95 protein-coding genes, 1 tRNA gene and 10 pseudogenes (2 of these 106 cut by a window edge) are annotated in these 115343 nt (G+C 48.4%); 51 read left to right on the top strand and 55 right to left on the bottom strand.

All coding sequences use genetic code 11. The features are described from left to right. Positions 1–1043, top strand: partial view of a membrane-bound lytic murein transglycosylase MltC gene (gene mltC / locus HV243_RS04140; RefSeq protein WP_016154410.1) — the 3' portion only. The gene continues 43 nt to the left of window position 1, outside the view; only the last 1043 of its 1086 coding nucleotides appear in the window; its start codon lies beyond the left edge, outside the window; its stop codon occupies positions 1041–1043. A gap of 210 nt (positions 1044–1253) precedes the next feature. Continuing rightward, complete coding sequence (locus tag HV243_RS04135) at positions 1254–2510, top strand: nucleoside permease (protein WP_016157449.1); 1257 nt, start codon at positions 1254–1256, stop codon at positions 2508–2510. Between the two features lie 55 nt (positions 2511–2565). On the opposite strand, the gene HV243_RS04130 is transcribed toward HV243_RS04135, so the two are convergent. Next, on the bottom strand, positions 2566–4701 hold the full coding sequence (locus HV243_RS04130; RefSeq protein ID WP_053389419.1) for an ornithine decarboxylase: 2136 nt from the start codon (positions 4699–4701) through the stop codon (positions 2566–2568). Positions 4702–5169: 468 nt separating this feature from the next. Here HV243_RS04130 and HV243_RS04125 point away from each other — a divergent pair, with 468 nt between their 5' ends. The 10 genes from HV243_RS04125 (at position 5170) to arsC (ending at position 15350) form a co-directional block, all read left to right on the top strand. Further along, positions 5170–5877, top strand: coding sequence for a DUF554 domain-containing protein (locus HV243_RS04125; protein WP_047357842.1), 708 nt, complete (start codon positions 5170–5172; stop codon positions 5875–5877). A gap of 105 nt (positions 5878–5982) precedes the next feature. Continuing rightward, a tRNA-Phe gene (locus HV243_RS04120) sits at positions 5983–6058 on the top strand. A gap of 193 nt (positions 6059–6251) precedes the next feature. Beyond that, positions 6252–7508 carry an integrase arm-type DNA-binding domain-containing protein gene (locus tag HV243_RS04115; protein WP_047660530.1) on the top strand — a complete coding sequence of 419 codons (1257 nt, stop codon included), beginning with the start codon at positions 6252–6254 and terminating at the stop codon, positions 7506–7508. A gap of 212 nt (positions 7509–7720) precedes the next feature. After that, entirely contained in the window at positions 7721–8782 is a 1062-nt protein-coding gene (locus HV243_RS04110; RefSeq protein WP_047660531.1) for a nucleoid-associated protein, read from the top strand. Continuing rightward, positions 8754–10238, top strand: coding sequence for a hypothetical protein (locus HV243_RS04105; protein WP_052322935.1), 1485 nt, complete (start codon positions 8754–8756; stop codon positions 10236–10238). The genes HV243_RS04110 and HV243_RS04105 overlap by 29 nt, the downstream gene beginning before the upstream one ends. A gap of 805 nt (positions 10239–11043) precedes the next feature. Beyond that, the gene (gene arsR / locus HV243_RS04100; protein WP_275943334.1) at positions 11044–11397 is read left to right on the top strand and encodes an As(III)-sensing metalloregulatory transcriptional repressor ArsR; all 354 of its coding nucleotides are present in this window, start codon (positions 11044–11046) and stop codon (positions 11395–11397) included. A gap of 47 nt (positions 11398–11444) precedes the next feature. Then, a complete protein-coding gene (gene arsD / locus HV243_RS04095; protein WP_047660533.1) occupies positions 11445–11807 on the top strand; it encodes an arsenite efflux transporter metallochaperone ArsD in 363 nt (120 codons plus the stop codon). A 16-nt stretch (positions 11808–11823) separates the two neighbouring features. Continuing rightward, positions 11824–13575, top strand: coding sequence for an arsenite efflux transporter ATPase subunit ArsA (gene arsA, locus HV243_RS04090; protein WP_047660534.1), 1752 nt, complete (start codon positions 11824–11826; stop codon positions 13573–13575). Between the two features lie 47 nt (positions 13576–13622). Next, on the top strand, positions 13623–14912 hold the full coding sequence (gene arsB, locus HV243_RS04085; RefSeq protein WP_047660535.1) for an arsenite efflux transporter membrane subunit ArsB: 1290 nt from the start codon (positions 13623–13625) through the stop codon (positions 14910–14912). A 12-nt stretch (positions 14913–14924) separates the two neighbouring features. Then, the gene (gene arsC, locus HV243_RS04080) at positions 14925–15350 is read left to right on the top strand and encodes a glutaredoxin-dependent arsenate reductase (protein WP_047660537.1); all 426 of its coding nucleotides are present in this window, start codon (positions 14925–14927) and stop codon (positions 15348–15350) included. A 239-nt stretch (positions 15351–15589) separates the two neighbouring features. On the opposite strand, the pseudogene HV243_RS04070 reads toward arsC, so the two are convergent. The 7 genes and pseudogenes from HV243_RS04070 to HV243_RS04040 all read right to left on the bottom strand — a co-directional run. Beyond that, positions 15590–15799 (bottom strand): annotated as a pseudogene (locus HV243_RS04070) (IS3 family transposase); the annotation flags it as partial. Positions 15800–15927: 128 nt separating this feature from the next. Next, on the bottom strand, positions 15928–16257 hold the full coding sequence (locus HV243_RS25480) for a transposase (RefSeq protein WP_234400792.1): 330 nt from the start codon (positions 16255–16257) through the stop codon (positions 15928–15930). 502 nt (positions 16258–16759) lie between these two features. Next, positions 16760–17299: a 4Fe-4S dicluster domain-containing protein gene (locus HV243_RS04060; protein ID WP_047660976.1), complete on the bottom strand. Its 540-nt coding sequence runs from the start codon at positions 17297–17299 to the stop codon at positions 16760–16762. After that, complete coding sequence (locus HV243_RS04055) at positions 17299–17892, bottom strand: molecular chaperone (protein ID WP_047660977.1); 594 nt, start codon at positions 17890–17892, stop codon at positions 17299–17301. Before HV243_RS04055 ends, HV243_RS04060 begins: the two co-directional genes overlap by 1 nt. Positions 17893–17948: 56 nt before the next feature. Further along, entirely contained in the window at positions 17949–18725 is a 777-nt protein-coding gene (locus HV243_RS04050; protein WP_047660978.1) for a DmsC/YnfH family molybdoenzyme membrane anchor subunit, read from the bottom strand. Further along, positions 18718–19344: a DMSO/selenate family reductase complex B subunit gene (locus HV243_RS04045; protein WP_047660979.1), complete on the bottom strand. Its 627-nt coding sequence runs from the start codon at positions 19342–19344 to the stop codon at positions 18718–18720. The genes HV243_RS04050 and HV243_RS04045 overlap by 8 nt, the downstream gene beginning before the upstream one ends. 13 nt (positions 19345–19357) lie before the next feature. Continuing rightward, positions 19358–21790: pseudogene (locus tag HV243_RS04040) on the bottom strand (DMSO/selenate family reductase complex A subunit). 2533 nt (positions 21791–24323) lie between these two features. Between HV243_RS04040 and HV243_RS25475 the strand changes: the two are divergent. Further along, a pseudogene (locus HV243_RS25475) lies at positions 24324–24458 on the top strand (IS110 family transposase); the annotation flags it as partial. 98 nt (positions 24459–24556) lie between these two features. On the opposite strand, the gene HV243_RS25470 reads toward HV243_RS25475, so the two are convergent. Continuing rightward, positions 24557–24766: a hypothetical protein gene (locus HV243_RS25470; RefSeq protein WP_016151030.1), complete on the bottom strand. Its 210-nt coding sequence runs from the start codon at positions 24764–24766 to the stop codon at positions 24557–24559. Positions 24767–24955: 189 nt separating this feature from the next. Here HV243_RS25470 and HV243_RS04035 point away from each other — a divergent pair, with 189 nt between their 5' ends. After that, entirely contained in the window at positions 24956–25201 is a 246-nt protein-coding gene (locus HV243_RS04035; RefSeq protein WP_052322942.1) for a hypothetical protein, read from the top strand. Between the two features lie 11 nt (positions 25202–25212). Then, entirely contained in the window at positions 25213–25848 is a 636-nt protein-coding gene (locus HV243_RS04030; protein WP_234400791.1) for a hypothetical protein, read from the top strand. 166 nt (positions 25849–26014) lie between these two features. Here the strand turns inward: HV243_RS04030 and HV243_RS04025 are convergent, their stop codons facing one another. The 6 genes and pseudogenes from HV243_RS04025 to HV243_RS04000 form a co-directional block, all read right to left on the bottom strand. Next, the gene (locus tag HV243_RS04025) at positions 26015–26539 is read right to left on the bottom strand and encodes a phase-1 flagellin repressor protein (RefSeq protein WP_047660983.1); all 525 of its coding nucleotides are present in this window, start codon (positions 26537–26539) and stop codon (positions 26015–26017) included. 80 nt (positions 26540–26619) lie between these two features. After that, positions 26620–28113: a flagellin gene (locus HV243_RS04020; protein ID WP_047660984.1), complete on the bottom strand. Its 1494-nt coding sequence runs from the start codon at positions 28111–28113 to the stop codon at positions 26620–26622. 338 nt (positions 28114–28451) lie between these two features. Then, positions 28452–29345, bottom strand: a pseudogene (locus HV243_RS04015) (IS3 family transposase); the annotation flags it as partial. Positions 29346–29357: 12 nt separating this feature from the next. Further along, complete coding sequence (locus HV243_RS04010; RefSeq protein WP_040063370.1) at positions 29358–30509, bottom strand: IS30 family transposase; 1152 nt, start codon at positions 30507–30509, stop codon at positions 29358–29360. An 86-nt stretch (positions 30510–30595) separates the two neighbouring features. Next, positions 30596–31936, bottom strand: a complete 1341-nt coding sequence (locus tag HV243_RS04005) for an IS110 family transposase (RefSeq protein ID WP_008786676.1) — start codon at positions 31934–31936, stop codon at positions 30596–30598. Positions 31937–32166: 230 nt separating this feature from the next. Then, positions 32167–32409, bottom strand: a pseudogene (locus HV243_RS04000) (transposase); the annotation flags it as partial. An 824-nt stretch (positions 32410–33233) separates the two neighbouring features. Between HV243_RS04000 and HV243_RS03995 the strand changes: the two are divergent. The 12 genes from HV243_RS03995 (at position 33234) to HV243_RS03940 (ending at position 50086) form a co-directional block, all read left to right on the top strand. Then, positions 33234–33971, top strand: a complete 738-nt coding sequence (locus HV243_RS03995) for a glycine zipper domain-containing protein (protein WP_047660986.1) — start codon at positions 33234–33236, stop codon at positions 33969–33971. Positions 33972–34050: 79 nt separating this feature from the next. Then, positions 34051–34533, top strand: a complete 483-nt coding sequence (locus HV243_RS03990) for a hypothetical protein (RefSeq protein WP_023288353.1) — start codon at positions 34051–34053, stop codon at positions 34531–34533. A gap of 81 nt (positions 34534–34614) precedes the next feature. After that, positions 34615–35727, top strand: a complete 1113-nt coding sequence (locus HV243_RS03985) for a tellurite resistance domain protein (protein WP_073970863.1) — start codon at positions 34615–34617, stop codon at positions 35725–35727. 49 nt (positions 35728–35776) lie between these two features. Then, entirely contained in the window at positions 35777–37222 is a 1446-nt protein-coding gene (locus HV243_RS03980; RefSeq protein ID WP_047660987.1) for an SrfA family protein, read from the top strand. 17 nt (positions 37223–37239) lie between these two features. Then, the gene (locus HV243_RS03975) at positions 37240–40308 is read left to right on the top strand and encodes a virulence factor SrfB (protein WP_047660988.1); all 3069 of its coding nucleotides are present in this window, start codon (positions 37240–37242) and stop codon (positions 40306–40308) included. Further along, on the top strand, positions 40308–43022 hold the full coding sequence (locus tag HV243_RS03970) for a virulence factor SrfC family protein (protein WP_047660989.1): 2715 nt from the start codon (positions 40308–40310) through the stop codon (positions 43020–43022). Before HV243_RS03975 ends, HV243_RS03970 begins: the two co-directional genes overlap by 1 nt. Continuing rightward, entirely contained in the window at positions 43016–44035 is a 1020-nt protein-coding gene (locus tag HV243_RS03965) for a hypothetical protein (protein WP_040232063.1), read from the top strand. Before HV243_RS03970 ends, HV243_RS03965 begins: the two co-directional genes overlap by 7 nt. Further along, complete coding sequence (locus tag HV243_RS03960; protein ID WP_040232062.1) at positions 44032–45999, top strand: vWA domain-containing protein; 1968 nt, start codon at positions 44032–44034, stop codon at positions 45997–45999. The genes HV243_RS03965 and HV243_RS03960 overlap by 4 nt, the downstream gene beginning before the upstream one ends. Continuing rightward, positions 45999–46724, top strand: coding sequence for an ABC transporter ATP-binding protein (locus tag HV243_RS03955; protein WP_047660990.1), 726 nt, complete (start codon positions 45999–46001; stop codon positions 46722–46724). The genes HV243_RS03960 and HV243_RS03955 overlap by 1 nt, the downstream gene beginning before the upstream one ends. After that, a complete protein-coding gene (locus HV243_RS03950) occupies positions 46714–47928 on the top strand; it encodes an ABC transporter permease (protein ID WP_025999345.1) in 1215 nt (404 codons plus the stop codon). The genes HV243_RS03955 and HV243_RS03950 overlap by 11 nt, the downstream gene beginning before the upstream one ends. Before the next feature lie 50 nt (positions 47929–47978). Beyond that, positions 47979–49547 carry an SUMF1/EgtB/PvdO family nonheme iron enzyme gene (locus HV243_RS03945; protein WP_047660991.1) on the top strand — a complete coding sequence of 523 codons (1569 nt, stop codon included), beginning with the start codon at positions 47979–47981 and terminating at the stop codon, positions 49545–49547. Between the two features lie 35 nt (positions 49548–49582). Next, positions 49583–50086 carry a hypothetical protein gene (locus tag HV243_RS03940; RefSeq protein ID WP_047660992.1) on the top strand — a complete coding sequence of 168 codons (504 nt, stop codon included), beginning with the start codon at positions 49583–49585 and terminating at the stop codon, positions 50084–50086. Between the two features lie 59 nt (positions 50087–50145). On the opposite strand, the gene HV243_RS03935 is transcribed toward HV243_RS03940, so the two are convergent. Next, positions 50146–50601 (bottom strand): IrmA family protein, encoded by a 456-nt coding sequence (locus HV243_RS03935; RefSeq protein ID WP_077249813.1) that lies wholly within the window; start codon positions 50599–50601, stop codon positions 50146–50148. Positions 50602–52162: 1561 nt separating this feature from the next. On the opposite strand from HV243_RS03935, the gene HV243_RS03930 reads away from it, so the two are divergent. Then, entirely contained in the window at positions 52163–53605 is a 1443-nt protein-coding gene (locus HV243_RS03930; protein WP_047365884.1) for an IS1182 family transposase, read from the top strand. Between the two features lie 417 nt (positions 53606–54022). On the opposite strand, the pseudogene HV243_RS25665 reads toward HV243_RS03930, so the two are convergent. From HV243_RS25665 to HV243_RS03895, 5 genes and pseudogenes are all read right to left on the bottom strand, one after another. Next, positions 54023–54581, bottom strand: a pseudogene (locus HV243_RS25665) (IS66 family transposase); the annotation flags it as partial. A gap of 485 nt (positions 54582–55066) precedes the next feature. After that, positions 55067–55318 (bottom strand): hypothetical protein, encoded by a 252-nt coding sequence (locus HV243_RS03915; protein ID WP_181603931.1) that lies wholly within the window; start codon positions 55316–55318, stop codon positions 55067–55069. 472 nt (positions 55319–55790) lie between these two features. After that, positions 55791–56129: a putative zinc ribbon protein gene (locus HV243_RS03905; RefSeq protein WP_047660995.1), complete on the bottom strand. Its 339-nt coding sequence runs from the start codon at positions 56127–56129 to the stop codon at positions 55791–55793. Between the two features lie 282 nt (positions 56130–56411). Further along, positions 56412–56618: an AlpA family transcriptional regulator gene (locus HV243_RS03900; protein WP_047660996.1), complete on the bottom strand. Its 207-nt coding sequence runs from the start codon at positions 56616–56618 to the stop codon at positions 56412–56414. A gap of 102 nt (positions 56619–56720) precedes the next feature. Beyond that, positions 56721–57296, bottom strand: coding sequence for an inovirus-type Gp2 protein (locus HV243_RS03895; protein ID WP_047660997.1), 576 nt, complete (start codon positions 57294–57296; stop codon positions 56721–56723). A gap of 1196 nt (positions 57297–58492) precedes the next feature. On the opposite strand from HV243_RS03895, the gene HV243_RS03890 reads away from it, so the two are divergent. The 23 genes and pseudogenes from HV243_RS03890 to HV243_RS03780 all read left to right on the top strand — a co-directional run bounded on the left by HV243_RS03890 (position 58493) and on the right by HV243_RS03780 (position 75453). After that, positions 58493–59596, top strand: coding sequence for a hypothetical protein (locus HV243_RS03890; RefSeq protein ID WP_047660998.1), 1104 nt, complete (start codon positions 58493–58495; stop codon positions 59594–59596). 163 nt (positions 59597–59759) lie between these two features. Beyond that, complete coding sequence (locus tag HV243_RS03885; RefSeq protein ID WP_047661008.1) at positions 59760–60647, top strand: GTPase; 888 nt, start codon at positions 59760–59762, stop codon at positions 60645–60647. A gap of 205 nt (positions 60648–60852) precedes the next feature. Further along, positions 60853–61254, top strand: a complete 402-nt coding sequence (locus tag HV243_RS03880) for a hypothetical protein (protein WP_047660999.1) — start codon at positions 60853–60855, stop codon at positions 61252–61254. A gap of 96 nt (positions 61255–61350) precedes the next feature. Then, positions 61351–61818, top strand: coding sequence for a hypothetical protein (locus HV243_RS03875; protein ID WP_000727137.1), 468 nt, complete (start codon positions 61351–61353; stop codon positions 61816–61818). 190 nt (positions 61819–62008) lie between these two features. Further along, positions 62009–62259: pseudogene (locus HV243_RS03870) on the top strand (DUF905 family protein). A 115-nt stretch (positions 62260–62374) separates the two neighbouring features. Further along, a complete protein-coding gene (locus HV243_RS03865; protein ID WP_001234374.1) occupies positions 62375–63193 on the top strand; it encodes a DUF932 domain-containing protein in 819 nt (272 codons plus the stop codon). Further along, positions 63193–63456, top strand: a complete 264-nt coding sequence (locus tag HV243_RS03860) for a hypothetical protein (protein WP_038633754.1) — start codon at positions 63193–63195, stop codon at positions 63454–63456. The genes HV243_RS03865 and HV243_RS03860 overlap by 1 nt, the downstream gene beginning before the upstream one ends. 77 nt (positions 63457–63533) lie before the next feature. Next, on the top strand, positions 63534–63929 hold the full coding sequence (locus HV243_RS03855; RefSeq protein WP_052322945.1) for an antirestriction protein: 396 nt from the start codon (positions 63534–63536) through the stop codon (positions 63927–63929). 52 nt (positions 63930–63981) lie between these two features. Next, positions 63982–64467, top strand: a complete 486-nt coding sequence (gene radC, locus HV243_RS03850; protein ID WP_038642868.1) for a DNA repair protein RadC — start codon at positions 63982–63984, stop codon at positions 64465–64467. 11 nt (positions 64468–64478) lie between these two features. Beyond that, complete coding sequence (locus tag HV243_RS03845) at positions 64479–64700, top strand: DUF987 domain-containing protein (protein ID WP_038633763.1); 222 nt, start codon at positions 64479–64481, stop codon at positions 64698–64700. Positions 64701–64722: 22 nt separating this feature from the next. Further along, entirely contained in the window at positions 64723–65082 is a 360-nt protein-coding gene (locus tag HV243_RS03840; RefSeq protein ID WP_038633768.1) for a type IV toxin-antitoxin system YeeU family antitoxin, read from the top strand. Positions 65083–65130: 48 nt separating this feature from the next. Beyond that, entirely contained in the window at positions 65131–65508 is a 378-nt protein-coding gene (locus HV243_RS03835; protein ID WP_040063377.1) for a TA system toxin CbtA family protein, read from the top strand. Further along, positions 65505–65996: a DUF5983 family protein gene (locus tag HV243_RS03830; RefSeq protein WP_040063379.1), complete on the top strand. Its 492-nt coding sequence runs from the start codon at positions 65505–65507 to the stop codon at positions 65994–65996. Before HV243_RS03835 ends, HV243_RS03830 begins: the two co-directional genes overlap by 4 nt. 29 nt (positions 65997–66025) lie before the next feature. Next, entirely contained in the window at positions 66026–66220 is a 195-nt protein-coding gene (locus tag HV243_RS03825) for a DUF957 domain-containing protein (protein ID WP_047661001.1), read from the top strand. Positions 66221–66300: 80 nt separating this feature from the next. After that, positions 66301–67149, top strand: coding sequence for a DUF4942 domain-containing protein (locus HV243_RS03820; RefSeq protein ID WP_040229927.1), 849 nt, complete (start codon positions 66301–66303; stop codon positions 67147–67149). 760 nt (positions 67150–67909) lie between these two features. Next, positions 67910–69151, top strand: a complete 1242-nt coding sequence (locus tag HV243_RS03815; RefSeq protein WP_053390097.1) for an S-type pyocin domain-containing protein — start codon at positions 67910–67912, stop codon at positions 69149–69151. After that, positions 69112–69687, top strand: a complete 576-nt coding sequence (locus tag HV243_RS03810) for an S-type pyocin domain-containing protein (protein WP_081000505.1) — start codon at positions 69112–69114, stop codon at positions 69685–69687. Before HV243_RS03815 ends, HV243_RS03810 begins: the two co-directional genes overlap by 40 nt. Then, positions 69687–70154: a DUF6392 family protein gene (locus tag HV243_RS03805; RefSeq protein WP_047358704.1), complete on the top strand. Its 468-nt coding sequence runs from the start codon at positions 69687–69689 to the stop codon at positions 70152–70154. The genes HV243_RS03810 and HV243_RS03805 overlap by 1 nt, the downstream gene beginning before the upstream one ends. A 161-nt stretch (positions 70155–70315) precedes the next feature. After that, a pseudogene (locus HV243_RS03800) lies at positions 70316–70558 on the top strand (transposase); the annotation flags it as partial. Between the two features lie 230 nt (positions 70559–70788). Beyond that, complete coding sequence (locus tag HV243_RS03795) at positions 70789–72129, top strand: IS110 family transposase (RefSeq protein WP_008786676.1); 1341 nt, start codon at positions 70789–70791, stop codon at positions 72127–72129. 7 nt (positions 72130–72136) lie between these two features. Further along, a pseudogene (locus tag HV243_RS03790) lies at positions 72137–73051 on the top strand (IS3 family transposase); the annotation flags it as partial. A 945-nt stretch (positions 73052–73996) separates the two neighbouring features. Continuing rightward, positions 73997–74260, top strand: a complete 264-nt coding sequence (locus HV243_RS03785; RefSeq protein WP_072058784.1) for a FaeA/PapI family transcriptional regulator — start codon at positions 73997–73999, stop codon at positions 74258–74260. 254 nt (positions 74261–74514) lie between these two features. After that, the gene (locus tag HV243_RS03780) at positions 74515–75453 is read left to right on the top strand and encodes a hypothetical protein (RefSeq protein ID WP_141201951.1); all 939 of its coding nucleotides are present in this window, start codon (positions 74515–74517) and stop codon (positions 75451–75453) included. A gap of 238 nt (positions 75454–75691) precedes the next feature. On the opposite strand, the pseudogene HV243_RS03775 reads toward HV243_RS03780, so the two are convergent. From HV243_RS03775 to HV243_RS03610, 34 genes and pseudogenes are all read right to left on the bottom strand, one after another. Further along, a pseudogene (locus HV243_RS03775) lies at positions 75692–76074 on the bottom strand (transposase); the annotation flags it as partial. A 374-nt stretch (positions 76075–76448) separates the two neighbouring features. Further along, entirely contained in the window at positions 76449–78602 is a 2154-nt protein-coding gene (locus HV243_RS03770; RefSeq protein ID WP_181603930.1) for a C10 family peptidase, read from the bottom strand. A gap of 845 nt (positions 78603–79447) precedes the next feature. Next, positions 79448–79840, bottom strand: coding sequence for a FaeA/PapI family transcriptional regulator (locus HV243_RS03765; protein ID WP_165500015.1), 393 nt, complete (start codon positions 79838–79840; stop codon positions 79448–79450). Positions 79841–80013: 173 nt separating this feature from the next. Further along, positions 80014–80490 carry a hypothetical protein gene (locus HV243_RS03760; protein ID WP_053389974.1) on the bottom strand — a complete coding sequence of 159 codons (477 nt, stop codon included), beginning with the start codon at positions 80488–80490 and terminating at the stop codon, positions 80014–80016. After that, positions 80474–81220, bottom strand: coding sequence for a winged helix-turn-helix domain-containing protein (locus HV243_RS03755; protein WP_165500016.1), 747 nt, complete (start codon positions 81218–81220; stop codon positions 80474–80476). The genes HV243_RS03760 and HV243_RS03755 overlap by 17 nt, the downstream gene beginning before the upstream one ends. A 113-nt stretch (positions 81221–81333) precedes the next feature. Beyond that, complete coding sequence (locus HV243_RS03750) at positions 81334–82683, bottom strand: hypothetical protein (protein WP_052951280.1); 1350 nt, start codon at positions 82681–82683, stop codon at positions 81334–81336. Continuing rightward, positions 82676–84100 carry a glycosyltransferase gene (locus HV243_RS03745; protein WP_053389972.1) on the bottom strand — a complete coding sequence of 475 codons (1425 nt, stop codon included), beginning with the start codon at positions 84098–84100 and terminating at the stop codon, positions 82676–82678. Before HV243_RS03745 ends, HV243_RS03750 begins: the two co-directional genes overlap by 8 nt. Beyond that, positions 84097–85185, bottom strand: coding sequence for a glycosyltransferase family A protein (locus HV243_RS03740; RefSeq protein WP_131351402.1), 1089 nt, complete (start codon positions 85183–85185; stop codon positions 84097–84099). The genes HV243_RS03745 and HV243_RS03740 overlap by 4 nt, the downstream gene beginning before the upstream one ends. Positions 85186–85245: 60 nt before the next feature. Next, the gene (locus tag HV243_RS03735; protein WP_053389971.1) at positions 85246–87060 is read right to left on the bottom strand and encodes a DUF4422 domain-containing protein; all 1815 of its coding nucleotides are present in this window, start codon (positions 87058–87060) and stop codon (positions 85246–85248) included. Continuing rightward, the gene (locus HV243_RS03730) at positions 87053–87934 is read right to left on the bottom strand and encodes a glycosyltransferase (RefSeq protein ID WP_053389970.1); all 882 of its coding nucleotides are present in this window, start codon (positions 87932–87934) and stop codon (positions 87053–87055) included. The genes HV243_RS03735 and HV243_RS03730 overlap by 8 nt, the downstream gene beginning before the upstream one ends. Beyond that, positions 87931–89091, bottom strand: a complete 1161-nt coding sequence (locus HV243_RS03725; RefSeq protein WP_053389969.1) for a UDP-galactopyranose mutase — start codon at positions 89089–89091, stop codon at positions 87931–87933. Before HV243_RS03725 ends, HV243_RS03730 begins: the two co-directional genes overlap by 4 nt. Further along, a complete protein-coding gene (locus HV243_RS03720; RefSeq protein WP_053389968.1) occupies positions 89088–89846 on the bottom strand; it encodes an ABC transporter ATP-binding protein in 759 nt (252 codons plus the stop codon). Before HV243_RS03720 ends, HV243_RS03725 begins: the two co-directional genes overlap by 4 nt. Further along, a complete protein-coding gene (locus HV243_RS03715; RefSeq protein ID WP_047358693.1) occupies positions 89846–90628 on the bottom strand; it encodes an ABC transporter permease in 783 nt (260 codons plus the stop codon). The genes HV243_RS03720 and HV243_RS03715 overlap by 1 nt, the downstream gene beginning before the upstream one ends. Further along, a complete protein-coding gene (locus HV243_RS03710; RefSeq protein WP_053389967.1) occupies positions 90625–91785 on the bottom strand; it encodes a glycosyltransferase family 4 protein in 1161 nt (386 codons plus the stop codon). The genes HV243_RS03715 and HV243_RS03710 overlap by 4 nt, the downstream gene beginning before the upstream one ends. Next, entirely contained in the window at positions 91782–93488 is a 1707-nt protein-coding gene (locus HV243_RS03705; RefSeq protein WP_141201956.1) for an O-antigen ligase family protein, read from the bottom strand. The genes HV243_RS03710 and HV243_RS03705 overlap by 4 nt, the downstream gene beginning before the upstream one ends. A 46-nt stretch (positions 93489–93534) precedes the next feature. Then, positions 93535–93927: a hypothetical protein gene (locus HV243_RS03700; RefSeq protein WP_131351411.1), complete on the bottom strand. Its 393-nt coding sequence runs from the start codon at positions 93925–93927 to the stop codon at positions 93535–93537. A gap of 78 nt (positions 93928–94005) precedes the next feature. Further along, a complete protein-coding gene (locus tag HV243_RS03695; RefSeq protein WP_052951276.1) occupies positions 94006–94512 on the bottom strand; it encodes a fimbrial protein in 507 nt (168 codons plus the stop codon). Between the two features lie 20 nt (positions 94513–94532). Continuing rightward, entirely contained in the window at positions 94533–95150 is a 618-nt protein-coding gene (locus HV243_RS03690; protein ID WP_131351414.1) for a fimbrial protein, read from the bottom strand. After that, on the bottom strand, positions 95147–95692 hold the full coding sequence (locus HV243_RS03685; RefSeq protein ID WP_052951275.1) for a fimbrial protein: 546 nt from the start codon (positions 95690–95692) through the stop codon (positions 95147–95149). Before HV243_RS03685 ends, HV243_RS03690 begins: the two co-directional genes overlap by 4 nt. Continuing rightward, positions 95692–96285 carry a fimbrial protein gene (locus tag HV243_RS03680; RefSeq protein WP_240489686.1) on the bottom strand — a complete coding sequence of 198 codons (594 nt, stop codon included), beginning with the start codon at positions 96283–96285 and terminating at the stop codon, positions 95692–95694. The genes HV243_RS03685 and HV243_RS03680 overlap by 1 nt, the downstream gene beginning before the upstream one ends. Positions 96286–96340: 55 nt before the next feature. Next, entirely contained in the window at positions 96341–97039 is a 699-nt protein-coding gene (locus tag HV243_RS03675) for a fimbria/pilus periplasmic chaperone (protein ID WP_053389978.1), read from the bottom strand. A gap of 120 nt (positions 97040–97159) precedes the next feature. Then, a complete protein-coding gene (locus HV243_RS03670; RefSeq protein ID WP_053388787.1) occupies positions 97160–99661 on the bottom strand; it encodes an outer membrane usher protein in 2502 nt (833 codons plus the stop codon). Beyond that, a complete protein-coding gene (locus HV243_RS03665; protein WP_047358687.1) occupies positions 99661–100206 on the bottom strand; it encodes a fimbrial protein in 546 nt (181 codons plus the stop codon). The genes HV243_RS03670 and HV243_RS03665 overlap by 1 nt, the downstream gene beginning before the upstream one ends. A gap of 105 nt (positions 100207–100311) precedes the next feature. After that, positions 100312–100842, bottom strand: coding sequence for a fimbrial protein (locus tag HV243_RS03660; RefSeq protein WP_233598386.1), 531 nt, complete (start codon positions 100840–100842; stop codon positions 100312–100314). Positions 100843–101556: 714 nt separating this feature from the next. Continuing rightward, positions 101557–102075 carry a hypothetical protein gene (locus HV243_RS03655; protein WP_131351417.1) on the bottom strand — a complete coding sequence of 173 codons (519 nt, stop codon included), beginning with the start codon at positions 102073–102075 and terminating at the stop codon, positions 101557–101559. 1463 nt (positions 102076–103538) lie between these two features. Next, positions 103539–104879: an ImpA domain-containing protein gene (locus HV243_RS03650; RefSeq protein ID WP_053388786.1), complete on the bottom strand. Its 1341-nt coding sequence runs from the start codon at positions 104877–104879 to the stop codon at positions 103539–103541. A 1-nt stretch (position 104880) separates the two neighbouring features. Next, the gene (tssE, locus tag HV243_RS03645) at positions 104881–105333 is read right to left on the bottom strand and encodes a type VI secretion system baseplate subunit TssE (protein ID WP_053388785.1); all 453 of its coding nucleotides are present in this window, start codon (positions 105331–105333) and stop codon (positions 104881–104883) included. Continuing rightward, positions 105333–105878: a type VI secretion system lipoprotein TssJ gene (tssJ, locus tag HV243_RS03640; RefSeq protein ID WP_053388784.1), complete on the bottom strand. Its 546-nt coding sequence runs from the start codon at positions 105876–105878 to the stop codon at positions 105333–105335. The genes tssE and tssJ overlap by 1 nt, the downstream gene beginning before the upstream one ends. Further along, complete coding sequence (gene tssG, locus HV243_RS03635; protein ID WP_053388783.1) at positions 105856–106941, bottom strand: type VI secretion system baseplate subunit TssG; 1086 nt, start codon at positions 106939–106941, stop codon at positions 105856–105858. Before tssG ends, tssJ begins: the two co-directional genes overlap by 23 nt. Next, positions 106905–108659: a type VI secretion system baseplate subunit TssF gene (gene tssF, locus HV243_RS03630; protein WP_053388782.1), complete on the bottom strand. Its 1755-nt coding sequence runs from the start codon at positions 108657–108659 to the stop codon at positions 106905–106907. The genes tssG and tssF overlap by 37 nt, the downstream gene beginning before the upstream one ends. A gap of 42 nt (positions 108660–108701) precedes the next feature. Continuing rightward, on the bottom strand, positions 108702–110303 hold the full coding sequence (gene tssA, locus HV243_RS03625) for a type VI secretion system protein TssA (RefSeq protein WP_053388781.1): 1602 nt from the start codon (positions 110301–110303) through the stop codon (positions 108702–108704). Continuing rightward, positions 110303–113593: an ImcF-related family protein gene (locus tag HV243_RS03620; RefSeq protein ID WP_053388780.1), complete on the bottom strand. Its 3291-nt coding sequence runs from the start codon at positions 113591–113593 to the stop codon at positions 110303–110305. Before HV243_RS03620 ends, tssA begins: the two co-directional genes overlap by 1 nt. A gap of 148 nt (positions 113594–113741) precedes the next feature. Next, the gene (locus HV243_RS03615; RefSeq protein ID WP_053388779.1) at positions 113742–114917 is read right to left on the bottom strand and encodes a hypothetical protein; all 1176 of its coding nucleotides are present in this window, start codon (positions 114915–114917) and stop codon (positions 113742–113744) included. Positions 114918–114950: 33 nt separating this feature from the next. After that, positions 114951–115343, bottom strand: partial view of a DUF4123 domain-containing protein gene (locus HV243_RS03610; protein WP_165500017.1) — the final stretch only. The gene runs 516 nt beyond the window's last position; only the last 393 of its 909 coding nucleotides appear in the window; its start codon lies off the right edge, out of view; the stop codon is at positions 114951–114953.

The raw sequence follows: 115343 nt of genomic DNA, 5'->3' as shown, positions 1-115343 counted from the left end.
TCATCTCCTGTTCCAGTTCGACCAAAAAAGGCGATTCCTATAACGAAGCCTGGGTCAAGGATACCAACGGTTTTGATATTCTGATGGGGCAATTTGCCCATAACATTGAGAATCTGTGGGGATTTAAGGAAGTGCTGATTGCGGGTCCGAAGGACTACGTAAAGTATACCGATCAGTATCAAACCCGCAGCCATATCAATTTTGATGACGGTACGATAACCGTCGAGACCATTGCCGGGACAGATCCAGCCGGACATCTGCGTCTAGCGATTATCAAGACGTTGCTGATGGGCGATGATCCGGGTTCTATCGACCTCTATTCCGATGTCGACGACATTAAGATTTCCAAAGAGCCGTTCCTGTACGGGCAGGTAGTCGATAATACCGGCCAGCCTATTCGTTGGGAGGGACGTGCAACCAACTTTGCCAACTACCTGCTACAAACGCGACTGAAAAAGCGCAGCAATGGCTTGCGTATCATCTATAGCGTGACGATCAATCTGGTCCCGAACCACCTTGATAAGCGCGCGCATAAATACGTCGGCATGGTACGTCAGGCTTCACGTAAGTATGGCGTCGACGAGTCACTGATTCTGGCCATCATGCAAACCGAATCCTCGTTTAACCCGTATGCGGTCAGCCATGCCGATGCGCTGGGACTCATGCAGGTGGTACAACACAGCGCCGGAAAAGATGTGTTCCGTTCGCAGGGGCGCTCAGGCACGCCAAGCCGTAGCTTCTTGTTTGACCCGGCCAGCAACATTGATACCGGTACTGCCTATCTGGCAATGCTGAATAATGTCTATTTGGGCGGCATTGATAATCCGACCTCGCGTCGCTATGCGGTGATCACCGCGTATAACGGCGGTGCGGGCAGCGTGCTGCGCGTGTTCTCGAACGATAAAATTCAGGCCGCAAACATCATTAACAGCATGTCCCCTGGGGACGTTTATCAAACGCTGACCACCCGACACCCATCTGCTGAATCACGCCGATATCTTTACAAGGTCAATTCCGCACAAAAATCATATCGTCGCCGCTAATGTATCCCTCTCTTGCCCCCTAAAACGGGGGCCTGAAGAGGGAAAAACGTTAACTCCATCACTCTTTTGCTTTGCAATCCGAAATTGTTTGCAAATATTTGTCACAGGTAACAAAAAAAGAGTGCCTCTCGTTGATAGAATCACATCATATAGCCACGGCAAATGTGCCTTTTAAAACATTCATCCGCATTACGGTGTGAGGAAATTAACATGAATCTTAAGCTGCAGCTGAAAGTTCTCTCGTTTCTGCAGTTCTGCTTATGGGGTAGTTGGCTCACTACCCTCGGCTCCTATATGTTTGTCACCCTTAAATTTGATGGTGCATCCATTGGCGCGGTGTACAGCTCGCTGGGGATCGCCGCCGTGTTTATGCCTACGCTGTTAGGGATCGTGGCTGACAAATGGATCAGTGCGAAATGGGTGTACACCATTTGTCACCTGGTCGGCGCAGCAACGCTGTTCGCCGCAGCCGAAGTCACCACGCCAGGCGCCATGTTCTTTGTGATCTTGCTTAACTCCCTGGCCTATATGCCAACGTTGGGGTTAATCAACACCATCTCTTACTATCGCCTGCAATCAGCCGGGATGGATATTGTTACAGACTTCCCGCCAATCCGTATCTGGGGCACCATCGGCTTTATTCTGGCGATGTGGGCGGTAAGCTTCTCCGGCTTTGAACTGAGCCATATGCAGCTGTATATCGGCGCGACGCTGTCCGTCGTATTGGCGCTGTTCACCCTGACGCTGCCGCATATCCCGGTCGCCAATCAGCAGAAAAACCAGAGCTGGTCTTCCATGTTGGGCCTGGATGCCTTCGCGTTGTTTAAAAACAAGCGTATGGCGATTTTCTTCATCTTCTCTATGATGCTGGGCGCAGAGCTGCAAATTACCAATATGTTCGGTAATACCTTCCTGCACAGCTTCGATAACAATCCGCTGTTCTCCGGCAGCTTCATCGTTGAACACGCGTCGGTGATGATGTCGATTTCGCAGATCTCCGAGACGCTGTTTATCCTGACCATCCCGTTCTTCTTAAGCCGTTACGGTATTAAGAACGTGATGCTTATCAGTATTGTGGCGTGGATGCTGCGCTTTGGCCTGTTTGCCTACGGCGATCCAACACCGTTTGGTACCGTGCTGCTGGTTCTGTCGATGATTGTTTACGGCTGCGCCTTCGACTTCTTCAACATCTCTGGCTCCGTGTTTGTAGAGAAAGAAGTTCGCCCTGAAATCCGCGCCAGCGCACAAGGCATGTTCCTGATGATGACCAACGGCTTCGGTTGTATTCTGGGCGGTCTGGTGAGCGGTAAAGTAGTTGAACACTATACGCTGAACGGTATTACCGATTGGCAGACCGTGTGGCTGATCTTCGCAGGTTACTCGCTGGTTCTGGCTTTTGCCTTCGTTGCGCTGTTTAAATACAAACACGTACGCGTTCCGGCAGGTGCCCAGACTATCGCGCACTAATCTTTATTGATTAAATAGGGTCACCTGATGGTGGCCCTATTTGGTCAGATGACGCTTACTTCAGAACATATCCATACAGACGTTTAATACCGTCTGCATCCGTTTCACTGTAAACCCCTTGCAGCTCCGGCGAGAAGCCCGGCAGCAGGTTTATGCCCTCTTCCAATGCCAGGAAGTAACGTTGCACCGCCCCGCCCCATACTTCGCCCGGTACCACGCACAGTACGCCCGGAGGATAAGGCAGCGCACCTTCTGCCGCAATGCGACCAGCGGCATCACAAATACGCACCAGTTCAACATCACCGCGGATAAAGGCGCTGTTAGCATCCTGCGGGTTCATCGCCACTGCAGGTAAACTCTCCTGACGGAACATCGCTTTTTGCAGATCTTTCACATCAAAGCTGACGTACAGTGAGTGCATCTCCTGACACAGTTCACGCAGCGTGTAATCCCGGTAACGTACCGGATACTTGTTGAAGATGGTGGGCAGCACGTTTGCCAGCGGCGTATCGTCTTCAATATGCTGTTCAAACTGCGCCAGCATCGCGACCAGTTGCGCCAGTTTCTCAGCGCTTTCTGCCGGGGTCAGCAGGAACAGAATCGAGTTAAGGTCGCATTTCTCCGGCACGATACCGTTTTCACGCAGATAATGCGCCAAAATCGTCGCCGGAATACCAAACTCAGTATATTGCCCGGTTTGCGCATCAATGCCCGGAGTGGTTAACAGCAGTTTGCAGGGATCGACAAAATACTGGTCGCGTGCATATCCAGAAAAACCATGCCATTTAGCACCAGGTTCAAAGCTAAAGAAGCGACGCTCGCTGGCAATCACCTGTGTCGGATAGCTTTCCCACGGTTTGCCATCTACTACCGGAGGAATAAACGGTTGAAGCAGCTTACAGCGGGTAATAATCGCTTTGCGGGCCTCGATCCCCAGCGTCACACATTCCGCCCATAGCCGACGGCCGCTCTCGCCTTCATGGATTTTGGCGTTAACGTCCAGCGCCGCAAACAGCGGGTAAAACGGGCTGGTGGAAGCATGCAGCATAAACGCATTGTTCAGACGCTTATGCGGGCAGAAGCGCGCCTGGCCGCGAATATGGTTATCCTTTTTATGGATCTGCGAGGTTTGCGAGAATCCGGCCTGCTGTTTGTGTACCGACTGAGTGACAAAGATCCCCGGATCGTTAGCATTGAGCTCCAGCAGCAGCGGTGAACCATCGGCCATCATCGGGATAAATTGCTCGTAACCGACCCATGCGGAATCAAACAGAATGTAATCGCACAGGTGACCGATCTTGTCGATCACCTGCCGGGCGTTGTAGATCGTACCGTCATAGGTACCTAACTGAATGATCGCCAGACGGAACGGGCGCGGTTGATCAGCCTTTTGCGGCGCAACTTCTCGAAGTTGCTGGCGCAGATACTCCTCATCAAAGCAGTGCTCATCAATGCCGCCAATAAAGCCAAACGGATTACGCGCCGCTTCCAGATAAACCGGCGTAGCACCCGCCTGGATCAGCGCCCCGTGGTGGTTCGATTTATGATTGTTGCGGTCAAACAGCACCAGATCGCCACGCGTCAGCAGCGCATTGGTGACCACTTTATTGGCCGCAGAGGTCCCATTCAGCACAAAGTAGGTTTTATCCGCGTGGAAAACTTTCGCAGCAAATTTCTGCGCATGTTTCGCTGATCCTTCATGAATCAACAGATCGCCAAGCTTAACGTCAGCGTTGCACATATCCGCGCGAAACAGATTCTCACCAAAGAACTCATAGAAATGTCGGCCCGCAGGATGCTTCTGAAAAAACTCACCGTGTTGGTGTCCCGGGCAGGCAAACGTGCTGTTCCCCATTTCGACGTACTGGGTAAGCGTGTCATAGAACGGCGGCAGCAAATCTTCCTCATACTGACAGGCAGCAGATTCCAGCTCCAGCCAGTCCTGAGCCTGACCGCGAATTACCGCATTAACGCCCGCAGGCACATCAACATCAGACTCTGCGAACAGAAACACAGGTAGATGAAAACCGGTGCGTTTCAGCAAAGCCAGGATCCCACTGCGGCTGTCCGCAACGGTAATGACGACTGCCGCAACGTCAGTAAAATCGGTACTGTCCAGCGACACCACCTGACGATGGCTGGACAGACGAGAAACCAGTTCACTACTGGCGGCAATTTTCATTGATTTCATAAGCGCAATAACCCGTTTCGGGAAAATCAAAAGTCCCGGACAACGCCGCATGGCTTTGCCCACGAAATGACAGGTCAAACTGGTTACCAGCCCCGACCGCCAGACATCAGTAAAAGCAGATAGCCTCTGATTTTACTGTTATCCTGCAGTGAGCGTGCGCTGCCCTCACCGCATGGTGGGAGCATAAAGATAAGTCGCGGGAAGGGGCAGACGTCGCGCAAAAAGGCGATGTTGAAGGCAATGTAGGGGGAGTAATATCATCCCAGGCAGCCCCATTCAGACAGGAGAAAATTCGCGCAATCATGGCACCTTTCACTTACAGGCGCAAGATAAAATCCTGTGCGAAAACCTTACAGATAAGCAAGCATTTCGTCTGAAAGTTGCGGCATAATAATGCAATCTGAAACATAATTTCACCCAGCTAATTGCCTTTAGTATCAAGACGATGATGGGTATGCAGGAGCAAATGTGGTAATCGGACCCTTTATTAATGCCAGCGCCATTTTATTTGGTGGCATTCTCGGCGCGCTGCTCAGCCAGCATATACCAGAACGCATTCGGGTCTCCATGACCTCTATTTTCGGGCTGGCCTCGTTAGGGATTGGTATCTTGCTGGTTATCAAATGCGCCAACCTACCGGTGATGGTTCTGGCAACGCTCGTCGGCGCATTAATTGGCGAGTTCTGTCATCTGGAAAAAGGGATCAATGCTGCGGTAGCCAAAGCGCAGCAGCTTTTCACCCGCTCGGACGCCAACGTAACGCACGAATCCTTTATTCAAAGCTATGTGGCTATCATTGTGCTGTTTTGCGCCAGCGGTACCGGGATCTTCGGTGCGATACATGAAGGGATGACCGGCGACCCGAATATTTTAATCGCCAAGTCATTTTTGGATTTCTTCACGGCCATCATTTTTGCCTGTTCATTAGGAATCGCGGTATCCGCCATTTGCATGCCGATGCTGGCAATCCAGTTAACGCTTGCCACCTGTGCAGCACTGATTTTACCCCTGACGACGCCAGCTATGATGGCCGATTTCAGCGCCGTAGGCGGTCTATTGCTGCTAGCAACCGGTTTGCGTATTTGCGGCATTAAGATGTTTGCGGTTGTGAATATGCTTCCTGCCCTGCTGCTGGCAATGCCGCTTTCCGCCGCCTGGACGGCATTTTTTGCCTGAGAATGCGTGCATTAGCAGCAATGTGGTGATAGATTGTGCAGTCTGCATTGATTTGAAGAAATTTCGTTGACGAAGCGAAGCGAATCGGGTTTAATGCGCCTCGTTGCCCGGATAGCTCAGTCGGTAGAGCAGGGGATTGAAAATCCCCGTGTCCTTGGTTCGATTCCGAGTCCGGGCACCAAATTCATATCAACGGACCTCCACGGAGGTCCGTTTTTGCATTCCAGACCCACCAAAATCAGCGTCTCGCGAATCTCCCAATTCCACTGAACTCAACCAAATTCTACCCGCATCAAGTCCCTTGCGAGGGTACAAATGAGGGTATAGTCTGGTTCGATAATCGGTGTACCCTCAAATCACCCAGGAAACCAGCTATGGCACTGACTGACGCTAAGATCCGGGCAGCAAAGCCGGACGAAAAATCCTACAAACTCGCCGACGCCAATAACATGTTTTTGCTTGTTCACCCTAACGGCTCAAAGTACTGGCGGCTGCGCTATCGTCATCTCGGCAAAGAGAAAACACTGGCGCTTGGTCAGTATCCCGAAGTCTCACTGTCAGAAGCGCGCGAAAAACGCGATGAGGCCAGAAAACTCATATCTGATGGCATTGACCCGTGCGAGCAACGCAGAGCGAAGAAAGCAGCACCGGAGGCCATAAATACTTTTGAGCTCGTTGCCCGTCAATGGCATAAGAGCAATAAAAAATGGTCCGAAACTCACAGCGAGAAGGTGCTCAAAAGTCTTGAGGGTCACGTATTTCCCTATATAGGTTTACGCGATATCACCACCCTCAGAACTCCCGATTTACTTGTTCCCGTAAAGGCTGCCGAAGCCAAAGAGATATATGAGATTGCAGCCCGCCTTCAGCAGCGTATCACAGCAATTATGCGTTATGCTGCCCAGTCAGGCATTATCAGCTATAACCCTGCAGTGGATATGGCTGGTGCTTTAACGACGGTGAAACGCCAGCACCGCCCTGCTCTTGCCCTGAGTCGTATTTCAGAACTCCTTGAACATCTTGATGCATACAAAGGCCAGCCCCTTACAAGACTGGCGACCAAACTCACCCTGCTTATCTTCATCCGTTCCAGTGAACTACGCTTTGCCCGGTGGACTGAGATAGACTTCGAGAAAGCCATGTGGACCATTCCTCCGGAACGAAAACCTATTGAAGGGGTTAAGTATTCCCATCGTGGATCCAAAATGCGAACAGAACATCTGGTACCGCTCTCCACTCAGGCACTGGATATTCTGAAAGAGATCCACACCATCAGCGGGGAATATGAATTGATTTTCACTGGCGATCACAATCCGTGGAAACCCATGAGTGAAAATACGGTGAATAACGCGCTGCGTCTTATGGGCTATGATACAAAGGTCGATGTCTGTGGGCACGGCTTCAGGGCAATGGCATGCAGTTCATTGATTGAGTCAGGATTGTGGTCAAAAGATGCTGTGGAGCGACAAATGAGCCATCAGGAGCGTAACGGTGTTCGTGCCGCGTATATCCATAAAGCGGAATTTCTGGATGAGCGCAGGCTGATGCTGCAATGGTGGGCTGATTTTCTGGATGCAAACCGTGAAAATCCGGTCTCACCTTTCGATTACATCAGACAACAACACTTATAATCCATTCTCCCGGCAAGGATGCCGGGAGAATGTTTCCTTCTTTTTTTCCTTTCCCTGTATACCTTTATTCACAGAGGGGTTGATGACTCACTGACACCGGACCCTGTGCTGAAATATGTTACGTATGTCCTGGGGATTATCTATACTACCTGCTTTAAAGCAGGTCACAGCAATTAACGATAAGATAAGACACAAAATAACGAGATATCACTATGAGTTTTTTAACGGATGAAGAAATTAATGCACTGACAATAAAACGAATGATTTTTCATGTCGTTGGTGGAGAACTGGAGATCCCCGTGCTGCTCAGTGAAATATCACCACCTGAACACGTCGATTTTTTTCTGGAACGGATTAAGTCTGCATTAAGCGGTAACATGTTCCGGTTTACGGAGTTGTCCAATACCGAACGTATTCTTCGCCTCATAAGGAACAATGCCGATACTGATACCAGTTGCTTCACTGAACAGTCCACTTTTCTGGCAAACGATTTTCAGTCTCACCACCACACAAAAAATGCCAGTATGGGAGTATTTTTTCTTTTTGAGCTTCACGCCCTCAACGATGAGAAACTGTTTGCTCTCATTAAATATGATAATGAGGATGTGGTACGTTACGTGCTGGATGCGGAGGGGAACGAGTTTCAGGTTCCCAGACTCGAACGTTTCCGCGAAAGCTTCGTCAAGAAAGCAGAAGCCATGCAGAAAATTGCTCTGGTCCGCCTGACGGCAGATGCTCAGGGTGGACAAGTTGTTGTACGGGATCGCAGCAAACGAACCAATATCTCCGTTTATTTTGAGCGTTTTCTACAGGTACAGCGCGTCAACAATACAACCGACCTCAGCGACAAACTGGTTGCCGCACTCAAGGATGTCTTCAAAAAGCACCGCGACCTGTTACCGGACGACATCAGACGTAGCGGTGTTAACAAGATTTATGAAACGCTACATCACGGGGCGCAGGATTTTAACACCGATGAGCCCCTTTCCCTGCTGAACCAGATTTTTGGGCCAATGGAAGAAGATCATCCACTGGTCAAATCCTTTACCCGTAAAATAAAAGACCTGGGAATTTCAGGTGAATCTTTCCGGATCACCCCTGAGAACATCCCTAAGCCACGGAAAAGAAAACTGGAAACTCTGGAAGATGTTATTGTTATCTACGATGAGGATAATGCCCCGGACATCCAAACGATGGAAGACGGGCGAAAACGTATAGTGATAGTGACTGCAGGGCTGGTGACAGATGACATCGATACTGGAAAAAATAGGTAAGGCAATTGACTGCTCACGCCGCGCATCTGATCTGGTGATCACGGAGGATCAGCAGACAACCACCCGGAAACTGTTCATTTCCGGTACCATGGATAATGACACCCTTCAGTTATGGGGGGAAGTGACAGATGCTGATTCCGAAAACCTCCGGATTACCTTTGTTGATGACAGCCGGGATGATATCCACCCTGCGCAGGGTATCCCCGGTCAGAAGCACTTTATCACTATCATCAGCGATGAGATTCCCGGGATTCTGCGACTCTTTACCCCTGAAGGGTGGCGTACATTTTTACTCGGGGATCCTGGGCTTCGTCAGTATCGCCTTATCTACGCCCTGTTCGTCAGCGAGGCATTTGAAACACAACAGTGGAAGGTCGAGCCGTGGGAAAAAATGCACCCGGAGGAGAGTGGCATCGACGTTATTCCCCAGACAACCTCCGTCACAAAAAGTATCATCAGATGCTTTTCGACCGACTTTCTTCCTCCGGATACTATAGCCCCTTGGATCTTAGTGTCCGGAGACAAATTGACAGACGGACCAATGAGGCTCTGGGCATCACTCGCCTGCCGGGAGTTATTGAAATGTTTCGTCAATGAGCTTTTTGCCGCCGAAATAAAAAAGGTCGGACTATCAGGAAAACCGCCGCGAAAAATCCCATTCGGAGAAGAACATGCGGCCCTGCCCGCCTTTTATGTCATTCAGGAAACGGCAAAATGGATTTTTCTTGAAGGAAATGAAACAGAGCTTAAACATACCTTTCTCTCCAGTGAACTGGCCAGAGAATGGCCTGAGGGTGTCACGTTTTGTGAAGGCATTGTGTGTCGACTTCCCCCGGCACTGGAGTCAGCCCGGCTGCTCTACAAGGCCCATATCCGGACAGGGGGAAAAGACACCCTGAAATCACTGGGTGATTTGCGAAAAGGCCTGACAGAGGACACCCAAAAAATTTTGCAGCAGTCGCGGGATCTGTCTTCCGCGTTGTGGAAAGATATGGCTCTGGTCATCAGCACTCTGGTCCTTCGCTACAGTCTGGAAGCCCTGAAGGAAAGTGGCCCGCAAAAAGTGTATGCCCTGGCATTTTGTGCACTGGCCCTGTATATCGCCATCTCATACGGAATGTCGATCTATATCAACCGTCATGCCCTTTCACTGCTGGAAAAAAACAGAACCATCTGGAGAAGTAAGTTATATGGTTTTCTGGATGAACAGGATTATCAGGAACTGGCAGGTTTTCCCGTAAAGGCCGCAATACGGTCATATCACCGGGTTGAGCGAATAACGTCAGCCATTGTGCTCATTCTGGTCACGCTATTACTTACAGCTGCAGCAAGTGAATTCTGGTCACTCAGTATGCTCCTGCAGTCGGGCTACACCTGGGTTATGAGTGCGTTACAGATTCTGACTCCCCCGTGGGCTCTGCGCAGTCCGAACGGTTTTACTGTCTATCCTTCATGACTGGAATAAAACAACCAGGGATCATAGCTGGCTCTGATAATGGACAACACGTATGGTAATCAGTCCTCAGGTTGCTAAACAGAAGTTCATTTTGATCGGGTAATAATATCTTCTTCTCAGTAAACAGGAGAACGATGAAAAAAAATAGATAGTTTAAGCGCTCGTCTTGCTGAGGTAGCAAAGAAAACAAAAAGAACTAAGCATAAAGCCATTAGGGATTTATTAGTAAGTAGAATTGCTTTATGCAAACCATCGTCAACACATATTTTTCGGCAAAGATAAAAGAAGGCTTTTCTTAACTGCATTCATGATTGTTTGACGGAAAAGGGAATTAATAATGGTTACCCTACCTCAGATTTTCTGATTATTGGCTCCCAGTGGTTAATTATAAATAACCAAAGCATTTAGTGGATAATGAAGATGAAGAAATTTTAGATAAAAGCATCAAAGAACGTTTCTATTTATGTCCAGGAAACGAAACTACATTAGGACAGATAATAGTTCTTTAAAATGAAGAACCATCTCCGTTACTAAAGGAAAATCTAAAATATACTGAATTCGTAGGAATGGGTGTTTCGAATAGTAGAAAAGGATTTTTCCCTGCCTGAAAGGTAATTATTGATGGTCCACTAAGTTTTTCAATTATCAATAAAGTTATTATTAGCACAGAATGTAATTTAATACTATCCTAAGCACAAATTTTTGGTGCGATCGACTCTGTTTGAAAAAAAACACATATGATTTTCCGTATATTAGTTGAATTTTGGTTCATACCGAGTATCCTGTAGGTAAATACTCTGGAGGTTTGATGTCTCTCACTTCTTTACAACTCTTCAAAAACCTCTCCGATGAAACCCGTCTGAGCATCGTGTTGCTGCTCAGGGAGATGGGAGAGCTATGCGTGTGCGATCTTTGCACGGCGTTGGATCAGTCGCAGCCCAAGATCTCCCGTCATCTGGCAATGCTACGTGAAAGTGGATTATTGCAGGATCGCAAACAGGGCAAGTGGGTTCACTACCGCTTATCCCCGCATATTCCTTCCTGGGCCGCTCAGGTGATTGAGCAGGCCTGGTTAAGCCAACAGGACGACGTACAGGCCATCGCCCGTAAGTTGGCATCGGCAAACTGCTCTGGTAGCGGTAAGACTGTTTGCATCTAAAAAATTTGCCTGAACACATATGATTTTTCGAATGTGAGGTATTTGGAATGAAAACGTTAACGGTGTTTGACCCGGCAATGTGCTGCAGTACCGGCGTATGTGGTTCAGATGTCGATCAGGTTCTGGTTGATTTCTCTGCAGATGTGCAGTGGCTGAAAGGACGTGGCGTACAGGTTGAACGTTACAATCTGGCACAGCAGCCTATGAGCTTTGTTCAGAACGAGAAAGCGAAAGCATTCCTGGAAGCATCTGGAGCAGAAGGGCTTCCGCTACTGCTGTTGGATGGCGAAACGGTGATGGCAGGGCGGTACCCAAAACGTGCTGAGATAGCTCGCTGGTTTGGTATACCGCTGGAGAGGGTAGGGTTAGCTCCCACCAGTTGCTGTGGTGGTAATACTTCCTGTTGCTGATATGTCAGGAGGACATATGAAATTCTTACAGAACATCCCGCCTTATCTGTTTTTTACCGGTAAGGGAGGCGTAGGAAAAACCTCCATTTCCTGCGCGACGGCTATCCGCCTTGCCGAACAGGGTAAACGGGTTTTGCTGGTCAGTACCGATCCTGCCTCGAATGTCGGACAGGTATTCGACCAGGCTATCGGTAACACCATTCGCCCTGTGACGGCAGTTCCTGGACTTTCCGCTCTGGAGATTGACCCGCAGGAAGCCGCCCAACAATACCGCTCCAGAATCGTTGATCCTATCAAAGGTCTTCTGCCTGATGACGTTGTTAACAGTATCAGCGAGCAACTTTCAGGAGCCTGTACCACTGAAATTGCGGCGTTTGATGAGTTCACCGGCTTATTGACAGACGCTTCCCTTCTGACCCGCTTCGATCACATCATTTTTGATACAGCGCCGACGGGCCACACGATTCGCCTTCTCCAGCTTCCCGGTGCCTGGAGTAGCTTCATTGAAAATAATCCAGATGGTGCTTCCTGTCTTGGCCCAATGGTCGGGCTGGAAAAGCAGCATGAGCAGTATGCTCATGCAGTAGAGGCGTTATCCGATCCTGAACGTACCCGCCTGGTTCTGGTTGCAAGACTGCAAAAATCTACGCTGCAGGAAGTCGCCCGCACCCATGAAGAACTGGCTGCAATTGGCCTGAAAAACCAGTACCTGGTTATTAATGGTGTGCTACCTAAAACCGAAGCTGAACATGACGCCCTGGCCGCTGCGATATGGCAACGTGAGCAGGAGGCACTGGCAAATCTTCCTGCCGGTTTATCTGAGCTACTGACAGATACCCTATCACTACAGCCAGTCAATATGGTTGGTGTTTCAGCCTTGAAGGGACTGCTGGATACCCGTTCTGAGGCATTACCGCTCCCGGTAACGAACATCCAGTACACACCTGAAAACTTATCGCTCTCTGGCCTGGTCAATGATATCGCTCGCAGTGAACACGGCCTGATTATGCTGATGGGCAAAGGTGGCGTAGGGAAAACCACGATGGCTGCTGCCATCGCCGTAAGGCTGGCGGACATGGGATTTGACGTGCATCTCACGACCTCTGATCCTGCTGCACACCTGAGTACAACGCTGAACGGCAGCCTCAAAAACCTGCAGGTCAGCCGCATCAACCCTCACGATGAAACCGAACGCTATCGCCAGCATGTTCTTGAGACGAAGGGAAGAGATCTGGACGAAGCAGGGAAACGGCTACTGGAGGAGGATTTACGCTCTCCCTGTACTGAAGAAATTGCCGTGTTTCAGGCTTTTTCCAGGGTGATTCGTGAAGCGGGTAAACGGTTTGTTGTCATGGATACCGCCCCTACGGGACACACGCTATTGCTGCTGGATGCGACCGGGGCTTACCACCGGGAGATTGCCAAAAAAATGGGGAGTAAAGGTCATTTTACTACCCCAATGATGCAGCTTCAGGATCCGGATAGAACCAAAGTTCTGCTTGTTACGCTTCCTGAAACCACACCAGTGCAGGAAGCGGCAAACCTGCAGGCTGACCTTGAAAGAGCGGGGATTCATCCGTGGGGCTGGATTATCAATGACAGCTTTTCCATTGCGGATACGCGTTCTTCGTTGCTTTGCCAGCGTGCTCATCAGGAACTGCCTCAGATTGAGGCTGTTAATAATCAACACGCTGACCGTATAGCGCTTGTTCCGGTGCTGGCGTCAGAGCCCACCGGTATTGAAAAGCTCAGAGAATTGATGAGTTAATTTTTTGGCATATACAGGGCGACAAAGTCGCCCTGTCAGGAGGTTTTATGTTACTGGCAGGCGCTATTTTTGTCCTGACCATTGTTTTGGTTATCTGGCAACCAAAGGGATTAGGGATTGGCTGGAGTGCAATGCTGGGCGCTGGACTGGCTCTGATATCTGGTGTTGTGCATGTGGGCGATATTCCGGTGGTGTGGAATATCGTCTGGAACGCGACGGCAACATTTATTGCCGTGATTATTATCAGCCTGCTGCTTGATGAATCAGGCTTTTTCGAATGGGCGGCATTGCATGTTTCGCGCTGGGGTAAAGGTCGTGGCCGTTTGCTCTTTACGTATATCGTTCTGCTCGGTGCAGCGGTGGCGGCACTGTTTGCCAACGATGGTGCGGCATTGATTCTTACTCCAATTGTCATCGCCATGCTGCTTGCATTAGGTTTCAGTAAAGGTACTACTCTGGCATTTGTCATGGCTGCCGGGTTTATTGCCGATACAGCCAGCCTGCCGCTTATCGTGTCGAACCTGGTGAATATCGTCTCGGCGGACTTCTTTGGTCTGGGATTCACCGAATATGCATCGGTAATGGTGTCGGTGGATATTGCAGCCATTGCTGCCACTCTTGTTATGCTGCATCTTTTCTTCCGCAAAGATATTCCGCCGACTTACGACCTGGCTCTCCTGAAAGCACCCGCAAAGGCGATTAAAGATCTGGCAACCTTCAGAACCGGCTGGATAGTTTTAATTCTTCTGCTGGTTGGCTTTTTCGTCTTGGAGCCGTTGGGTATCCCGGTCAGCGCGATTGCGGCGGCAGGGGCCATCATTCTGTTTGCGGTGGCAAAACGCGGCCATGCCATTAACACCGGTAAAGTGCTGCGTGGGGCACCCTGGCAGATCGTCATCTTCTCATTGGGGATGTACCTGGTGGTCTACGGTCTGCGCAACGCAGGGCTAACCGAATACCTTTCAGGTGTGCTGAACGTACTGGCGGATAAAGGACTCTGGACTGCGACGCTGGGTACTGGCTTCCTGACGGCTTTCCTGTCTTCCATCATGAACAACATGCCTACCGTGCTGGTTGGCGCTCTTTCTATCGATGGAAGCACTGCAACTGGCGTTATTAAAGAGGCGATGATCTACGCCAACGTGATTGGCTGCGATCTGGGCCCGAAAATTACACCTATTGGTAGCCTGGCAACGCTGCTCTGGCTGCATGTACTTTCACAGAAGAACATGACCATCACCTGGGGATATTATTTCCGCACCGGGATCATCATGACTCTGCCTGTGCTGTTTGTAACGCTGACCGCGCTGGCGCTACGTCTCTCTTTCACTTTGTAATGAGATACAGATATGAGCAACATCACTATTTATCACAATCCGGCCTGCGGCACGTCGCGTAATACGCTGGAGATGATCCGCAACAGCGGTAATGAACCGACCGTTATTCATTACCTTGAAAATCCACCGTCACGCGATGAGCTGGTCAAACTCATTGCAGATATGGGCATTTCCGTTCGGGCTTTGCTACGTAAGAACGTCGACCCGTATGAGGAACTGGGTCTTGCAGAAGATAAATTTACTGACGACCAGCTAATCGACTTTATGCTGAAACATCCGATTCTGATTAACCGTCCGATTGTAGTGACGCCACTGGGAACTAAACTTTGCCGTCCTTCGGAGGTGGTTCTGGATATCCTTCCAGATGCCCAGAAAACGGCTTTCACCAAAGAAGATGGTGAAAAAGTCGTTAATGATGCAGTTAAAAGACTGAAATAAAGATGAAGGGGGCATTTGCCCCCTTCATCTTTATTTCGTCATTTCTTCCAGCAAATACCAACCGGCTCTTCGCTCTGTAGCGCTGTTAATGCAATACGCTTTGCATACTGCTCTTCCACATCAGAGATGAGAGGCTGCTCGCGGTTCGCCCTGGTTTTCAGGAATAGTGAAGACGGTTCAGCTGCCGCCAGGCTGTTATTAACAACCCATGCCCACGGCTCGATGTGCAGTGCCCAACTAAAACTGACCACTGCATTAGATTTTTTCCAGTATCTATTTTCTGATTCGTTTTGTGGCAACTCACTGTTATATTCGTGCTGTCTGAGTATGCCATAATATCCAACGATATAGTCCGTTATTGCGTGGGCTGCATAGCTGAAGCTTACGTAATCCGTTACTGGCACCCAGTCATTCTTCAGACTTCGGAAGAAGCGTTCCTTTGGACTATTGACGCTCATATGTCAAGAGCGGGCTATTGGGCATAGGCTGGATCCGATAAAATCAATAAGTAGAGTTCTCGGACGATGTAGCGTTTGAGGCATCTCAGGATCTCTTTAGTCGATAGTCCTTCACCAGTTCATCTGTCAACATAGATTCTGGTGCGCGGATCACTACGCATACGCACAAGGGCTATTGTCCACAGAGCATTTTTTGCTTCACGTGAGCCTCCACGGTTTAATCTATGCCTGACTGTTTTTCCTGGTGATGCTGGTAGTGAATTTACGCCAATGAGCGATGCCGGGACCGCTTCATTTTTTAAACGTTCGGGGTGAGCATCTGCAATGGCCAGCAGTATGGCTGTCGCCTGTGGACCTACACCAAACTGACTACGAAGATTACTGGTATATTTACGGGTCAGTTTATCCAATGATTCATCCAGTTCATTCATCTCTTCAGTCAGGGCCATTCATCGTTTCGCAAGGCTTCAAAGCGTGCTGTAGAAAGCTATACGCAATGGAGAGTACTTTGAAACTTCTCAGCTAATGCAGGAGGCTACGCATTCGTGCAGTTTCGATATACAGAGGTTGTCACGAACATCCTACGGGGCACTGACCAGCAGCGCACGAAGCTGATTAATCGCCTGAGTGTGGGCTTTTACTGTACTACGTCGGGCAATACTAATAATCCTGAGAGATTCACTCGCACCGCACTGCATTTTCTGCATCCAGTGGATCTGACTTCCCTTCAAGCCTGTGTTTTGAGCGTTCTGGCCTGTTAACTTCGACAACATAAATCTCATTTTTAATAAAATAGTGTGTTAATGCGGTAGCATACGTTCCGGTTCCTTCGATGTGTGAGAGAGGCGTCGGGAGCTTCGAATGAACACGGTAATTCCCCCGTACAAGTTGTATCACCTTTATAAGTGCGCTGTATGTACTTCCTGTGAAAAAGGCTCTGGCTGGCAGGGGTTATACCACCGGATGCAGCATCACTGCATAACGGTCGCACTGGACCAGACACTCACCACAGCCGTTACAGCGGCCAGCATCGACCTTCGGCAGGCTGGATTCGTCAATAGTACAGGCCCGTTGTGGGCAAACTTCCACACAGCGATCGCATCCCCGGGAGCTGTGAATGCAGGCATCAGTAAAAACTGGACGAAGCCGGGTGTCGAAGCACGGCTGCGGCTGTAATGCTCCCGTCGGGCACGTCTGAATGCACGCCGCGCAGCCATCACAGCTGGCGTATTCAATAGCCAATCGCGGGAACCCCTCCTGATGGGGAACCAATACACCCATCGGGCAAGTCTGAACGCACTGCTGACATTTATCGCAGCGGGCAAAAAATTGCGCGATGGTCACCGCGCCGGGCGGCAGCGGCCACGGTGGCAAAGCGGCTGGCGGCGGCGTAACGTTACGTGATGCTGTCACAAACGCCCGAAACAACCCTCGACGACTGACGTGGCGATGAGACATATATTGCTGGTAATAGCGTTCGGTTTTATTCATCAGAAGAAAATCCGTGCTTCTACTGGGTTAAGCCCCTGTTGCTGTTTAACGTCCTGCAAATAGAGTTCGGCTACCTGCGCCAGCCGGGCGTAAAACGGGCTGACGTGGTTATGTTGCAGGCATTCAAGATAGCGCGGTGCCCAGGGCAGCAGGAACTGTTCCAGCAACGCCGTGGCGGCTCGGGGATTATCACGTTCGATAAATGCGGAACTGGCCAGCAGCATCAGACCAAACTGATCTTCCGGCTCCTGTTGTTGGCCATCAAACGCCAGACCGTGACTGCGTAAAAATCCGCGGTAGCGGGCCGTGGTTTCGCCCATCAGCAGGTTATCTTTTTCCAGATAGACCGAGCCCCAGGGCGGCGCGACCATTTCCCCCTGACCTTCGAACAGCACTGAATATTGCCAGCCGGGTTCTTCATCAGCATCCATGGGCCTGGCTTCACACAGTTGAGTGATGGTGTGCAGATCGCGCCAGGCATACAGCGACGGCAGGGTTGGCAGGCATTCAATCAGCGCCTTAACTTCAGGACGTTGTGGCGAATAATAAAACAGCGCGCCAAGAATACGCGGCAGTATAGCGGCAGAAGACATACATCATTCCTTCTTAATACGGCGATCGGGCAGGCCGAAACCCACCCGACAGAGCGTTACATCGGCAACGTCCAGAGATTGTAAAACGCGATACGGCCAATCAGTTCGGCAGCAATCACCACAACAGCGCTGGCGAACAGCAGCGTCTGGCCGCTTCTGGCGCGGATATACACCAGCGCACCCAACGTGCCAGCCGCCAGCAGTACAGTCTGGGCGGTAAACCAGTCAGACTGCGCCGCTGCCAGCGGGGCATCGGCCAGCAGGATGGTGGACAGGTAGCCTGGCCGCAGACAGAAACTGACGATAATCCCGACGATGCTGACTATCAGCCCCAGACGGCACACGCCCAGCGCAGCCGCCAGCGCCCCTCCGCCGATCAGCGGTGTCTGCAGCATAACGACGGTGGTCCAGGACGAACTCCAGGTGGTCACCGTCGGCAAGTGGTATATGCGCGGAATAGCGAAAACAAACACCACGCCAACCGCCGCCGCAACCCAGGCCAGCGCGATAAACAGCTTACGCGCCCCGCGATCCAGCAGCAATCCCAGCGCTGCGATGCCTGCGATGGTACCAAAAACCGCCGAGAGCGCGATTTCGTTGCTCATCGGCGAAGACCCGACGCGGAACAGCATATTCATGGCGCGTAGTGGCTGCCCAACATGGAAAATACCCATCACCACGCCCAGACCAAACAGGCATACCGCAGCGAACAGGCCTATTGTCAGACGGCGCGGCTCAATATGGCCCATCGCGTTGCCGATCAGCAGAACAGTGAACGCGCCAACCGCGCTCTGCGTCAGAACCGTAAAGAAAACCAGCGGTAACTCATGCATGACGCACCTCCCGTAAATTCTGAATCGCGCCTTCCGTATCGCCGGTTGGCCGCGCTTTCGGATGCGGTTTCACCACCAGATTGGGATGGGTAAAGTTGGCAGATGGCAGAGGGGCGATTTGGTTCTCCACACCGTACTTCTGGCGCAGTTCATCGATCGGCCCAAAATCCAGCGCGCGCTGCGGGCAGGAATCCACACAAATCGGACGCAGATTCTCTTCCAGCCGATCCAGACAACCGTCGCATTTGCGCATCACTTTCGCTTTGGCATCAAACTGCGGCGCACCATACGGGCAGCGCATTTCACAGTAGCGGCAGCCCACGCAGAGGGAATCGTCCACCAGAACCAGCCCGTCTTCCTCGCGCTTGTGCATCGCCCCGGTCGGGCAGCCCGCTACGCAGGTGGGTTGATCGCAATGATTACATGCAATCGACAGGTAGTAGCTGAAGGTGTCGTTGTGCCAGCTATCACCTTCCTGCACCCAACTGCCGCCGCCGTATTCATACACCCGGCGCAGCTTCGGTCCCACATCTAAATCTTTGTTGTCCTTACAGCTCACCTGGCAGGTTTTACAGCCCGAGCAGCGCGAGGAGTCAACGTAAAAGCCATACTGTTTCATTTTTATTCACTCCTTAAGCGCGTTTAATCTCAACCAGGTTGGTGTGCTGCGGGTTACCTTTCGCCAGCGGCGATGGCAGATGGCTGGTCAACGAGTTAATACAACCGCCGACATCAACACCTTCATTGTTAAGACGTGTCCACGCGCCCTGCGGCATCGCCGCCACGCCTGGCAGAATGCGGTTGGTCACCTTACAGGGGATCTCCACCACGCCGCGATCGTTGAACACGTGCACGATATCGCCGGAAGCGAGCTGCCGCGCACGGGCATCAATCGGGTTAAGCCATACCTCATCCGGTACCGCTTCATGCAGAGCCAGCACGTTGGTGTAGGTAGAGTGGGTATGGCCTTTGGTGTGGAAACCGCTGAGCTGTAGCGGGTATTTCGCCGTCAGTTCTTTATTCAGATGCGACTCTTTCACCACGCAGAACTCCGGTACCGCCGGGATGCGATCGCCTTCCGGCAGGGTCCATTTCTGCGCCAGGTCCGCCAGCGCCTGGGAGTAAATTTCGATCTTGCCGGACGGCGTCTCCAGCGGATGAGCTACGGCATCTTCGCGGAAATCGATAAACGCAATGCTCTGGCGTTCGGTGGCGATTTTCTGGTCGATGATCCCTTTGTTTTTGGCGACCGACCATTCTGGCAGATACGGGCGTTTCTCGCGTATTTGCTGATAGTGATATTCCGCCCACTGAGCCTGGGTGCGCCCTTCGGTGTACTGCTCGCGCAGCCCCAGATGCCCGGCGATATCGGCGCAGATGTCATAGGTGCTGCGCACTTCCTACATCGGCGCGATGGTTTTTTGCAGGGCGATCATATAGTTGTGGGAACCCGCCGCATAGGAGCTGTCCACCAGATCTTCCGCTTCCAGATAGCTGGTTTCCGGCAGCAGTAGATCGGCGTATTTAGCGCTCGGCGTCATATGGTTTTCAATCACGATGATGGTTTCGCACAGCGATTCATCGACGAGGATTTTACGGGTACGGTTGATGTCACCGTGCTGGTTCAGCAGCGCGTTACCGGCCTGATTGAAAAACAGCTTAATGCCGACGTTGAGCTTCTCGACTCCTTTCACGCCCATGGTGGTGGCGGTCATTTTTTCCGGATTGAGGATCGCATCGGTCCACAGATAGCAGGGGATCGATGCTTTAACCGGGTTGGTGCCGGTAGGCAGCAGCGGCACGCCGTATGGGGTGCCATAAGGCCAGTTGCCGTTATTGGTGCCCGGCAATCCAAAATGGCCGGTGATTGCGGGTAGCGTCTGGATAGCGCGTACCGTTTGTTCGCCGTTAGCATGACGCTGCGGGCCCCATCCCTGACCAATATAGCAGGCGCACGCCGCTGCGATTTCCCGCGCCAGCTGTTTTATACGCGTTGCCGGGATACCGGTGATCTGCGCCGCCCATTCCGGCGTTTTCTCAATGCCGTCGTCGCCGGTGCCCATCACGTAGTCTTTATAGCTGGCGTTAGGCGCCGCGTTTTCCGGCAGTGTGGAGCGGTCAAAACCGACGCAGTATTGATTGACCAGCGCTTCGTCAATCAGCTTTTCGCTAATCAGCGTATGGGCCAGACCGGCCACCAGCGCGGCGTCGGTGGTAGGGCGGATCGGCAACCATTCGGCATGCTCGGTGACCACTGAGTCGGTATAGCGCGGATCGATAATCACCACCCTGGCTTTTGATGCTTCCAGCGCCCGGCGCAGCTCTTCCACCTGGCCACCGCCCGACATGCGCGTTTCCGACAGATTCATCCCGAAAAACACCACCAGATCGGAATGGGCGATTTGCGAGAAATGGCTGCCGACGTATTTACCGTGGGTATACGGAGTGGCGCTGGCAATTTGCGCGGTGGAGTAAGTGTTATGGTAATTGAGATAGCCGCCGGTGAGATTTAACAGACGTTTCCAGGCGGGCGTTCCCTGGGTGTGATAATAGGCCCCGGACTGATAGTTGTAATAAATGGCTTCGCGGCCATATTTTTCGGTTACGCGTTGAAGTTCCGCCGCAATAAACGCGGTGGCTTCTTCCCAGCTAATACGCTTGAATTTGCCTTCGCCACGTTTACCGACCCGCTTCATGGGATATTTAATGCGATCCGGACTGTACACGCGCCAGCGATTGGATCGCCCACGTAAGCAGGGGCGAATCTGGTGTTGGCCAAATACCGTATCATCAATCGCGTCTTCGGGTTCGATACGCACGATGCGATCATCTTTAACGATCACCTTCAGCGCGCAGCGACTGCCGCAGTTAACCAGGCAGGCACTATGGCGCACGGTTTCACCATTGTTTATAGTGGCTGCTTCCGGCGCCGCCAGCGCACTTGATGAAAATGGCACAGAAATCGCGTTGCTTAATACAACGGCAGAACCAATTTTTGCTGCTGTCGTGACAGTCTCCCGCCGTGAGATTTGTATATTTAAAATCTCATTTAGTCTTTTTTTCATTATAAGTACCCTCATTGCATCCAAGGATGACCTTAATTTACATAAGATTTTCACAGATTGATTATGATCAAGGTATATATATTTATAAATCTAATGAATTAGAAACTGTGAAGTGACGTGATTAATAAAAGCGCACCATCAGTGGGGTAAAAATTAGCTTACAGAGAGGGTGACGTAGCAGCGCAACAACTCTTTCGCATGGTTGACAGGCAATGTATTGATGACAACAACTATATTAATTACAATGCAATATTAAATTGCACAAAAAAAATATTATAAAATAGTGCATTTGCCCTATTTTGCTAAAAACACACTTTTTTCAGGTAGCTATTGTGGCATGACCATTCTATGATGGTAAAGAAAAGCTAAATACGCCCAAATATACAAAAAAGGTTTGATTCATACCCCCCCACTCTTGGGGCTTTTTTTGTAGTTTACAACCTATTTGGATTTCTCCTACAATTAGGACAGGACAGTGCGGGAAATACCCATCAGGACAAAATTTCTTTATACCTGCCTCCCGGGAATCAAAATAATTTATGATACAGATCATTTTCAATTAATATTAAAAATATATACTGCAGTCCCACAAGGAAGTCAGAATACAGCAAGTTACACTGTTTATTTACCGGGAAGAATGATGTCGCATACTCCCGGTTTTTTTTGATAAAAAACTATGATGTTTGTCATTTTTAATAATCTAATTTATTAATGCGAATGGATTGCAATTATGATATTGTTTTTACTCATTTTTTTTATTTTTAAGGACAAGAGGTTTATTCATTTTTTGGCAGATAACCTATTTTTGATAAAAATGCACACAGTCTCATATGAGCTACTTTTCAGAAACGTTGCTAATAACTCATTTATCAATATACTTTATCAAATAATTATCAGTAGTCTCATCAATCGTCTCCAGAATGATAAAATGATGTCATAACCTCTTGAAACCACAGATGATTCCCTGTTTCAAACCATCAGAAAACTTCATGCCCGGGGATACAAACTAGCTCTGGATGAATTTATATTAGATGATACCAGGGTTCGTTTTTTGAAGTATACCTTAGTTATTGATTTTTATCACCCGAGTAAAAACATGAAGAAATATTCAGATATATAAACAAAAAACAGCCTTCTTTTACGAAATAAAATACCCAGCTCAAAAAAAAAACAAAAAATATGAGTTTTAATTATACGACAAGTACTGGCTTTATATTTTCAAGAGATGCCTCATTTACAGGAAATATATTACCGGAAACGATACCACCATAATATGATAGCAATCTTTAACGTAGCAATAAAAATTAACAGGGTTGAAATCAATCTTAATGCATTAGAAAAATTAATACGTAATACCCTTGCATTAATGTACAAAATTAATTTTTATATAAAATCAAAATATTTTATATCATATTATTATATTTCATCATATGACCGAGCAATGAAAAAAAATATTAATATATTTGTAACATGATGAAATTTGTCATTTTATTCCAATAGCAACTATCCCTAGCATTGTTGTCGCCTATGTCAGTGTGTTTTACTATATGTAGACTAGTTCGCTAGTTTTTCTAAATAATTTACAGAAAAACAAATGATACTTACCATCGTATGATACTTTTATTTGTAATTTATTTTTCTTACTGGAGGTTTGCAATCGCAAAGGTAAGGTATTTTGAATACTGAGCCCTACTTTGTTTTGTGATTTTTTTGTGATAAATACAATTAGAAAATAGACTAAATGAGTTGATAGTACATCCATTCACAAATAATCAGTTTATTACTATCTGAATGACTATACCTGATACTGCTATATCTTTATCAGTTAATATTTCTGGGGATTGTAACTATTTGTATCCATACAATAGTCAACCATTTTAATCGGTGACTCCTCCTATACTACTGTTACTGATGTTTGCATCATACAGTCTAATGAAGTAGTTACCATAAACATTCTGTATGATTAGTAAACTAGGTAACCCCCTTCCCGTTTAAGCCTAGAGACTAAAAGTGATGTAAGACATGTAAGGCCATTTACTGTACAACTGGTGGTATCATTACTACCGACACCTGAAAACAAAACAACCATCTGCTGTTTGGCTTGGATTCATTTAGCAAGTTCAATCGTTAAGTAATTTCATCCTAGCTTCACTCAAGAGCATACCATATGCCCAAGCATTAATTGAACGTTACTTAACAAAAATGGGGTATATTCAAACGTCTTATTGACCGTTTGAATTGTGACAACTGGCATTATCATTCCTGTACCCTGATGTATTAAGAACCAGGATACTACTATTTGACCATTCCTACCCCGTGAGGAATGGTTTTTTTTATCTTATATTCTGTCCTCTACCCTGAAGTCCCAAGAGAATGTTAACGCCAACTAAATACTTAATCCGTGGAGTTTATAACCAATTAATCACTTTCAACATTGTATAACAAACGGAACAAAATTTACGTCCTCAAGATCCTTGATCTTTTTAATATCAGAAGCCTCCACGCCGCCGTATCTGAACTTCCAGTTAATGGGATGGGCTACCTCCTCCCTCTGCGGTTAACTGTACGAAATGTGTTTAGCAGGAGAATCACCCTGAATATCGTATTTCTGGGTATTGATCTGGCTAAAAATGTCTTTCAGCTCTGCGGATTAAACCAGGCCGATAAGTCAGGAAAAATCAACCATACGTCAGGCATCTGTAGCGTTTGCGTTGTCTTGTATCACAGACTGTATCCCACTTTGTATCACAACGATAGCCCTGAAATTTACTCGCTATCAGTCGTGTCGAAGCTTTTGCTGTACGGGCAATGTTTCGATTTCGTGACGTAGGTAAACGTGTAAATGCTATTGGAGTAGACGCACAAAGTGCGACCACTCTTCGTGATTGACTGTTCCGGGTTGCTCATCGTTATTCGACCCGCATTAGCGCTAAACGGTAACAATAAACCGCATAATATCAATACTGTACCTTTCATCTTTAACCCCTCAATGTCGTTGCTCACCAATCATGGCTACTTAGTAGCCTTCTCTCGTTCAGATGATTATAGTAACCACAATGATCAATTTTACCGATCGATTTTATGATTTCGATCGATTAAAGTGATTAACATACATCCATGTATTTGCCCATGGGGTACTAACTCTTTCCAGCTAAGGAGACTGTTTTGAAGAAGATTTTTGCGATATTTCTGGGGCTTGGTATATGCAATGGTGTACTGGCGGAAGATGGCTCGCCTGAACTGAAATCAGAAAGTCAGGCTGTTGTTCGTGATGCTGGTTATCAATGTGACAAAGTGAATGGTGTCTTCCCTGCGGCTTTTGGTGGCTCAGTCACTGTGTTCTGCGATGAAGTCTATCAGTATGTAATTAAGGACAAAGGCGGGCGGTATACCGTCGCAGTTAATAATTAAGGGCTTGTATCATGGCAATGAGGTCTTGCAGAGAGTGTGGGCAGAAGGTTTCTTCAGAAGCGAAAGTGTGTCCAGGGTGTGGTGTTAAAAAACCATATCAGACTCCAGTGAGAGGATTCATTTTTTTAGGTATCATCGCGATCGCGATTTATAAAGGATGTAGTGGCGGAGGTAGCGAGAATACGGGGAACTCCTATTACTCGAATGATGTAGCTAGCAACGATGCCCCAACAAGTCAGCCATTTGTTGCGCCTGAAGCTGTAAAGGTAAAGAAAGCTGCGTCGGTGAACCTTATGCCAGCATCAACTACACCATTCACTCAATCTCAAGTCTGTAGGGCAGCAATTGCAGGTATGTTTGGTAAGAATGTGGGTAAAACTCAAGTAGCCAAAACGAAAACGGCTGGGGTGTTTAATGTTTCATACATCCGCCCTTCGGATAACCAGCGTTTTTCATTCGACTGTAAATTATCTGATGACAACGTGATTTGGAAAGAATCAGGTCAAAGTTCTAACCGTTGGCGGGGCACTGGTAATGTTGAATTTAATGTGGTGTTTATGGTTCGAGATGACGAACTCACAGTGAAAGAGTTACACGCGGACTCTGACGATGTAACGTACAAATTTTCAAAGAAAGATTTCCGGTGACGCATCTCAGGGGCTGCATCTAGCGGCCTCCTTTCGTAACGTCATGTTGAAAACAAAACAAGGTGCAAGATCAGCTAAACGAATCCATATTTTTCGAATTAGTTATTCAGTCTCTTGACCAAATATCCTTTTAAAAACACTGATAACCAACTGATAATATGAAAGTTTAATCAGAGTAATCTGAAGAGGTTATTCTGCTAACCCAGTCAAACATGATCTGCATATGGTTGCCATTAGGTCTAATCATTCCAACCTGACAAGCATTAACGCCAGTTGTTTCACCTATCAGAATGCGCCCATCTAGCATATGTACTTTTATACCCACCCCTTGTTTGAAACATTTATTGCAAATAGAGAAAAAGTCCTTCCTTGTTGGATCACATGGCTGAACATTAAAAAGATCAGCAGCAATAAGTCTTGCGGTTAAATTTTCGCCAATCGGCAATTCTTCGAGTGATGCGAGAAACTCAAGTTTTACCTCAATCCTATTGCTTCCCTTAGCTTCATCAGATGCCAAGATCATATTTTCTTTCTGATTAAACTTTGAAATATAACCAATTATTGATTGCCCATTACTGCTTACCAGCTTCACAGGATAATCATTGAAGCGTAGAAATTGTATCCTGCGAGCAAGCATAGAATATTCCCGAGGCCATTTTTCCGCTTCTCGACCATATGAGATGTCATTCATAACTATTGTACCTTAGAACCAGTTTTAGCACATTAAACAAAAAAGCCCCGCAATCACGGGGCTTAGTACTATAAACTATATTAACGCAGCAGAGACAGTACGTTCTGTGGAACCTGGTTGGCCTGTGCCAGTACAGAAGTACCTGCCTGTTGCAGGATCTGTGCTTTGGACATGTTGGACACTTCAGTTGCGTAGTCAGCGTCTTCGATACGGCTACGTGCAGAAGTCAGGTTGTTAACGGTGTTACCCAGGTTGGTGATGGTAGAATCGAAACGGTTCTGCACCGCACCGAGGTCACCACGTAAGGTATCAACCTGAGAGATCGCTTTATCTAATACATCTAACTGGTTACGAGTAGCTTCGCTGGCAGCACTTTGTTTGACAAGACTTGCATTCGCAGATCCTGCGTCTTTAACAAAAATGACTTCTGAATCACCTTTAACTTTAACTGCACCACCTGCATCAACAGTATAATCAACTTTACTTGCGCCAGCACCAATGCTCAATTCACCACCAGTTTTTGTTGCTTTCTGCTGGATAAGATCAGACTCTTTAGCTGCAACGTTATTAGCATGAGTAGTTAGTTTATTAGAATTCGCAGCACTTTCTTCATAAAGTCCCCCGCCCGAAATGGCAAGGCTAGCATCCGCACCAGTAGAACCATTGGTAGACCCAGTCACTGTCAAGGTAATTTCTTTGCCATCAATATTAGCTGTGAACTTACCATTTCCTTCCTCAGTAGCATCGCCAGTCGCAGTCCAGGTCGTTCCTTTCCAATCAATAGTTCCTCCCTGCTTAACATCAGCAGCCAACTTCGCTACATCCGCAGCGTGAGTACCTGTGGCTGGGTTTATTTCCGCGTTACCACTCTTAGTTACTAATGAACCAGAAGCAGCGCCTACATAGACTTTATCTGGAGTGGTACCAGTAGTAACAGCCCCAGATTTAACGTCAACGTTATAAGCTGTAGCACCGAGGCTATAACTTGTAGTTCCTGTAGCGCCAAAATCTTTAACTAACTGATCAGCAGTTGCAGCTTTATCACCTGTAACACGGAAACCATTAAGCCCCAAAGTACCACTGGTGATTTCTTTAAGATTGATGGAAATGCTTTCATTATCATTTGCACCAACTTGAATTTTCAGGGTGTTATCCTGAGCCAGAACTTTCACTCCGTTAAACTGAGTCTGACCAGATACGCGGTCAATTTCACTCAGACGCTGAGTAATTTCAGCCTGAATAGAATCCAAATCGGAATCAGAGTTTGAACCATTAGCTGCCTGAACAGACAGTTCACGCACACGCTGTAGGTTGTTGTTGATTTCGTTCAACGCGCCTTCAGTCGTCTGTGCGATGGAGATACCGTCATTGGCGTTACGAGAAGCCTGAGTCAGACCTTTGATGTTCGAAGTAAAGCGGTTAGCAATCGCCTGACCTGCTGCGTCGTCTTTAGCGCTGTTGATGCGCAGACCAGAGGACAGACGCTCGATAGCAGAGCTCAGGGAAGACTGAGATTTGTTCAGGTTGTTCTGAGTCAACAGCGACAGGCTGTTGGTATTGATAACTTGTGCCATAAGATTTTCCTTTTGGTGTATAAGCCAGGCTTACCTGTGTCATTCAAGTTATCGACCACTTTGGCCTAAACTTTATCTTTTTTTTAATTACAACAAGACGTTGTTTTTATTTGTTTTTTAGTAAATCAGGGGCAACTCACAGTACGCACAAATAATGTGATTTTTTTATCAAGACCTGCTCTCCTTTGCTAATTCACAAAAAATTGCTAGGCGATTGCAAGATCGGTCAAGCGGGTTCCAACAGCTTCCAACGGCAACTCTCGATCTTTTACAAATATCATACAGGTCAAATGCATCGACCTAGTTAGTATCAACAATCGTGAATCGCCACGGATAATCTAGACACTTCCGAGCCGTTGATAATACTGGTTTTCATATTCTGTCGGTGACATCTGATTGCTGGAACCATGCCGACGCTTACTGTTATAAAACATTTCGATGTAATCAAAAATATCACTGCGGGCTTCTTCCCGCGTTCCGTAGATCTTTTTCTTTATCCGTTCGCGTTTCAACAACTGGAAAAAGCTTTCTGCAACCGCATTATCATGGCAGTTACCGCGACGGCTCATGCTGCCCTCCAGGCCGTGTGATTTCAGGAACGACTGCCACTCATGGCTTGTGTACTGACTGCCCTGATCCGAATGAACCAGCACCTGTTTTTGGGGATTACGCCGCCATACAGCCATCAGCAGTGCGTTCAGGACAATGTCCTTTGTCATCCGGGATTGCATGGACCAGCCGATAATTTTGCGTGAGAACAGATCAACAACCACAGCAAGATACAGCCAGCCTTCGTGGGTCCTGATGTAGGTTATGTCTGTTACCCAACGCTCATCCGGAGCATCCGGATTGAACTGTCGCTGGAGCCTGTTGAGCGACACGATACTGGCCTCGCCTTTACGTGCCCGCGGGCTCCGGTATCCGACCTGAGCTTTTATCCCGACACGTTTCATCAGTCGCCAGACTCTGTTCACTCCGCACTGTTGCCCGCTGTCCCGCAGATCCAGATGGATTTTGCGATAACCATAGACGCATCCCGATTCCAGCCAGAACTGTTTAATCTGTCCTGTCAGTCTCAGGTCTGCCTGATGGCGTTGAGAATGCGGCTGCTGAAGCCAGGCGTAAAAACCACTGGGATGAACATCCAGCACCCGACAGAGCAGGCGAACAGGCCAGCAACAGGTGTTGTCACGGATAAAGGCGTACCTCAGTCGGACAGCTTTGCGAAGTACGCCGCTGTAGATTCAATCTGTCAACGCAACACTCCTTTCAATTATCTCTTTCGGTGTTTTGAACTTCAGTGTCTTTCTTGGCCTGTTGTTTAGCTGAGTTGCGACTTTATCCAGCTCATGTTGAGTATATTGGGCAAGGCAGGTTTTTTTGGGAAAGTACTGTCGGATTAATCCATTAGTGTTTTCGTTTGTTCCTCGCTGCCAGGGACTCTGAGGATCGCAGAAGTAAACTTTAACGCCCGTGCTACCAGTAAATTCTAGATGCCTAGCCAGCTCCATTCCTCTGTCCCATGTCAGTGATTGCCGGAGTTCAGGTGGCAAGCTCAGGAATTTTTCTGTAAGAGCCTGATTCACTGAGAAAGCGTCTTTTCCTCTGAGTTTCAGGATGATCGTATAACGTGATTTTCGGTCTACAAGTGTGGCGATATGCGAGTTTTTTGTACCTGACACCAAATCGCCTTCCCAGTGCCCCAGAGAGCGTCTGTTATCGATATGCCGCGAGCGTTCGTGGATTGGCGTTCCGTTTACTATGTTGATGGTGCCTCTTTCACCTTTACGAGTATGGCGTCTGCCATGACGTAGGCTGTGCGATCGGCGCAGATGCTGTACATTCAGGTGGTGTAGTGCTTCACGACTACGAAAATACAGCGTTTTATAAATTGTCTCTGGCGATATTCTCAGTGTTTTTTGACGCGGCTTCGTTCGTCTTAACCATCCTGATATTTGCTCTGGCGACCACTTCATCTCCAGCTTTTCCAGAACAAGCTCTCGCAACGGTAAATTCTGATCCAGTAAGCACGGTTTTGGTCTTCTCGCCATCCTGTTGGCCCGGTTATTAGCATCTACAGCTTTGTAATAGCGCCTGCCTCGATTGCGCTGAACTTCACGTGAGATCGTCGAAGGACTACGATTTAGTGCAGTAGCTATCGCACGAATGCTCATTTTGGCTGACAAACCGGCTCGTATTTCCTCGCGCTCAGATAGCGTCAGGTGAGCCACAGCCCGCTTGCGCTCATTGGGTTTTATACCGCCAGTATCCCTTAACATAGTGAAGATGGTTCCTGGTTTCGAACCCAGGATATTAGCTATCTCGCTGAAGCCTGTTCCGTTCTTCCACAGTTCAAAAACAGATGCTTTTTCCTTTGCTGTAAATGTCCGTCTCATCCAAAGATCCTCCGCAACCTCATGTTTTCACATAACTGTTGCGCTGACCAATTGAATCTACAGCGGCTTCCTGAGAAACTCCCGGTTCACACGCATAACTCGGGATCTTGCTGGAGAGAGTAACCCAGTGATTTTGCCCTTCGTTTAAGCCCGTCGAGTACGCGATTACGGTAGCGCTCTTCATAATAATCCGCGCCAGGATCGACATATTTCTGACCGTATTTAAGGGCATTGTAGAACAGTATTGCCAGTTTTCTTGCCGTTGCAGTGACTGCTTTTGCTTTCCCGATACGGGATGATAATCGACGATAAAAAGCACCCAGCGCTGTATCGCTCCGGCCAATTGTTGTGGCTGCCAGTCTTAGTGCAGCAGCAATTCGACTGGATGAACGCCGTGTTTTCGAGGACAGTACTTTTCCACCGGAGATCTTATTCCCCGGGGACAAACACAGCCACGAGGTAAAATGGCTCGCATCCGGCCAGCGATTCATGTCAGTACCGCATTCGGCAACGAATTTTAGTGCCAGATAAGGTCCGAACCCATGTATCTGTGTCAGGTCTGCTCCGGTAATTTTCCAGAGTAATGGCCTGACATCAAAGGAAAGCTGATTGGGCTGTTTTGTACGATGTCTGGCGGAGGGCAATACTCCTTCAGGCTCTTCAGTTCCGGTGCTGAGCTGCAATAATGAAGTTTCGATTTGATCATCACACTCACGGATTTTTTCCTGGTAAAAATCGAAAAATGCCACCGACTGTTCAAGTGCAAAAAGATGTTCAGGCTGCCAGTTCCCTGTCAGTGCCTGTTGAAGAACCTCTGGCGTCTTTTTACATCTGACATCACGATACTGGATCAATACTGAAGGATCGCGCTCACCACTGACAATAGCTCTGACGATTGAAAGACCGGTAACGCCAGTAATATCCGATACGGCATGATGCAATTGAACATTCATCTGCATCAACGCCTTCTGCATATGTTGGATATGAGCAGCCCGGTATTCAGTCAGGCGTTCCCGTTGTCTCAAATAAGACCTGAGTACGGAAATGTCGTGTTCAGGTCTGAAACTGGCCCGAAGAAGGCCAAATGAATGCAGCTTCTGCAGCCACTGTGCGTCATTGACATCAGTCTTGCGACCGGGAACATTTTTTGCGTCTCTGGCATTAACAAGGATCACATTGAAACCCGCAGCCTCAAGGATCTCAAAAGCAGGCAACCAGTAAACGCCAGTGGACTCCATGGCAATGGTCGTAATGTGACAGGTTTTGAGCCAGTCGGACATCCGATGAAGGTCGCCAGTGAAACTTTGAAAAGTTCTGACCGGCTCGGCGTCAGCATCCGGTGGAACGGCGACTACGTGGAATTCAGCGCCAATATCAACGCCCGCAGCATGAGGATGGATAACAGACATTCGGGAGGATTTTTTCATGGAAATCTCCTTGCTCATTTTTCGATGAACGAAGGAGGGGACGACGGAGAAATCACCTTCCTGAACGGGATCAAAGTCACCACTGCCGGATCCGCCACAGTCCCTGAACCATGTTTTTTTACGGGGTCATACCACCAAAAGGCCGACGGCTGCTTCCTTCGCTAAATTAGCCTGCCAACTTTTCCGGGGAGTTTCTGAGACTCAGGACGGGGTTTCACCCATGGACAGTTTTTTAATATGTCCCGTTCGTCGGTAACCCGCTTCAGCTCTTTCTGGAGACGACGGATCTCGGCCTGAGCATCTGACTGTTCTTTATTAGTGGAAGAATCCGGACCGTACTTCTTTATCCAGGCGTAAAGGCTGTGGGTGGTGATATCGAGACGTGTTGCCACGCTGGCAACAGAATAACCGCGATCAACAACCTGTTTGACTGCTTCAGTTTTAAACTCTTCGGGATAACGCTTACCGCTCATGGGCACCTCTCTTTAAGCCATCTTAAATGACTCTGAGGTGTCTGTTAAACCCGTGGCGATTCACTACACCCTTTTTTAGATTCATAGATACTTGCATCAGATCACGGACATATAATCAAGAAGGTGATAGTGAATAAAAATTTCATGCATATTAAATTAAAAACACTCCTATCTCCCAAAAGTATATTTCAAGGTTTCCATTAACATTCCCGCCTGCCACTTTACGTACACTCATCCTTCCACGCATACACAAAACACTGCAACTAATAAACAACTACATTAAGGTATCAAATACAGATTACATCGGCGAAAACAAGAACTGTAACCCTACCTACATCACAAGTAAAGACGGCAGCATACTTGTGATTTATCGGCATTTCTGGCATGATCTTTAGTGTGTTTAATACAGATTAATCAGTTGAATCAACATTCTAATTGTACACACTGGAAAAATGTCAGACGCTGAGATACATTCACGGAATGTATGTTTTATGTGGAGATATCCTCCCATGTTTCATGGTAAGGCCTACGAATTCGAAAATGTCGATTATTTTTGAAAAAGATGTGTTTCAGCAGCAAGGCCAACATAAAGTGATACGAAAACACAAAATTGCATAAGCTGTCAGTGCGGGATACCTACGAACACATAATAACGCATTACAATTAATTTATTGCTTATTATTTAAATACTCTTTGAATAGCTCTTTTGACATCTTATAACTAATACAATAATCAGTAATGTCGGACAAAATCATTACTAATTCTAAATTTTTAGTTGATACAGCTTGCTTGTCGTTACTTAATTATTTTTAAGGAAAAAGATTGTGAATACATTTAACCGAACTACCACATGCATCGTGATTTCCGCAGCATTGTTACTTGGAGGCTGTGCCAATACCGGAAGCTCTCTCCTGTCTGGGACAAAGCCGGATCCTCGCCTTACCACCACAGAACAATCACAGTTCTTTAGCGCTTCTGGTGCACAAGGTTGTGGCGTAGGCGCCGTATCCGGCGCAGCTCTCGGCGCGTTAGTAGGGGCGCTAGCAGGTGACTCGAAGAAAGCGCTTGCCGGCGCTGCAATTGGTGGCGCAACTGGCTGTGCTGCAGGTATGACCGCTAACTACTATCTTGATGGCCTGAAAAAAGATTATGCCTCTACAGCCGATCGTCTGCAGGCTATGGATAATGACATCAGCAAAGATACCGCAGCGGTTGAAAAATCGACGCTGGCGATGAAACAAGTTATTAGCGAAAACCAGGCCACCTTAACCAAAATCAGCATCCAAAAAGATAAAGCTGGATTTGATAAAGTCGGTGCGAAAACCCAGCTGGCGCAAATTGATGCCAACATCAGCAAGATGAAAGAGACCATGAAAGGCATGAAGGATAAAGAATCTGCCTATAAGGTCGCTTTACAAGGTCAAACGACCACCACAAGTGCAGAGAAAAGCAAGCTGGCAAATTTGAACAGAGAATATGCCAATCTCAATAGCAAGATTGCTGCTCTGGAACAAGAAACCAACGAGCTGTATGAACAGCGCCAGGCGATCTCCCTTGGTTAACCCTTTCGGCCGATAGCATTATCGGCCGGTTTAAGACTGCTTAAAGCAGCGTTATTCGACGCTAATGATGGATTATTTGATGAGAAAATACGCACTTCTTGCCGCCCTTGTCCTTACGGGCTGTACTACGTCCCCCCAGGACTGTGATTTACACGCACAAGATCCAAGCTTTATTACCAAACTGAGCTGCGCCACGTCGGGTGGTTATCGTCAGCAGGTTGATCAAAAAGAACAGCAGGTTCGCCTGAGCCAATATCAAAATGAATCGGCCAGGCAACAGCAGGATTATACCCAAAACAGACAGCAGACCTTAAATCAAAAGCTGGCAGATGAACAAGCAAGGCTAAATGCCGTGCGTTCGGATCTGTCGCAGACTCTCGCAAAACTGAAATCAAGCAAGATTCAAAGCCGCGAACGCCAGCAGGAAATTGCCAAATTGCAGGAGCTGCAGCGCCAGTCACAAACGGCAACGAGCGCCAGCGAAATTTCAGCGATTGAGAAAAAGGTCGCCGAAGCCAAGCACAAAATTAAAGTTCTCGAAGAAGCAAATACGCTCCGCTAAAAGCGCAGAAAACGTTCCGGCTGTCTGAGATGCGATGATACACATCTCATGCATATCACCCACAACAATAATGATTTGCTTATGCAACGATTAACAACTGCCGCGCCGATTGATGAAGCAACGCTGACAACCTATGAAGAGACGGTCGGTATCATACATCGTCATCTTCCTCCTTCACTGGCGCTGCTGTATGCCACCGCGCGTCGCAATGCCGAAGGACGCCTGGAGTGGTGGACAGCACGTCAGGGGCTGGCTAAACCTTTTTCCGCACTGAATGACGCCGAACGGCTGACTGTTGAGAATAAACGTCAGCAATATCAGGACATTCTGGCGGGGTTAATCAGCCAGCTGGCCGCGCGCGGCGAAGATAAGTCAGCACATGCGTTGCAAACGCTGCTCACCCAATCACACCACCTCGACGGCTATAGCGTCGGCGGCGAACCGGTGTTGGTCAATTGGGCCACAGCCAGCACAGCGGCACCCCTCCATACAGTAGTGGTTATCCCCTGGTGGCGCGGTTTTCTTCCTTGGCTGGCATTATTGCTACTGCTGCTCCTGCTCGTCGGTGTCTGGTGGTGGTTTACACATCGCCCGGCCGTGAAGCTCCCCGTTGTTACACCAACCCATACCGAATTAACTGACACCAATCCCAGCGTGAAGCTTGAGAAACGTCAGGATTTTGGCCGGATAAAAATCAATCTGCAGTGGAAGCAGGGGGACCACAAAGAGCCTGTCGATCTCGATATTGCCGCCTTTGTGCGCTTAAAAAACGGTGAAATCAGCGGCGCTGAGGCGCTGAGTCATTTGCCCGGCAACTATGACCAGCCACCGTATCTGCTGCTGCAGGAAGATCTGCGTGAAGGCAATGACGTGGATGGCGAATGGCTTTTCGTCAACGGCAGCCACTGGCAGGACATTGATGAGGTGCTGATTTATAGCTTCATTTACGCTGGCACCGATAACTGGCAAGGGACAAACGCCTCCGTCACCCTCTATGTCCCCGAACAGCAGCCGATTACATCCATGCTCACGGATAGCGACCAGCGTAATAATGTCGCCGCCATCGCCAGGCTCAAAAATGTCGATGGCAATATTCAGGTTGAACGCCTTGACCGTTTCTTCCCCGACCGCGAGTCGATGGATAAGCACTATGGCTGGGGTTTCAAATGGACGCCCGGCGCGACCAAAAATTAGCCTGTACCACTGTGGCTTTAGTCAAATTACAGCCTTTAAGGGTTAGATAATGCGAAATTCGATTCAGGGACCACTACTTCGTACCGGAAATAACTCTTCATTCAAGGCGCTGGGTGAAACGGGCTATCCTGTTTTCAAGATGGCCTTCCAGCTACGCGAAGCCATCTATCGTCTTGATGCAGGGCGCGATCTGGCCCGTCATCTGGCTATCCCGCAAAACGATCAGGGCGGTGACAGAACCGACTGGTACAGCAGTTTTCCCGGCGATGTTATCCCGTGGAGCGGCGCAAGCGAAGCGGAGCGAGAATCGGCGCGCCAGCAATTTAATGCGTTTCAAATGGCAGTGCAGTCACTAAGCGAACAGCTGCTCAACGCGGAGCAAAGCGGAACCGGCGGCGATCGTCGGGTCTTTGCCCAGTTGCTTAAATCTGTGACCCATTTCCCCGATTATGAGTTTGTCTATCTCGTTAATGGAACGCTGGTGATCACCTTTTGGGGGTTTGTCCACCCGGAAGGGGAACAACGTCACCCGATGCATTGGCTGAGTTCATCGTCCGTTCCCGCCGCCGCCCTCGCGGCCGTTCCGCCGCAGGCCAGCGCCACGGAAAAAACCGTCGAACCCGCTCCCGCGCCCTTTGTTGATATTCGAACGCGCCGCTGGCGCTGGCGTTGGTTGCTATGGCTACTTTTGGCGTTACTGCTGCTGGCGCTGCTGTTAGGGCTGCTCCGCGGCTGCGCTCCTTCTCTTTCCCTGCCGGGCCTCCCTGGTCTTTCTGCGGATAAAACCACGGTCACCGCTGAACCTGTGGCTACGCACCCGGCCACCAGCACCCATGACGTGGCGATCAGGGGGTCAGAAACCGCCGTTGGCGCTCGCGCCGTACCCGGCATTGTGGAAGGGTCAACCGCGGACGCGCATCCTGCGCTGGATTCAACGGTGCCCGCGATGCCTGCCGACACATTTGACAGAGCGGTAGACGGCGATGCGCCGCCGCCGGCTAACGCAAATGAAGCCAGCGTAGAACCGCCACTGCCGCCCGGCGTACAGGATACCCACGACGAGCAGACGCCTCCGGGCGTGACTCCGGTAACCGCCCCGCCGCTCGTTGCGCCGCAGGGCGAACCGTTAACCCTCCCGGCCACGCTGCCGGACGGCCCGGCGAAGTTTCTTAACGGCGAATGGCGCGTGAATGGCGGTATTCAGGACAAGCACACCGGACGCCCGCTCCAGCTGCAATATAATTTTGACCAGGGCAACGGCACCGTCAGCGTCCGCCAGTCCAGCGGCGTAACGTGCCGTGGCCCAGCCAACGGTAACGTGCAGCAGGGGGCGCTCAACATTACCAACCCTGAGCAAATGACCTGCAGCGATGGCTCAAACTTTATTGTGCCGACCATCGAGTGCAAATCACCTTCCGCGGGTCATGCCGATTGTATTGGCAGCAACGATGGGGAAAAAACCTTCCCGATTCGTATGCTTCAACCTAATTCCTGAACAGGGACGAGATAACTATGTTGCCCGAGATTGTATCTTTTGATCGTCAAGTAACCCTGGTAGGCGACTCCGGGATCCAGTTTATGGATTTTGGTTTGTCTCCAGGACGTTTGCCCGCCGGTGAATTTGTTAAATTAGCCAATGGCGTATTGACCCGTTTAATCTACAACGAACAGCGTGATTACTATTTTTATCAGCCCAGCCCGGCAAATATCGAGAAGGCTAAAAGCCAGTACGATATTCCCGTTGAGCAGAGTCTTAAGCTGTTTGACGGGACATGGTTGCCGCTTCCCCTACTCCGTTTCAGCCCGCCTGACGTCTATCAGGAAGGGCCGCTAAACTGGGCGCGTTTTCGTATCGTCAAGCTGGACAAGCCTGATATGGATGGGCATAGCCATCGAATGACGTTGGCTATCGATACTCGCGTAATGGCCAAACAGCAGGCCGCCGCCGACCTCAGCCCGAACCAGGAAGATGTCAATGCCGGGGCAACCTTTGCGGTGGCGACAGCTACTTATGCCCTTAACTGGTATCTCACGCAAGAGTGGATTGTCGACTGGCTGAAAGAGGTATTTAAAGAGGCGAGCAAAGGCCGGGATATCGACGAACGCGAGCAGGAGCTTAACCAGCAGTATCCGCTGGCGCACTACCTTAACCTTCTTTCACTGATGGCGATTCCCGTCGAAGGTTTGCAAAGTCAGACCGCCCCCATCATTGAATTGCCGCAGTTCAGGGTCATCGCCAATCGGGAAACTAACGCTATCAAGCCTATTCCCGTTGATTTGATCCTCGATGTCGGTAACTCACGCACCTGCGGTATTCTCATTGAAGATCATGGGCAATCAGGTTCAGGTATGCAGCACAACTATGTGCTCAAATTGCGCGATCTTAGCGCGCCGGAACATGTTTATACCGAACCCTTTGAAAGCCGGGTCGAATTTTCACAGGCCTTCTTCGGCAAAGATCACTGCTCGGTGCGTAGCGGCCGCCACGATGCCTTCCAGTGGCCGACGATCGCTCGTATCGGCGGAGAAGCGGGTCGTTTAGCGGCGCGCCGAAAAGGCAGCGAAGGTTCAACCGGCCTCTCCAGCCCTAAACGTTATCTTTGGGATGAAAAATATTACGGTCAGGGCTGGCGATTTAACGGTAGCTACGTGCAGGACAGTAATCCACTCGCCACCGCTGCGCCGTTCGCGAATCTGATCGATGAACGGGGCGAGGCGTTACACACCATCGAAGATGAGATGGATCGCATCCCAGTCTTTACGCCACGCTATTCTCGCAGTTCTCTGATGACCTTTATGCTCGCGGAAGTATTAACCCAGGCGATTAGTCAGATTAATAGCCCGGAACAGCGCATACGTCAGGGACACGCAGGTATTCCGCGTCAGCTACGCCATATTATTCTGACCGTGCCGCCCGGTATGCCGATGGCTGAACGTTGCGTACTGGATGACCGTATGCGTCAGGCGGTCGGTTTAGTCTGGAAAGCGCTACGCTGGCACAACGGCGAAAACGATCCTTATGAGGATGAGCAAGAAGATCATAGTCAGACAAACATTAAAATTCCGCTGCCAAAAATCAGGGTCGAGTGGGATGAAGCGTCCTGCGCGCAGTTGGTTTATCTCTACACCGAGATAAACCAAAACTTTGCCGGTCACCCGGAGTCGTTTTTCGACGCCCTTAGCCGACCCGACAGCACGCAACGTGAAAGAATATCCATCGCATCTATCGATGTCGGCGGCGGCACCACCGATCTGGTCATCACCGATTATCATCTCGATCGCAATGGTCATAGTGGGGGCGGCGCTAACGTCCATATCATCCCGCAGCAGCGTTTTCGCGACAGTTTTAAAATTGCCGGCGACGATATTCTGCTAGATGTCATCCAGTCCTATGTGCTTCCAGCCTTTGAGCAGGCGCTGCGTGAAACGGGGGTCATATCCGTTGAGACGCTGATGTCTCAACTGTGCGGCTCGCAAAATATTAGCGCGGCGGAATCCGTGCTGCGCCAGCAGCTCACCCTGCAACTCTTCGTTCCCCTCGCGTTGCACATTCTGGGTAAATACGAGCAATTCGATCCGCTGGACGAGCAAACGCATATCGTGATTAACCAACGTGTCGGCGATCTACTGCCGGTAGGTTCTCTGCGTGATGAAGTCGAGGGCTTTGTTCGCCGCGAAGTACAAAAAGCTGGTGGCCCGACCGATTTCAAACTGGCGGAGGTAATGCTCACTCTGCCGCTCGCCAGAGTGCATAACGATTTGTGCTCGGGTAAGTTCAACATTGATAAAGTGCTAACCGCGCTGTGCGAAGTGCTGAGCTATTATCATTGCGACCTGCTACTGCTGACGGGCCGCCCTTCGCAGCTGCCGGGCATTCAGGCAATTATCCGTCGCAACCTGCCGTTGCCGCCGGGGCGTATTTTACCGCTGCACGGTTATCAGACCGGCACCTGGTATCCGTTCCATAAAAATGGCCATATCGACGATCCGAAGAGCACCGCCTCCGTTGGCGCGATGCTCACACAGCTGTGCGCAAATCACAGCATTCCTAACTTCCATTTCCGTACCTCGGCGCTGAAGCCTTACTCAACGATTCGCCATATTGGCACCATTGATATGGATAACCTGATTCGCAGTGCCGATATCGTTTATCGCCATATCGAATCGGAGAACGGGCAGATAAAACTGCCGACATTCACCGACGAAAATGGCGAGAACACCACGCAAAGTATCATCATGCGTGGCGATTTGCGGCTGGGTTATCGTCAACTGGATGCCGAACGTTGGGCCGCCGCACCGCTTTATACCTTACGTTTTAGCGAAGAAGGCCGTAAGAAGTTTTCCGCCGCCTTCTCCGTGGATAACGGTTCACCGTACCTGAAAGTGAGACTGGCTATCGACAAAGGCAAACGGGCGCGCCAACTGGGCTTAATCAGCGATCGGTTGATGATTGCGGATATCACCAGCAACACCGATAAGTCATTCAGCAAGCGTGATGTAGATCTGGAACTCAATACTATGCCCGATACGGGGCTCATTGATAGCCGACACTGGCTCGATAGCGGGAGTGTTAAAAAATAATGAATAGCGATCAAAAATCTCTCACTCAGGGTTGGGCAGCTATCGCTCAGGGCTGTCAGGACGCACTTGGCTGGGTTGATGCAGTGCGTTCCGGTTCACGTCGCCTCGACAACGAGGCGGATAAACTCAACCTTAGCTTGCTCCGCACGCGTAACCAGGCCAATAGCCTGACGTTGGTCGCCAGAACGCCAATGACCGTCGGTTTTTTTGGCATTTCTCAGGCCGGGAAATCCTATCTCATCTCCGCGCTGGCAGCGGGCAGCAATGGTTCACTGGAAGCCCTTTATGGCGAACGGCGCGTCGACTTTATCAAAGAAGTGAATCCCGTCGGCGGCGGTAAAGAGGCCACCGGCCTGGTCACCCGCTTCACCCGCCAGGCCCCCGCTGCGCCTGCGGGCTATCCTGTGCCTCTGCGCCTGTTCAGTGAAATCGATCTGGCCAAAATTCTGGCAAACGCCTGGTTTAATGATTTCAACCACGAGCAGCTGAGCTTTCAACTTGATGAAGCCAGGGTTGAAGAGCGACTGCGCCCCTTCCTACAACGCGCCACACAAGCAAAAAGCTATAACGGCGTGAGCCAGGAAGATGTGGTTGCCTTATGGGATTACCTGAACGCCTCGTTCAGAAAATCGGTTGAAAAACTTGAACACGCCTATTGGCCGCAGGTGTTGAAAATTGCCCCTGCGCTGAGTCCTGGTGAACGCGCAGAGCTATTTTCTTTATTGTGGGGAGAACTGCCGGCCCTCACCGAGACCTATCGTTCATTAGCCAATGTGCTGACCAAACTCAATCATGCCCGGACGGTGTTCGCCCCGCTGGAGACGCTGATCGATCACAGTAATGGCAGCATTATGAACGTCGACAGCCTTAACCGGCTAGGCTCCAGCCAGGATCGCCACGTGGAGATCCGCTACTGGAAAGAGGAACAGCAAATCGGCAGCGCCAGCTTAACCCAGGCGGAACTGGCAGCGTTAACCACCGAGCTTATCTTCCCGTTAGCGGAAGTCGAGGCCGACAGCGTCGTGGAGCAGGTCGATCTGCTTGACTTCCCTGGGTATCGCGGGCGTCTTAAAATTACCGCACTGGAAGAGGCCGGTAGAGAGGGGCTTAATCCCATTTGCCAGCTTCTGCTGCGCGGTAAAGTCGCCTATCTGTTTGAACGTTACACCGATAATCAAGAGATGAACGCGCTGGTCGTGTGCGCCAGCTCCGCCAAACAGAGCGATGTTGCTGACGTCGGTCCGGTATTAAACCGCTGGGTAGAAAAAACGCAGGGTAAAAGCGCCGAAGAACGTCAGGGCCGTAACCCTGGGCTGTTCTGGGCCATCACCATGTGCGATATGCGCATCAACAGCAGTCTGCAACTCACCACCGAACAGTTAAAAGAAGGCTGGGAAGGTATGCTGCACATGACCTTGCTGGAGCGTTTCGCCCAATATGATTGGCTGCAGCAATGGGCGCCCGGCCAGGCGTTTAATAACTGTTTCCTGGTGCGAAAACCGGGGCTGGATAATCCGTTCATCGACCTAAAAGACGGTACAGAACAGGAGCGAAACAAGGAAGCGTGCATCACCGAGCGCTATCGCCAGAAGCTCGACGAAATGGGCAGCACCTTCATTAGCGCTAAAAACGTGCTGCAACACGTCACCGAGCCGAGCAAAGCCTGGCACGCGATGCTCGAGCTCAACGATGGCGGCATGGGACGCTTAACCAAAGCGCTGCGCGGCGTCGCGCATCTGGAATTCAAGCTGGCACGTTTGCAGCAACAACTTGAGCAGTGTCGCGAGGAGACCGGCAATCGCCGCCTGGGCCGCTGGTACGAAAAAGACGGCGACGGGCAGCTCGTGAAAAAACAGGCCATCGCGAAAGAGCTATGGCAGGGGCTGTCCGCCTGCTCCCACAGTATGGGAGAGCTAATTAATCGTCTGGATCTGCCGACGCAGGAGCTTAATAACATCTATTTAAGCATTCGCGACCGCAACCCGGAACCGTCAAGCGATGGCGACAGCCTGGCGGCAAACGCGTTTAGCGCCAGCCCATTTGGCAACAACCCCTTCGGTGATAACCCGTTTGGCAGCGATCCATTCGCCGCCGCACCGGCTGAAATCGCCGTGGTTGACGCGCCAGCGTCAACTGCCCAGGAAAGAGTCGGCCAGGACGATGATTTCGCCCATCAGGCGTTTAAAGCCTGGGTCGCGCATCTGCGTGAACTGCCGCAGCAAGCGCCGCAGTGGCGTCAGTTGGGGATGAACAGCGAACTGATTAATCATCTCAGCGAAGAATTGATCACCGCAGCCACGCGCCTCGATCTGGAAGGCACGCTGAAACGCGCGCTGGCGGGTCAGGAGCAAGCGGGTACGCGGCGTGAACATCTTATGGCACGCCAGGTTCTGCGAGCCCAACTGACTATGCGTGATTTTATCGCCTGGTTTGGTTATCTCACTCTACCGCCTGAAAAGGTGCCCAACAGCTACGTTGGCGAGAAAAATAAAGTCTTCCTGCGCCAGAAACCGCTGATGAACGACGAGCTGCCGCAGCTCGCCGCCGTTGCGCCGCAGCCGGGTGTCTCTTATCTGGGAGACTGGCTATCCGCCCTGATGAGCGTCGTACTTGATAACGCTGGTCATAGCGCCACGCGCGATATTTCCGTCGAACATAATCGCCAACTTGGTCAGATTATCAGCCAATTAAAACAAGAGAACATGCCATGCTAGCTAAAATCATCGCCTGCCAACCGGCAGAGCCGGGTACCGCACAATTGATGGTTCGCCTGCGTGGCGAAACTGCGGTGCTGCCCGATCTGACCTTTACGCTTTGTAATAACGAGCAGAACTATCTGCAGCCCGATGGCAGCTGGAGCCCTGCACAGCACTGGTTTACTGTCAACGGCGGTTACTCCCTGGCCAACGGCAGCGGCTTTCGTATCGGCCCTACTTTACTTGACCCTTTGCTGGCAAACGCAAGCCAGGTCCAGATTCAGATCAAGCTGGCTTCAGGAGAAGTGCGCAATACCACCCTCCAATTGGTGCGTGATGAGTTGCTCTCTTCTGAAGCCAGGGGCGCGACGGGTAATTACAGCAGCAGCAGTATGCTGGCAACCCCAGAAACCGACTCCGCACCAGTGGCCATCGTAGAAGCGCCCGTCGCAGAATCTGAAACCATTGCGCCGACCATTCATGCCGAGCCGCAGCCGCAACAAAAACCTGCGGCTTCCCGCCTCCCGCTCATCATCGCCGCCATCCTGCTTTTAGTGGTGATTGCTGGCGCGCTTTGGTGGTTCATGGGCCGGGACAAAGGTCAGGAGGTGGTCCCGGCGGTACAAGCTCAGCAAGCCCCCGCCGCCGCCGCCCCTGAAGCGACGAACACCGAGCCTAAAGCCCCGGCTGGCTGTTCCGCACAGAGTTTAGACACGCTGAGCGAGCTTGAATTCGTGCAGACGTGCGTTCAGGAAAAACTCGATAGCGATAAACTGCTGGCCATTATCCAGTCAGCGAAAGAGGCGAAGAAATGCGGCGTCGCCCAGCGCCTGTACGCAAATCGCGCGCAGGGCGGCGATACCAAAATCGCCCTGATTTACGCCGGTGAGTACGATCCGAAATACCATCAGGCAAGCGAATGTTTCAAAGAGGCGGATAAAGATACCGCGGCCTATTGGTACGAAACGGTACTACAATCAGAACCCGAGAACCAAACGGCTAAGCAGCACCTTGAGGAGCTAGCAAAATGACCCGGACTTTTTTTTGCCGTCTGGCGCTGCCATTATGCGGCCTGTTGTTCAGCGGGCACCTCTTTGCCGCCGAGGGCGATAAACCGCTGCTTCAGGAAGGGAAGAAAACGCTATACCAGCGCATCCTGACGACGCCAGGCTGTAAGCTTAGCGACAACGCCGGGGATGAAAATGGGCAGCTTCAGCCTGCCTTTAGCAGCCTTTATGTTTATCAAAAGGAAGAGGCTAAGGGGCAAAGCTGGCTTAAAGTCGGGCCGGATAGCTATGGCAAAACCCTTGGCTGGTTGCCGAAATCCTGTACCGTAGACTGGAAAATGCAGCTGACGCTGGCGTTTACCAACCCGGCCAACCGCGATCGGTTACTCTTTTTCAAAGAGAAAGAAAGTCTGGATAATATTCTTTCTGCCCCCGATCCTGTCTCTCTGGTGGCGCCGCTGCGCGCCAAATTGAAGCGTGACGGCCACGCTGAAGGTATTCAGGCCCAGGAGCCGGAATATTTTGTCGATCTGCAAAAGCAATTTTATCTGCTGCCAATCCTGAGCGGCGAAGAGGTCATGACCGAAGATGGCTTCTATACGCGCCTGCTCAACGTGGCCTCCGTCAGCAAGGCGGATGATAACGCAGCGGCAAAACAAGATAACGACGTAAACCAGTTGAAAGGCTTTAACGCTTCGGTGGTGTTCGTTATCGATTCAACCATTTCAATGGGGCCGTATATTGAGCGCACTAAAGAGGCGGTCAATAAGATCTACGACAAAATTAAACAAGAGCATCTGGATGGGCAGGTCAAGTTTGGTTTGGTCTCTTATCGTTCAAATACCAAAGCCGTACCGGGACTTGAATATAACACCCGCATTTTCGCCGACCCTAACCAGGTCAAGGACGGCGCGGATTTTCTGCAGAAAGTCGCCGATCTTAAAGAAGCGAAGGTCTCAAGCTCTTTATACGACGAGGATGCCTATTCCGGCGTGTTATCAGCTATTGATGACATTGACTGGAGTCCATTCGGCGCCCGCTATATGGTGCTGATTACCGATGCTGGCGCGATTGAGGGCAGCAATAAACTTTCAGGAACCGGCCTTGATGCCAGCCAGCTCCGTCTGGAAGCCGGTAACCGCGGCATTGCTATTTATACGTTGCACCTGAAAACCGCCAGCGGCAAAGCAAACCATACCAAAGCCGAGGGCCAGTACCGCGATCTCTCCAATTTTGATAGCACGCAATCTAACCTTTATCAGGCGGTGAATGCAGGCGATATCAAAATGTTCGGTCAGCAGGTTGATGCCCTGGCGTCAGCCATTACGGAACAGGTGAAAGCCGCCTATATGGGGGATGCCGCCATTGGCAGCGCGCTGTATGCCAAAGATGAGGGGCAAAAGCTCACGGCGGAGCAGAAATTGCTCCAGGATACGGCGTTAATCGGGCATGCGATGCAGTTAGCCTATTTGGGCAAACGCAACAGCACCCAAGCCCCGCTGGTGTTCCAGGCCTGGATTAGCGATCGCGATCTGATTAAGCAGAACATCCCCACAACAGATGTTCGCGTGCTCTTAACCAAGGGACAGCTGAGCGATTTAAGCGATGCCGTCAGCCAGATTCTGAAAGCCGCTAATGAAGGGATGATCTCGCCCACTAAGATGTTTGAACAACTGCGCACCGTTGCGGCAACAATGGGGACCGATCCTAACCAGTTGAAACAGCAAGACAGCGCGAGCATCGGCGATCTTGGCGTGCTGGGCGAGTATCTGGCCGATCTTCCCTACAAAAGCGATGTGCTGAATCTCGATGAAGAAACGTGGAAAAGCTGGGATGGGCTGTCACAGGAGAAATTTATCCGCACACTGTCATCCAAGCTGCGTCACTATCAAAAATATAATGCAGATGTCGACCGCTGGGTCGAGCTGGCGCAAGGTAGCGATCCGCGCGATCGCGTGTATCCCATCCCACTGGAAATGATGCCCTGATGCTGCACATTGAAGACTTGTGCGTGGTTCGTGGTCAGGATCATCAGGCTCACCGTGTTTACCTGCCGCAGCTTTCGCTGCGGCCAGGCGAGGTGGTGGCGGTAACGGGTGAAAGCGGCTGCGGTAAAAGCACGCTTCTGGAAGCCATTGGTTTAGTGTTGCATCCCAGCAAAATTGGGCGTTTCACGCTCAGCAAAGGGACACAGCAGCAGGATATTGCCGCGTTGCTTCTGGGCGAGCGACATAATACACTCGCTGCGATTCGGGCACGCGAACTTGGCTTTGTATTACAAAACGGTGGCCTCCTTCCCTACCTGAACGTCAAAGATAATATTCTCTTGCCGTGCCAGCTGCTGGGAGCCCGCCCTGACAGCACCATGCTGGATAGGGTCATCGACACGCTAAAACTGTCGCCACTACTGGCAAAATATCCTACCCAGCTCTCCTTTGGCGAACGGCAGCGCACCGCTTTTGCGCGCGCGATATTACATCGCCCGGCGCTGGTACTGGCAGATGAACCGACGGCGGCGCTCGATCCCTACAATGCCCAGAAACTATTTAGCCTGTTTATCGAACTAGTCCGTCAGGAAGACATGATGGCGCTGGTCGTTTGCCATGACTGGCCTCTGGTCAAACACTTCAATTTACCCTGTTTAGCTGCGCAGCCAGAATCGCTGACGGCGTCATCACAGAGCGAACGGGGAGGTACTTACTTTGTCCTTTAATCGTGCAAGACTGCTCGGTCGCCTTGCAATGCAAGACCTGTGGCACGATCGCATCATCTCTTTTTGCATCGTCTCCTCTCTTGTTGCGGTCATCGCCCCTTTACTGCTCCTTTTTGGCCTGCGCTTTGGCATTGTGAACCAGTTACAAAACGATCTGGCCAACGATCCCCGCAATCTGGAGATCCGCATGTTGAGCAGCGGAAGCTACGATCAGCACTGGATCACGCAGCTACGGCAGCGGCCTGATGTCGGCTTCGCCATCGGGCAAACGCGCTCGCTCAATACGCTGACTGACTTGCAGACGGACAGCACACATTTTATTGAAAATGCGGAAGTCATTCCGACAGAGGCTGGCGATCCTTTGCTCGGCACGCAGGTGCTCCATCATGACCATGAAGTTGTTATTACTCAGGAAGCGGCACGCAAGCTGGCGGTGAAAACCGGTGATACGCTCACGCTACGCGTGAGTCGTATGCTCGATGAACGCCGCGAATGGGGACGTAAGCGCGTGACCGTTGTGGGGATTTTGCCAGCCACCTATTTTAATCGCCCCGCTATCTTTACCCGCCCCGCGTTATTAATGGCTCTTGAACATTTTCGCGATGGCTATGCGGTAACAGCGTTAGGGGTCGCCAGCGGCGCTCAGCTTAACGGTAACGCGCCGCGCTACGCCCGCGCAAGGTTGTACGCACGCGATATTGACCATGTCGCCAGCCTTGAACGCGATTTGCGCGCCCAACGCATCGAAACCACCAGTCGGCTGGCGGATATTGAGAATGTAAAAAGCATTAACCGAGTGTTGGGCATCATCTTTAACACGATCGCCATCACCGCGCTCATTGGCTGTATCGCCTCGTTAATCGGCTCGTTTATCGCCAATGTCGATCGTAAACGTAAGCATATTGCTGTACTTCGTCTGCTGGGCTTCACGCGACCAGCCGTAGGCGTTTACGTCATTAGTCAGGGCGCTTTGCTCAGCCTGATGGCCTATATCGGCGGTTTTGGCATCTATTTTTTAGCCAGCCAGATATTTAACCGGGCGCTGTCCACAAGCCAGGCCACCGGTCAGATGATTTGCAAGATAACGCCCTTACACGGCCTTATCGCACTCTTACTGACGCTGGTTGTGGCGACGCTGGTTGCCGGTATCGGTGCCTGGCGCGCGATCCATATTGAACCTGCGCAGAGCCTGCGCGAGGCATAACCCTTATTTTTTTAATTTGCCCTAAGCATCTATTTTAGCGGAGATCGTTCATGGCCTTTACTCCTTCCACATTATCGCGCTGCCTGGCGCTAGCCCTGCTGGTGAAGATCTCCCCCGCGCTGGCAGAACCGTGGGCAGAGAAAACCTATAATCCGAAGCCGGATAGCGATGACGTGATTTTGCCTATGCCCTGCGAAGGTTCGATGGTATTTCGTCGGGTAGAAATTCCAGTAGCCGGTCCTCTGGATGATATTCCCATCACCTTAGGGGAAGATGGCGGTGAATGGGGCTTTGTGGAACACAGTTATCCCACGTTTATCGCCGGTAGCTTTACTGAAACGCCCCAAAATAAAGGCCGTTATTATTTAATGGCGAAATATGAGCTGACGGCATTGCAATATCAGGCATTAACTTCCGATACTTGCCCGACACCATCACGTAAACTTAGCCTCCCTCAAACCAGCATCAGTTGGTTTGAGGCCGTTAATTTCTCCGATAAATATAACCAGTGGTTACGCGCAAACGCGCTCGACAAGCTGCCGAAAGAAGATAACAATCCAGGTTTTTTACGACTGCCCACCGAAGTAGAGTGGGAGTTTGCCGCGCGCGGCGGTCTGAAAGTGGATACCGCACAGTTTCGTGATTCCCGTTATCCGATGGACGACATCAAAAATTATGAGTGGTATTCCGGTTCGCAGTCCTCAAACGGGAAACTTCAGCTCATCGGTCTGTTAAATCCTAACCCGCTCGGCCTGTACGATATGTTAGGCAACGTCTCTGAGATGATGTTTACCCCCTTCTACCTCAATAAAATTAATCGATTGCATGGCCAGGCTGGCGGTTTTGTGGTGCGTGGCGGCAGCGTGATGTCCAGTGAGTCGGATATCCGCAGCGCTAGCCGTAAAGAAATTAACTATTACGATAATGCCCAGCCTTTTACCAGTAAAACAATGGGCCTGCGGTTGGTGCTGGTTTCCCAGGCAATTACCTCAACGGACCGGGTCAAACTTCTTGAGAAAAACTGGTCGACTCTCGGTGATGATAAAACGGGCGCAGAGAGCAGCAAATCCGGGTCCAATGATACGGCGAAAGCGTTAGGTAGCCTGGCTTCTGGCGTTGAAGACGGCGAGCTGAAGAAAAAGCTGAAAGATCTGGAAAACCAACTTCGTGCCAGCAACCAGCAGCAGCAAGAAGAAAGAGCACAGTCTATCCGCGCCAGCCTGAATCTGGGCTCTTTTCTCTGTACCAAATTACAGGACGATGGTCGTTTCCTTGACTTCCTCAATCACAATTATGAGCTGCTGTGCAAAGATAAAGACAGCAGCGATGCCAACTGTGCCATCCGCAAAAATAAGCTGGCGGAACAAACCGATCGTCTACAGCAGCTAACGAGCTACTACGCCAGCAGTCTGGTGGATTCCGGCACCCTGTATGGGCAAGCAGGGCTAAAAGGCGAAGTGAACGTGTTCAATCAGATGCTGACGCTGAATAAACGTCTTTCCGGTCTTAAGCCGTTCCTCGCTGCTCATTGGCAGAATCAGCAAAAATACCTAGCGAACGGCAAAATTGATACAGCTGGCTGGCTGGATACCTGCAAACAAGTAAAGAACGGCCACTAATCTTAAACATGTCAGTTTATAAAGGAGTAAGGAACGTGAAATTAACTCTACGAATTGCGGCGTTGACCATTGTCTGTATGTCACTCAGCCAGACAGCTTTAGCTGCGTCTTACAGTGCGGAGGATCAGGAACAATTAACGCTGGAATGCCTGCTCACCAATAATAAATACGCCAGCGCCTTTATTGCGCAGGATAGCGCGGGATATGCCCTGGGAACTCAGTCTGCTCCGACTGCTGAGCTGAATCTTGTCACTAATCAACCGGGGGTTAACGCCTACTATAATTCTCAGATGATCGCCGGTGGCTCGCTTTACTGGATACGTGTCGTCAAAGGCCCCTATGAATATATTGTTTACGATAAAGAGCAGCACGGCGATATGTCAGGTGTGGTTGTCACAAAAAAAGGGAAAAGAATCTTCCACAAAGATTGCAAGGAACCTATCAAGGTGGGTACACAAAACGATAGCAGCATCTTTAGTCGAGTTGCGCAAGAAGATACAGAAGGCGATCGTATTATCGATTTAATCAACAAAGCATAAACGCTTGTTGCGTTGTAATGGGGATGTATCTCTGTCATCCCCATAGAAGGCAGGTAAAATTACCGACTTTTTTGTACGCTCATTTTTAATGGTTGATAATATTGCGGATCAAACATCGACAGTGGCAGGGCATGGACTGAACCATCCGAAGACGTTTCCTCAACGTGGGTAATCACGATGTTGGCTGTATTTTCAACCGCATCACAGCTGAATTCAGTTGCCGAAAGGGTTGAGCGAGTTGCGCTGCTATCGCCAAACGGCTGAACATCAAGAGTTCCTTTTTCCAGAACGGCTCCCGATTTATCAGTTAATTGCAAGTTGACCATCAGGTTATTGAATGTCCCATCACCGCCGTTATCCAGCCGGAATACCAAAGAACACACGCCCTGCACCCAACTGCTATCCGTATTACGAATACTAATATACCGATGGTCATTCTCCGCACTCACTGCGGGGCCCACCATGCCGCCACAAAGTACAGCCAGCAATAAGCTGCATAATGTTTTCTTAATCATAATATTCTACGCCCTCATTCCTCACGCCGCCTCACCAACTTCTGTTCTCTTCCCCGACAGGCATGTCGGTTTTAGCCTATTTCAGTGCCAACTCAATCTGTTCTATTGCTTTCTAAGTATATTGTAATGAGCTATATGTTTAAAAAATAGTAATACACTAAACAAACTAGCACTTCAATTTAAAAGCGTTACTCACAAAAAATTAGAGCGACAATTAGTTCATTAAAAATAATAACGCTCCAAAATTAGTAATTTTTATTCTTTCTTGTTGCTTGTAGAAAAAATAGCCTGTTCAATAGGTCCTATGCATAACTCATTGAGATGGATCATTTGAGTATATGAACTGTTTTGCTAACGTCATTAATCGTTATTATGTAAATCAATGTCTTATTTTCCTACGTATATATAATACAAGATATAAGGAAATGGTATTCTATAAAAATATTGGTGCAGAATAATTAATGCGTAGTTGTTGCATGGATGTTTTTAAAAAGTTAACGAATGACTCCATGAATAACATAACATAATATAAATTAACAAATAGGTATAAAAAGTAATGGCTACTAAAATTCGTATGGAGAATCCACGTACTGGCGAGACAGTAACAGGATTTTATGGTTTTTCCTAGACTACATTGTTTTTCGGAGCGTTTCCAGCTCTTTTCAGAAAGGATTTCATAACCTTCATCGGTACTTTTATCGTGCTGATTATCCTTGCTTTTCTCACCATGGGTATTGGCTCGACGATTGGCATGATTATTTGGGCATTTATGTACAATAAGTACTATACAACTAATCTTATTAAGAAGGGTTTTGCTTTTGCAGGAACCAACACAGAGAATGAACTTGCATCAGGTAAGCTTAATCTCCGCTTAAATGCTGATAACTGCCTCACATACAGAATTGGTAATTAAGCATCTAATTGAGCCACCAATGAGTGGCTCATGTATTCATTATTCTTCAGGTACGAACTCAGTAATGTACTGGCCAACACGATTCTTACTCAATGTGTAAGTAACCATCATTTTATCACTATCAGAAAATTCGCATACCCCATAGCATATGAGTTTATTCTATTTATCTTTTATGGTTATCTACTCATAGATATCAATCATAGCAAAGTCGACATTTTTATCACCGAGCACCTCGTGATATTGTTCTATCAGGATAGCCCTTGTTTTTTTAATAATTACAGTCCTTTTGACCAACGTCGTAATCAGGATCAGTTGCTAGTGTTAAAATGGATGAAAGTAACCATACAGAGATAATTATAAATCTCATGTCATAGTAATCTCTTCGTGACATTCGCTTCATTAGGAGTTGATGAACTCAAAACTGTTATGTGTGGGCTGACCAAACACGGCAGGCTGGCGAAATTCTACTCGCCCATACTAATTTCATCGGCATTGGTCCGCTTAGTGCCCAGGCTGTGTGAAAACTACTGATCACTTTTTGGTCTAAGTAGTGGTTTTATATGATCAACCATTCTTGATAAACCAATGCAGAAACTTACTTTATTTAATAAAATTAGAATCATACGATTAAATAAAGCGGGTGCAGGTATGACTCAACATATCAAAGGTCAAGGCAGACATCAGGTGACGTTGCTCCCTGAAGTGCTGGATGATTTTGTCACAGAAGACAACCCTGTCAGAGTTATTGACGTCTTTGTTGATGAACTACAGCTTGATACACTTGGCTTTGAGCGCGTTAATGCAAAGCAAACCGGGCGGCCTGGATATCATCCCGCAACCATGCTGAAGCTTTACATTTATGGATACCTGAACCGCATCCAGTCATCCCGCCGGTTAGAGAAAGAAGCCCATCGTAACGTTGAATTGATGTGGTTACTTGAACGATTAACACCTGATTTTAAAACCATTGCAGACTTCAGAAAAAACAATGGTAAAGGCATCAAAAATGCTTGCCGCACTTTCATTGATCTGTGTCGGCAGATGCAGATGTTCACCGATGTGGTGGTTGCCATTGATGGTAGTAAGTTCAAGGCGGTAAACAGCAAATCGAACAATTTCACGCCCCAGAAAACAAAAGGCCACATTGAAAGGGTTGAGCAAAGTATTGCTCTTTACCTGAATAAGCTCGATGAAGCTGACAAGGCTGCGGAGCCCGAAAAAAATGCATGTTTAACAACTGCGAAACTGGCATGGCTGCAAAAGCGTCTGAAAGAACTCAAGAAAATTCAGCAGGCCGTTGTGCAGCACCCTGATAAGCAGCTGTCACTGACAGATCCTGATTCCCGGTTAATGAAGATAAACAATGTTAACCGCCAGGTGAGCTATAACGTTCAGACTGCCGTTGATGCTAAATATCACCTGATTGTTGCGCATGAAGTAACGAATACACCAGACCGTGGTCAGCTAACAGCGGTGACCAAATTAGCGCAGGAAGCAGTTGGCAAAGCGGATATTACCGTACTGGCTGATAAAGGTTATTACAGCCGGGGAGATATTAAAGCAACGCAGGACTTAGGTGCCGTAGCCTTAGTACCAAAAGGCGATACCTCTGGCGCTGACCGTAAAGGTCTTTTCAATCGTTCATTGTTCAAATATGACCAGGAAAAAGATATTTATATTTGCCCGATGGGTGAAGAACTTCAGAACCGATTTACGATGGTTGAGGATGGTTTAGAACAGCAAATGTACTTTAACAATATTGCCTGTCGCGATTGCAGTCAGCGGTCAAGGTGCACCACATCAAAACGCGATCCGAGGCGTATAAGGCGCTGGGTTCATGAAGCAGAAATGGAAGACATGCAAGCCAGGCTTAATGCATCGCCACAAACAGCTGTCGTGCGAAAGCAAACGGTAGAGCATCCGTTCGGGACAATTAAGATGTGGATGGGAGCGACTCACTTCCTGACGCAACGGTTTAAAAACGTCAGCACAGAAATCAGTCTGCATGTACTGGCTTATAACCTGAAGAGGATGATGTCCATCTGGGGGGCCGAAGGATTGGCCATTAAGCTGCGAGAACGATGCAGCTAGCGGCAGTGGCCGCTTTAACTCCTAATAACTGGCCATTAGTACTCCATATCAAGCCACAAAGTCTCGTTTTGCCTCAACATACAAATCACTGCGAATACAGCCCATATCAGGAATATCTTGCATCCCTGCTGGTGTTAGTCCTCAGATACTGAAAAAACCGAGTTTTTACACAGCCTGTGCCAACAGCAGACGTTTTTTCAGAGCTGAATATCCCTAATCTGGATATGTCGGGAGCTGTCAGTAAAATCTTATGGAGAAGGTGCCATTAACTTAGGATACAGCTACATAACAAGATGGCCCTACTGGCTCCCTGTTTCGCAGGTTAGTGAAGAACTGATGCTGTAGTACGTTCTATTTTCTCCACCAGTTTTTCTTTTTCTGTAAGCGGACAGCCAGAACCGTATTGACGATCGGCAGTTATTCAGTTGGCAGGACGAGACGCCAGGGCAGCAGTTCGCTGACCCGGTTGACCGGCCAGTCTGCGATAACATCCAGCACATGGCGAAGGTAGCTTTCTGGATCCACGCCGTTCAGTTTGCACGTCCCGATCAGGCTGTACAGCAGCGCTCCCCGCTCACCACCATGGTCAGAACCGAAGAACAGGTAGTTTTTTCGCCCCAGACTCACCATCCGCAGCGCATTTTCAGCGATGTTGTTATCGGCCTCAGCCCAGCCGTCATCTGCATAGTATGCCAGTGCCGTCCACTGGTTCAGCGCATACGCGAACGCTTTTGTCAGCTCCGAGTGTTGCGACAGGGTCTTCATCTTTTCACGCAGCCAGCTTTCCAGGGATTTCAACAACGGTTTCGTTTATCTCTGGCGTTCAGCAAGCCGCAGCTATGTCGACATTCCCCTTATATCCGCCTATATGGCGTATAACTGACCGATCTGCCTCATGGCTTCTTCCGTCAGGGGTGCGGACGTGCACATCGTGGATCTTTCGGCGGGCATGAGACCAGCAGGCAGCTTCCGTTAATCGCATTAATCTCCTGAACTACACCATCACCAGTTGGCGTCTCGCGCATCGCTCCCAGCGTATCGAGATTCATCAGCAACACCATTTTGCACTCTGCCGCGCTAACGGGCTCCCATAACCACCGCAGAATATTGGGCGGTGAATGTCGGCGTGCCTGTTGCCGTTGCCACGAATATTCGCCGATGCGCTGCCTGATTTCCGTGTGAAAGCGCATAATCAATACCCGGTTATCTGCTGAGGTTTCACTGTGCGGTAACTGCAGCTTAAAACTAAACACTACCAGTCGGGGGTAGTGGTCAACAGCCTGTTGGGGAAAAGCGAGTATGTTTACCCCATCCGCAGAATTATCAACAACCGGGGTGGCATGGTTATATTTCATAGTGGATTTTCTCTGTTGTTTCACAGAAAAGGTTAATAAGGGTGGGCAACAGCACTATGCTAAGTTCAACGTAATGCCGTCACCCACCATGCCATGCCTCTGGCGCTTAAAATCCCCGTATGCCCGTCGACAGCGAGGAGGATACTCTGTAACGGCAACGACTCACTTGCTTTCTGTCCATCTCTGAACCCGGCCGGTGAATCAATTGCCAGCCTGTATCATTCTGCGTCACCACTACAGGGATATGGCAGGAGCCGCAGCGCAGTGGTCTGGCATGCAGGACAATGAGTTCATCGATGGCTACCCACTCCCCATCATCGGTAATCACATATTCGGTTGGTCTGAATGAATTAACCATCGTCAGCAAGCTCCTGATGTTGATGCTGCTATGCGTGTGTCTTCAGATGGTCGCTGGGCTGGATTATTGACCGGGCATATATAGTTCTCCCCCCAGGCGGTTTCCTCAATACTGTAGATACCGGTGTTACAGGCCACACAGTGTTTCTCACCTGCATAGTGACGCCCACACCACACGCAATACCAGGCCCCAATAGGTGCAGAAGCATCCAGCGGAAAGAAGGTGAATATAAACCTTGTGTGCCAGTCTCCCGGCAATGTGGCAGAGTGGTTCAGATGTCTGCACTGCCTCAGCACATCTTTCCCTACTGACCGTGGATCGTGCTCAAACCAGGCGCGAATGCCGGGGTTATCAGAATGCAGTATCAAACGACATCCGCAGGACGGGCAGGTCCAGCGCTCATCAGGCTGGCTGACTGCACTTCTGCTGCTGGTTTGCTCTCCTCTGGTATTCAGGGCCCGATAGCATGGCATTATGAGCATATGGCCTCCCCCTCAGCGTGACAGCCAGACTCACCCTGGCATTGGCCAACATGACGGGCTACCGGTCTTGCATCCGGTACGTAACACTTCAAGCGCTGTATAATTCTGACTTCATCAACAGCAGGATGCGTGTATGGGCACTCTTGTCTGCCTCGTTCAGTCAGTGCAGCAGTAGTATGGGCAAACCAGGGACGATCGGTTTCAGCATGCAGCACCAGGGAACTACCACAGTGATGGCAGGTATAAACGTCAGACGGGGAGCATAGTGCGGTTCTGGCACCGGTAAGCCGTCCGGCAGGGTTACAGGCAAGAAATGATTTTGCGTACATAGTAAGGGTCCTTACCGCCAGACAGCACGCAGGCGTGAGCCATCCCTGTATGGGCAACGTTAAGCGTGGTCACTGGCGGAATGAAGATTCAGAGAATCAGTGGATTGGGGGAAAGCGATTATGACAGGATGGGTATTCAGTGCGCAGAGGCTGCAACGACGTGGTCTATACAGTAACAAAAGGGCATATGCGCTCACCGCTGAACTGACGGTTGCATTGTCTGCAAATCCAGCGTACTGGTGCCTGCCATGTCTTGCTGTTCTGTTTATTCACCATGAGTGTTTAGCTCCGTGACTTCGCAATGCGTTGCTGTAGCCAGGCTTCCACTTCGCTTTGCAACCAGCGGGAGCTACGCCCCAGTTTGATTGGTTTCGGAAACTCTCCAAGTTGTATCAGTTTATAAAACCATTTGTCTGTTAAACCGGTGAGTTGCGTGATAAAGGCCATATCAACGAATTTGTCGCTGAGAATGCTTATTGGGGTGGTCATCGCTATTTCTCCGTAGATGGTAAGGGAGAAGACGTTCGTGTGGTGAGATACCGAACGTTCTTCAAACAATGACTCACGGACGTAATTTTTTACCGGATAGATTCAGCTCCGCTTACGCCGCCTGCCACTTACCGCCGGAGCGGGGACCGCGCTGACCCTGTAAATCCGGCGCTCTGTACGCTGCGACTGTTTACCCAGATAGCTCAGGATGTACTGCATACCTTCCCTTCCTCTGCGATCTGAAAAGTTGATTACTCGTTCACCCCGCACCCGGTAATGTCCCTTAGGCTCACACCGGTGCGCATAGCCATCACCATACGTAATTTCCTCCCATCGTGACTGGATGGCTTCCCAGAAGCACCAGACCTTCCGGTGGATCTGACCATTGATATAAAACGCAGCATGAATGTGGTAACGGTGATCTTCCCCATATTCCATTACCCAGGAATATCCCACCAGACCAGATATCTCTGCGCATTGTTCAGTCAGCCATGTCATCTCAGCCGCAAGTTGATAAATATCAGCATCCGCGTATGAATCAGAGTTTTTCCTGTATGCGAAATCCACCCGAAGCATGAGTAATTTCGAATGACAGTCAAATAACCGGTTCTGATGGTTAAATAATACTGACTGAAGAGAACAGTCTGGTTTGTGGTTTGAGTTGATTGCGTATTCCATGATAAATATCCCATAACAGTTATTGGTCATGAGATTACGGGAGAGATTAATTTTTTATTCAGCATACCGATTCAGGTTGTCAGCCATGAAAGTATGTTATTGCGTATCATTTTTCACATGTGCTGTAACAGTAATTTCTTATCGTAAAATAGAATGGGTGTTCATCACACAGGAAAGTCTGACAATCATGACGTTTTACGGCAAAGAATAAATAATGATTTAGTAAACATTGAACATACCGTGATGTCTGAAAAAAATCATCATCCGGTAGACGAAGGAATGCTGTACTTACTGAGGATTCATTATTTCTGGATACAAAGGAGTAAGTAAGTGGGTAAATAACACATCTTTATAAAATAACATTAATAACCTTAATGTTTCTTTTCACACAATCAGTAACCTCCAGAGAATACGCTCACCACGCAGGTTTAAGTTATTCACGCCATGGTGTTCTAATGATATTAGAACACCATTTCTGTCTTCCCCGACTTGATACCTGTACAGCAGGCATGTGCTCATGAAAGATTTGTATACGCATACTTTTTGACTCCCGGAACGGGTCACCCTGCCACTGTAATATTTACTGCAATAGTATTTTGCCGTTATTTATGCCGGTACGGGCTTTTCTTCCTGATTACTCCCCCGGTATTTTCAGGCACAAAAAACGTGGAAGTAAGAGAGTAATTATTGGTTACTCAGGAAAAACATTCCATGCGCGGCCCGGAAAACATGAAAAAAGGTAAATTCATGACGGGCTAACGTATTTATTTTCGAGGGGAAACTGCATTCTCCCCGGCGATAACAATCAGACCACAGAATGCTCTGCAACTGGATGACAGGATAAGATACTCCCTGACCAGGTAAACACAGTCGGAAAAACAGTCTCGCTGTAAGACGCTGATCGGAAGTAACGGAACACCCTCAGTCGCCTGAAAAGACAGTCAGAATCGTTTTCACCTTAAAATCATGTCATAACAATCTGAAACAACAGAAAAAAACAAACACACAAAAAATGACAAACAAATTATATATAATTCATTTAATTCAATTAATTAAGAGACAATCATAAGCTCTGAATAATGCTTAAAAGGCTATGTTTTACCATGCCGGTTCTGTGATCTAATCACTCTTAATTCAGAGCTTTATACGATATAATTCGGAGGTATAAAAACAGAACCAGTATTCGGGAGAGCAGAATGAGAAGGGACGGACTGAATGATTTTTATGAAGTGAACTTTCTGAGGTTAAGGGAGATAGATGCCACGTATCCATCGGAACCCATACGTTACGTGGACCTGGCTGACATATACAGCTTCATCAGCTTTAAAGATGCAGAATGTGAAAAAATACCGCCTGATAAACTTTCCACTAAAAAAAGAAAAACGCAGGTAACAGATGGCTACGCATGCAATCTTTTGTCGGACATTCTTAAATATGAGAATTCATTACACCCTGGCTCACCCCGTTCTCTCGTGGGAACGCATAAACATTTGAAACTTCATTGCGAAGCAACTCCAGAATATAAAGAGGAACTGAAGAAAAATCTTATTCACAAAGAAGATGTGTTACTTAAAATCCAGAATGAATATGACACAATAAAAAATAAAGCATCCGGAAAAATTTCAATAATCCCGATAAGTTTTCACCTCAATGACGAAACTGGCGGGTTCCTTCAGCACATCACCGATGACTTAACCATGATTAACATGGCCTTTGCCTCGATGATGAGTAAAATAAAACACCGCACAATGTACAGCCGGATAGCAGGACATGTAAGACTGGGCATGCTGGATGAGAATTTTGAGCCTTTCGCCCATGTGTTATTTTTTATTCAGGGCGGGGCTGTCAGTCATGACTTCATAAGGGAAATTATTGAGGTCTGGTACTCATTCATCCCTGAAGACATTGAATGCAGGGCAGGTATTTCTGGCTTCGACTTTAATTTCTTACTCAACTTCCAGCGTGAAGTCATCAACAAACAAAAAAGTTCTCCCACGCCAGGAGGAATAACTTTTTTCATATCCGACATACTGAATCCGTTCCCTGATGTCACTGCACCTGGCTATCGGCGTCATGAACCCTGCACATTATTCTCCCGTCTGCTCAGAAGAACAGAAAGGGAAGATAACATCAACAGAACCCACCGACGACGTCTTGCTGACAGGGAGACAGAAATCAGTGCGACTAAAAAAAAGAGTGGTTATAACAAACTAAAAAACACATCAGCAATTCACAGGGAATATTTTTTAAGAATTGCAAAAAAAGTCAACAAAATTCCTTTTATGCGTACCATAAACTGAATAAACATATCTGCGGGGCGTGCGCCCCTGCTGATATCTGAATAAAATGCTATATCCGCATTTTTAAATTTTTCTCAGTTATATATCACCTCAGTGAATTCCCTCCCGTTTACTTCAGTCAGGCCATCCCCACCGGATGGCCTTTTATTATGCCGAGGCTTATATGAAACATCCTTCGGGCTATGCCCTTATCCGTCGCCATCTGCGGCGCTATCCCCGTATTCTGCGGCAGCATCTTCTCCGGGAGCTCAGCCGCCTCGTCGCGTATGAACCCGTGATTGGCATCATGGGCAAGACCGGCGTCGGCAAATCCTCGCTGTGTAATGCGTTGTTCCGGAGTGAAGTCTGTGCGGTGAATGCCGTGGAGGCCTGTACCCGTCAGCCTCAGCGTGTACGTCTGCGCTTCGGTAACCATTACCTGACGCTGGTGGATTTACCCGGTGCGGGAGAGAGCATCAGCCGTGACAACGAATACCGTGAGCTGTACCGCGAACTCATGCCACAACTCGATATGGTGCTGTGGGTGCTCAAGGCCGATGACCGCGCATTCTCGGTGGAAGAGCTTTTTTATCAGGAGGTATTCGCACAATACAGCGGACCGCTGCCACCGGTGTTATGGGTCCTCAACCAGGTGGATAAAACCGAACCTGCAGCGCACTGGAACTGGTTATCGGCGCAGCCATCAGCATTGCAGGCTGAACGTATTATACAGAAACAACAGACCGTGGCCCGTCAGATGGGAACAGCAGAGACGAATATTCTTCCGGTGTCAGTCAGGGGGCGGTACCACCTTCCCCGTCTGGTGGAGGCGATGATTACCCGTCTCCCAAAGCAGGCCCGCAGCCCGCTGGTGCCTCACCTGCAAAGCGGGTACCACACCCCCGGCATTATCACTACCGCCCGCAACAGCTTTGGCGATGCCGTGGTGGAAGTGATTGACGCAGTCATCGACCTGGCCCCGTTGCCACAGGCTGCACGTTACGCGCTCCAGACCGTCACACACACCGTGGCCCGAGCGGCCCGGACCGTCTGGTCCTTCTTCTTTGGCTGACTTCCACATCGATTAGCCTGTCTTCCGTTTCGATAAATAATTTTGCCCTGTCACGATCGATTTTGTCGATCGACCCGATCGGTTTTATTCATTATCCCTGGTAAATATCCGGTTATAGAATTCCTCAGGGATACTGTATTCAGCCATTTACTGATTAAAAATCAATGCGATGAATCGCAGGAGCGCATTCGTCCGGAGAAAAGTAATGAAAAGGTTTTTTATGATACTAACCACCAGTCTGTTGTTCACCTCACTTCCTTCCCTGGCCGCCAGTGATACGCCCGTTACAGTGAAGGTCAGCCATGCCGGTCCTGAGTGCTATGGCTGCGTCTATGTCACCGTGACAGCAAAAACCGACACCGTTCTGATAAAGAAAATCGATGTTAACCGGGGAAAATGTCCGATGCTGACACACCGAAAAATAGCCTACAGGGGCCGGAACGTGGACGGCTGGTGGCCCACAGATAAACCGTTCACACCCCGTAAAATGACCTTCGCTGAGAGTGTCTTCTGGAAATTTGGTCACACTTTGGATTTTGGTAAAGCCTGCAATTTTGTTGAGGCCCGGGTGTTCACCGATCAGGGCACATTCACCGTCAGCCAGTGATATCGCCAGTATCACTTATCAGCCCTCTTTCTTAACGCGTCTCAATGTCTTCAGGAGAGACCCGTATCGTCTTAACCATCACCCTCAGGGAATACTATGAAAAAGAAAATACTGCTTTTCACTCTTCTGATATCTGCTCTGACTCCGGCAGTGTCACAGGCCTTCGGTAACCGTGATACCTGGGCCAGCGGCTGGGGTCAGGGCGTGTCTGAGTTTGTAATTCTGGGGAAAGGACAGTCACAGCTTTACCTGACCTGCGAAGACACCGGCTCACAAGCGGCCACCCTGACCTTCACCGACGCAAACGGTCATCAGGTCAGGATGGATAACGGCCAGTCGCTGGACATGAAAATTGACGATGAGGAGCCTGTCAGCGTCAGTGACAGCGAGTCACATGTGGGCTCAGACAACGTGGCATGGGCATGGGATAAACTGCGCACCGGTAAGCGGGTCATTGTGTCCGGGGAGGGCGTAAAGGCAGCCGTGTTTACGCTTAACGGTGCGGGGAAGGTCCTTCCCGCGTTCGGGGACAGCGGCTGTCTGCCGAAATATGCCCTGCCGTAATAAAGACAGGTAACGCCTTTTTTCTGAATTCATTCACGCTCACGACAACAGGAACCTCAGTCCATGACGCATATCCCGGTTCAGGCAGCACACACCCGCCAGCCCTGACCACTGCATCAGTATTTCACACCGCCGACGCCCTGCTCATTTGAGCGGGGCGTTTTCTTTTGTTTCTCATCAGGGATCAGATATGCAGACCACTGATAATGCGTCGCTGCCACCCGGCCCCTTCACCCGCCGACAGGCGGAAGCCATGGCCGCACGCTATCTCAACGTCACCGTCGAAGACGACCAGGGCCCCATTTTCGTCTGGTCATCCGCGACTGCCGTGGCATGCTGATATGGCGGGACTGGAATTTTGCCCCGCAGGCCGGAGAGATGCTGAACCGCTATCTCATCAGCGACGGTATTCCTGTGTCACCACAGCCACTGAGCCACTGAGCGGCGAAGTCCTGCTCATTTTTCAACAGAACACAGTCCCCCACAGGCCATGCACCTTCCGGAGCATGGCCTTTCTGCTTTTATGCCCTTTAACCCGATATCAGAGGTATTAACCATGCGCTTAGCCAGCCGTTTTGGTGCGGCCAGTCTCGTACGCCGCGACCGCCCACTGACCCGTGATGAACTGGCACACTATGTGCCCAGCGTATTCAGTGAAGAAAAGCACGAATCACGCTCAGAACGTTATACGTATATCCCGACCATCACACTGCTTGATAATCTGCAGCGGGAAGGCTTCCAGCCGTTCTTTGCCTGCCAGACCCGCGTTCGCGACCTGAATAAACGCGACCACACAAAGCACATGCTGCGTCTGCGGCGTGAGGGGCAAATCACCGGTAAACAGGTCCCCGAAATCATCCTGCTTAACAGCCACGACGGCTCCAGCTCATACCAGATGCTGCCGGGCCTGTTTCGCTTTGTCTGCCAGAACGGACTTGTCTGTGGCGAAACCTTTGGTGAGGTTCGCGTACCGCACAAGGGGAATGTGGTGGATAAAGTCATTGAAGGGGCTTATGAGGTGCTGGGGATATTTGACCGGGTGGAGGAGAAGCGGGATGCCATGCAGTCACTGCTACTTCCTCCGCCGGCACAGCAGGCGTTTGCCAGAGCCGCCCTGACGTACCGCTTTGGGGAAGAGCACCAGCCGGTGACGGAAGCACAGATTCTGTCTGCGCGACGCTGGCAGGATGAAAGTTCCGACCTGTGGACCACCTACCAGCGTATCCAGGAAAACCTGATTAAAGGCGGTCTGCCGGGCAGAACAACGAAAGGTAAACGGGCCCACACCCGTGCGGTTAACGGCATTGACGGCGACGTGAAGCTCAACCGCGCCCTGTGGGTAATGGCGGAAAGCCTGCTCGGGAGCCTGAAGTAATGCAGTGTATTCCTGGCGGCGTGATTCAGGTTTCGCCACATCCGTTCTCCCTGATCAGTGAGCAAAGCTGCCGCTCCATCTCTGATGACGACCTGTGCGCCTGGTGCTCTCACCTTCTTTATCGTCCCGGTGAACTCAGCCAGTGCGGCATAAGTATCCCTGAGGGGCACTGGCCTTCACGCTGTGATGATGATGGCTATGTGCAGTTCTGTCCGTCACTTTGTCACAACAACCCACATGAAAATACAAAGGAAATCAAATGAACAACATACTCACCCTGACCAGTCCGGTGACTGAATCTCTCACCTCACCACGTACTGATACAGACCGCATCGAATGCATGCCCGTACCCGATGAACAGCGTGCCGCCTTCTGGCCGCAGCAGTTTGGCAGCATACCGCAGTGGATAACCCTTGAACCCCACATTTTTGGCTGGATGGACCGGTTTTGCAGGGACTACAGCGGCGGGATATGGAATTTCTTTACCCTCAGCAATGGCGGTGCATTTATGGCCCCGGAGAACGAAAACGATGAGAAATGGACACTGTTTAACAGCATGAACGGTAACGGCGCAGAGATGAGCGCTGAGGCTGCCGGGATAGCCGTCTGCCTTATCGCTTACAGTCATCACGCCTGCCGCACCGAATGCGATGCCATGACGGAGCACTATTATCGCCTGCGGGACTATGCCCTGCTGCACCCGGACTGCCACGCAATTATGCGTATCATTGATTAGGGGAATAACCATGACGAATCCGGCCCCCTTACCCACGTCATCGCAGCCTGATATGTTCCCGTCACTGACCTCACCACACCAGGAAGTCCCCCTGTCCCCGTATGCCCGGCGAACGTTACGGCGGGCAATGAACCTGCTGGAGCGCCAGTTGCGTGAACCCGGTGTGGCCTTCACCTCCGCCGGTGCCACCCGGGACTGGCTGCGTCTGCGCCTGGCAGGGGAAGAGCGCGAAGTGTTTATGGTGCTGTTCCTCGACAACCAGAACCGCCTCATTGCCCACGAGATACTGTTCACCGGCACTATCAGTCATACCGAAGTCCATCCCCGGGAAGTGGTGAAAGCCGCCCTGAAACATAACGCAGCCGCCGTCATCGTTGCCCATAACCATCCGTCAGGCCTGGCGGAGCCCAGCCAGGCTGACCGCCGCCTCACGGAACGTCTTAAGCAGGCACTGGACCTGGTGGATATCCGCCTGCCGGACCATCTGGTGGTTGGCGGCATGGAAGTAGTGTCATTCGCTGAACGCGGCTGGCTGTAAGGAGAGCAGCGATGAAGATTATCAGCAAACGTCAGGCGATGGCGCTATATCGCCAGCATCCTGAGTCCAGGCTGTTTCGCTTCTGTTCCGGAAAATACGCCTGGTCCGGCAGCGTCTGCCACTATGCAGGGAAGGAGGTCCAGGATATCAGCGGCGTCCTGGCCGTGTTCGCTGAACGTCGCCAGGACCGCAACGGCCCGTATGTCGTTCTGCGCAGCGTCACCCTCAGTTAACTCATATTCAAGGAGCACGACCTTGTTGAATAAAACACTGCCGGCAAATCATCATATTTCTGAACCGTGGTGGGGACTGAAACGTAATATCACCCCGTGCTTCGGTGCACGGCTGGTACAGGAAGGCAACCGGCTGCATTATCTGGCCGACCGCGCCAGCATCACCGGGACATTCACCGACGCGGATTTGCGCCATCTCGACCAAGCGTTTCCGGTACTGCTGAAGCAAATGGAACTGATGCTGGTTTCCGGCGAACTCAGTCCCCGCCATCAGCACTGCGTCACGCTGTATGCAAAGGGACTGACCTGCGAGGCTGACTCACTCGGATCGCATGGCTATATCTATATAGCGATTTATCCGACACCATCAGTAACGTCATAACCCCCGCAACACCTTTCTTTTTACCCCTTCAACAACGAGATACCCCTTATGCAAACACAACCCGTATCCCCGGCACGGGAGGCTTCTCCACGTCTGTCACCCGTGGAGATTTGGCAGCGACTTCTGAGCCACCTGCTGGATCATCACTACGGTCTGGCGCTAAACGACACGCCGTTTGGCAACGACGACGTGATTCAGGAGCACATTGACGCCGGTATTTCCCTGTGTGATGCCGTCAATTTTATCGTCGAAAAATACGATCTGGTACGCACTGACCGTTACGGATCCAGCACTACAGAGCAGTCACCGCTTATCAGCAGTATCGATATTCTCCGCGCCCGTAAGGCCTGTGGACTGATGACACGTAACGGCTACAGAGCGGTGACAGATATCACTACAGGCAAATACAGCAAGATGACCCGATGAAGCTGTCTCTCAACGTGGAAGCTGATGCCATCAACGTTCTGGCCCTCAACATGGGGCGTATCGCAGTGGATGTCGATGGTATTGAATTGTCCGAACTGATCGCCGCGGTAAACCAGAACGGCTGCTCACTGCGGATCGCGGATGAACCTGGGAAGATCGCCGTTGAATTCCCACGGCCCCCTTTTACATCATTACCGGGGATGTGCTGCAGTACTGCGCACCTCACGGAGGAAGACAATTCACTGTTGTACGCCCTGTCACATCAGCGCGAAGACTTCGGCGAGTCGGAATGGATTATGTACACTGGTTCAGGTTATCTGATTCGCCTGTATGCCTGGTCGTTTCCGGTATTACGGCTCAAACGCCTCGGACTGTCGAAAGCCTGCCGCCGGTTAGTGATAACGCTTATCCGTCGCTACGCCGTTGGCATTGTTCATCTGGATGCCTTTGGCGAAGTGCTGCCCGGCTTTGACGTTTTCGACTGGTAACCCCACCTCAATCACCACAAGGTTTTCACATGCCAGAATTAACCACTGAAACCGCTCTCGATATTTTGATTTGCTTGCTGCAGGACAACATCTGTTGCGACAGCGGGATTATCTTCGATAACGACGAAGTAAATACCGATTCAGCCGTGCTGTTGCCATGGATTGAACAGGCACTCAGGGATGTTCGCGATCTTCAGCGTCTGCAGCAGACCAGTACAGATTAATTACCTGTCCGTACTCATCACTTACCCATAAGCGCCAGCCCTCACCGACTGGCACTTTGCTTTATATAAGGAAATAAATGATGTCAGACCTTACTCTTAACGAACCCGAAGTATTAACCGGCCACACAGACGTTATTTGCTCCACCAGCATTGAGCGCATCGTCACCGGACGTAATGCGGCGCTGGCGCAGATTGAAGTGCTCATGCAACAACTTAGCGATATTGCAACACTGACCCGCAGTATTGGCGGTAAAACCGCTCTGGACTGGGCCATGAAGCAGGAATTCCGCCGTGGTTGCTGGTTGATGGAAAAACCAGAAACAGCGATGAAAGCCATTACCCGTAATCTCGATCGTGGTATATGGCGCGATTTAATGAAAAAGTCAGGGATGCTTTCCATCATGGACGCTCAGGCTCGTGATCAGTGGTACAGAAATCTTGGGGGGGAGAACATTCCTGCAGTCAGCGAAGCCAACATTCTGAGCACTTTTGAGCAACTGTATCTGAATAAAGGTGATGTGTTTGAGCGGGGTGTCATTAACGTCTTCAAAGGGTTGAGCTGGGATTTTAAGACGAACAGCCCCTGTAAATTTGGAGGGAAAATCATCGTCAGTGGGCTAGTCAAATGTGACCGGTGGGGATTTGGGCTTCTCTGGGGCTGGCAACGCGATCGGTTAGCTGACCTTGAGCGGATGCTGATGCTTCTGGACGGAAAACCGGTTCCCGACAACCGTGCCGACGTCACCCGTCGTCTCGCCAATCATATCCATGAAAACAGGCACAGCAATCGTTACGAGGATGAGATGTTTGCAATCAAATACTTTCAGAAGGGAACTGCTCATATCACCTTTAAGCGGCAAGAACTGGTCGATAAGCTGAATGACATCATCGCACGTCACTACCCTGGAATGCTGGCATCCGGACAGTAATCAGGGGCCTGCACATATGTGAAATGTCAGTATCAGTGCAGAGTTAAACAAACCCCTTGCCAGGTTCGCCTGCTTATGGACAATATGATACTGACGTTCCTGGTGCTTTTCTTCTGGTGGTTTGTTACTGGATTCTGTAACGCACCAGGAGCGTCACCAGACAAAGGACCATCATAAAGTATCAACACATCAGCCTGAGGCGAGTATCCCACTTATCGTCACCGATTCGGGTTTCGGATTCATACCAATCGGGAATGAGGGTACAAATGAGGGCATAAATATAATCACATCAAAAATTTTACTTATAAATCATAAAGATAAAACAAAAGATCGATTCCGAGTCCGGCACCACTATTTAAAGAACCCAGCCTATGGCTGGGTTTTTGCTTTCTGGGGTTCCGGTAGATTTCAGGTCGCGCTGGCGGCAGATGTTACCCCCCAGCATCTGCCATCCAACATGAACATTTCTCTTAAGTAGCCACCAATCCCTCTGGTTGCTGTAGGCCCATCTGTCAGAATTCAAATTCCCAATAGACACTATTTCCATCATGCGTCATGGCTAATGAATTCATTGAAACAAGTCTGTACCCGGTCTTTGTCCGGTCTGAAGTAAAGCGAGAACCACAAACCTTGAGCCTAATGCCCAACCTTTTCCAACAATCCCTCTATATCACACTGAACGCTTTTCACCCCAATTGATTTAGCTTTAGTCATCTTTTGGGTATTATGCCTGCGATATCAATATGATTCATAGGGGATTATGGCTACGGGATACTTTCTGTATCATCTGGATAAAACCAGATGCGGGGGGCGAATTCTTTCCGGTGCGTCTGACACCGATTATGAAATCGGCGGCATTGTACGGCAGCAGGTCCGGGAGGGAGACCCGGTGACTTGCGGGAAGCATGAGGGGCTTTTCCGCGTCTGTGGCGGCATGGGAGACACCTACGAAGTAGGCGGTGTCCTGAAAGAGTGGGCGGGTTCGTTGGATAGTTACAGCTCCTGCCCCTGCCGGGCCCGGTTCGTTCCGACAGTATTTTCACACTATTATGAAAGTGATTGTAATGCCGGTCGCGTGGCCGAGCGGGAACGGGAAGCTAAACAGGCTGAGGCTTCTGCTGCACTGGTCGGGAGCGGAGCACAGGGGGAAGGGTCTGACAGCGTGAAACTGGCCCCTGTACCAGTTTTTGCCAAATCTTGCCTGCGTGGGGCCGGATGTACCGATGCCGGAACCGAGGATGAGCCACAGGCAAACTTTGCTGCGATGAGCATTTACCAGTCACTGCCTGCTTCTCCGCCCCCAGAGTCATCCTCAACGGCAACCAGCAATGAGCCAGAACAGCACGCTCAGGCGGCGAAGAAGACAAAGACCACCTCCGGGCTGATTGATGCCGTGCCGGAGAGGAAAAAATCCCTGTTTGATAAAGTAACGGGATTCTTCTTTGGTGAAGCGGAAGCAATGCCACTTCCCCCGCCACCTGTTGTTATGGGCGGTTCAGCCGAAGCAGGAATGGCTGCTTCGGCAGGAGGGGCTACAACAAAAGCGAATCAGGACGCAGCTAAGGCATTAACGTACCAGATGAAACACCTGTCCGGGCCAGCGGTATGGGAAAGCCGGTTTGAACTGAATTTACCGTTCGTGGTCATGGGGGCAGTACTGCACTCAATGCTGAAAGGTGAAAAGTCTGACCTGCTGACAGCGGAGAAACTGCTCGCGGTAGCCCAAAGCGGCGGTACGGTACCAACACGGGTACGCTATAACTGGGTGGAAGACCCGGAAACCGGGCGGCTGAAAGCCGTGGGCTATCACACCAGCCCGGAAAGTGGGCGTGATCAGCTGAAAGTCAGGCTAATGGAAAAGCGATTTGACGGGAAATACCGCTTTTGGGGTGATGGACCGGGCGGAAAGGTACAAATAACATGGACACCAGCCGATGCTCCGGGCAACACATATGCTAGTGGGTGGAACACCGGGAACCAAAGCCACAGGCCGGAACGGTAGCAATTCCGGGGCTTGAACACCCTGACATTCAGAGCGTGACCATCACCACCACGCCACCGCCAGAGGAAAAGGACTTCCGGGACTATATTCTGGTGTTTCCGGGCAACGTCCATCCGCCGATTTACATCTATCTCAGCAAGCCTCCAGTGGAACTGCTGGAAGTTGACTTATATAGCAACTTCACAGGTAGAGCACGAAACGGTACTCATGCTGATCACATGCCCTCAGCCGCAGCAGTACGGGCCTACTTACGACGTGAATTCCCAGACGCAAAACCTGCCGAAATTGACCGTATGGCGAAAGACGTTGCGTCTATCATCATTCCTGCTGATATTCACCAAAAACTTAGTGCCACTTATGGCGGCAGAAATAGTCCTACGCAAATACAGCAAGACTCCAGAGATTTGCGAGCGGCTGTAGAACGCGACATTGAGACCATACGCACTGAGCTTAAACAGCGTGGCGTAACAGATAGCCAAATCGATGAAGCAAAAGCTAAGATGCATCAATTAAATCAGGAACAGGGATTATACTAATGACCGTTAATGTCGAAGCATTGATTCGCTACTTAGGTAAGCCATATCAGGAAATTTTTGATGCCGGATTGATTCCCTACAAGACCAAGCCGACAGGCTACCCGGGAGATCCTGATCTAACGTTAAGCATGATGAATGAAGGAATTTACTTAGCCTTTAAGCGAGAAGGTACAACGCTTTTTTCAATTGAGCTTTTTTTACAGAATGAGAAGAAAACGAACTATAAATTTCCTAATGAGCTGCCATCCCCACTACAACCTGAGATGGTGCGATCTTGGGTGCATTCACAATTCGGACCTCCTGACAGATTCTTGCCTCCCCGGAAACGGTTACGCCAAGAGATTGGCTACACAGATTTGTTCACAGTAACGGATTTTCATATTCCGATCAGTATGCAAGTCGATTACGACTTGCAGGAGCGAGTCAAAGAGGTGGCATTCATAGCAACATCTGAGCTCCGCTGGTAATGGTCATAACAGCACCTTTCGGGGTGCCGTTTCCAGCCTCACCCAGGAAAAGAAACGTTAAGGTCATCACAGAAAGCTGAATCATGCATGACAGAATCTGAATCGCCACAGGTTTAACAGACACCTCGGAGTCATTTAAAATGGCTTATAGAGAGGTGCACATGAGCAGTAAGCGTTATCCTGAAGAGTTTAAAATTGAAGCAGTCAAACAGGTTGTTGATCGTGGACATTCTGTTTCCAGTGTCGCAACACGTCTCGATATCACTACCCACAGTCTTTATGCCTGGATAAAGAAATACGGGCCGGACTCTTCCACCAACAGAGAGCAGTCAGATGCTCAGGTTGAGATCCGCCGACTCCAGAAGGAGCTGAAGCGGGTTACTGATGAACGGGACATATTAAAAAACTGTCCATGGGTGAAACCCCGTCCTGAGTCTCAGAAACTCCCCGGAAAAGTTGGCAGGCTAATTTAGCGAAGGAAGCAGCCGTCGGCCTTTTGGTGGTATGACCCCGTAAAAAAACATGGTTCAGGGACTGTGGCGGATCCGGCAGTGGTGACTTTGATCCCGTTCAGGAAGGTGATTTCTCCGTCGTCCCCTCCTTCGTTCATCGAAAAATGAGCAAGGAGATTTCCATGAAAAAATCCTCCCGAATGTCTGTTATCCATCCTCATGCTGCGGGCGTTGATATTGGCGCTGAATTCCACGTAGTCGCCGTTCCACCGGATGCTGACGCCGAGCCGGTCAGAACTTTTCAAAGTTTCACTGGCGACCTTCATCGGATGTCCGACTGGCTCAAAACCTGTCACATTACGACCATTGCCATGGAGTCCACTGGCGTTTACTGGTTGCCTGCTTTTGAGATCCTTGAGGCTGCGGGTTTCAATGTGATCCTTGTTAATGCCAGAGACGCAAAAAATGTTCCCGGTCGCAAGACTGATGTCAATGACGCACAGTGGCTGCAGAAGCTGCATTCATTTGGCCTTCTTCGGGCCAGTTTCAGACCTGAACACGACATTTCCGTACTCAGGTCTTATTTGAGACAACGGGAACGCCTGACTGAATACCGGGCTGCTCATATCCAACATATGCAGAAGGCGTTGATGCAGATGAATGTTCAATTGCATCATGCCGTATCGGATATTACTGGCGTTACCGGTCTTTCAATCGTCAGAGCTATTGTCAGTGGTGAGCGCGATCCTTCAGTATTGATCCAGTATCGTGATGTCAGATGTAAAAAGACGCCAGAGGTTCTTCAACAGGCACTGACAGGGAACTGGCAGCCTGAACATCTTTTTGCACTTGAACAGTCGGTGGCATTTTTCGATTTTTACCAGGAAAAAATCCGTGAGTGTGATGATCAAATCGAAACTTCATTATTGCAGCTCAGCACCGGAACTGAAGAGCCTGAAGGAGTATTGCCCTCCGCCAGACATCGTACAAAACAGCCCAATCAGCTTTCCTTTGATGTCAGGCCATTACTCTGGAAAATTACCGGAGCAGACCTGACACAGATACATGGGTTCGGACCTTATCTGGCACTAAAATTCGTTGCCGAATGCGGTACTGACATGAATCGCTGGCCGGATGCGAGCCATTTTACCTCGTGGCTGTGTTTGTCCCCGGGGAATAAGATCTCCGGTGGAAAAGTACTGTCCTCGAAAACACGGCGTTCATCCAGTCGAATTGCTGCTGCACTAAGACTGGCAGCCACAACAATTGGCCGGAGCGATACAGCGCTGGGTGCTTTTTATCGTCGATTATCATCCCGTATCGGGAAAGCAAAAGCAGTCACTGCAACGGCAAGAAAACTGGCAATACTGTTCTACAATGCCCTTAAATACGGTCAGAAATATGTCGATCCTGGCGCGGATTATTATGAAGAGCGCTACCGTAATCGCGTACTCGACGGGCTTAAACGAAGGGCAAAATCACTGGGTTACTCTCTCCAGCAAGATCCCGAGTTATGCGTGTGAACCGGGAGTTTCTCAGGAAAGCCGCGGCGTACTTCGCAAAGCTGTCCGACTGAGGTACGCCTTTATCCGTGACAACTCCTGTTGTTGGCCCGTTCGTCTACTCTGCCGGATTCTGAATGTTCATCCGAGTGGGTTTTACACCTGGCTTCAGCAGCCGCATTCACTACGGTTTCAGGCGGATCTCAGACTGACAGGACAAATCAAACAGTTCTGGCTGGAGTCCGGTTGCGTTTATGGCTATCGAAAAATCCATCTCGACCTGCGAGATAGCGGGCAACAATGTGGGATTAACCGGGTCTGGCGGCTGATGAAGTGTGCCGGGATAAAGGCTCAGGTCGGATATCGAAGCCCACAAGCGCATAAAGGTGAAGTCAGTATCGTGACACCCAACAGGCTCCAGCGACAGTTCAACCCGGAAGCTCCGGATGAACGTTGGGTAACGGACATAACTTACATCCGAACCCACGAAGGCTGGCTGTATCTGGCCGTAGTTGTTGACCTGTTCTCGCGCAAAGTTATCGGCTGGTCAATGCAACCCCGGATGACAAAAGATATTGTTCTGAATGCGCTTTTGATGGTCGTGTGGCGACGTAATCCCCAAAAACAGGTGCTGGTTCATTCTGACCAAGGTAGTCAGTACACAAGCCATGAGTGGCAGTCGTTCCTGAAATCACACGGTCTGGAGGGCAGTATGAGCCGTCGTGGTAACTGTCACGACAACGCAGTTGCAGAAAGCTTTTTCCAGCTACTGAAGCGTGAACGGATAAAGAAAAAGATCTACGGAACACGGGAAGAAGCACGCAGCGATATTTTTGATTACATCGAAATGTTTTATAACAGTAAGCGTCGGCATGGTTCGAGTGTTCAGATGCCACCGACGGAATATGAAAAGCAATATTATCAACGGCTCGGAAGTGTCTAGATTATCCGTGGCGATTCATCCTGTATTCCGGGTTTCTTGTGTGTATATCAGTCGGATGAACGTATTGCATTAGAGGAAGGGGGCAGAAATTTATTGGTCGCTGCATTATTTCCGCCCCCCAAAATAATTTTATTTCAGCCTGCAATAGAATTCATTTTAATTAGAGTAATTATCAAATGCATCACTTATATATTTTTCATAGTGATTATTTTGGCTAATTTATTTTATAACCTTGATATACTAAGACAAGAAATTATTAATAGTGAGTCATCCGTGCTAATCCACACACCAAAAAGGATTTCAATACAGCGGTATAATCGGTATGAATTTCAATCCCAACGGGAGTGGAATGGGTTCTTTTTCTGGTGAACTCACAGAGTTGGATACTAATACTACATTTGATGTGCTGAGAATAATCCATTTCAATTATTTGATTGAGTAATATAGTTATTTCACATTATCAAATTTTGTTATTAAGAAAAATGTTAACGATTCGTCTGATGATCAGATGTTTAATCGACTGATGTTTGATTTGAACGCATCCGATCGTCGAATTCGAGTTGAAAGGGTGAAGGACAACGCTTTCCTTATCGAAAATACATTTAATCCGATTTCATTTGCACCGAAAGGTGATGAACTGGCAGTATAGGAACCTGAGCATGAACAGAACTTCATGCTTAAAAACAAATAAATATTGGAACATAAACCTATATTTACATCACAACCCAACTAAATGTATTAATCGATAACCTTTTAAGGATATCGTTTGTATCAATCCTGAATTACTTAAGAGTTTTTTCCTTATGAGCATGAATGCTGATTATCTGGTGCCTGGTGAAACGTAATTCGGAATGAATATAATAAAAAAGTTTACTAAAAAAGATGCAAAAAGCGAAATTAGTTTAGAAGTGAAAACGAAATTAGTTTAGAAGTGAAAACAATGAAATGGATGTTTCTTTAAATAACATTGAAAATCTTAATGAAACAATGCACCTTGCTAAAGGTCGTAAAGGACTTACTAACTTGAGTACCATATATCAAACGCTCAGCACATCTTCTGAAGCAGGATTGACAACAAGACAGATAGCAGATAATTGTGGACTATCCATTTACGTTACCCGGAACTGGTTAACAAAGCTAAATCAGGCTGGGTTGATATGTTGTCATCTTTTTGATGGAAAATCTTTATATTGGTCTATTGATTTGTAATGCTCTTTTCTATATCAATTGCGATAGTAGTTCGTACCTTTCATGAGAAAGGTATGCGTTCTAACATTTTCAATCCAGTTCTAATTAATTATTTTCCATCAACTCAATATATAACACCAATGATATATTTTAAATTTGATATAGATATTAGCTATATTACTAATGTATGTGTCTTATGCTTGAAAGTATATATAGCTCAAAGTCGGATGTAATGTCAGAATAAATGTTATTCATGTACTAAATGGGTATAAGTTATGAAAATAGTAGTATCAATAATGATAATTTTATGTTGTGTGTTTCTTCTCGCATCTAACTCAAAGGCAGTGATTATGGGTATGCCTTTACCTGACAGGTGCCCGAGTGGTTCAATCGACGTTACGAGCTACAATACTGTATGTAAGCCGAACACACAAAATAGCTATTTTGGTGGAGCTACAACATGGTCTGGACGCAATGATACACAGGCGAACATGTATGATGGTTTTGAATCCTATGTTCCATTTACTGGCAAATGGAGAATGGTTACTCACTTTTGCCCGGGAAATGCAATCTGCAATTTGCAAAATGCAATTAGCCATTATGTAAGTTCTAAAGAAGTTGAATTGAATACAAGCAAAGGTATTTCTTCGCAAAATCCTGACTTTGGGGGAGGGGCAGGGCCCTCACAATCTCAGGCCGGTACTGTATGCTTTACTTTTCAAGATGAACAAGGCAAACAGTGGAGCACTTCCGCAGACAGAACATGCCAAGATGCTACCCTGCTGCCCGAGGAACCTTCAATATGTTACATAAATTACAATAATAGTGATTTAAATGTTAGCATGGGTGATGTTGAGCGAACTGATATTACATCAAACCCCATGCTCGGGGCTGTCGGGAATATTAAAAAACAGCTAATAATTCTATGTAATGGCGAAGAAGCAAGTGTAACGTCTAGCACACAGTTTAAGTTTACTCCCCTGTCAGTTGGAGGTAATCAAGTGATTCAGTCATCTCGCTCAGGCCTGGGTATCGCTTTATTTTATAATGGTAAAGCGGCAAGTACCACGGATATTATTAATGAGACATTTATGACTGGGAATAATGAGCGTAACATTGAATTTCAGATAGTACGAGACCCAAACATGAAACCTGAGGATATTCCTGCCGACGCATTTACAGCAAACGCTGTAATGATAATAACGATAGAGTAATATCATTCATTGTATTAAGCATAATATTTCAAAAGCATTCACTTTCCCAAATGAATGCTTTTTTGGTTCGGCAGCAGGAATGGAATTTAACATCGCCATACTGTAAACACACCCGTTTTAGTTCCACGCACTTCTTGAGATTTCCGTGTTTTTGGCCATCAGCCTGTATTCTTCCGCCCACTGCGCCGGTGCAGCGACACCAGTTCTGGCCCATTATCCATCCGCATCTTCAGCGGATATCGGGCTGATAAAAACACACTGTCCTGCTCAGCGATAAAGTCCTGCATGTCTGACGTAAGCTCATGCCAAATTGCACCGTCAGATAGCTGACGGGCTTGCACTTTATAGCTGGTTTTAAAACTTATTTTCGATGACGTCTTTCAACGCGCGGCATTCCAGACTGAGGTCGGCAAATATCTGTTTGAGACGCCGGTTCTCATCCTCAAGATCCTTTATCTTTTTAATATCAGAAGCCTCCAGGCCGCCGTATCTGGACTTCCATTTGTAGTAAGTGGCTTCAGAGATACCGGCCTCCCGGCAGACATCCTTAACAGTTCGTCCGGCTTCAACCGACTTAATCACGGCAATGATCTGATGCTCAGTAAAACGGGCTTTACGCATAGCAATCTACTTTGTTGGCAGATTGATTATGCCGGAGGATCTCTAAATGTGAATGGCACGATTATGCGGGATACTTACACATCGGCCCGTTGAACTCACAGTGATTACCGGTCTACAAGAGTGACGAAATGAGAGTTGTTCCTGTACCTAAATCCCAGACTGCATTTTCAATAGGCAGATGAAACAGAATTATGACATGTAATAACAGGTATTACTTGATGATGGTTGTATCTAAAAAAGGGGGCAGAACAAGCGCCCCCATGAATTGCTGAATAACCTGACACAGGAAGAGTACAGGCTGATGACTTAAAGCCCGAATGTGTCAGAATTAACACGAGCGCGCTACATTTATTATACCAACATAAAAGAGCTAGCTAAATAATAGTAATACTTATCCCATCTAAGACCTCATTCGTGTATCCATACACTTTCTCTGGCAATGGGTCATTATAATGATCACATACGATCTGGACATAGAGTGTATATTTACCACTTGGAATATGTTCACTAACCTTCGAACTGATGGTGTTGGAAAAACTTTCATTTAAATAGATAAGTCCTTTTTCAGACCCTATTAAGTACTCATTAAAATCCTCATCTTTTAATTTAACATTGAACGTTACAATTTCCACACTTGGAAGATGCGAATATTCAATCATATATTGCGATGAAAATGTAACATCAAACTGTTCTAAATGATTGAATTCATTCTTACTCACTTCAATACTTTTAGTCAGGAACATAAAATCATAAGGATTCCGGTAAAATATATTGACTAGTGCTGGATTACTAACGGAAATATCTTCAGGCTTAACAATATATCGATTCTCATTATCGTCGAAATCACTATGCGTCAACCGTATTGAATATTCTGCAACAGGGTGTGACTGATCAACATTGAGTTGACCAGGGTTTATATTAAGGTCAATCTTAATTTCCCCCAGTTCTGTAACCCCATAACTTTTTTTATTACTCCTGATAATACGTCCGTTTACATCCAAATATTCAATGTAAAAATCGTAAAGCTTATTACCTTCAAAAACTATAGGTTGAATAACAACCTCAGATGGTGGGTAAGTTGCACCTGAATATAAAACATCTGGTAGCGGTATATTCTTTGATAAGGAAAAAAATTCACTATAATTTTCTTCTGATAAAATATAAACATCAGATTCAAATAAATCTAACTTCTCGAAAACGGGGAACACTTCTTCACTTTTTGTAGCAATAATAACTCTATAATTTTGTTCTACAGATATTTCATTGAAGTCGCCTTTAATTACAAATGGTGAGTTTTCACCATTATCTAAACGTACAATAGTACTACCTAGAGTTTTAATAATGTTAGTATTGATATCAGTAAGCAATAGGAAAAATTCTTTTTCCTCATCAATCTCACTATGTATTTTTATTTCTACTTCTATTTGACTTCCATAAGGAATAGTAGTGGGAATCACTACATCATTTACTAAATGTAATGTCTCACATACATGCCGATTAATCGTAACCTTTTCTTTTAAGATATTATTGCTACTATCCTTAAGCTTTTGCATCATACCATCTTTGCTAAGATACATTACTTCCACATATCTTTCGCCAAAAGATATATCAATCGGCATTTCAATAGAAATTATTAAACTAGACTCATCACCTGATGCGAGGGAAATATTAACATTTTTGCTTATAACATTTCTTTTAAAATTATTTTTATCACAGGAAACTAAGTTCAAATGTCCCTCAAAACTAGTATCTGTAATATTTTTTATAACGACCTCAACAGAACTCGAAGATAGCTGGGTTAAAACATTATTAGTTACTAATAATTTTTCTGCTACCAACAACGGTTCAGATGATGGCCTAATGCCAAATATAATACACACTGGTTTACAACCCTGCATATCATTAGTTAAGTTATAGTAATAGCTACTGCCCCCCCCCCAGCCATAATTAAAAGAAAAAACACCATCCCCCATGTAACCATCACATACAGTTGAATGCCCTGGAATATCAACCAAAACAGGGAATCCCATTTGCAGGTTTTCTATAACGGCATCGTTTATAGTTGATTGTTGAATATAATCGGTAAAGTTATTCGTCTCTTTGTATGAGATATATGATATGTCATCTTCATAGCTAAAGTTATCGACAAGCGCACTTATCTCTTCTAAAAAATCCAGTTGAGAGCTAGATGATAAACCAAAGCGCGTGTTGATTGCACATGCAACATGTCCAATCATAGTTGATATTGCATCTCGTGCTTCTTCTGATAGAGCCTTATCATCCATTAAATCCCAACGATACACATATCCATCGATATTAATTTTTGGATCTTCTGCCATAATACCATTAATCATCCCCTTACCTTTAGCTGGATAGAAATTAGCTCTCATTAATTGAGCAATAGCCAGAGCAGTACAACCAACTAAGTACGGTTTTACAAAGTTATTATACGGTGCCGATTGAATCCATTGACTTGTTGTTAATGGTCCTATAAGATACTCTCTTTCTTTCACACTTGCGCGTTTCATTTTCCATCCTCAATTTCAAAACAATTAATTAACACTTTATAGATTATTTAAATTTCTGACAGCAAATAATAAAAACCATAGACCTACAATGAATATCATTTTGACTTTATATTCTAAAATCAGTATTGCCCTCCCATTCTGGACCATACACCGGTAAAAAAACCCTCTTTAATTAATAGAGAAAAGATAAAGTTTCGTCGCAAAGACAATACAACCACATGCCTTAAGGAGAAACATTTAGTTGAACACATCAAAAATATAGATTTAAAATTCAATGAAAGATATACATACACGATGAAACACTAATGATACTTAATGCAACTGAATCGACACAGATTTAACGGACACATTAGAGTGATTTAAAATAGTTAAAAAAGATAATGACCATAAACTGTAAACGTTAACACAACAATTTTAAGTTACAACGTTAAAACGAATAGTTGAATGAGGTCATCCTGTTCATCAGAGCAGCATCACATATTTATATCGCATCTCAGAATATCTACACTAGGATAAATAAGTATAGCCGGAATTGTCTGCTAACAACGCACAGTCAAATACTCAGGCCGCCCCCCTACAAATCCCAAAAGAACTGTAGCAGGTTACTAATGAGTGGCATATTTTACTTTGAAAAATCGTCTGAATGACATACACCTATATCCGTGACAATTGAATGAGTATCGTCCACATCCAGCACTGAATCGTAGGTCAACATAGATACCTATAATGCTAATTGACAGCTATATCTATAAACATAGGGAAACAGAAGCCAGAGATTACTACCACTGACAATACTTTTTTTAAAATTTGTTTAAAAGTCTTGCATCTCAAATAGAACGCAAGTATTACAAATCAATAGTCCAACCTAAAGATTTTCCATCAAAAAGATGACAACATATTACCCCAGCCTCATTCAGCTTTGTTAACCAGTTCCGGGTAACGTAAATAGATAATCCACAAATATCTGCTATCTGTCTCGTTGTCAATCCTGCTTCAGAGGTGGTACTAAGCGCTTGATATATAAGACTCAAGTTAGCGTATCCTTTACGCCCTTTAGCAAGACGCATTGTTTCATTAAGCTTCCCAATTTTTCTTAAAGCAACATCTGTTTTAATAGATGAATCACCACTTAATTCTTCTTTTGCATCTTTTTCAGAAAGACTTTTTCCAATTATATTTCTTTCCGTTTCACCCAACAACAAATAATAAACATTATCATTTACCGCATTACTGCTCATAAGAAAAGCCAACCTCGGAGTCATTCAGAATTGTTGCAAATGATATCCTCAAAACTCATTAAAACGGCATATTTAGTTAAAATAGCATATAAATATAGGTTAAAATTCCGTTTTTTAAATAATTTACAGAATAAAAATCTTTTGAGCGTTCTGATTTTTACACCGATTATTAATCATCTTTCAATGCAAATGAAAATCGGATTAAATGTATTTTCGATAAGGAAAGCGGTGTCCTTCAATCTTTCAACTCGAATTCGACGACCAGCTGTACTTAAATCAAACATTAGTCGATTGAACATCTGATCATCAGTTGAATCATTAACATTTTTCTTGATAACGAAATTTGATAATGTGAAATAGCTATAGTATTCAATCGAGTAATCGAAATATATAATCCTCAGTACATCAAATGTAGTATTAGTATCTAACTCTGTGAGTTCACCAGAAAAAGAAGCCATTCCAGTCCCGTTGGGATTAAAAGTCATACCGATTATACCGCTGTATTGAAATCCTTTTTTTGGCATGGGGATCAGTACGGGTGACTCACAATTAATCATTTCTCGCCTAGACACATCAAAGTAATAATATATATTAGCCAGAATAATCACAATGAAAGATATAAGTATGGTTAACTTAATAATTGCGCGCATTGATATACACTCCATTGCAAGCTGAAATAATATTATCTTTATCACCAGAAATATTGCAACGACTAATAAATTCCCGCCCCTTACCCTCTAGTGAAATACGTTCATCAGATTGATACACATACGAGAAACCCTTAGTACAGGCTATGTTAAAATTTTCATTTTCAACCATCTTCTCAATCCTGGAGCGAATTGATGCAAAATCATGCTCGCTTACCTTTTTAAGCGTGTAAATTTTACAAGAATCTATTTTACCAAAATAAAAGAGCTCCTTGTTTGTTAATCGGTCTTTAAGGAAAAAAATTTGATATAATAAAACCATAAGCAAAATCATAAAACTTAGAATTGCAAAAAGATATTTACGAAAAAAAACATCCTTGAGCAAACTAAAACCACCATCTTTATAATTACTAACATTATCGCCAGATAAATAAAAACCAACGCGTGGTATTGTCTTAATTAACTCCTCTTGACATTCCAAGTCTGTAAGCGTTTTTCTTATAAAAGAAACATATTGAGTAAGACTGTTATTTGATGCAAGCATCTCATTTCCAGACCATACATAATCAAAAATCGCTTCTCTGGGGACAACCTTCCCTGCGTTGATTAACAAGCATGTAAGAACACGTGCAGCCATATGTGGTAAAACAATAATATCGTCCGCACTATTTTTGTTAACTAAAGAACCATCATCAGGATTGTAAACTATAGAATTGTTAATCAAAAATTTCATTTTGATAAATGTCTCTAACAAATTGATCAGCATTTGATGCAGATACGTATCAACATAATGGATAAATTATAGTCCTTACAGTTCTAACTTGCAGAAATTTATACTACTTATTTTTATTTTGATGATGCTGCCATGTCATTAGCAATGCTTTCTAGTATAGCTTCTGGCACCCTTTGTTGGTTGAAATACGTTTCGCACAAGGCTTTCTGCTCATTTTGCAACGGGTCTTTACCTCCGGATGAAAAATGATCTAACCATGGGACTAACATCTCTGGCTGCTCTGCTGGGATAGGATGAACCCCTTTCTTGACGTGAACGCCAAATGCATTGAAGGGGCTATGATCTTCACGCTCTAAAAACAATACAGGCTTTTGATTAAGCTGGTATTCAAGCAGAAAACTAATCCCATCAACGATCAGTAAATCGGAAGCCTTGAACGGACCGGCGTAGTCGCCATTTGTAAGTACTCCTGTATTCGGTAGTGCACACCATCTGGCACAAAATACATCAAACTCTGAAGAGGATGTGTTTGAAATTGATTGCATTTGGCTGACAAGCGCAGGATGAGGACTGAACAAAAAATCAATTTCAGGATGCACCTGTGCCAGATTCAGCATAAATGATTTCACCATCCAAAATGTACCGAAATTGGTCCATTCAGTACCCGTGGAGTGGTGAGCACTCCATATTATTTTAAAGTTATTTCCTGTATTTATCGGCCAGATGGGTTCTGCGTGGCACAAATAATCAACTCGTGGATGCCCAGAAGTGATTACGGGTAATGTTGATGGCATAAACTCGCGTATTGCATCATTCGCAATAAATATTCCACTGGCTCGTCGATACAAAGGACTCGCCCGAAATCCTGAGACATGAATCGGGGCAATACTGTAATCTATATAATAAATCTTCGCAAAACCAAGCCATTCGGCAGCAAAAGCTGGCGATATATCAGCATCCCAATGTGATTGTCTAAAAATAATTTGAGGTTCTAATGCTCGAAGAGTAGACAAGTCATCAAAAAGATCTCCCGAGATAATCCTGATATGCGGAATACCTTTAGATTTCATGCTATTATGGGTATTCTCTTCATTACAAAGCTTTTCGCTTCCAGGATACTTTCGCGGGATAGTCACAACTATCGGATCAAATCGAGGATCTTTACTCATTGCGAGCCAAACAGCGTGCAAACTACTCCATATTTCAACACTGTGGACAAGAAAAACACAACGCCATGGTGCTTTTCTTTTCATTATCAGACGCTCAGAATGATGAATAGATTGCGATACAACCAAAAGTTTCTGGCGAATATCATTCAGCTGAGAAGAGAGCGAGTCTATCTGCGATTGTTGATGAACACTGTTGCTTAAAATGGCGTTAATTGAGTCTATAAGCCGCCTATAGCGCAGAGTTATCCCAGGAAATACTCTACGAATACCCATTGTGATCAGAGATCTAACCATTACTTTTGCCTTTTAAACCAAATCTGGACACCAGGCTACAGAGGGTTAAACGCATATAAAAGTTAAACATTTTACTTCCCATCTTCCTTGCCAGTAAGAATCGCTCAAAATGAGTGAGTGGAAATGATGCTCCAAGGCATTGTTTGAATATATTGTTCAGGTAATGTTTTTTTAGGGGCTCTTCAATAATAAACCATCCCCAATAGTGTGTATTTAACATCAATCTAAAAGCTTGCATTGCCGTGGAACGTGTTATCTCTGGTTTAAGGCGCAACATAAGCCATTCGAAAAGCTCAACATGTACCAATAAGCGTTCATCCTTGATGCCGATATCCTGTCCTGGCCTTGCCTGACGGTAAAAATAGTGACAATCCGTAATCGTTGTTAACTTTCGGGCTGCGAACAATGCTTCAAACTGAAAAGGAAGATCATCGAAACGACGAATATGTGCCGGGAATACAATTGCCTTTTCTTTCAGCATCGCTGTACGGTAGATCTTACGCCAAATCGTGGGACGCGAACTTAACTCATCACAAAGCAACGCATTCTCATTACCCGGGCATTCCACCTTCCCACCATCGGGATAAAATTCAGTCCAGCCGCATTGAGCCACATCAGACTGACGCAGCACAGCAGAACGGAATAGAGAGCTAAACATGTTCGGTGCAACAAAATCATCGCTATCAACAAACCCAGTAAATGTTCCCCGAGCAGCTGAAAGACCGGTGTTTCGTGCAGTAGCACACCCAGAATTTTGTTGATGAATCGTTCTGAAGCGTTGCGGATATTGTATCTGCCATTTTTTAGCAATTTCCCCACTACCATCGGTTGAACCATCATCAACAACAATGACTTCCAGCCCGTCCAAATCCTGATGAGCTAATGATGAAAGGCACTCATCCAGCCAATCGACAACATTATAGACAGGTACGACAACACTAACGGGTACTGAAGACAAGCGCCCACTGACTTGCGTTGAAGCTTCATCCACCCACCAGCTAAAACGCTCACAATGTTTCGCTGAAAATTGGTACCATTGCAGCCAGTCTCCCGCTGAACGTTCCAGAACGCCGCAGGCAACATCTGGAGCGTGAGAAAGAATTAATTTTTTTATTTGTTCCGAGTTGTTTTGGTCCAGCACAGCATAGAGTTCGTATCTCTTATCTACAGGAGATTTATTAATAAGCTGATTTATATCTGACACGACATAAATATCTGAATGCGAAAGTAACGAACTCCACCTTCGTTGGCCAGCAGATTCTGAGTCCACAATCCAGATAGGTGCCTCATGCTCTTTTAATGAATTAATCATATTTGGGCTAATCAATTTGTCACCCGGAATGATAATCAGTGGGATATCAGGACGCTGAGCAAAATAAGGGTGTCTGCCATCGATACAGGAAGAAATAACTTTCATTGTGAACCGCCTTTAATCATTTTCCCCATCAGACGAAAGATACCGAGCCATAACATCGGACGAAACAGTAAACCGGGGACCAAAAACGGCAGACTGCTCCATCGGTAGCCAGCAGCCAGTCGAGACAGTCCATGTGAGCTACCCACTAACAACGCCAAAGCAATAATGGCCTGCCCCGCTGGCAACCCAGCCTTGAATGCCGTAGCAAGCACCTGACGCGGACGGGCATGCTCAAACAGCGAACACGATGCAACATAGTAGGGTTTGCGATCTTCGGGTAGAGAAGCGACGCCACTCCAGTGCAACATACGTAATAGCTGCCCCATTAATATTCTGCAATGATTACTGGAAAGTGTTGCAGGCACTGCGTCAATGACTCCCGCTACTGCGTCTACCATATCGCGTCGGCGATGGCTTCGTTCCTCCGTGATTTTACCGGGCCTTCCTACCCGATAATAGTAACCGACTATGTCCATCAACATTATTTTTCCTTCGCTAAAAAGAACACGGTAATGAGGAACCAAATCTTCAAATACTTTGCCATCACGAAAAAAGCCAACGTTGTGCAACCAAAAATTCCTCCGATAAACTCCGGTATTAATATTTGGCTCAAGACCTAATAATTCAGGGGCCGCAATAAACGTAGTAACCCCATCATCACAATACTTGCGCGACTGAGAATAGCTCTTTTCATCATAGAAAGGAGACAGTGTCTGATTAATATCGTCATAAACCATACTGCGCCAAAAAACAGCATCAGCATGATTCCTTTCACCACGATCAATGGCCACCATTAGCGTTAATGCATTTAACCAGTCATCACTATCACAAAAAGCAATCCAGTCACCTCTTGCCAGACACACCCCTTTATTACGAGTAGCCGACAGTCCCTGATTGGGTTGCTTCAACAGAAGAACCTGTCCTGGAAATTTCGCCAACAAATCCGGCAAACACTTGAAACTATCATCGGTACTGCCGTCATCAATGACGATCAATTCAGCATTAGTCAGTAATGATGAGGACAATGAAGCAAGCGTCATTTCTACCCAAGCAGCTGTGTTATAAACAGGAACGACGATGCTCACCACCGGTATTTCTGCACTGCGAGTATCAAGAATAATGTCAGGTTTCAGGTTAATTCCCTCTCACTTAAAAATTAAATTCTGGTAGATGCTATATGCCCGGCGCAGCGCCCTCAGACGCCGTGAACCTCGTATACAATCCTGTATCTTCTGCCCTCCGATCCGAAACCACAGATGGCGATAAATGCGAATTAAACCATCCGATAACGTAAACCGAAGCTTGCCCATTGGAGTGCGGGGCGTTCTTAAATGCCTAAAATACTCGCGTCGAAGCGGATGACGACAGCCAGGAAGCCATGGCTTATCCGGGCCTGTAAAATGTAATATGACGGGTCCGGCCAGCGCTGCAACGTGCTCCTGGGCACTAAAAGAAGGTGTCAGGATGTCCGGCAAGTAACAACGCGTCTGGACGTTGTAAATTAAAGGCAGAGTATGAATTTCTCCCTGATGCGCCAAATTCAGCACATCCTGATCCTGCAATCGAATAACTTGCTGAAAGCGGTAATAAATGGTCAGGTATTCTTTTAATGGAGACGGATAACGCGCTCTGAGTGCATCCAGGTTGATAAGGAGTACCCCAGCATTAATGTAAAGGCTCTCAATACCAAGCCTCTGCGCCTGATCTCTTCCGCCCTCATCCGCGCAGGCTCCCATTACTACATTTGCCGGCAAATCATACTGCCAGAGAGGAAGAAGGTTGCCGCATACCACCATATCCGCATCCAACCACAGCACTCGGGATACATCAGTAAGCAATTCCGCAAGCAATAGTCGATACCACGTTCGATGGCTAATATGGCGTCGGTTATTGGGGAGATACTCAAGAGAGTTATGTGAAACCTGATGAAACTGAAAGCGGATGTTGTCACCACTTTCGTTGGACAGGAGCGCTCTGCTTTTTTGAGATAATGTTTCATCGCACAGTAAATGGATGATGAGTCTTTGTTTCGGATGTAGCCCTGTAATCAGCGATGACAAGAATGTATCGGCATGAACAACATAGGCGTCATCGACTGCGATAGCGACTTGTATTACCTCATCAATCAACTGGCTTCGATCTGGCTCTACGGGTTGAGAAGGCTTGAGGTATGCAGGAGAAACCCCTATTGCAACCCCTGTTTGCCCAATCCTCATCTCTGGCCAACGCTGCTGAGCCGCAATGAGCCAGGCCTGCGTCAAACGCTCGGCAAGAAAGCCCCAAACTCGCTGCTGATAATGCGTGTAATGCTCAAGAGAGCGTTGTTGCGATTCCGGTAGTAATACTCCAAAAAGAAACGAACAGTAATCCTGAAAATAAGGATGTCGCATCACCACAAGATTACCCGTGACCATCGAAGTTCGTGAAAGGCAGTCAATCAGAGGGAGATAGAAATCTGGCCAGTCTCGCTTCACTCTTTCAACTATGCTTTCCAGATCGGCACCATGATGTGCACGATGATAATACTCTGCTACCGTCATTATCTGTTCAGGCAACCCAGGGGGATGTACCGGTAGCGCAGGAGCGGTCATAACATCATATGACTCCAGACACTCATTGACCTGTTTCTCCGTCCAGCCGAAATAATGGAGGGTATTTTCATCCAGTTTAGAGAATGTTCCGTTCAGGATCTTATTCTTACGAAACGTCAGCATGCGCCGATAGTGCATCAGCCCATACCAGTCGGCATCGACATTTTTCCATATCCAGTAAAGGGCCGTAAGCTCACTCCAGAAGGGATTTTGAGACGAAATATTGTCCCCTTCGTCGTCCCCCGCCGCGTAATCAAGACGAGTTGAAACAACAGATCGCCCTGCCTGAATGGGTGTAAAATAACGATTTCGAAAGTATGGTGCCGGGCGATGATGGCATACGAAAAAACGGACCACGGGTTCAGACATTATTTTCCTCCCCCGGACCAGCCAGACCGTCACGAAGCCCTATACCCCAGTGCCATATATTGCGGAGTTTTTCAGGGCCACTCATTGCGCCAGCCAATTGCCCAAGCACCCTCAACGCAGTGACATTGTTATTCCATGGAGCACCCGAACGGGTTCTTGATAGCCACAAAAGGTTTCGTGTTAATAACTTACGGCGCTCGGGAGAGACGCCGCTGCGGCTGTTAATATCATGTTGAAATCGTAGCGATGGACACCACAGCATCCTGACACCTTGTCTTGCAAGCGCGGCTCCGGCGGCCAAATCGTCAAAATAAAGAAACAATCTTGTATCCAGTACATCCAGCAATTGCCGTACGACTCTACGCTCAACGCAGCAACCCACAAACGTCAGCGTACAGACCGACGTTATATTGGGCTCTCGGGGCAGCCATCGCTCAGGGAAGAAAAGATAGCCCAACGATTGTCGTAAGGTTTGCGGCAAACGCTTAAACGGCATGTTCATTCGGCAAGGTTGATTGAGTGCATCTCGAACATGACTCAACCAAATATCGGCCTGAGGCTGCTTTGCCAGTTCACAAAGCCAATCCGGTGCAGGTTGCGCATCATCATCGTAAAGACAGACGTGCGTCCAACCCGTCACCGCCGTTAACGCTTCTAATCCTGCTGCAAAGCCACCCGCACCACCACGATTCTCCGGTTGATGCAATACAGTCAGCCTCAGCTCATCCAGGCTATCCAGCCATTCTTTGGTTCCATCGGTGGAGGCGTTGTTAACCACCAGCACCTGGTCGAATGACATATTTAGCGTGTGGACCAGCGTCCTTTTCAGCATCGTTAACCTGTTAAAGGTAACAATCAGCGCAGCCACTTTCATGCGTTAGCATCCGGCCAGGCCAAAAAGTGCTCACCTGCTGGGGTTGTTATAAAATGCTTCGCGATCGATATGGCCTGGCGTAGCGTAACGTCCATATCCATATAGCGATAAGTCCCTAATCGCCCGATAAATGTCACACCAGTAAGAGCCGAAGCACGTTCGCGGTAGTGAGTCAGCAGCCGTTCATCATCTGCCATTCGCAGCGGGTAATAAGGGATATCATTCTCTTTGGCCTCCCGAGGGATTTCCCTGACTAAAAGCGTTTGTTGATGCTGCTCCCAGGGACTCAGACGCGCATGGTCAGTAATGCGCGTCCAGGGAACAGATTTATCAGCATAATTCATGACGGCACACCCCTGAGCGTCAGCCGTTGCAGCCTCCCGAATAAAATCCAACGTCCTCCAGCGCAAGCGACCCGCATCATGATTAAACCAGGCATCAAGTGGACCGGACCAGAAAACATGTCCTTTCTCCATCAACTCACGTGCAATTTCTGCTGTCACAGTGACGTCAGTCTGCACCTTAATATTGGGGTGTTGCAGCATAGATTGAACCATCGCGGTATACCCGTCCTGTGGCATACCCTGAAAACGGCTATCAAAATAGCCATCTGTATAGTCAAACCTGAATGGAAGGCGCTTGAGAATAGAAGCCGGAAGCTGCGTAGCCGAACATCCCCACTGCTTTTCGGTGTAATCACGGAAAAACGTCTCATAAAGGGGGGCCCCCATAAGTTCATGCGCATGTTGCTGAAGATTTTCTGCGCCGTCAGGCGTTGAAATCGTCATTGAAGCAAGCCATTTTCGAGCTTCATTGGGCGTCATTGCCGCTGAGCGAAACTGGTTTAAGGTGTGCAAATTTACTGGCAAATTCCAGACCTGCCCCTGGCTGGTCGTAAACACACGATGTTGATATGGCATAAATCGTGCGAAGCGCTGGACAAACTGCCAGACTTCTTCATCGTTGGTATGGAATATATGCGGTCCGTAACGGTGCTCACGCACCTGAGTATGCGGGCATCGTTCATCGTGGCAATTTCCCGCGACATGGTCACGTTGTTCAAAGATGCTAACCTGAGCACCCTGTTCGGCCAGCAGCCGAGCGATGGTCGCGCCGGATAAACCAGCCCCTACGATATAGATATTTTTATTTTTCATTTTTTACTCGCTTCCTGCTGCATAGCTTCTTGATAGAGTGGAAGAGTGTCGTTTGGTGAGCCATCGGCAATCATCTGATGGTTTTCGAACCACAGCACGCGATCGCAGAATTGTTGAATATCCTTTGGATTGTGGCTGACGAAAAGAAGGGTGACGCCCTGGGCCCGAAAGCGTTTTAGTACTTCATAGCAGCGTTGGCGGAAAGCAGCATCCCCCACGGCAAGTACCTCATCTACAAGCAAAATATCCGGAGAGATTTGAGTCATAACCGCAAAACCCAGCCTGGCTAACATTCCGCTGGAATAGATTCGTACCGGTTCGTCAATAAAGCGTCCAAGTTCAGCGAAATCGATAATCGCCGGCATCGCTCGTTTAACTTCCTCCCGACGCAGACCCAGCAGCGTTGCATTTAGAGCAATATTTTCCCGACCGGTGAGCTCAGGATGAAATCCGGCCCCCAGCTCCAACATTGAGGCTACGCGGCCACATACCTTTACCTGTCCGGTTGTAGGGGAAAGCACGCCTGCGACAAGTCCCAATAGCGTACTTTTCCCTGCGCCATTGCGGCCTATCAGCGCCACGGATTCTCCACGACGAATACGAAAACTCACATTTTCCAGCGCTGTGTGCTGATGTTGCCTGATCAGAGCTTTAAGCTGTCCTGGATGTAGCAATAGCGATTTAAGACCAGAACCGAGGTGGTGCCAAAGCGGGTAGCTCTTACTTACCTTGACAAGTTCAACCGTCGATGACATCACAAAACCTCCGCGAATCGGGGAGCAAGCCTACGGAGCACTTGATATCCAACCAGTAACATCACGACGGAAAACACAAACATTGACAGCAAATGTTCGCCAGAAAGTCGTCCATGCATAAAAAGTTCACGCCATGCCAGAATCAAAGGTGCCAATGGATTAAGATTGAGAAGCCATTGCCAGCGTGCAGGTACCATTTCAGGCGAATAAAGCACCGGCGTGGCGTAAAACAAGAGCATCAGCCCAAGCTGTACAAAGCGTTCAAGATCGCGCAGAAACAACGTTAGTGACGATAAAAGACAAGACAGTCCAGTCAGAAGAATAAATTGCACTAAAAACAGCAGTGCTCCGCCCCATAGCCAAGCAAATGTAGGTTCTGAACCTGTACGGCTGACCAGCAAAAATAGAGCCAGCACCGGGAGGCTAAATAAAAAATGTACCCCCTCCGTTAACACCTGAGTAATAGGCAAGACTATGCGTGGAAAGGTGGTTTTTTTGATAATGGCACTATTTACAAAAAACAAAGCAGGTGCCGTACTCAGGCAGGACGTAATCCACTGCCAGGGAAAAAGACCGCACAACAAAAAAAGCGGGTAATCAGCAATAGGCACCCGCATGACCTGCCCGAAGATCAGCCAGTAAATAGCCCCGAACATCAGCGGGTGCCCTACAGACCACAGCCAGCCGAACAGACTGTTTTTGTAGCGTACCTTTATCTCTTTTTGGACCAGCACACGAATAAGATCCCGCTGCCACAGTAACGACAAAATAAAACGTTTCATTTTTCAAGTTCCATGACGCCAGAGATCGCGGAGAGACTCAGCACTCGCTCATAACAAGAGAGGTTCTTAGCCGCAGCATGAGAGGCCGTCAGAGAATGAAGCACACGCTGTCGTCCTGTTTCACCCTTGCGTTCACAGCAAGCAGGGTCCTGCAATAGCCGCCTCAGGGCAGCAGCAAACGCAATATCATCGCCATCTTTTATCAGCGCGCCACAACTGTTATCAGCGGGTAAAATGGTACGGCATCCACCGCGATCAAAAGCCACTGAAGGACGACCGCAGCTGGCCGCCTCCAGGAGAATGCGCGGCACCCCTTCTGCATAACGCGATGGAAGCGCAATAATATTGGCCTGAGCAATCAACGCTGGCATATCATGTCGTGCCCCCAACCACTCAATCTCCCCCTCGTGGTGAAGCTGAACGAGCTCTGCTTCGGGAATACGATTCACATCACCTGGGGCTGCGAGTCCTGCCACCTGCAGGCGCAGAGCAACGCCCTCTGAGCGCAACTGTCGACAAATGTTAAGCAACGTGTCGAGCCCTTTAGGGCGAATGAGCCTCCCCGCAAATAACACAACCGGTACGCGATTTCTGGGGAAAGACGAATAAGGAAAAGCATCGGGATTAACCCCTGAGCAACCGGTCACCATCGTGCGGGATATTGTGATACCGCAACTGTCCATGAGCGTCTTGCGATCGCCTTCGTGCTCAAACACCAGCAGGGTTTGAGGTTTTCGAGCAGCCCTACGCCACCACCATCCAATGATTGCCCTGGCCGGTCTCGCGAACGGAAAGCTGCTACTCCACAAGCGGCCTAATCCAGGGAAAGTCAGTGCTACCGGCCAGCGGCCAGCAAGACCGGCACCAATCAGGCAGGGTTTTAGCGTAATACAATGCACCAGATCAGGCTTCAAACGGCGCAACCAACGCGATATTTGCAATCCGCTTTGTATCAGGTTAAACGGGCTTGCTGACGGGCCTTTCAGTGAAATTTCATGCCAGTGAATTCCTGCCTGATGCAATTGGCGCATAACAAACTCATCACCCTGACGGCATAAAAGATGAACGTCATAACCGGCCTTTTTCGCCGCACAGGCGCGGTCCAGCCAATGCAAGGCAAAATAGGCCGCATCGTTAACGATAAAGCAGAGTTTCAAAGATCACCTCGGAGGAAGCGGGGATCGAAAGGAAAATCACGATGCCCCCGGATGCGCCATTGCTCCGCCGCCTCCAGGTCACCTTTCGATTTTGCAATGGTAATTAACGACGCTGTTACATTGGCGTCGTTATGCACATGCAGCCACGCGCTGGCACAGCGTTCAAATTGATTCAAATGAGAGGTTTTTCGGGTCTGATTGAAAGCCATAAGCTCACTGACACACCGGTTAAATTGCAATCGGTCATACTGTGCGATTGAATTTGGTACATCCTTCAGTAGCTCAGTATCCGTTAACCCACTTATTTCAGCGGTGCGCAGGATTGCGCGCGTCTGCCAGGCCGTATGCAAAAAAAACATGCCCCATAAGCAGAGGCCCCCCACTGCAATCAGGATGAAGCGTTTCAGGCTGAGTGAAACTTCCCGAGGTTTAAGCAAACGAACCGGCCAGCTCAGACGAAGCAAAAGCAAAAAAATGACGGCATGCACGGCTGACAGATAAAACGGATACTCTGTCATGCAGTGCAGGGCAATAGGCAGCGTGAGGGCCCAGATCGTACGCGAACGATGCGACCCCTTAATCAAAGGGATGCAAAAAATGCCGGCAAACAACAGCAGCCCGCTCAATGCCACAATGCCGCCTTCAGCCAACACGAAGAGTATTTCATTGTGCGGATGCGTCACCGTATGCTCAAAGCTGGAAACTTGCCCCGTACTTGCGAGCGCATCAGGCCACACGCTTTCAAAACTGCCAGCCCCCGCACCCAAAAGAGGATGCTGTTTTATCAACGCAACACTTCCTTCCAGCATTTGCCTGCGCTGGATGGAAGATTCAGCCCGCATGCGCTCAAGGCTGAAAGCCGATGCATCTTTTGCATCAGAATTTATTGCCGTTTTATCAGCCTGGGATTGCATCTGGTGTTCAGCTGGCACGAGAATTGGGATCCCTGGCGATGGAATGATTTGCACCAGTAGCCAGCAGCCAACGATCAGGCCGGTTATCAGTAGTATTGTTTTTCGACGCATTTTCGCCGGAGAAAAAATAACCAGCCCCACCATGGCAATAGTTGCCCCCAGCCATCCTGTTCTGGAGTGGGTCAAATAAAGGGCGAAACCGATCGTCAATAGAATGACAACCCAGGCAAAAATTGAATTTTTACGGCGGCATTGCACCACGGACCACAGCGTCGCACCGAGGCCCGTCGCCAAAAATGATCCCAGAAGATTTACCTGTCCAAACATACCTAATGGCCGGCCTTCCGCCGCCAGTGGATTGTGATGCAACCAGCGCCATGAAAAATAAGGCGCATAGAGCTGAAGGATGGCAGCGATGGCCTGAAGTAAAGCGGCACCGGCTATTGCCCCAATAAATACTCGGGCATCAAACCACGTCAACTTACATTGCAGCAGTAACCCAAAAAAAACCGTCATAAAAATAATAAATGCAGCTCTGGATAGAGCATTAATTCGCCATCCGTTATCATGTACGATGAATAGTGATATATTCATTAAAATGAGAGCCATAAGCAGCCAGTGGTAATATTTCCCTCCGCGAAATGCAGAATTACTCCATTGACGGATAACAATAACCAAAGACTGCAAAGCAATTACCCCCCAGGTAACAACACTGTGCGCTGAATTAAGCCCTACAGAAGTAACATTATCTGTTGGAAATTGAATAGCAATGAAAAGAAAGGCCAGCACGATATAAAAAAAACATCTCGACCACTTTGGAAAACAAAAGGAATAATCACCCCCTAATTAACGAGTCTAGTGGTTTTTGGTAATCATCAGCACTATAAAGAGGACTATCCCTTAACTTGCCCGCTTCTATAAGCTCATGAAGATAGCGTGCAATATCGGCCAGTATTTTAGCCACTTCAGGATTATTATTCTCCAGAAGGAACTTTCCGACCAATGCTCTTCTTTCAAGAGTAAAAATACCGTCACTATAATGAATAACTGCGTTCTCCAGAATCTGAAGTCGTTTTAACTCACAAATATCGCATAAAAGAGCGTCAAGCATACACAACCTTTTACTAAAAAATTTAATGAGAACACCAGTCTGATGGCTAAATTCTAAGGCACCTAAAGCGCCTTGTTTACAGAGATTATTTTTACTTGCAGCACCAATCCCAAACACCGAAGAACACGCAAGACTACAATGCGATATAAAATCCAATGAAAAGAAAAGAAATGTATTTTTTTATAAAACTCATAATTATATATACTCTGCTATAAGGGTAGCAGTGCATGAAAACGGGCCTTCTTCAGGATCCTCTGCGGGATCAGTAATTAGTTTCACCATTAACTTAGGTGGAGCAGTAACGTTTTCAACCTTAAACTCTTCGTTCAGTTTCAGCGGAACGCTATCTTTATAAAATTGGATCCATAGGCCTTTGCGACCAGAGTCAATAATACTACCGTCAGATGGCACTGGTGTTGCCTTAAGGGTCAATAAAACCGTATTCGCTCCGCCAACGCTGCCACAATCAAGCTCGTAGTCAATGTTTCGTGTATAATTTTCGCTTTCTATTTTATTGATCCCAATGTTGCCAAAAGCGATTTCAATGGTCCGGTCATTATTAATGGAACATGCCGTCATAGCCTGAAGCAGCCCGGTAAAGGTGAAATCCACGCTGTCTCCCGTTTGCTTCGAAATAGCCAGCATGCTACACGATACTGTCCCAAAAAAAATGAAAGCAAGCATCAGGATGAATTTTTTCATCTTCATTTCTCCTCCCCCTCTCAATCAAATGCCATTAATAACGTGGCGGAGGAGGTAATTCGATTACCGCTGATCAGTTTATTGCTGACGTCTGTTTGCACCAGTTGAGCTTCCAAAGTGGGAAACTGCCCAACCTCCACGGCAAACGGCGTATTCACATCCTGAATCTGTCCATTCACTTTAAGTGCGATCCCAAGTCCTGTGGCGGCCACCCCGCCTTCGATACCGACTTTTAGCAATTTATTGCCGTTGTAATCTTGCGAACTGCCGTCTTTTGAGGAAAGCTTCATCGTCGCCGAGCCCGCCGAATCACCCGAGCAGGTCATATCACTGACCAGCGGTTCAATATAGGTTCTTCCTAATTCATTACTCGTGGAGCTAAAACGGATATCACCAAAATCGACCAGTAGCTCTCCCCCCTGATTGAACGTGCATTTGCCTGTCACGACAATCGTGCCTGAAATATTAATATTTATTTCAGACCGATTCGCTGCATAGCTACTGTCGGCATGCGCCATGCCTGCAGCACATAGCAAAAGGATTAGTAAGACCAACCCAAAACGGTAAATCCATGAGCCCCACAACAAGGGATGGCACACTACCGTTCGGGTAATTAAGCCCCAGTTTCTTCTCTTCACGGATAATCCACCTTAAAAGTCGCCGTCACTGCGAAGGGCCCAGGCTTTACAGTGTTAGTTTCAATAGCCTCTGGCTCCGCCTCGATATACCCCTGTAAGGTAATCACCGACTCTTTGTTGCTCAGAAGAAAGAGCGGACTTGGCTTGTTAATGGGGATCAATTGTGGTGCCACTTCCGAATCGGCATCTGGCAAGGTTTCAATTCCGAAAGCCAGACCATTTTCCTCACCGTTATTGGTGGCCAATAGCCCCGGTAAGGACCCGCTTTCCGCCCCGAGGAAGGTAACCGTCGCACTGTTGCCCATACTGGTATCGCAATCAGTGAGCTTGATAGAAAAACGAATACCCGGCGTGCGCTTAGCCGTTTGAAAGTACTTACCGACAATCGTGCCAAAATCCAGTGGAATATCCGCTGATTCCGGAGCTAACGTGCAGGGTTCGGTGACTAAATTGCCGGTGATTTGAATATTATTTTCCACTGAGTGAACAGGCATAATAGACATATAACCCAACAACACGGCCAAAATCATCCGGGCGTTCATTAATCATACTCCAGTGCGAAATTCACCGTGGCGTAGTACTCACCAGCCGTAAGTGGGGCGGAAGTTCTCTCTACGCTCACGCTGTAAACCAGTTCATCCTGTTCTGGTGAGATAAATTGAGCCGGCCCCTGCTCGCCTAAGCGAACATCCAGCCCCCGGTGATCCGTCAAACGAAGGCCTATACCTTTTACGCCAATTACGCCAACCAACTCGGGGTTATCAGCGTCTGCCTGCGCCTGAAATCGAACGGAAAGAACGGGCTGAATAGCGTCCCAGGCGAGACTGCCGGTTCGTTTATCCACCAGACTGCCGCCTTTACGGGTGCAATCTTTCAGACGCAGCAAAAATGTAACGGCTGCACTGCGATCGCCCGGATGCTGCAACTCGATAGTGGGCGTCGCTCCCAGTTCAACATCCTGCCAGCGGGAAATCATATCGAGGTGACATACGCCTTCGGTCAATGCACCACGCACATGAATTTCCCCGTGCGCTCCTTCCACATCCCAATGATCCACAGCGAAAGTGGTGACAGGCAGTGCCACCATAACTACCGTTAAAAACGATGTCAGCAATTTCAGTCTGGTACGCATCATTTACCCCTCCATTTTCCACCAGACGTCCTTCGCGAAAACATCCGGTAGAATGGCCTTAACCGACCTTAGTGCTTTTAAGCGTGCAGCTATTTCCTGCGCAGCTAAAAATCAGTTTTGGGCGACCGCCGTAATCATTGACATAGGTCAGGACAGGGCTGTTGCCCACCGCTGAAACCGGCACGCCTAATGGTGCTTTCCCCATAGGTTCCAGCATCAATGGTTTGAAATCATTTATATTTTCCCCGCCTGATTCCGTCGACACCGCGGTAAAGGTGATAAAATAAGGCGTTGGGTTATGCACCACATATTTGCCCCCCTCTTTAGTCAAAGTCACCTGCTCCTGCCAAGGCTTACTGTTTGGCTCAACCTTCAGTGCTGCCGGGCGATAAAACAGTTTGATGCGCGTCTGTAATGCAATCTGCAACGTATTGGGTTTACTACTCTTCGGCGGGATCTCACGCAAGTTAAAGTAGTAAAGGCTCTCCCGGTCCTGCGCCAGCAGGTTCATTCCAGGAGTGGCCTGCACTTTTACCTGGGTTTTGGCGCCGGGTTCGATACGCTGCACGGGTGGAAGCGCAGTCAGAGGGCTGGTAATCTTGTTACCTTGCGCATCGTCAATCCAAACCTGCGCTAGATATGGCAGCTCTTTATTCTGGTTCGTCACCCCCATTGAGACAGAGTTATCTCCTCCATCCAGCACCACGCGAGTGCGATCCAGAGCAAGGGCAGCATTCGCAGATTGTGAAAGCCCCATTAACACCAGAGTAATTGCACACGCCCTGGAGGTAATGGCCAAACGGGATTGAATAGTCATTTTCATATTTCGCTTATCTATTAATATTACTGATAATCATCTACCCGATTCACCGATTAATTATTTTACGTCGGCAACACAAGGTAATAACAAATTTCCATCTGGCAGTGTGGCAGGCAGTGTGATAACACACTGAGTCTCCCCATCCCAGTTCACTTCCATTGTTTCTTCAGGTTTAATACCTGTTAACCAGACCATACCGTCTTCACTGATAATTCCCGTCTGGTCTTTATTTTTATTCAGTATCGTTGCACCAAATGGTGGTGTACTGCCATCCGCTAGTTTGATAATGGCCATCGCTTTATGTCCGGCGATAATACCAAAACGACGATAACCAATTGCTCCCTGAGTCAGAGTTCCCTGTACAACCGAACGCGTGGCTTCCACATCCTCGCCCAATTTATTCAAATCTATATTAATATTATTGCGGTAATAACTCGCCACATCACCAACGACTGTTTTACCAAACATATTTGAGTACGACGGTGCACCTGTATTTCTTACCGGGACATTCGACACGCCACCGGTATCCACCATCATTCGCGTTCCGCCTGTAGCACCAATGCGATGTAATGCCGCTCCCTTCGTCGTGGCTGTAATCCCGCCTCTCATAGAGGCTCCCGCAGCGCGATAGCGATTTCCCTCGAAACTACTGTTAAAGTTCATTTCGCTGAAATCGCCCTGGTGCGATAGATAGCCGCTACCGCTGATTCTATTGTCTCGTGTTACCCCCGCACTCAGACTATAATTGTCATGGTCACCCATGCTATTAGAGTAAGTCGCCCTTTGAGAATTTGTACCACCACTGTAGGATGCATCGTAACTTAATGTCCCCCCCCCACCCCATGGAATGGAAAGGCTGACAAAAGCACCGTCATCTTTCAAGCCATTATATTCACTGCGAAATGCGGAAACATTTGCACTCATACTTTTAAACATCATGAAATCAAAATATCGCGACATTGATATATTATATGTGTTATTTGTCGGATGATCCCAGTAGGTCTGATGGCTGTAATTTAAATAAATCGATGTACGCCAGTCTCGTAATTGTTGGCTAAAACTGATGGTATAAAGCTGCTTGCTGCTATTAGCCTGCTTATATCCCTGATATTTCGCGTTCAGGTATTGGTTTACGTTCATAAAGTTTCGTTCCGAAAAACGATAACCTGCAAACGTCACCTGACTGTCAGTCTCATCAAAACGCTTGGAATAACTAAGGCGATATGAACCACCTTGCTTTGTCCCCTCTTCCGGTACTACCGCCCGAGACTGCGTAATATCAAATGATAATGCACCGAAGGCCATTAAATCACGCCCTACCCCCAACGCGAGTGAAGTGTAGTCCCCTGCGGTCAGGCCCCCACCAAATAGTGACCAGCCGTTAGTGACACCCCAGGAAAACTCTCCAGTGCCAAACACCGGCCCTTGGCTGTGATGATCATAATTCGACGGTTTACCGGTCGAAAATTTATAGCGCACACGTCCGGGCCTGGACAAATAAGGAATGGTCGCAGTATCAACCTGATACTGGCTGCTACTGCCATCCTCCTCCGCAACTTTCACATCAAGTTTACCGCTGATGGCATTGCTCAAATCCTGAATACGGAATGGACCAGCAGCAACGGTAGTTTCATAAATCACTCGCCCCTGCTGACTGATCGTGACTTTGGCATTGGTCTTTGCAATCCCGGTAACCTCTGGTGCATAACCACGCAGGTTAGGTGGCAGCATGCTGTCATCCGAAATCAGGCTGGCCCCGGTGTAGCGGAAACTGTCAAAGATGTCGGAGGATAAATAATCTTCCCCGAGGGTCAATTTCGCCCGGGCGGCAGCTATCGACCGGTATAAATAGTAACGATTCCAGCTCCAGTCCTGCTGATTACCACCACTATTATTCGTTTGATGACTGTAGTTTCCCTGCCAGTCAGCTCGAAAACGCCATGCGCCAACGTTAATCCCGGCAACCCCATTGCCGCTGAGCGTTTTAGCATCGCTGCCCTGTTGCTGGTGAGTTGTCTGACCATTCACACTGTAGTCAAACAATACGCCGGGGATCCCTTCATCCCAGCGAGACGGAGGATCCCAGTTTTCTGAGGTGTACTCCAGATAAGCCTGGGGTAAATTAACTTTCACCGCGCTGGCACCGAGGTCTCCAGCCACAGACATACCGGGAAGAGATGCGGGGTCCATACATTCGTTATTGTGCCACCAGGTGAGCTTTTTGGCAGAAGCTTCCGTCAGCCCTAACTGTTCCACGACATCATGAGTCAGGCATGCATAGCTTTTATTTGCATCATCATCTGGGGCAAAAAATTGAATCTCTCGTTCCGGCAACGTATTGTTATTAATCTGAACAGCCAGGGTATAGCTCCCGGGCATCACATACCCGGCCTGTGAAAACTGGCTCAAATCAATTTGAGAACGATCTTTAAGGTCAAGTACATCCGTATTAAACTGAACATTATCGTCAGCCACTGCAATCTGACAACTGGAAAGTACCAAAAATATTTCGAGCGCAAGCGGACGAATTTTCCCCAAACATCCTGGATTATGTTTCATTAAAAATAATCCACCTTAAAGCGAATAATACTATAGTAATCACCAGGCCTGATTTCCTGGCCATTACCTTTCAAATGAAGTTGGTAATTCAGTGCCATTAACCCCGGTGAAAGCATTCCTGCGGGTAACGCCTTTCCAGGAATGGCTATATTCCCGTTATGATCGCTAATTTCAAGCGCAATACCTTTGGCTTCACCTGTAACATTAAATAACTTTCCGTCATCAGATGAACCATCGAAAGTGACCTGAAAGTGGCTCCACTGTTTTGGGGGAGGACCATCAGACTGTAACGAGCAGCTTTCGAGATTAATATGAAACGAAACGCTTACCTTTTCAGTGGGCTGAATAACCATCGCAACAGGTTGCGTTGTTATTTGCACGGTCTGGTAGCGATCATCCATAGTAATACTGCAGGCAGTATCAATGATACTCCCCTGCATGTTGACTCGGCCACGACTCTGTTGAGAAGCGGTAACATGACATGAACATGCTGCAAGCAAGAGGCAAGTTAGGGTTGTAGATTTTATTTTTTTAAAATAATGCATAACTACTGTTCTTTCCTGCTTACCAGCATTGGCGATTTAAATACAGGCGCAAACATTTGTCAGCGCCTGTATTGTTATTCTAAATGTCAGAACAACAGTTAAAACTTACTCGTAAGACATTACGAAGTTAGCAGTAGAGGTAAACGTACCTGGCACAACAGCGCCGGAAGTAGTTGCACCCTGAACATAAGCCTGGAACTGCAGTTCGTTATCGCCATCGTTAAGTACGATCGCTTTTGCAGTTGTATTTGGAGTAATTACATTGCTACCCATATCAGTAATTGTTACGCCCACACCTTGAGCCTGACCAGTAACTGCAAAGGAACTATCCAGACCCTGAGTTTTATCACCTTCATAACCGTTAAAAGCCACATTCACTTCATTGATGGTGTCGAAAGAACAATCGTGCAGCTGGATGCTGAAATCTACAGGAGTAGAACGGTTGCCGTCCTCTAAAGCACCTTTGGCAATAGCACCTAATTGAACGGTCTGATCAAGGCTTTCTGAATCAATTGAACATGGGGCATCAACAACAGAACCCTTAAAGGTAATTTTACCGTGGCCCTGATCCTCAGCGGCATGTGCACCAGTAATCATTACAGAGGACATAGCTACCGCAAGAAGAATTTTTTTCATAATAAGTACTTTTCCTGAATTTAGAGACATTCCTGTCTATTTAGAATGAAATGTAGTTCGAAAATATACACTCCCGAATACGCGCTTATTATTAAACAGCATATCCAGCGCAGTCAAACCCCATTAAAAATAAACCAAGATACTGAATTTAAAGGAAAAATCAAAAACACACAAAATCATAAAAAATATAATCACTGCAAAAACACTCCCACATTAAAATCTAGATATAATATTCTGTTATTTTATAAAACACGAGATTAAAAACCTAAACGCTGCCAATTTTACAGACTTATAAACCAAGTAAATTAAATTTACCAACATATGTTACCAAAAGTTAAAGTCTAACCTATAAAAACCAACAAAAAACACACATTTAACACATAAAAATTTTTAATTTTAATTTAAATCATCAAATAAATATTTAATGCCTGAATAAAGAAAATATAAGATTAGCAAAGTTAAGAAAGGTAAAAATAGGAAAGAGGGTTCTAGGTAGAGTGTACAGAATCATTATGACGGCAGAATAAAATACTTTAAAAAACTAAGCTTTTATTCCGCCACCAATGAGAGCGGTGTAGGCGGTTACAGACGACACGAGAGTATGTATATGAAGGTTTTCACCCAACGTAGTCAGGCGATGTGATGATAAAAAAGGGGGGGGAGAATATCATGGCAGGAGGGACATTAGTTTTAGTAAAACTCAATCTTTAAACGTTAAAATTCCTTTGATAAAAAGACCCTCAACTGCAAAAGCCCCTGCAAATTCAGCTTACTTGTTACATTTCTGACCATGGTGTAGAAAGTTTTCTCGGTCATGTTGGTAAGCTTTGCGGAGCGCAAAATGTTCTCCTCCTGGCATAAAGCATGTAAGCATTGACGCTCCCTCACCGTTAGTAGAGAAAGCTGGTGATACTGATTAACCATCTCTTTCAGTTCTTTGAAGGTTGATAATTTGATAGCGCTAATATCGTTTTTGATCCGCAATAACGATTCACTGACTGGAATGGGGTTCAGTTTGTCCATAAGCCTGAAAATAATGCTTTTGCTACCTACATAGGTTAGCCGTTTGTTTTTGGGTAACCTCAACACCTCAAGTTCACCTATTAATTCATATAAAGAATTAAATGAGTCAAGATCCAGTACAATTACATCATCCACTAAATTACTGTTCCGCATCAACTCCTTAATTCCTATTCTTAAATAAGAATTATTGGTAAGAACTGTGACAGCCATAAACCTACATCCCTAGAAAAAATGAGTAAAAGATTTAAACATTATCATTGTTATCTTTATATTATAAATAACTCAGTTATTAAAATAGATTAGATGACAATTGGAAGATTCATCGCGATTTAGTGAGATAGATTATGAGTAAACACAACATGCAGAAAAACAAAACAACCATCACTTGCCCAAAAGCATATAAACCAAGTAATGCAAAACTTTTCTCGTACATCCTGGAACCCTTAATTTTTGCTAAATAATAGCCATAAAATTATTTTCTAACATCTATTACTCATTGCTAAACTGTGGCAATTAATACGAAAGACTTTACGCCTAGAAATCTAAACATAGATTCAACAAAAATTCAGACCAAAAAACACGATATTTTCATGACAACCCAATCCAAAGGCGACATTTACACCTAACAAAGCAATAAATACGATATTTTAGACCACAAAAATAGACTGTACTTAGGCAGATTAAATCGGCTCACCGGGATCCACACTTTTGCTTTTTCTCCCTGCTTACCTGACGGGATCTCACCTTGAAAGCGCATGGCATGACCGGCGTAATGCTCTGAGGCAGGATTTCGAGCATGAAATAGAACGTTATTTCGCCGAAGCCAATATCATTCTGCTGTTGGACACTAGCGACCTTAATGTATTGAATTATCGCTGGAATAATGAAATAAAGAATGCAATGGCTCGACATGAACGCTGAGAAGCAATATTGATCACAGTGATTTTACGCAACTGTACCTGGCACAATCTTCCCTTGGGGAAGCTACTGGCAGCACAACCAAGGACGGGAAAGCGATTACTTAAGTTGGCTGGGTCATGATTCATAATGGGTTTGCTCTGTTCTTTTGCGGAATAGTCGGGGGTTATGGATTGTTACGCTGGTAACCTGCTCATCACCATTCGAAATGGTGAGTGCCAGCACCAGGGGGAGTTCTTAAGATGCGGTCGCTAAACACCGCGGGTAACCAACGGGCACACAAAAATCCGGCAAAACACTTGCCGCGCGTAAAGCCAGCGGCATTAATGCATTACGAATGATTCGGGTCTTCCAGTTTGACCGTCATTATCTATGGCCGACGTCGCAGCAGTAATTCAGTTGCTCGATGGATTCTTCAATACTGTAAATGCCCGTCCCTCACGAAACACAGTATCTATCCCTGCGGTAATGATCACAGCACTATCCTGGCGCTGGCGGTAGCATCCCATCCTGATCTGGATGATACGCCGCTGTCTGTTTCCGAGGACGCGTCTATGGCATCAGGGTGCAGTGATAGGCTGTGTGCACTGTAGGGGTCCCGATAGAGATCCTGGCGTTAACCTTTTAGGGCACTCAGTAATAATCCCTGATGAATATTATTATTAATTTTTCATGATTTAATAGCGAAGATCATCAACCGATTTTATATAACCAACTAAATCAGTTGATGATCTTTGGCTGGCTTATTTCCAGTGCTACCGCCCTCGAATGGCATTTTGCTTCAGCAGCGTATAACGATTAAGAAGTTGGTTAAGCCGCATATCGAGCTGCTGATACAAAGCGGGTGATACACTCCCCTGTTTTTTTAATTCCTCATCGATTTGACGCAACAATTCTTCTGTCGGCGGCGTTTGGTCAAGCTGGCGGCGGATAGTGAAAATGGCTGATTTCAACTCCGACCCCGTCAGGTATTTACCCTTGCGTTCATCAAGCGCATTTAGCTGGGCGGTTAACGCTTCCAGCCCCTGCTGGGCATTATGCCAGTTTTGCAGAGCACTTTCCGGCAACGCTTCCGTGATTAACTGTTTCTGTAATCTGCTCGTGAATACTGTCGTCTGCGATTCTTCCGGCCACAGAGTGACTAACTGCTGCGCTAATGATGCAGCATATTCCCGCGACCACAAAGGTGACAGGCGATGTAAAACGTCCAATTGCCCTTGCGTTGCAGCAATTATATCTTGCTTCTTCCCCTGCAAATCTGAGGACTGCTTCAACGTGGACAATTGTTCAGGCGTCGGCACCTGCGGCAAGGGCTTAACCAGTTCATATCCGTCGGTTTGTATATGGTTGATAGCAAGAAAAGCGCCTGTACTCACCACTGCTGTAACCATGACACCGATAGCAAACCCCAGCCACATGCGTCGGGTTCCATGACCGATTTTGGTCGCTAAAACCGCTGTGCTCGATTGCCCGGACGACGCTGGCTCATTAACCACAAAGACCAACTGTGGCAAAGACGTCACAACGTTATTTGTTGCACCTGGAGCCGGTATCATCACTACGGCCGATCCCGAATCGGGATCGGACTTCTCCAGACGCAAAGCTGCATTGTGCGTCCAGGTCACGATAGCCTCCAGTTTACTAAGCGCTTTCAATTCAAGCCGTTGCAGCACTGCGCAGGCATGTTTTAAACTTTGTTCAACCCGATACACCTTTGATAAATCAGCATATGACAGCGTTAACGTACGCAATTCTTGCTGTAAGCGAACAGACAGCCATGCCAGGATCTCAACGCGGGCATGGGTTTGCTGTGGCCATATTGCATTCCAGTGGTGCGTCAGTAAGGCCTCCAGAAGTTCCGTGCCTTCGGCAAGTCCCTCCAGTCCCGCATTACGTATTCTGGCTACGGTGTACCAGGCCAGTGTTTGCAGTTCGACGCCATTATGACGAAACAATGACAGGCTTAACTGTTCAACTTTTTGCCAGTCAACGTCCGGGCGCGCAGGGTGAGTCAGCTTGCTAATTTCATCACGTAACTGCCCGAACTCCATGAAAGCACGCGGGTCCCCCCCGGTGCTGATGCGATTCTTTTCCATGTCAGTACACTCCAGTCTCAAGCCAACCCTGCCTCTTGAGGTGCCGAATTAGAACCCGCCCCTCGGGCATAAACTCGGTGCCGTAACGCACAAGGCCAATTCCCTTCAGCTCAGCATCAATGGCATAGAGCAGTTCACCAGGAACGTGCTGCTCCAGCAGGACAACCGTTATTTTTTTCAGGCGAGGCTCATATTTGAGCAGAACGGCAGACAATGTCCCCATGAGCTCATGGGCCGTTCCCGGCATGCCCTGAAGGATTTTCGTCATATCGGGCAGGCCGTAGTCTGGCAGATGCGCCAGAGTGCCGGCACGGCAGTTGAGGATGCGTTGCATGTTATCCAGTACCGAGAGGATGACCTGATTTTCTTCACTGACCTGGTTGAGATTGAGACCACCGGTAAAATTTCCGGTCAGCATTTCATACAGCGAAGGCGTGTTATGTCCCTGGGTCATCATTCGTCCTTGAGCGGTTGCAGCGTCAGATGGTTGTTACCGGCTTCCAGAATGCGCGGCTTATCCGGGTCAAGTTCTTCGCGGCCTATCACCAGCTTCCAGGTGTTGTTGACCATATCCGGGTGACGGAACAGCCCCACCACCGCCACAAACTGTGTATCGGCCTCCATCGGCATATTCAGGGTCGCATCACCGCCCGGCTTAACCACCACATCACGGCTTGCCAGCAGGTCAGCTTTCAGAATGGTCTCCCCGTCTATCAGCAACTGCTGGTAGACCGTTTTGTCGAAGGTTTTGCGGTCTTTCAATTGGTAGATACGGATCACTACCGGTTCAGACAGCGAGTTACTCTCGCGCGAATCGGTGTTCAGCGCCTCACGCGCGGTGAAATCCAGGTGCAGCACCTTAATCTTTTTGTAGAACACGGCGTTAAAGGCCGATTTGGTGCCATCGGTGATGCCCTGCGTCACCCCGCAGCCCGTCAGACTGAATGCCAGTAGGGGTAACAGCCAGCGCGCTGTATTAGTTAAACTTGTACGTAACACGTCGGTTTCCTTGTTGTGGTGTCGCGGGCTGAAGTCCGGTGTAATAGCCCAGTTCGGTCGTATAGGTCTGCGGGATATCGTCCGGGAGACCTTCGTCTTCCGCGCCCAGCACGCCATTCATCCCCAGCCAGAATGGGCCTTCGCCAAGGGGCGGCGCGGCCAGCAGACGAGTGGCGGTGGTCAGGGTGATTTTTGCCTTGAAGCGCCAGCCGAGATAGACACGCAGCATCACCAGAAAGTCCTGATACAGCAGGCCATCCGGCTTCCAGCCCTGTACTTCCTGTTCATTTTCCGTGGTGATAGCAACGAGCAGCTGGCTGTTGGCATCCATCGCTTCGTCGCCGAGCGGCGTGTTGCCATCCAGAAGAAAATCGTCATCACCGTAAAAGCCCAGTGGCTGGCTGACCGCCACCGGTCGCAGACAGTAGGGGCTGACCTTCACAGTGGTATCCGGGGCCAGCAGCGTCACCAGCGCCTGCATTCCCTCCTGGGTTTTACCGGGCTGTTGCAGTACGCCCAGCAGCGCAAGAAATCGGGATACCGGCGTGGCAATATGGTTTGCCGTACCGGGAATGCCCAACCCCACCAGGCCCAGCAACGACTGCGAGATGCTGTCAGTCCCGCCTGGCTCGAATGTGGCCGGGTAGGAATATTTTCGCCAGATACGATAAAACTGAGTCAGGATGCGGTGGCTGAAGATATCCAGAAAGCCCTGTAATGCCTCATGCCCTTCCCGGCGCTGGGTGATGTCATCAAGGTACGCTGTGGGCAAAGGAGAATCGACACCATACATCCCCATAAAGGTCGTGCGGATGAGCGGTGGCCTGCGGTCATCATCCTCGTCATATTCGGCAGCTTTCAGTTCACTGGCAGGGAAACCCATCCCCGGATGCGGCGCAAATCGCACCGGGTCATCTGCGGGGTGGCTGGTTGAGCCCATCAGCGGCCGGTCCGGATTCAGTTTCTCCAGCAACTGGCAGAAACGGTAAAAGTTTATCCGGTTAAGGTCAGCCTCCAGGCGCGGGGTCAGCCGGGAATACGGCGGTTGTGCTTCTCTTCCCATTCAAGGCGTTCTCCGGTCGGTTGCAGGATGATAATCAGGCGGTTAAACAAATAGATATCGGTATACAGCGCGAAGAAGCGACTGAGCATCTCACCAAACAGGCAGATGTCACCGCGTCCGGCAAAGCCGTGGCTGTCCAGCGTCACCTCAATCTGCACACCGCGTACCAGGTAGCCCTGCTCAAAGCGCTCGGTTTCGCTGTGCTTCACGTCAATAATCGCTTCAAGACGACGGCGGTTCATCTCGCTGTCAGTCCACTCGTACAACGCCAAAGTACCGCGCAGCACTTCAGCGCTGTCCATCATCGACAGGAAGCCGCTGCCAAGATGACTCAGCACACGCCAGTGAAAACGATCCTGTGCCGGGGGATAACAGGGCAGCGTCGGCGCACACAGGTTACGTACGGCAATACTGGTCGAGGTAGTTTTCATCACCGTATCAAGCACCGTGCTCTGCAGTGCTCGTCGTGGCAGTTGGCCGTTGGTGCCGGTGAGCGTCAGCGACAGGCTTTCATCTTCCGGTACGGTGTGGTTATCAAAGGCTTCACCGCCAAGGATAAGCCAGGTGTTATACAGCCCGGACGGACCGCGGCGCACGCGGGTGTGATAGTAATATTCAGGCGCTTCATGACGCATCATTCCACCTTTGTGGCGGAAACTCGAAAACGGCACGTAGGTGTGCTGGCTCGATGACATTACCGAATCCACCGCGTATATCTCGGTATGGCCATCCTGCACGCGCATTGGGCGCAGCATGTATTCGGTCTGCAGGGAATTGAGCGTCAGCGGGTCGGATTCCAGCGGGAAAAGGTTAATCACCGGCACGCAGTTCAGGCGCAGATGCTTTTCGGTAAAGCTGAAGTCATGCTCCCAGCGTTCCGCCAGCACAACGTCGATTTCAAACCAGGGAAGCTCAGCCGGAAAGGCCACGGTCTCCAGCCCATGCAGCCCCATGAACATGAATTTCTCACGGAAGGTGAAGTACTCCAGCAACAGCTGGTAGCCGCTAAAGCTGCTGCTTCCCTTCGGCCACAGGTCATCGTCATCACCAAAGCCCAGCGCAGTGAAATATCCGTCGAGCGGTCTTCTGTCCATGTCTCCAGGCATCCGCAACCATAGGCGGGCCGTGTTCATGGTAAAAGCTTCATGCATGGCGCAGGCCAGCGGAGCGTCTGCATTGAAGTAGAACGGGAGCTGACTGAGATCGACACGACTCCAGTCGGCAAGATGGCTGCAATTAAAGCGCAGCGTGATGACCGAACACCCGTCAGGGTCGGTGGACAGTCGGGCGTGCTCCAGCGACAACGGTTGAAGGGTAATCTCTTTGGTAGTGGTGTACCGGCAGCGCGTACCCTTCTCACCGATCGGTCGCGAGTTCACCTCGAAACCTTTGACGATGCGCATCTGCTCTTTCATTTCGCGCCAGTCGGGGGTGAACTCCACCACCGACATCGACGGAATGGTACGCAGGTAATGTGGCCACAGCAGGCTGACCAGCCCTTCGGTCAGTTCCGGCAGGTCATCATCGAGCTTTTCACGCAGCCGGCCCATCAGGAAGGCAAAGCCTTCAAACAGGCGTTCCACATACGGGTCGCGCGCGCCCGCTTTATCGAGATTGAGCATTGCCGCCTGCTCCGGGTGAGCACGGGCAAACTCTTCACCGGCTTCCAGCAGGTAGCGCATTTCAGCGTCGTAATAACGCAGGGTTAAATCGTCCATAAAAACCTGAATATGTGTGTTTTAAAGGTATGCCAGGTGGTGTTACCCGCAAAGCACTGCACTGCCTGCCGGATCGAGCGCAATCAGACCAGCCAGAAGCTGGTCCATCTCGGGCTGAAGCCGTGATTTATCGGTTTCACTGCGTGTGGCTTTCATACGTAGCAGTCTGAGGCGACGCGATTTCACTTCAAACAGCAGTGCAGGAGTCCACTGTGTGAGGGTGATTGACTGTGCTGCACCATCGAGCTCACCCAGCAAATGCAGCGCCAGTTCATTCTTGCCCTTCTGCTCGGCTACACGGGCCATCAGCAGGCGCAGCAGCCATTTGTCTTTTGTGGAGTCGGTGCCCGGAAGGGTCTGCAGCCAGTGTAGTGTGGCATCCAGACCGTCAGTGTCCGCTTTCTCCAACGCTTCCGGCTCAAGGGCCAGAATATCGTTGTCCGTCTCACTGACGGCACTGACCGGCTCATCGCGCCAGCCGGACATATCGTCCAGTACGCTCTGATTTATCCAGTTCAGCGTCACTTCATCCGCAAACGGCGTCCCGTCGTTAAAGGCCAACGTTTCAAGCCCGGTGAGGCGGCGCAGCAACCCTTTCAGGTCTGCAGTGATGATATCGGCCAGTACATCCTGCCCTGACTTCATCAGTGCCTGGTGGATATACCACTGCAAATCCAGCCAGAGGTGATTGGCACCGCGCGAGAAGGTATTGTCCGCCTGCTCCAGTATTTCCAGCCAGCTCTGCTGCAGATACAGGCGTTTGAGCATGGCCCGCTGGTCAGCGCGCGGCGGTTCGATGCGCGTTTTCCCTTCGGCATCCGGTGCCGGAATAGCACTCAGCGTGTCATGACGCAGGCTTTTCATCAGCCGGTGTGCGGCGAGCCAGCCATCGGGCTGCTCACGCAGATATCCGGTCAGGGTACGGGCCTGGGCCAGCAAATCCTGACCAGAGGTGATGCGGCTCAAAACCGGCGTGTCTGACTCGATGGTATGCGTAGTGCTCTGTGACTGAGCCTTATTACCAGCGTTCTGCGGTACCACAGCATCCACGCCACCGGCCTTCATCAGGCGAGATTCCAGAGCACTGTATAGTGCATTGAGCTCTGGCCGTGACGTTTCTGGTTCTGGCTCCAGACTGTCGCGGATGAGCAGCAGCGCACCGGCAGTGCGCAGTGCATCATCGCGTACCACTTCCGGCCAGAGTGACAGGCTGTCCAGAACGCGGGAGCCTGCGAGCCACTCCAGCGCCGGTTTACGGCTCCGCTCACGTTGAGGATGAAGCTGCGTTCCATAACGCTGTATCAATCCCGCCAGCAGTTCAAGCCCTTCAGCAAAGCCAGCTTCACCATCCTGGTGCAGGCGCGCCCAGCAATAATAGGTGGCAATCCGGATATCTTTGGCAGTTGTGGTCAACAACTTTTCGGCAAGCGTGCAAATCAGGCCGGTATCGATGCCGGATAGTTTATTGACCTCCTCGCGGATACGCTGAAAATCATCGTCATAACCGGGGTCTTCTCCGATCAGACTGGTGTCATTTACCGGAGCAAGCCAGGGCTGCCAGTTTTCCGTGCGTGCCTGCGCCTGTTGCCGCAACTGAGTTTCGTCAGCCTGACAGGCGGCAACCAGATTCTGCAGTGTGCTCATTATTCGCCCCCCTCCATGTCATTGTTTCTGGTGTTGGCCATCAGCGCCTGCTCGGTGGCCTCGCTGTCAACACTGAATATCTGATCCGGCAGCGTGAAACCACGCAGTTCCAGCAGCGCCAGCGGACCTTTTCCGAGTTGTGAGCGCAGCACCCACTGCAGGGTGCGACCATCCGGGGCGGTAAAACTCATCATCCACTGACTGCGGTCAAGCTGTTGGCGCTTGCCCTGGTCCAGCCAGCGAATAAAGCCCCAGGTCCCACTGAAATCCCCGAACAGACGCGCACCGGCATTGACCGTGGTCCAGGTCAGCATCGTCCCCGGCTTGTAGGTATCTCCCGGCCAGCGGAAGCTTTGCCAGTCGGCCATCTGGTTGAAGTAGTGCAGCTTTTGTCCGTCAATGGTCAACTGCGTTTCCACCACCTGCGGTGCCGGACGCGCCTGGAGCTCAAAACTGATGCCCTGACTCCCGTCGGTAAACAGCGTGTCCGACAACTGGCTCAGTTGGTTAATGGCGCGCAGGAACGCCGGATTGAAGATCAGCCCCTGGCTGTTGACCTTATCCGGTACCCACTGGCTACCCTCTTTGTGCAGCACGCCGTTGAGTTCAGTTGTCAGGAAGCGCTCGATACGCCCGCTGTCCTTGCGGATAAACTCGGCCAGCATCGGCAGGGAGGCATCGCTCTTGCTGGCCGCAAACGGGAAACGGCCGTCAAACGCGGTGTGCCAGTTCGCGACAACCGCGCGGCTCCACTTGTCATTAAGACTGGCGGCAGAGGGCTGCAGGACGGTTTCCCAGGCCTGGGTCAGCGGCTGCACAAACATCGTGCTGCCAAAGCCGCTCCACTCCTCGCCGAGGCTCGCGGCAATCAGGCTGCCATATTGCTGGGTATCGGTCAGGTCAACGCTTTTGCCCTGAAACACGGTCTGCGCCAGAGTCTGCATCATCTCCTGCGGGTCAGAAGCACTGGCTACCTGCTGCAGACGAAGGCGTACACGGGTGATACGGGTCAGGTAGGTCTGCAGGCTCAGCGTGTTATCAGCCGACATGACGTTGCTGCCCTTGTTTTTGCCCAGAAGCTGAAGCAGCGGGCCAAAGGCCTCATCCAGCGGCCCCTGAGGGCCCGATGCCGCCTGGTCTATCACCGGTTTATCCTTCCCGCCCACCAGGTCTTTGGCCGACTTGATGATGGAGTCGGACAGCCCTTCGCTTTGTTGGCCGGTCTGCCCCTGCCAGGCGATAGTGTTCATCAGGGCAATCAGCGGTGACTGGCGCACATCACTCATCAGCGTCAGCTGGTCAGTCACATCGGCGATGTTGTTTGCCGGGTTAAGCCGCAGGCTGTTGAGAAAATTCAGCCAGCTACCCGCAAAATCAGTGAAGTAACGTTGCGTCAGGCGCGCTTTCAGGGCTTCCGGCGACAGGTCTGAGGACACCGCTTTTCGGCTGTCGCTCAGCACCCAGTCAATTTCGTCACGACGGGAGTTAGCCGCTTTCTCTATCGCCTGCTGAATACCGCCCTCCCACGCCTGACGGGTAAACATGCCTGGTATCACTTCATCAGTGGTGAACAGGCGGCGGGCATCAGTACCACTGGTCATGTCCTCCAGAGATACATCTGCAAAGTTACGGCGCACCGATTTGAGCATGTTTTCATACAGCGTACTTTCCGCGTTGCGACGCCCGATTTGCTGCAACAGCACCTGGCGGCTCTGGCTGACCAGTTGCGCATCCGGGGCGATTTTCCACTGTGGCTGTTTTGGGAGTGTGGCGATATAGAAGGCCCACAAATCCGGCGACAGGCTTTGCCACAGACCGGTAGAGATGCCCGTCCGCGCTGGCTGCACGGTTTTCAGGGTCTGCGCGTAGAATGCGCCGTCGGCTTTATCCGGCCGGGCCATCATCAGCCAGGCTTTCAACTGGTCATAACCCGGTTTCGCCAGCAGTGCACGCTGGTCACTGTTGGGGGCAGAGTTTGCCAAAGCGTTGAGTTTCTGTGTCAGCGCCTGATTCGCCGGGTCGCGTATCAGACGGTTGTTCACCACGCCGTACCAGGGCAGCACCGCGTCGAGCAGCTGCTGGTTATGGTCCAGACCAAAGCGCTGATACCAAGGTGCGCCTTCCTGAATACAGTGCTGCAGGCGACCGGCGTCATTACGCAGCGTATGCAGAGCCGTCAACTGGTAATCCGATACGGAAGGATGCTCTACCAGAGCATGCGCCTGCTGCGCCACAGAGACAATCTGCATACGGTTGACCGTAAACGACAGCAGTGTCCCCGCCCCCCAGACACCGATAATGGCCATCAGCGTCCAGGCCAGCGTCTGTTCCCACGCCATACCAACACGGCGGCCACGCCCCCGGATACAGTCATCCACAATGCCCTGCCAGGTTAACGGCAGGGTCAGCGCATGGCGTTGTGATTCCGGGATATATTTCTCAGCGTCGGCAGGTGCAGCACCGGCTGTTTCTCCTGCGATAGCGGCAGGTTTATTCTCCGACAGGCTGAACATCAGGCCACGCAGCGGAACGCGTTGCTGGGAGGCAGACAGCCATGGCACAAGTTGCTGAGCCCAGCGGGCGATACCGCCGTCTTTGAGGTGCTGGCCCAGGCGCAGCAGGAAGTCGTGACCGTTGTTCTCAGCGACCTGACTAATACCCTGTGCCCGCAATTCCGGCAGTATCCTTTCAAGCTGGCGGGTAATATCGTCTTCTTTTGCACGCAGCGGAAAGCGTGCCCCGACAGTCTGCTCAGGGCGTTTTGTCTGCGACCAGTTGCTGTCGCATAACTGCCACAGCCAGACCGGGGCGGAATAACGCAGCAGCTCGCTGATTTTTTCCAGCCCGCGTAAATCGTTGTCACTGACCTGTGGCGTCAGGTTAAGCGACTGCGGCATGACGCGCACAATCCCGTCCAGTGGGCGTCCACGACGCAGCTTGCGCAACGCGGCGTATTTTTCGCGGTCAGGCTCCGATGTCAGGCTCCCGCCGTAAATCAGCACGGTACGGTTGCCTTCAAGCCACTGGTTTTCCTGCAAACCAGGAACCAGTTGTTCGATTGCCGCCTCATCGCCCGTAATTAACAACAGGCGGACCTGGCGGTGCCAGAAGAGGCTGTAGCGACGGCGAAGGTGATTTTTTATTGGATTTTTTGTCCTGGACTTTTTCTTCGTGTTAAGAACGCTGAATACAGCAGGTTTATCAGTTCTAGCTGGTTGATAATACAAACTTCTTTGGTAAGACCATACACCGAAGTTCATCAAAATCAGGAGCACGGAGAATAAAAACATACTTAAAAACCAAAGGGTCACCTTCTCTTTAGTAGATGGCCATCCAAATGAATCTCCATAATAATAGCACCCGATCGAAGTGACTAAACCGAAGACTATCAGGCAGGAGAAAAGGCCAATCATTCTCCACTTTGTTGGGGTTCTCAAGTTATAACTCCCTGTTATTATCAAACGCCTTGATGACATTGCAAACGTATTCATTACCAACAGCGGCAATCATCATTACGGCCTCTTTGGTCTTTTCAGTAAAAGACAGTGCAAGGGTAAAAACCAGCCAGAAGTGTTCATCACCCAGTTTTCCCAAGACTAAATTCAAATTTTGAGTTTCATACACCCATTTGGAATCATCTGTTAGTTCTGACTCTCTGAGCACTCCAGAAACATTTAAAATCTCATCCATATGCATATTACTAAAAAAAATCTTTGATGTTTGAAGCATTTCTGGCTGGTAAGTTTTCATCAGAATTAACTCTTGATCGATGTACTCTTTCCCTGAAGCCATAGTGCGTAAGACGACGCCACTATTTACGCAACCAACACGATCCACCTGAGAATTCATAAGCACTATTGATGCAAACTCGGTTAATTCAGGAGAATACCCTGCTACACTTTCAACATTAGCCGAGATAAAAATAACCACCTTATTTTCCGCCTCACTCAACAGCCTATCAAATTCCTGTTCAAAATTACCGTTCAGATAAGAGCAATTTTTCATTTTATTTTCTGGAAGACCTATAGCCACCCAACATTCTTTAAATATTGAAAATGTTGCATGACTATTACCATAAGTGAATATAACGTCGAATATGCATGTTTTCGCTAGTTCTTTTAATTTTACTCTAACTGAAGCTAGAAGTTCATACAACAATTGCTCTTCACTATAGGTTTGCCCATCATGTCCACGTAATCTCAGTTGCTGCTCATTATAGATTGCAACTGACTCAGCCAAAGCGATATCTGATTCTGAAATTTCTGATGGGATAAACAAATGATATGCCGACACAAAAAGTCGGCGACTTGCCCATTTTGTCCATTCTTTTTTCGCAAGTATCGACTCCTGCTTATAAGTGTCGGATACAGATAAACACACCCCGTAATAGTAAACCCGAACAGCAAGACAAATAAGATAAACACTCATTCCCGTAAAAAAGACTATACAGAAAACGACCAACGCCCTTCTTATATCAGTGGGGGATGTAAAAACTATAACCCCGCCAACCATCGCAGCCATAATAAATACAGCAAGAAACGCGAAAAACCATCGCCTCCATTTTATTCTTAGGGTATCGTTCACGGGTAAAATAATTCGCACAGGCCAACTCATGCTTGACTCCATTCTGTTTTCATATACTCTGGCTTATGCTAAAAGCATTATCTTCTTCCACATATCAATTTCGACCATGGATTTTAAATCAATATAGCCATTAAGGTGTTTATTACGTTTATCTAATATATGTTGGCCAAATAACACACCTTGATAAAACGGCCATCGAGCACTGAGCACATCAAGACAAAAATCAGCAACTCCGTCATCTACCGCAGAAAATGTCGAGTAAAAAAATAGAATGGCGGGATGTAACAGTTCTGCTACTTGTTGTTCACTGAGTGTTTTTACACTTTTATTTTTTCGGTAGAGTCGCAACACTCTATTAATAACCAAAATGTTATTTATCTTTGATAAATCATCCTCTGACAGTCCCAGTGAATAATTTAATTTCTTTGTCTGTTCTCCACCACCATTTATTACTTG

This window comes from Citrobacter sp. RHBSTW-00599 (genome assembly GCF_013784065.1).
In the GTDB taxonomy this organism is placed as follows: domain Bacteria; phylum Pseudomonadota; class Gammaproteobacteria; order Enterobacterales; family Enterobacteriaceae; genus Citrobacter; species Citrobacter braakii.
Note: the sequence above shows the minus strand (reverse complement) of the source record. Positions and strands in the feature narration are given on the sequence as shown.

Coding starts and splice junctions, on each gene's coding strand:
- HV243_RS04135 (WP_016157449.1), top strand. CDS start 1,254: ATGAATCTTAAGCTGCAGCTGAAAGTTCTCTCGTTTCTGCAGTTCTGC.
- HV243_RS04130 (WP_053389419.1), bottom strand. CDS start 4,701: ATGAAATCAATGAAAATTGCCGCCAGTAGTGAACTGGTTTCTCGTCTG.
- HV243_RS04115 (WP_047660530.1), top strand. CDS start 6,252: ATGGCACTGACTGACGCTAAGATCCGGGCAGCAAAGCCGGACGAAAAA.
- HV243_RS04110 (WP_047660531.1), top strand. CDS start 7,721: ATGAGTTTTTTAACGGATGAAGAAATTAATGCACTGACAATAAAACGA.
- HV243_RS04105 (WP_052322935.1), top strand. CDS start 8,754: ATGACATCGATACTGGAAAAAATAGGTAAGGCAATTGACTGCTCACGC.
- arsD (WP_047660533.1), top strand. CDS start 11,445: ATGAAAACGTTAACGGTGTTTGACCCGGCAATGTGCTGCAGTACCGGC.
- arsA (WP_047660534.1), top strand. CDS start 11,824: ATGAAATTCTTACAGAACATCCCGCCTTATCTGTTTTTTACCGGTAAG.
- arsB (WP_047660535.1), top strand. CDS start 13,623: ATGTTACTGGCAGGCGCTATTTTTGTCCTGACCATTGTTTTGGTTATC.
- arsC (WP_047660537.1), top strand. CDS start 14,925: ATGAGCAACATCACTATTTATCACAATCCGGCCTGCGGCACGTCGCGT.
- HV243_RS25480 (WP_234400792.1), bottom strand. CDS start 16,257: ATGGCCCTGACTGAAGAGATGAATGAACTGGATGAATCATTGGATAAA.
- HV243_RS04060 (WP_047660976.1), bottom strand. CDS start 17,299: ATGAATAAAACCGAACGCTATTACCAGCAATATATGTCTCATCGCCAC.
- HV243_RS04055 (WP_047660977.1), bottom strand. CDS start 17,892: ATGTCTTCTGCCGCTATACTGCCGCGTATTCTTGGCGCGCTGTTTTAT.
- HV243_RS04050 (WP_047660978.1), bottom strand. CDS start 18,725: ATGCATGAGTTACCGCTGGTTTTCTTTACGGTTCTGACGCAGAGCGCG.
- HV243_RS04045 (WP_047660979.1), bottom strand. CDS start 19,344: ATGAAACAGTATGGCTTTTACGTTGACTCCTCGCGCTGCTCGGGCTGT.
- HV243_RS25470 (WP_016151030.1), bottom strand. CDS start 24,766: ATGAAAGGTACAGTATTGATATTATGCGGTTTATTGTTACCGTTTAGC.
- HV243_RS04030 (WP_234400791.1), top strand. CDS start 25,213: ATGGCAATGAGGTCTTGCAGAGAGTGTGGGCAGAAGGTTTCTTCAGAA.
- HV243_RS04025 (WP_047660983.1), bottom strand. CDS start 26,539: ATGAATGACATCTCATATGGTCGAGAAGCGGAAAAATGGCCTCGGGAA.
- HV243_RS04020 (WP_047660984.1), bottom strand. CDS start 28,113: ATGGCACAAGTTATCAATACCAACAGCCTGTCGCTGTTGACTCAGAAC.
- HV243_RS04010 (WP_040063370.1), bottom strand. CDS start 30,509: ATGAGACGGACATTTACAGCAAAGGAAAAAGCATCTGTTTTTGAACTG.
- HV243_RS04005 (WP_008786676.1), bottom strand. CDS start 31,936: ATGAAAAAATCCTCCCGAATGTCTGTTATCCATCCTCATGCTGCGGGC.
- HV243_RS03990 (WP_023288353.1), top strand. CDS start 34,051: ATGAGAAAATACGCACTTCTTGCCGCCCTTGTCCTTACGGGCTGTACT.
- HV243_RS03985 (WP_073970863.1), top strand. CDS start 34,615: ATGCAACGATTAACAACTGCCGCGCCGATTGATGAAGCAACGCTGACA.
- HV243_RS03980 (WP_047660987.1), top strand. CDS start 35,777: ATGCGAAATTCGATTCAGGGACCACTACTTCGTACCGGAAATAACTCT.
- HV243_RS03975 (WP_047660988.1), top strand. CDS start 37,240: ATGTTGCCCGAGATTGTATCTTTTGATCGTCAAGTAACCCTGGTAGGC.
- HV243_RS03970 (WP_047660989.1), top strand. CDS start 40,308: ATGAATAGCGATCAAAAATCTCTCACTCAGGGTTGGGCAGCTATCGCT.
- HV243_RS03965 (WP_040232063.1), top strand. CDS start 43,016: ATGCTAGCTAAAATCATCGCCTGCCAACCGGCAGAGCCGGGTACCGCA.
- HV243_RS03960 (WP_040232062.1), top strand. CDS start 44,032: ATGACCCGGACTTTTTTTTGCCGTCTGGCGCTGCCATTATGCGGCCTG.
- HV243_RS03955 (WP_047660990.1), top strand. CDS start 45,999: ATGCTGCACATTGAAGACTTGTGCGTGGTTCGTGGTCAGGATCATCAG.
- HV243_RS03945 (WP_047660991.1), top strand. CDS start 47,979: ATGGCCTTTACTCCTTCCACATTATCGCGCTGCCTGGCGCTAGCCCTG.
- HV243_RS03935 (WP_077249813.1), bottom strand. CDS start 50,601: ATGATTAAGAAAACATTATGCAGCTTATTGCTGGCTGTACTTTGTGGC.
- HV243_RS03930 (WP_047365884.1), top strand. CDS start 52,163: ATGACTCAACATATCAAAGGTCAAGGCAGACATCAGGTGACGTTGCTC.
- HV243_RS03915 (WP_181603931.1), bottom strand. CDS start 55,318: ATGGTTAATTCATTCAGACCAACCGAATATGTGATTACCGATGATGGG.
- HV243_RS03905 (WP_047660995.1), bottom strand. CDS start 56,129: ATGTACGCAAAATCATTTCTTGCCTGTAACCCTGCCGGACGGCTTACC.
- HV243_RS03900 (WP_047660996.1), bottom strand. CDS start 56,618: ATGACCACCCCAATAAGCATTCTCAGCGACAAATTCGTTGATATGGCC.
- HV243_RS03895 (WP_047660997.1), bottom strand. CDS start 57,296: ATGGAATACGCAATCAACTCAAACCACAAACCAGACTGTTCTCTTCAG.
- HV243_RS03890 (WP_047660998.1), top strand. CDS start 58,493: ATGAGAAGGGACGGACTGAATGATTTTTATGAAGTGAACTTTCTGAGG.
- HV243_RS03885 (WP_047661008.1), top strand. CDS start 59,760: ATGAAACATCCTTCGGGCTATGCCCTTATCCGTCGCCATCTGCGGCGC.
- HV243_RS03880 (WP_047660999.1), top strand. CDS start 60,853: ATGAAAAGGTTTTTTATGATACTAACCACCAGTCTGTTGTTCACCTCA.
- HV243_RS03875 (WP_000727137.1), top strand. CDS start 61,351: ATGAAAAAGAAAATACTGCTTTTCACTCTTCTGATATCTGCTCTGACT.
- HV243_RS03865 (WP_001234374.1), top strand. CDS start 62,375: ATGCGCTTAGCCAGCCGTTTTGGTGCGGCCAGTCTCGTACGCCGCGAC.
- HV243_RS03860 (WP_038633754.1), top strand. CDS start 63,193: ATGCAGTGTATTCCTGGCGGCGTGATTCAGGTTTCGCCACATCCGTTC.
- HV243_RS03855 (WP_052322945.1), top strand. CDS start 63,534: ATGCCCGTACCCGATGAACAGCGTGCCGCCTTCTGGCCGCAGCAGTTT.
- radC (WP_038642868.1), top strand. CDS start 63,982: ATGTTCCCGTCACTGACCTCACCACACCAGGAAGTCCCCCTGTCCCCG.
- HV243_RS03845 (WP_038633763.1), top strand. CDS start 64,479: ATGAAGATTATCAGCAAACGTCAGGCGATGGCGCTATATCGCCAGCAT.
- HV243_RS03835 (WP_040063377.1), top strand. CDS start 65,131: ATGCAAACACAACCCGTATCCCCGGCACGGGAGGCTTCTCCACGTCTG.
- HV243_RS03830 (WP_040063379.1), top strand. CDS start 65,505: ATGAAGCTGTCTCTCAACGTGGAAGCTGATGCCATCAACGTTCTGGCC.
- HV243_RS03825 (WP_047661001.1), top strand. CDS start 66,026: ATGCCAGAATTAACCACTGAAACCGCTCTCGATATTTTGATTTGCTTG.
- HV243_RS03820 (WP_040229927.1), top strand. CDS start 66,301: ATGTCAGACCTTACTCTTAACGAACCCGAAGTATTAACCGGCCACACA.
- HV243_RS03815 (WP_053390097.1), top strand. CDS start 67,910: ATGGCTACGGGATACTTTCTGTATCATCTGGATAAAACCAGATGCGGG.
- HV243_RS03805 (WP_047358704.1), top strand. CDS start 69,687: ATGACCGTTAATGTCGAAGCATTGATTCGCTACTTAGGTAAGCCATAT.
- HV243_RS03795 (WP_008786676.1), top strand. CDS start 70,789: ATGAAAAAATCCTCCCGAATGTCTGTTATCCATCCTCATGCTGCGGGC.
- HV243_RS03785 (WP_072058784.1), top strand. CDS start 73,997: ATGGATGTTTCTTTAAATAACATTGAAAATCTTAATGAAACAATGCAC.
- HV243_RS03780 (WP_141201951.1), top strand. CDS start 74,515: ATGAAAATAGTAGTATCAATAATGATAATTTTATGTTGTGTGTTTCTT.
- HV243_RS03770 (WP_181603930.1), bottom strand. CDS start 78,602: ATGAAACGCGCAAGTGTGAAAGAAAGAGAGTATCTTATAGGACCATTA.
- HV243_RS03765 (WP_165500015.1), bottom strand. CDS start 79,840: ATGAGCAGTAATGCGGTAAATGATAATGTTTATTATTTGTTGTTGGGT.
- HV243_RS03760 (WP_053389974.1), bottom strand. CDS start 80,490: ATGCGCGCAATTATTAAGTTAACCATACTTATATCTTTCATTGTGATT.
- HV243_RS03755 (WP_165500016.1), bottom strand. CDS start 81,220: ATGAAATTTTTGATTAACAATTCTATAGTTTACAATCCTGATGATGGT.
- HV243_RS03750 (WP_052951280.1), bottom strand. CDS start 82,683: ATGGTTAGATCTCTGATCACAATGGGTATTCGTAGAGTATTTCCTGGG.
- HV243_RS03745 (WP_053389972.1), bottom strand. CDS start 84,100: ATGAAAGTTATTTCTTCCTGTATCGATGGCAGACACCCTTATTTTGCT.
- HV243_RS03735 (WP_053389971.1), bottom strand. CDS start 87,060: ATGTCTGAACCCGTGGTCCGTTTTTTCGTATGCCATCATCGCCCGGCA.
- HV243_RS03730 (WP_053389970.1), bottom strand. CDS start 87,934: ATGAAAGTGGCTGCGCTGATTGTTACCTTTAACAGGTTAACGATGCTG.
- HV243_RS03725 (WP_053389969.1), bottom strand. CDS start 89,091: ATGAAAAATAAAAATATCTATATCGTAGGGGCTGGTTTATCCGGCGCG.
- HV243_RS03720 (WP_053389968.1), bottom strand. CDS start 89,846: ATGTCATCGACGGTTGAACTTGTCAAGGTAAGTAAGAGCTACCCGCTT.
- HV243_RS03715 (WP_047358693.1), bottom strand. CDS start 90,628: ATGAAACGTTTTATTTTGTCGTTACTGTGGCAGCGGGATCTTATTCGT.
- HV243_RS03695 (WP_052951276.1), bottom strand. CDS start 94,512: ATGAAAAAATTCATCCTGATGCTTGCTTTCATTTTTTTTGGGACAGTA.
- HV243_RS03685 (WP_052951275.1), bottom strand. CDS start 95,692: ATGAACGCCCGGATGATTTTGGCCGTGTTGTTGGGTTATATGTCTATT.
- HV243_RS03680 (WP_240489686.1), bottom strand. CDS start 96,285: ATGATGCGTACCAGACTGAAATTGCTGACATCGTTTTTAACGGTAGTT.
- HV243_RS03675 (WP_053389978.1), bottom strand. CDS start 97,039: ATGGGGCTTTCACAATCTGCGAATGCTGCCCTTGCTCTGGATCGCACT.
- HV243_RS03670 (WP_053388787.1), bottom strand. CDS start 99,661: ATGAAACATAATCCAGGATGTTTGGGGAAAATTCGTCCGCTTGCGCTC.
- HV243_RS03665 (WP_047358687.1), bottom strand. CDS start 100,206: ATGCATTATTTTAAAAAAATAAAATCTACAACCCTAACTTGCCTCTTG.
- HV243_RS03660 (WP_233598386.1), bottom strand. CDS start 100,842: ATGAAAAAAATTCTTCTTGCGGTAGCTATGTCCTCTGTAATGATTACT.
- HV243_RS03655 (WP_131351417.1), bottom strand. CDS start 102,075: ATGGCTGTCACAGTTCTTACCAATAATTCTTATTTAAGAATAGGAATT.
- HV243_RS03650 (WP_053388786.1), bottom strand. CDS start 104,879: ATGGAAAAGAATCGCATCAGCACCGGGGGGGACCCGCGTGCTTTCATG.
- tssE (WP_053388785.1), bottom strand. CDS start 105,333: ATGACCCAGGGACATAACACGCCTTCGCTGTATGAAATGCTGACCGGA.
- tssG (WP_053388783.1), bottom strand. CDS start 106,941: ATGGGAAGAGAAGCACAACCGCCGTATTCCCGGCTGACCCCGCGCCTG.
- tssF (WP_053388782.1), bottom strand. CDS start 108,659: ATGGACGATTTAACCCTGCGTTATTACGACGCTGAAATGCGCTACCTG.
- tssA (WP_053388781.1), bottom strand. CDS start 110,303: ATGAGCACACTGCAGAATCTGGTTGCCGCCTGTCAGGCTGACGAAACT.
- HV243_RS03620 (WP_053388780.1), bottom strand. CDS start 113,593: ATGTTTTTATTCTCCGTGCTCCTGATTTTGATGAACTTCGGTGTATGG.
- HV243_RS03615 (WP_053388779.1), bottom strand. CDS start 114,917: ATGAGTTGGCCTGTGCGAATTATTTTACCCGTGAACGATACCCTAAGA.